Source organism: Streptomyces sp. NPDC002181, assembly GCF_042890485.1.
GTDB lineage: Bacteria > Actinomycetota > Actinomycetes > Streptomycetales > Streptomycetaceae > Streptomyces.
Genome location: NZ_JBIASC010000001.1, coordinates 170,741 through 285,183, shown reverse-complemented (window position 1 = coordinate 285,183; position 114,443 = coordinate 170,741). Strand labels below are relative to the sequence as shown.

The 114,443-nt window shown below is 72.2% G+C and carries 100 protein-coding genes and 2 riboswitches (2 of these 102 running past the window's edge); of the genes, 64 read left to right on the top strand and 36 right to left on the bottom strand.

Going from position 1 to position 114,443, the window contains the following annotated elements:
- Positions 1-432, bottom strand: partial view of a WcaF family extracellular polysaccharide biosynthesis acetyltransferase gene (locus ACFYXV_RS01280; protein ID WP_385469395.1) — the 5' portion only. 108 nt of this gene lie to the left of the window's left edge; 432 of the gene's 540 nt are visible here — the first part of the coding sequence; its start codon is at positions 430-432; its stop codon lies beyond the left edge, outside the window.
- A 115-nt stretch (positions 433-547) separates the two neighbouring features.
- Here ACFYXV_RS01280 and ACFYXV_RS01275 point away from each other — a divergent pair, with 115 nt between their 5' ends.
- A complete protein-coding gene (locus ACFYXV_RS01275) occupies positions 548-2,068 on the top strand; it encodes a hypothetical protein (RefSeq protein WP_385469397.1) in 1,521 nt (506 codons plus the stop codon).
- A gap of 23 nt (positions 2,069-2,091) precedes the next feature.
- Here the strand turns inward: ACFYXV_RS01275 and ACFYXV_RS01270 are convergent, their stop codons facing one another.
- From ACFYXV_RS01270 to ACFYXV_RS01260, 3 genes are read right to left on the bottom strand one after another with little or no spacing between them, the layout of a single operon-like run.
- Positions 2,092-3,318: a hypothetical protein gene (locus tag ACFYXV_RS01270; protein ID WP_389381740.1), complete on the bottom strand. Its 1,227-nt coding sequence runs from the start codon at positions 3,316-3,318 to the stop codon at positions 2,092-2,094.
- Positions 3,315-5,132 carry a lipopolysaccharide biosynthesis protein gene (locus ACFYXV_RS01265; RefSeq protein ID WP_389381739.1) on the bottom strand — a complete coding sequence of 606 codons (1,818 nt, stop codon included), beginning with the start codon at positions 5,130-5,132 and terminating at the stop codon, positions 3,315-3,317. Before ACFYXV_RS01265 ends, ACFYXV_RS01270 begins: the two co-directional genes overlap by 4 nt.
- On the bottom strand, positions 5,129-6,334 hold the full coding sequence (locus ACFYXV_RS01260) for a glycosyltransferase family 4 protein (protein ID WP_385469421.1): 1,206 nt from the start codon (positions 6,332-6,334) through the stop codon (positions 5,129-5,131). The genes ACFYXV_RS01265 and ACFYXV_RS01260 overlap by 4 nt, the downstream gene beginning before the upstream one ends.
- A gap of 172 nt (positions 6,335-6,506) precedes the next feature.
- Here ACFYXV_RS01260 and ACFYXV_RS01255 point away from each other — a divergent pair, with 172 nt between their 5' ends.
- On the top strand, positions 6,507-6,998 hold the full coding sequence (locus tag ACFYXV_RS01255) for an adenylyltransferase/cytidyltransferase family protein (protein WP_383346065.1): 492 nt from the start codon (positions 6,507-6,509) through the stop codon (positions 6,996-6,998).
- Here ACFYXV_RS01255 and ACFYXV_RS01250 read toward each other — a convergent pair.
- Positions 6,979-7,701: a CDP-alcohol phosphatidyltransferase family protein gene (locus tag ACFYXV_RS01250; RefSeq protein ID WP_389381738.1), complete on the bottom strand. Its 723-nt coding sequence runs from the start codon at positions 7,699-7,701 to the stop codon at positions 6,979-6,981. The two genes, ACFYXV_RS01255 and ACFYXV_RS01250, sit on opposite strands and share 20 nt — an antisense overlap.
- Before the next feature lie 63 nt (positions 7,702-7,764).
- Positions 7,765-8,964 (bottom strand): MFS transporter, encoded by a 1,200-nt coding sequence (locus ACFYXV_RS01245; protein WP_389381737.1) that lies wholly within the window; start codon positions 8,962-8,964, stop codon positions 7,765-7,767.
- A gap of 73 nt (positions 8,965-9,037) precedes the next feature.
- Between ACFYXV_RS01245 and ACFYXV_RS01240 the strand changes: the two genes are divergently transcribed.
- Positions 9,038-9,550: a MarR family winged helix-turn-helix transcriptional regulator gene (locus ACFYXV_RS01240; RefSeq protein ID WP_385469406.1), complete on the top strand. Its 513-nt coding sequence runs from the start codon at positions 9,038-9,040 to the stop codon at positions 9,548-9,550.
- Positions 9,551-9,621: 71 nt separating this feature from the next.
- Here ACFYXV_RS01240 and glgX read toward each other — a convergent pair whose 3' ends face one another.
- The gene (glgX, locus tag ACFYXV_RS01235; RefSeq protein WP_385469408.1) at positions 9,622-11,928 is read right to left on the bottom strand and encodes a glycogen debranching protein GlgX; all 2,307 of its coding nucleotides are present in this window, start codon (positions 11,926-11,928) and stop codon (positions 9,622-9,624) included.
- Positions 11,929-12,150: 222 nt separating this feature from the next.
- On the opposite strand from glgX, the gene ACFYXV_RS01230 reads away from it, so the two are divergent.
- From ACFYXV_RS01230 to ACFYXV_RS01190, 9 genes are all read left to right on the top strand, one after another.
- Complete coding sequence (locus ACFYXV_RS01230) at positions 12,151-13,329, top strand: Ig-like domain-containing protein (RefSeq protein ID WP_385469423.1); 1,179 nt, start codon at positions 12,151-12,153, stop codon at positions 13,327-13,329.
- A 145-nt stretch (positions 13,330-13,474) separates the two neighbouring features.
- Positions 13,475-15,619: a choice-of-anchor A family protein gene (locus tag ACFYXV_RS01225; RefSeq protein ID WP_389381736.1), complete on the top strand. Its 2,145-nt coding sequence runs from the start codon at positions 13,475-13,477 to the stop codon at positions 15,617-15,619.
- Between the two features lie 125 nt (positions 15,620-15,744).
- The gene (locus ACFYXV_RS01220) at positions 15,745-16,467 is read left to right on the top strand and encodes a L,D-transpeptidase family protein (RefSeq protein WP_385469412.1); all 723 of its coding nucleotides are present in this window, start codon (positions 15,745-15,747) and stop codon (positions 16,465-16,467) included.
- A gap of 145 nt (positions 16,468-16,612) precedes the next feature.
- The gene (locus ACFYXV_RS01215; RefSeq protein WP_389382103.1) at positions 16,613-17,839 is read left to right on the top strand and encodes an Ig-like domain-containing protein; all 1,227 of its coding nucleotides are present in this window, start codon (positions 16,613-16,615) and stop codon (positions 17,837-17,839) included.
- Positions 17,840-17,925: 86 nt separating this feature from the next.
- Entirely contained in the window at positions 17,926-18,693 is a 768-nt protein-coding gene (locus ACFYXV_RS01210) for an enoyl-CoA hydratase/isomerase family protein (RefSeq protein ID WP_383346005.1), read from the top strand.
- A 243-nt stretch (positions 18,694-18,936) separates the two neighbouring features.
- The gene (locus tag ACFYXV_RS01205; protein ID WP_385469416.1) at positions 18,937-19,440 is read left to right on the top strand and encodes an ATP-binding protein; all 504 of its coding nucleotides are present in this window, start codon (positions 18,937-18,939) and stop codon (positions 19,438-19,440) included.
- Between the two features lie 404 nt (positions 19,441-19,844).
- Complete coding sequence (locus ACFYXV_RS01200; protein WP_383346011.1) at positions 19,845-20,624, top strand: polysaccharide deacetylase family protein; 780 nt, start codon at positions 19,845-19,847, stop codon at positions 20,622-20,624.
- Positions 20,621-21,811 (top strand): YncE family protein, encoded by a 1,191-nt coding sequence (locus ACFYXV_RS01195; protein ID WP_385469418.1) that lies wholly within the window; start codon positions 20,621-20,623, stop codon positions 21,809-21,811. Before ACFYXV_RS01200 ends, ACFYXV_RS01195 begins: the two co-directional genes overlap by 4 nt.
- A 111-nt stretch (positions 21,812-21,922) precedes the next feature.
- Positions 21,923-22,135, top strand: a complete 213-nt coding sequence (locus tag ACFYXV_RS01190; protein WP_366101006.1) for an EF-hand domain-containing protein — start codon at positions 21,923-21,925, stop codon at positions 22,133-22,135.
- Between the two features lie 66 nt (positions 22,136-22,201).
- Here ACFYXV_RS01190 and ACFYXV_RS01185 read toward each other — a convergent pair whose 3' ends face one another.
- The 12 genes from ACFYXV_RS01185 to gcvT all read right to left on the bottom strand — a co-directional run bounded on the left by ACFYXV_RS01185 (position 22,202) and on the right by gcvT (position 32,062).
- Positions 22,202-22,738 carry a PadR family transcriptional regulator gene (locus ACFYXV_RS01185; RefSeq protein WP_385476683.1) on the bottom strand — a complete coding sequence of 179 codons (537 nt, stop codon included), beginning with the start codon at positions 22,736-22,738 and terminating at the stop codon, positions 22,202-22,204.
- Between the two features lie 87 nt (positions 22,739-22,825).
- On the bottom strand, positions 22,826-23,647 hold the full coding sequence (locus ACFYXV_RS01180; RefSeq protein ID WP_389381735.1) for an ATP-binding cassette domain-containing protein: 822 nt from the start codon (positions 23,645-23,647) through the stop codon (positions 22,826-22,828).
- Positions 23,644-24,393, bottom strand: coding sequence for a cobalt ECF transporter T component CbiQ (gene cbiQ, locus ACFYXV_RS01175; RefSeq protein WP_389381734.1), 750 nt, complete (start codon positions 24,391-24,393; stop codon positions 23,644-23,646). The genes ACFYXV_RS01180 and cbiQ overlap by 4 nt, the downstream gene beginning before the upstream one ends.
- A gap of 3 nt (positions 24,394-24,396) precedes the next feature.
- Entirely contained in the window at positions 24,397-24,750 is a 354-nt protein-coding gene (locus tag ACFYXV_RS01170) for an energy-coupling factor ABC transporter substrate-binding protein (RefSeq protein ID WP_389382102.1), read from the bottom strand.
- Between the two features lie 5 nt (positions 24,751-24,755).
- Positions 24,756-25,448: an energy-coupling factor ABC transporter permease gene (locus ACFYXV_RS01165; RefSeq protein ID WP_383346025.1), complete on the bottom strand. Its 693-nt coding sequence runs from the start codon at positions 25,446-25,448 to the stop codon at positions 24,756-24,758.
- 28 nt (positions 25,449-25,476) lie between these two features.
- Positions 25,477-25,672: riboswitch (cobalamin riboswitch) on the bottom strand.
- A gap of 119 nt (positions 25,673-25,791) precedes the next feature.
- A complete protein-coding gene (locus tag ACFYXV_RS01160) occupies positions 25,792-26,304 on the bottom strand; it encodes a hypothetical protein (protein ID WP_389381733.1) in 513 nt (170 codons plus the stop codon).
- A 118-nt stretch (positions 26,305-26,422) separates the two neighbouring features.
- Entirely contained in the window at positions 26,423-26,830 is a 408-nt protein-coding gene (locus tag ACFYXV_RS01155; RefSeq protein ID WP_389381732.1) for an SsgA family sporulation/cell division regulator, read from the bottom strand.
- Positions 26,831-27,049: 219 nt separating this feature from the next.
- The gene (locus tag ACFYXV_RS01150) at positions 27,050-27,355 is read right to left on the bottom strand and encodes a hypothetical protein (protein ID WP_383346034.1); all 306 of its coding nucleotides are present in this window, start codon (positions 27,353-27,355) and stop codon (positions 27,050-27,052) included.
- Positions 27,356-27,606: 251 nt separating this feature from the next.
- Positions 27,607-28,989: an L-serine ammonia-lyase gene (locus tag ACFYXV_RS01145; protein WP_385476701.1), complete on the bottom strand. Its 1,383-nt coding sequence runs from the start codon at positions 28,987-28,989 to the stop codon at positions 27,607-27,609.
- 220 nt (positions 28,990-29,209) lie between these two features.
- Positions 29,210-30,466, bottom strand: coding sequence for a serine hydroxymethyltransferase (gene glyA, locus ACFYXV_RS01140; RefSeq protein WP_048474733.1), 1,257 nt, complete (start codon positions 30,464-30,466; stop codon positions 29,210-29,212).
- Between the two features lie 16 nt (positions 30,467-30,482).
- Complete coding sequence (gcvH, locus tag ACFYXV_RS01135; RefSeq protein ID WP_383346040.1) at positions 30,483-30,866, bottom strand: glycine cleavage system protein GcvH; 384 nt, start codon at positions 30,864-30,866, stop codon at positions 30,483-30,485.
- 80 nt (positions 30,867-30,946) lie between these two features.
- Complete coding sequence (gcvT, locus tag ACFYXV_RS01130) at positions 30,947-32,062, bottom strand: glycine cleavage system aminomethyltransferase GcvT (RefSeq protein WP_383502315.1); 1,116 nt, start codon at positions 32,060-32,062, stop codon at positions 30,947-30,949.
- A 184-nt stretch (positions 32,063-32,246) separates the two neighbouring features.
- Positions 32,247-32,350: riboswitch (glycine riboswitch) on the bottom strand.
- Between the two features lie 228 nt (positions 32,351-32,578).
- Here gcvT and ACFYXV_RS01125 point away from each other — a divergent pair.
- The 11 genes from ACFYXV_RS01125 (at position 32,579) to ACFYXV_RS01075 (ending at position 44,436) form a co-directional block, all read left to right on the top strand.
- Positions 32,579-33,259, top strand: coding sequence for an AAA family ATPase (locus ACFYXV_RS01125; RefSeq protein WP_385476706.1), 681 nt, complete (start codon positions 32,579-32,581; stop codon positions 33,257-33,259).
- Positions 33,260-33,353: 94 nt separating this feature from the next.
- Positions 33,354-34,091 carry an enhanced serine sensitivity protein SseB gene (locus ACFYXV_RS01120; RefSeq protein WP_389381731.1) on the top strand — a complete coding sequence of 246 codons (738 nt, stop codon included), beginning with the start codon at positions 33,354-33,356 and terminating at the stop codon, positions 34,089-34,091.
- A 56-nt stretch (positions 34,092-34,147) separates the two neighbouring features.
- Positions 34,148-34,888: an enhanced serine sensitivity protein SseB C-terminal domain-containing protein gene (locus ACFYXV_RS01115; protein WP_048474737.1), complete on the top strand. Its 741-nt coding sequence runs from the start codon at positions 34,148-34,150 to the stop codon at positions 34,886-34,888.
- Between the two features lie 492 nt (positions 34,889-35,380).
- Positions 35,381-36,373 carry an ABC transporter permease gene (locus ACFYXV_RS01110; RefSeq protein WP_385476711.1) on the top strand — a complete coding sequence of 331 codons (993 nt, stop codon included), beginning with the start codon at positions 35,381-35,383 and terminating at the stop codon, positions 36,371-36,373.
- Between the two features lie 41 nt (positions 36,374-36,414).
- Positions 36,415-38,175: an ABC transporter substrate-binding protein gene (locus ACFYXV_RS01105; protein WP_385476714.1), complete on the top strand. Its 1,761-nt coding sequence runs from the start codon at positions 36,415-36,417 to the stop codon at positions 38,173-38,175.
- Between the two features lie 117 nt (positions 38,176-38,292).
- Positions 38,293-39,294, top strand: a complete 1,002-nt coding sequence (locus ACFYXV_RS01100; RefSeq protein WP_382985786.1) for an ABC transporter permease — start codon at positions 38,293-38,295, stop codon at positions 39,292-39,294.
- Positions 39,291-40,394, top strand: coding sequence for an ABC transporter ATP-binding protein (locus ACFYXV_RS01095; RefSeq protein WP_389381730.1), 1,104 nt, complete (start codon positions 39,291-39,293; stop codon positions 40,392-40,394). The genes ACFYXV_RS01100 and ACFYXV_RS01095 overlap by 4 nt, the downstream gene beginning before the upstream one ends.
- 5 nt (positions 40,395-40,399) lie before the next feature.
- The gene (locus ACFYXV_RS01090; RefSeq protein ID WP_385471549.1) at positions 40,400-41,479 is read left to right on the top strand and encodes an ABC transporter ATP-binding protein; all 1,080 of its coding nucleotides are present in this window, start codon (positions 40,400-40,402) and stop codon (positions 41,477-41,479) included.
- A 124-nt stretch (positions 41,480-41,603) separates the two neighbouring features.
- Positions 41,604-42,260, top strand: a complete 657-nt coding sequence (locus ACFYXV_RS01085) for a trimeric intracellular cation channel family protein (RefSeq protein ID WP_385471552.1) — start codon at positions 41,604-41,606, stop codon at positions 42,258-42,260.
- Positions 42,261-42,317: 57 nt separating this feature from the next.
- Positions 42,318-43,169, top strand: coding sequence for a thioesterase family protein (locus ACFYXV_RS01080; protein ID WP_383348139.1), 852 nt, complete (start codon positions 42,318-42,320; stop codon positions 43,167-43,169).
- A gap of 103 nt (positions 43,170-43,272) precedes the next feature.
- The gene (locus ACFYXV_RS01075) at positions 43,273-44,436 is read left to right on the top strand and encodes a cysteine desulfurase family protein (RefSeq protein WP_385471556.1); all 1,164 of its coding nucleotides are present in this window, start codon (positions 43,273-43,275) and stop codon (positions 44,434-44,436) included.
- 22 nt (positions 44,437-44,458) lie between these two features.
- Here the strand turns inward: ACFYXV_RS01075 and ACFYXV_RS01070 are convergent, their stop codons facing one another.
- Positions 44,459-45,130 carry an N-acetylmuramoyl-L-alanine amidase gene (locus tag ACFYXV_RS01070; protein ID WP_389381729.1) on the bottom strand — a complete coding sequence of 224 codons (672 nt, stop codon included), beginning with the start codon at positions 45,128-45,130 and terminating at the stop codon, positions 44,459-44,461.
- A gap of 69 nt (positions 45,131-45,199) precedes the next feature.
- Between ACFYXV_RS01070 and mnmA the strand changes: the two genes are divergently transcribed.
- Positions 45,200-46,360, top strand: a complete 1,161-nt coding sequence (mnmA, locus tag ACFYXV_RS01065; RefSeq protein WP_385471562.1) for a tRNA 2-thiouridine(34) synthase MnmA — start codon at positions 45,200-45,202, stop codon at positions 46,358-46,360.
- 16 nt (positions 46,361-46,376) lie between these two features.
- On the opposite strand, the gene ACFYXV_RS01060 is transcribed toward mnmA, so the two are convergent.
- Positions 46,377-47,300, bottom strand: coding sequence for an NADP-dependent oxidoreductase (locus ACFYXV_RS01060; RefSeq protein ID WP_385471565.1), 924 nt, complete (start codon positions 47,298-47,300; stop codon positions 46,377-46,379).
- A 114-nt stretch (positions 47,301-47,414) separates the two neighbouring features.
- Here ACFYXV_RS01060 and ACFYXV_RS01055 point away from each other — a divergent pair, with 114 nt between their 5' ends.
- From ACFYXV_RS01055 to gatB, 11 genes are all read left to right on the top strand, one after another.
- The gene (locus ACFYXV_RS01055) at positions 47,415-48,404 is read left to right on the top strand and encodes a GlxA family transcriptional regulator (protein WP_385471569.1); all 990 of its coding nucleotides are present in this window, start codon (positions 47,415-47,417) and stop codon (positions 48,402-48,404) included.
- A 93-nt stretch (positions 48,405-48,497) separates the two neighbouring features.
- Positions 48,498-48,842: a DUF1330 domain-containing protein gene (locus tag ACFYXV_RS01050; protein ID WP_385471572.1), complete on the top strand. Its 345-nt coding sequence runs from the start codon at positions 48,498-48,500 to the stop codon at positions 48,840-48,842.
- Positions 48,842-49,795, top strand: coding sequence for a hypothetical protein (locus ACFYXV_RS01045; protein WP_389381728.1), 954 nt, complete (start codon positions 48,842-48,844; stop codon positions 49,793-49,795). Before ACFYXV_RS01050 ends, ACFYXV_RS01045 begins: the two co-directional genes overlap by 1 nt.
- Before the next feature lie 42 nt (positions 49,796-49,837).
- A complete protein-coding gene (locus tag ACFYXV_RS01040) occupies positions 49,838-50,527 on the top strand; it encodes an SDR family oxidoreductase (RefSeq protein WP_385471579.1) in 690 nt (229 codons plus the stop codon).
- Entirely contained in the window at positions 50,524-51,507 is a 984-nt protein-coding gene (locus ACFYXV_RS01035; protein WP_385471582.1) for a methionine synthase, read from the top strand. The genes ACFYXV_RS01040 and ACFYXV_RS01035 overlap by 4 nt, the downstream gene beginning before the upstream one ends.
- A gap of 31 nt (positions 51,508-51,538) precedes the next feature.
- Positions 51,539-53,752 (top strand): NAD-dependent DNA ligase LigA, encoded by a 2,214-nt coding sequence (gene ligA / locus ACFYXV_RS01030; protein WP_385471585.1) that lies wholly within the window; start codon positions 51,539-51,541, stop codon positions 53,750-53,752.
- Between the two features lie 397 nt (positions 53,753-54,149).
- On the top strand, positions 54,150-56,357 hold the full coding sequence (locus ACFYXV_RS01025; RefSeq protein ID WP_389381727.1) for a putative bifunctional diguanylate cyclase/phosphodiesterase: 2,208 nt from the start codon (positions 54,150-54,152) through the stop codon (positions 56,355-56,357).
- Between the two features lie 134 nt (positions 56,358-56,491).
- Complete coding sequence (gatC, locus tag ACFYXV_RS01020) at positions 56,492-56,788, top strand: Asp-tRNA(Asn)/Glu-tRNA(Gln) amidotransferase subunit GatC (RefSeq protein ID WP_007266718.1); 297 nt, start codon at positions 56,492-56,494, stop codon at positions 56,786-56,788.
- 5 nt (positions 56,789-56,793) lie between these two features.
- The gene (gene gatA, locus ACFYXV_RS01015) at positions 56,794-58,290 is read left to right on the top strand and encodes an Asp-tRNA(Asn)/Glu-tRNA(Gln) amidotransferase subunit GatA (RefSeq protein ID WP_383348106.1); all 1,497 of its coding nucleotides are present in this window, start codon (positions 56,794-56,796) and stop codon (positions 58,288-58,290) included.
- Between the two features lie 62 nt (positions 58,291-58,352).
- Positions 58,353-58,532, top strand: coding sequence for a hypothetical protein (locus ACFYXV_RS01010; protein ID WP_229345000.1), 180 nt, complete (start codon positions 58,353-58,355; stop codon positions 58,530-58,532).
- 16 nt (positions 58,533-58,548) lie between these two features.
- Positions 58,549-60,063 (top strand): Asp-tRNA(Asn)/Glu-tRNA(Gln) amidotransferase subunit GatB, encoded by a 1,515-nt coding sequence (gene gatB, locus ACFYXV_RS01005; protein WP_385471592.1) that lies wholly within the window; start codon positions 58,549-58,551, stop codon positions 60,061-60,063.
- A gap of 112 nt (positions 60,064-60,175) precedes the next feature.
- On the opposite strand, the gene ACFYXV_RS01000 is transcribed toward gatB, so the two are convergent.
- From ACFYXV_RS01000 to ACFYXV_RS00990, 3 genes are all read right to left on the bottom strand, one after another.
- On the bottom strand, positions 60,176-62,044 hold the full coding sequence (locus ACFYXV_RS01000) for a protein kinase (protein ID WP_389381726.1): 1,869 nt from the start codon (positions 62,042-62,044) through the stop codon (positions 60,176-60,178).
- 160 nt (positions 62,045-62,204) lie between these two features.
- Positions 62,205-62,825, bottom strand: coding sequence for a GNAT family N-acetyltransferase (locus ACFYXV_RS00995; protein ID WP_389381725.1), 621 nt, complete (start codon positions 62,823-62,825; stop codon positions 62,205-62,207).
- A complete protein-coding gene (locus ACFYXV_RS00990; protein ID WP_385471601.1) occupies positions 62,822-64,909 on the bottom strand; it encodes a penicillin acylase family protein in 2,088 nt (695 codons plus the stop codon). The genes ACFYXV_RS00995 and ACFYXV_RS00990 overlap by 4 nt, the downstream gene beginning before the upstream one ends.
- A 63-nt stretch (positions 64,910-64,972) precedes the next feature.
- On the opposite strand from ACFYXV_RS00990, the gene ACFYXV_RS00985 reads away from it, so the two are divergent.
- The gene (locus ACFYXV_RS00985) at positions 64,973-65,707 is read left to right on the top strand and encodes a siderophore-interacting protein (protein ID WP_385471604.1); all 735 of its coding nucleotides are present in this window, start codon (positions 64,973-64,975) and stop codon (positions 65,705-65,707) included.
- 52 nt (positions 65,708-65,759) lie between these two features.
- Here the strand turns inward: ACFYXV_RS00985 and ACFYXV_RS00980 are convergent, their stop codons facing one another.
- Positions 65,760-66,260 (bottom strand): DinB family protein, encoded by a 501-nt coding sequence (locus ACFYXV_RS00980; RefSeq protein WP_385471607.1) that lies wholly within the window; start codon positions 66,258-66,260, stop codon positions 65,760-65,762.
- Between the two features lie 33 nt (positions 66,261-66,293).
- Positions 66,294-67,115 carry a GNAT family N-acetyltransferase gene (locus tag ACFYXV_RS00975; protein ID WP_389382100.1) on the bottom strand — a complete coding sequence of 274 codons (822 nt, stop codon included), beginning with the start codon at positions 67,113-67,115 and terminating at the stop codon, positions 66,294-66,296.
- Positions 67,116-67,205: 90 nt separating this feature from the next.
- Here ACFYXV_RS00975 and ACFYXV_RS00970 point away from each other — a divergent pair, with 90 nt between their 5' ends.
- The 5 genes from ACFYXV_RS00970 (at position 67,206) to ACFYXV_RS00950 (ending at position 74,425) form a co-directional block, all read left to right on the top strand.
- Positions 67,206-67,640, top strand: a complete 435-nt coding sequence (locus tag ACFYXV_RS00970; protein ID WP_389382099.1) for a signal peptidase I — start codon at positions 67,206-67,208, stop codon at positions 67,638-67,640.
- A gap of 226 nt (positions 67,641-67,866) precedes the next feature.
- Complete coding sequence (locus tag ACFYXV_RS00965; RefSeq protein WP_389381724.1) at positions 67,867-70,116, top strand: MMPL family transporter; 2,250 nt, start codon at positions 67,867-67,869, stop codon at positions 70,114-70,116.
- 214 nt (positions 70,117-70,330) lie between these two features.
- The gene (locus ACFYXV_RS00960) at positions 70,331-70,933 is read left to right on the top strand and encodes a hypothetical protein (RefSeq protein WP_389381723.1); all 603 of its coding nucleotides are present in this window, start codon (positions 70,331-70,333) and stop codon (positions 70,931-70,933) included.
- Positions 70,934-71,123: 190 nt separating this feature from the next.
- Positions 71,124-71,291 carry a hypothetical protein gene (locus tag ACFYXV_RS00955; protein WP_385471615.1) on the top strand — a complete coding sequence of 56 codons (168 nt, stop codon included), beginning with the start codon at positions 71,124-71,126 and terminating at the stop codon, positions 71,289-71,291.
- Between the two features lie 80 nt (positions 71,292-71,371).
- Positions 71,372-74,425: an AAA family ATPase gene (locus ACFYXV_RS00950; RefSeq protein ID WP_385471681.1), complete on the top strand. Its 3,054-nt coding sequence runs from the start codon at positions 71,372-71,374 to the stop codon at positions 74,423-74,425.
- On the opposite strand, the gene ACFYXV_RS00945 is transcribed toward ACFYXV_RS00950, so the two are convergent.
- From ACFYXV_RS00945 to ACFYXV_RS00935, 3 genes are all read right to left on the bottom strand, one after another.
- Entirely contained in the window at positions 74,391-74,558 is a 168-nt protein-coding gene (locus tag ACFYXV_RS00945; RefSeq protein WP_385471684.1) for a DUF6191 domain-containing protein, read from the bottom strand. The genes ACFYXV_RS00950 and ACFYXV_RS00945 overlap by 35 nt on opposite strands.
- A 52-nt stretch (positions 74,559-74,610) precedes the next feature.
- Entirely contained in the window at positions 74,611-75,864 is a 1,254-nt protein-coding gene (locus ACFYXV_RS00940) for a PQQ-dependent sugar dehydrogenase (protein ID WP_389381722.1), read from the bottom strand.
- A 131-nt stretch (positions 75,865-75,995) separates the two neighbouring features.
- Positions 75,996-77,003, bottom strand: coding sequence for an aldo/keto reductase (locus tag ACFYXV_RS00935; RefSeq protein ID WP_385471620.1), 1,008 nt, complete (start codon positions 77,001-77,003; stop codon positions 75,996-75,998).
- 79 nt (positions 77,004-77,082) lie between these two features.
- On the opposite strand from ACFYXV_RS00935, the gene ACFYXV_RS00930 reads away from it, so the two are divergent.
- From ACFYXV_RS00930 to serA, 6 genes are all read left to right on the top strand, one after another.
- On the top strand, positions 77,083-78,030 hold the full coding sequence (locus tag ACFYXV_RS00930) for a 2-hydroxyacid dehydrogenase (RefSeq protein ID WP_389381721.1): 948 nt from the start codon (positions 77,083-77,085) through the stop codon (positions 78,028-78,030).
- Between the two features lie 282 nt (positions 78,031-78,312).
- A complete protein-coding gene (locus tag ACFYXV_RS00925) occupies positions 78,313-81,243 on the top strand; it encodes a putative bifunctional diguanylate cyclase/phosphodiesterase (protein WP_389381720.1) in 2,931 nt (976 codons plus the stop codon).
- A 210-nt stretch (positions 81,244-81,453) separates the two neighbouring features.
- Positions 81,454-83,334: an acetolactate synthase large subunit gene (locus ACFYXV_RS00920; protein ID WP_385471629.1), complete on the top strand. Its 1,881-nt coding sequence runs from the start codon at positions 81,454-81,456 to the stop codon at positions 83,332-83,334.
- A 32-nt stretch (positions 83,335-83,366) separates the two neighbouring features.
- Positions 83,367-83,891 carry an acetolactate synthase small subunit gene (gene ilvN, locus ACFYXV_RS00915; RefSeq protein WP_030159104.1) on the top strand — a complete coding sequence of 175 codons (525 nt, stop codon included), beginning with the start codon at positions 83,367-83,369 and terminating at the stop codon, positions 83,889-83,891.
- Between the two features lie 108 nt (positions 83,892-83,999).
- Positions 84,000-85,001 carry a ketol-acid reductoisomerase gene (ilvC, locus tag ACFYXV_RS00910; protein WP_030857428.1) on the top strand — a complete coding sequence of 334 codons (1,002 nt, stop codon included), beginning with the start codon at positions 84,000-84,002 and terminating at the stop codon, positions 84,999-85,001.
- Between the two features lie 272 nt (positions 85,002-85,273).
- Positions 85,274-86,863, top strand: a complete 1,590-nt coding sequence (serA, locus tag ACFYXV_RS00905; protein WP_385471635.1) for a phosphoglycerate dehydrogenase — start codon at positions 85,274-85,276, stop codon at positions 86,861-86,863.
- Between the two features lie 95 nt (positions 86,864-86,958).
- On the opposite strand, the gene ACFYXV_RS00900 is transcribed toward serA, so the two are convergent.
- The gene (locus ACFYXV_RS00900) at positions 86,959-88,494 is read right to left on the bottom strand and encodes an MFS transporter (RefSeq protein ID WP_389381719.1); all 1,536 of its coding nucleotides are present in this window, start codon (positions 88,492-88,494) and stop codon (positions 86,959-86,961) included.
- Between the two features lie 89 nt (positions 88,495-88,583).
- On the opposite strand from ACFYXV_RS00900, the gene ACFYXV_RS00895 reads away from it, so the two are divergent.
- A complete protein-coding gene (locus ACFYXV_RS00895; RefSeq protein WP_389381718.1) occupies positions 88,584-89,195 on the top strand; it encodes a TetR/AcrR family transcriptional regulator in 612 nt (203 codons plus the stop codon).
- A 13-nt stretch (positions 89,196-89,208) separates the two neighbouring features.
- Here the strand turns inward: ACFYXV_RS00895 and ACFYXV_RS00890 are convergent, their stop codons facing one another.
- The gene (locus tag ACFYXV_RS00890; RefSeq protein ID WP_389381717.1) at positions 89,209-90,444 is read right to left on the bottom strand and encodes a helix-turn-helix domain-containing protein; all 1,236 of its coding nucleotides are present in this window, start codon (positions 90,442-90,444) and stop codon (positions 89,209-89,211) included.
- A 198-nt stretch (positions 90,445-90,642) separates the two neighbouring features.
- Between ACFYXV_RS00890 and ACFYXV_RS00885 the strand changes: the two genes are divergently transcribed.
- Together ACFYXV_RS00885 and pruA are read left to right on the top strand one after the other, a co-directional pair.
- Positions 90,643-91,569: a proline dehydrogenase family protein gene (locus ACFYXV_RS00885; protein ID WP_383348049.1), complete on the top strand. Its 927-nt coding sequence runs from the start codon at positions 90,643-90,645 to the stop codon at positions 91,567-91,569.
- A 31-nt stretch (positions 91,570-91,600) separates the two neighbouring features.
- Positions 91,601-93,232, top strand: a complete 1,632-nt coding sequence (pruA, locus tag ACFYXV_RS00880) for an L-glutamate gamma-semialdehyde dehydrogenase (protein WP_385471646.1) — start codon at positions 91,601-91,603, stop codon at positions 93,230-93,232.
- 82 nt (positions 93,233-93,314) lie between these two features.
- Here pruA and ACFYXV_RS00875 read toward each other — a convergent pair whose 3' ends face one another.
- Positions 93,315-94,265 (bottom strand): zinc-binding alcohol dehydrogenase family protein, encoded by a 951-nt coding sequence (locus tag ACFYXV_RS00875; protein ID WP_385471649.1) that lies wholly within the window; start codon positions 94,263-94,265, stop codon positions 93,315-93,317.
- A gap of 90 nt (positions 94,266-94,355) precedes the next feature.
- Between ACFYXV_RS00875 and ACFYXV_RS00870 the strand changes: the two genes are divergently transcribed.
- Both ACFYXV_RS00870 and ACFYXV_RS00865 read left to right on the top strand, forming a co-directional pair.
- Complete coding sequence (locus ACFYXV_RS00870) at positions 94,356-94,787, top strand: MarR family winged helix-turn-helix transcriptional regulator (protein WP_389381716.1); 432 nt, start codon at positions 94,356-94,358, stop codon at positions 94,785-94,787.
- 99 nt (positions 94,788-94,886) lie between these two features.
- Positions 94,887-95,423: a GNAT family N-acetyltransferase gene (locus tag ACFYXV_RS00865; RefSeq protein ID WP_385471654.1), complete on the top strand. Its 537-nt coding sequence runs from the start codon at positions 94,887-94,889 to the stop codon at positions 95,421-95,423.
- 4 nt (positions 95,424-95,427) lie between these two features.
- Here the strand turns inward: ACFYXV_RS00865 and ACFYXV_RS00860 are convergent, their stop codons facing one another.
- Entirely contained in the window at positions 95,428-97,455 is a 2,028-nt protein-coding gene (locus ACFYXV_RS00860; protein ID WP_385471657.1) for a phosphocholine-specific phospholipase C, read from the bottom strand.
- 119 nt (positions 97,456-97,574) lie between these two features.
- A complete protein-coding gene (locus ACFYXV_RS00855; protein WP_385471660.1) occupies positions 97,575-98,591 on the bottom strand; it encodes an NADP-dependent oxidoreductase in 1,017 nt (338 codons plus the stop codon).
- A 101-nt stretch (positions 98,592-98,692) separates the two neighbouring features.
- Here ACFYXV_RS00855 and ACFYXV_RS00850 point away from each other — a divergent pair, with 101 nt between their 5' ends.
- From ACFYXV_RS00850 to ACFYXV_RS00830, 5 genes are all read left to right on the top strand, one after another.
- Positions 98,693-99,586, top strand: a complete 894-nt coding sequence (locus ACFYXV_RS00850; protein WP_385471663.1) for a LysR family transcriptional regulator — start codon at positions 98,693-98,695, stop codon at positions 99,584-99,586.
- 261 nt (positions 99,587-99,847) lie between these two features.
- A complete protein-coding gene (locus ACFYXV_RS00845) occupies positions 99,848-99,976 on the top strand; it encodes a hypothetical protein (protein ID WP_266625109.1) in 129 nt (42 codons plus the stop codon).
- A gap of 94 nt (positions 99,977-100,070) precedes the next feature.
- On the top strand, positions 100,071-101,111 hold the full coding sequence (locus ACFYXV_RS00840; protein WP_385471667.1) for a 3-isopropylmalate dehydrogenase: 1,041 nt from the start codon (positions 100,071-100,073) through the stop codon (positions 101,109-101,111).
- A 243-nt stretch (positions 101,112-101,354) separates the two neighbouring features.
- Positions 101,355-102,440 (top strand): branched-chain amino acid aminotransferase, encoded by a 1,086-nt coding sequence (locus ACFYXV_RS00835; RefSeq protein ID WP_048475979.1) that lies wholly within the window; start codon positions 101,355-101,357, stop codon positions 102,438-102,440.
- Between the two features lie 404 nt (positions 102,441-102,844).
- On the top strand, positions 102,845-103,279 hold the full coding sequence (locus ACFYXV_RS00830; protein ID WP_385471669.1) for a hypothetical protein: 435 nt from the start codon (positions 102,845-102,847) through the stop codon (positions 103,277-103,279).
- An 81-nt stretch (positions 103,280-103,360) separates the two neighbouring features.
- Here the strand turns inward: ACFYXV_RS00830 and ACFYXV_RS00825 are convergent, their stop codons facing one another.
- Positions 103,361-104,815: a cytosine permease gene (locus ACFYXV_RS00825; RefSeq protein ID WP_385472902.1), complete on the bottom strand. Its 1,455-nt coding sequence runs from the start codon at positions 104,813-104,815 to the stop codon at positions 103,361-103,363.
- A 156-nt stretch (positions 104,816-104,971) separates the two neighbouring features.
- Here ACFYXV_RS00825 and ureA point away from each other — a divergent pair, with 156 nt between their 5' ends.
- The 6 genes from ureA to ACFYXV_RS00795 all read left to right on the top strand — a co-directional run bounded on the left by ureA (position 104,972) and on the right by ACFYXV_RS00795 (position 112,521).
- Complete coding sequence (gene ureA, locus ACFYXV_RS00820) at positions 104,972-105,694, top strand: urease subunit gamma (RefSeq protein WP_385472899.1); 723 nt, start codon at positions 104,972-104,974, stop codon at positions 105,692-105,694.
- 47 nt (positions 105,695-105,741) lie between these two features.
- Positions 105,742-107,424, top strand: a complete 1,683-nt coding sequence (locus tag ACFYXV_RS00815) for an urease subunit alpha (protein ID WP_389382098.1) — start codon at positions 105,742-105,744, stop codon at positions 107,422-107,424.
- Between the two features lie 45 nt (positions 107,425-107,469).
- On the top strand, positions 107,470-108,507 hold the full coding sequence (locus ACFYXV_RS00810; RefSeq protein WP_385472896.1) for an agmatine/peptidylarginine deiminase: 1,038 nt from the start codon (positions 107,470-107,472) through the stop codon (positions 108,505-108,507).
- Between the two features lie 29 nt (positions 108,508-108,536).
- A complete protein-coding gene (locus ACFYXV_RS00805) occupies positions 108,537-109,145 on the top strand; it encodes a TetR/AcrR family transcriptional regulator (protein WP_389381715.1) in 609 nt (202 codons plus the stop codon).
- A 296-nt stretch (positions 109,146-109,441) separates the two neighbouring features.
- A complete protein-coding gene (cimA, locus tag ACFYXV_RS00800; protein WP_389381714.1) occupies positions 109,442-111,076 on the top strand; it encodes a citramalate synthase in 1,635 nt (544 codons plus the stop codon).
- A gap of 95 nt (positions 111,077-111,171) precedes the next feature.
- Complete coding sequence (locus ACFYXV_RS00795; RefSeq protein WP_389381713.1) at positions 111,172-112,521, top strand: hypothetical protein; 1,350 nt, start codon at positions 111,172-111,174, stop codon at positions 112,519-112,521.
- 49 nt (positions 112,522-112,570) lie between these two features.
- On the opposite strand, the gene ACFYXV_RS00790 is transcribed toward ACFYXV_RS00795, so the two are convergent.
- On the bottom strand, positions 112,571-113,179 hold the full coding sequence (locus ACFYXV_RS00790; RefSeq protein ID WP_389381712.1) for a YceI family protein: 609 nt from the start codon (positions 113,177-113,179) through the stop codon (positions 112,571-112,573).
- A gap of 265 nt (positions 113,180-113,444) precedes the next feature.
- Between ACFYXV_RS00790 and ACFYXV_RS00785 the strand changes: the two genes are divergently transcribed.
- Positions 113,445-114,443 carry the 5' portion of an acyl-CoA carboxylase subunit beta gene (locus ACFYXV_RS00785; protein WP_099889307.1) on the top strand. The gene runs 585 nt beyond the window's last position, so the window shows 999 of its 1,584 coding nt (coding positions 1-999); it begins with the start codon at positions 113,445-113,447; its stop codon lies beyond the right edge, outside the window.

Here is a 114,443-nt window from a genome sequence, read left to right as displayed (position 1 = left end):
CACCGTGACCCCGGCCAGCACGGTCGCCCGTACGGCCACCCACGCACCGTCCTCGACCACGATCGGCGCGTTGCGGTAGCGGAAGTCGGCGGCCCGGTGGTCGTGCGAGCCGGTGCAGAGCATCGCCTCCTGCGAGACGCAGACGTTCGCCCCGATGGTCACCGGCTCCAGGTTCAGCAGCCAGGCGCCCTCGCCGATCCACGTGTGGTCGCCGACGGTGAGCTTCCACGGCCACAGCACCCGCACCTTGTGCCGGATCAGCACGCCCTCGCCGATCCGCGCGCCGAACGCGCGCAGCAGCGCCACCCGCAGCCGGGCCGGGCAGAACCACGCCATGAACAGCGTGTTCATCACCGCGAACCAGAGCGCCTGCGTCAGCAGTCCGCGCCCTTTGTCGTATCCGGCCAGCGTGAAAGCAGGAAGGTCACGCAACTGTCGCCCCTCATCGTGCGCCGCGGGCTCGTCGCCCTCCGCGGGAGCGCCTCCCCGGGCGCCGCCCGCTCAGATTAGACTGCGCGCGGACCAGGCACATCGGGCGGGGGCAGCAGTGGCAACGGACATACGCAAGCCCTCGGTGACCCCGCCGGTTCCGCCCGTCCCCGAACCGGACGACGCGCACAAATGGGGCCGGGTCACCACCCCGCGCACCCTGCTCTCCCGCGCCCTGTCCGTCCCGCTCATCCTCGGCTTCACCGTCTTCCTCCCGCTGATCGTCGCCGTCCAGCCCGGCGACGGGCAGCGCGACGCGGCCTTCTGGCTCCAGCTCCTGCTCACGATGTACGCGGGTGCCCGGCTCTCCGCGATGGTCCTGACCAGTCGGCGCAAGCTGCTCCAGGGCTCCTTCTGGCTCTTCGTCTACATGGCGATGGGCGTGGCCCCGCTCGCCCAGGCCGTCCTGGGCCGGGTCCCGACCCCCGTGGTCGGCCCCCGCTCCGACCTCACCGTCGCCATCGGCCTGGTCCTGCTCGGCTGCACGGCGTTCGACGTCGGCGTCCTGCTCGCCCGCCACCGGCCGGCCGGGCGGGCCGGCGGATCCCAGAAGGAGCCGCGGCCGGTCATGGCCCACCGGCGCCGCCTCCAGCTGCTGACCGGGCTCGCCTTCCTGTGCAGCGCCGCGTTCATCATGAAGCTCGGCGGCCCGGCGGTGTTCTTCTCCAGCCGCCAGGAGATCATCGCGGGCATCGAGGAGGCGGGCGTCTCCAACGGCGACGGCCAGGCCGGGCAGGCCCTGCTGCGCGGCTTCGGCACGGTCCCGGCGCTGCTCGCCCTGCTGCTCTACACGCGCTGGCTGATCACCTCCACGTACGCCCGCCGCAAGGTGTCGATCATCGTCACCTGGGGGGCGCTCGCCCTGCTCAACCTGGTGGTCAACAACCCGATCTCGAACCCGCGGTACTGGTTCCTCACGGTCATGTTCGCGCTGCTGTTCACCGTCTTCCCGGTGAGCGCCGCGATGTACCGGGTGGCCCTGTCGATGGCCGTGGTGATCGCCCTGCTCGTGTTCCCGTTCGCGGACCGCTTCCGCTACGACGAGAAGAACTACAAGCCGGTCGAGACCACGTCGTTCCTGGAGCCGATGGCGCTGAAGGACTACGACCAGATCGGCATGTTCGCCAACACCATCACGTACTCGAACTCCGGGCCCGGGCACCTGTACGGGCGCCAGCTCGCCGGATCCGTCTTCTTCGCGGTGCCGCGTTCGGTGTGGCCGGGCAAGCCGAAGGACACGGGCGTGATGGTCGGCGAGTGGATGGGGACGGTCAACACCAACCTCTCGTCCCCGATCTGGGCCGAGCTGTGGCTGGACTTCGGCCCGCTCGGCATGGGCGCGGGGCTCCTGGCCACGGGGTACGCGGCCGCCCGGGTGGACCGCCGCTACGCGAAGCGCGCCACGCGGCGCTCACCACCGGGCAGCCTGATCTCGGTGGTGGTCCCGCTGGTGGCGGGCTACTCGTTCATCCTGCTCCGCGGCCCCCTGCTCCAGGCCTCCGGCCGGGTGGCGATCGCCGCCCTGTGCCTGGCGCTGGTGGCGACGTACCGCCAGGACAAGTCCACCGTCCTGCGCTAGGGGTGTCGTCGCGGTCAGGTGGCTCAGGCCGCGGTGGTGATGCCCGCCTCGGAGGGGCGGGCGGCCGGGAGGCGGGAGACGCGCAGCCACGCCGCCGCGGCCTTCAGGGCCGAGCCGGCCGCCAGCCCCCAGGCGGCGCCGGCCACCCCGGCCAGCGCGTACCCGCCGAGCAGCAGGGCCACCGACAGCAGCGAGAAGACCACCTGGAGGGAGAGCGTCGCCTTCGGGTTGAGGACGCGCAGGGTGAGCAGGGCGCACGTGCCGAGGCCCATCACCGCGTACTGGGCTCCCGTGGCCGGGAGGAGGGCGGAGGCCGCTGCCCACGTGTCGCCCAGCAGTTCCCGGCCCAGGCGCTCGGGCAGCGCGTAGAGGACCGCGCCCCAGCCTGCGCCCAGCGCCGCCAGCACACCGCCCATGGCCACCGTCAGCCGGACCACGCCCCGTTTGCCGGACGCGCGCCCCACCACCGGCGGGCCGAACGCGTTCGCCGAGTTGAACAGGACGTTCAGCGGGCCGAACAAGGTGGTCGCACCCCGCAGCGAGCCCACCGCCAGCGGGGTCGCGAACAGGCCGAGCCCCAGCACCGCCAGCTGGCTGGAGCCGTTGCCCACCGCGAACTCGACCACGAACCGCTGACCGAGGTGCCCGCGCCGCAGGTACGGCCGCAGATCGGCCGCCGAGCCCCGGACGTACGGACGCAGCAGCACCAGGCCCAGCGCCAGCGCCGGCAGCGCCGAGACCCCCCACACCAGCACGAGCCGCCCCGCCGAAGCCCCTTCAGGCTGGAGCAGCAGCGCGGCGACGACGCACACCAGCCGCAGCGCGTCCGCGGCCAGCGCCCGCTCGGGGGTCCGCAGCGCCGAGAAGCAGTACCGCAGCCCGTCCTGGACGAGCACCAGCGGCAGCACGAGGCCCAGCGCGAGGAAGGCCCGGCCCGCGGCTCCGGGTACGGCGAGGCCGACGAGGGCCAGCAGCACTCCGGCGGCTGCCGAGGCGGCCGCCGTGAAGGCCAGGCCCGAACGGCACACCGCGCCCAGCCGCTCCTCGTCCTTCTCCAGCACCACCGTCTGGCCGACGTACGCCATGTTCAGCCCGAGGAGCACGCTGAACGTCACGTACACCATCGAGAAGTCGGCGAACCCGGACGCCGAGGACAGCCGGGCGGCCAGCACCAGCACCAGGATGTTGGTGGCGCTGGACGCGGCCTGGTCCAGGACCGAGGAGACGGCGGCGAGGCCGCGCCGGCTCATCTGCGGCCCATGCGCACCGTGCGCAGGGCCACCGTGTCCGTCCCGTCGCCCGGGATGTGCTGCTCGGGCTCGGCCTGCCGGTGCGCCTGCTGACCTTGCTGGCCCTGGCCCTGGCCCTGACCCTGGTTCGGCTGCCGCGTGAGCGGCTGGGCCTGCGGCGCGGACGGCCGCGAGGAGGCCTGCGCCGGGGCGGGGGGCGCGCCCTTCGCCTTGCCGCCGCGCCCGCCCCGGCCGCGCTTCTCGCCCGGCAGCGGTGCGTGCAGCACCGCGCCGAGCACCGTGCCGCCGGCGCCGCTGATCAGCTCGCGGATCCGGGACAGGTCGGTGCGGTGGACGGCGCGCGGGTCACAGACGACCAGGACGCCGTCGACGCGGTCGACGAGCGCGAGCGCGTCGGCGTACGAGAGCACGGGCGGCGCCAGCACGACGACCGTGGAGTTGGGGGAGTCCGCCTCGGAGATCAGCCGGGTGGCGCGCGGGGAGGTCAGCGCGCGGGCCACGTTGCGCACCGGCTCGCCCGGGATCAGGTCGAAGTCGCCCGACTCCCCGGCGTCGACGACGAGCTGGCGCCCGTCGGGCCAGTCGGTGTCCCCGTGGGCCGCGGCCGCGCCGCCGCCGGAGGCGCCGCCCGGCGCCTGGCTCCAGCGCGGCCGTCCCGCGCCGGTCGGCAGCTGGCTGGCCAGGACCGGCGTGCGCAGGTCGGCCTCGATCAGCAGGACGTCCTTGCCGGTCTCGGCGAAGGAGGCGGCCAGGTTCACGGCCGCCGCGGCGGCCGTCTCGCTGCTGCCGCGCGGGGCGACGACCAGCAGCCGGCGCCGGTCGGCGAAGCGGGAGTCGTACGCGAGGCGGAAGGCCACCGAGCGGAACTCCTCGGCGAGCCGCGGGTCCTCCTCGCCGGCCGCGAGCAGCGGCCCGCCGCCGGTCTTGGGACGCGGAAGGTAGCCGAGCACGGGGGCGCGCAGGGCCCGCGCGACATCGCCCTCGGAGCGCGGCGCGGGGTCGAACACGAGCCGGACCCACGCGGCGAGCAGGCCCAGGGCCAGGCCCACGGCCGCGCCGAGTGCCAGCGACATCACGAGGCCCGGACCGTCGGTGTCGGACGGCGGGGTCGCGGGGCTGGTGACCCGGCCCGGGCTCATGTCGAGGGCCTGGAGCTTGGCGATGTTCCCGTTGAGGGTGTTGACCTTGCTCTGCAGGTCGGTCTTCGAGGAGTACGCGGCGTCGCGGCCCGTGCCCGCCGGCATGGCGTTGATCTGCTTGACGAGCTCGTCCAGGTTCTTGGCGACCGGGTCGCGCTGGTCCTGGTAGCCCTTGACCATCTTGTCGCGCGTGACGTCGAGGGACTCCTGCCGCTTGAGCAGGTACGCCTCGGTCATCGCGTTGGCGCGGGTGGCTGCCTCCCTGGGGGAGGACGCGGTGTAGGTGAAGCGCAGCACCATCGTCTGCGGCGGGTTGGTCACCTGGAGGCCGCTGCGCAGGCCGGCGAAGTCCTTCGAGGTCACGCCGAGCTTCTTCGCGGCCTCGTTGGCTATGGAGGAGCTGAGCGCGACCTGCCGCTCCGAGCCGATGTTGATCGCCTTGTCGGGGGCCAGGCTCGGGTTGAACGGGTCGTCGGTCGGCGCGCGCAGCACGATGTCGGCGGTCGCGACGTACGTGTCGGACGTGGAGATGCCGAGGTAGACGCCGCCCAGCAGGCCGATGCCGACACCCGCCCCGAGGAGGCGGCGGTAGCGCAGGAGCTGTTTGAACTGGTCCCTGAGGAGGTCCGGTTCGTCCTCCGCCGGGACCGACGCAGGGCGGTTCGTCTCGATCACGGCTGCGGACCCCCAAGTGCTTCGTCTATCAGTGCGTCGATGCGGGCCAGGCCCGCGTCACGGCTCAGGTGGGCCGCCACGTGCCGGGGCCCGGCCGCCCCGAGCGCATCCGCGCCCTCGGGGTCCTCGGCGAGGGCCCGTACGGCCTTCAGCAGGGCGTGCGGGTCCTCCGGTGGTACGAGTACCCCCGCACCCGAGCGTTCCACTTCCTGGGCCGTGCCGCCCTCCGCCGCGACGGACGCGATGACGGGCCGGCCGGCCTGGAAGTAGGAGGTCAGTTTGGACGGCACGCTCATGTCGAGCACGGCCGCGTGCTGCGTCACGGCGAGTACGTCCGCCGCCGCGAGGATATCCGGGAACTCTCCGTCGGCGGCAGGGGGGATGATGTCCAGATTCGGCACGTCTGCCGCGAGGTCGGCGAGGGCGGCGCGCTGACTGCCGTCGCCCATGAGGACGAAACGGACGCCAGGGTCCAGGCGGGCGGCGCCCACGAGCACTTCGAGGCCCTGCTTGAGGCCCATGTTCCCGGAGTGCAGGACGACCGGTTCGCCCGGGGCCCAGCCGAGGTGGCGCCGGGTCTGGCCGCGCGGCCGGGTGGGCTGCGGCACATGGGACCAGTTGGGCACCAGGCGGATCTTCTCCGGGTCCACGCCCATGCCCACGACCCGGTCCACGAAGGTCTCGTGGATGACGCCGACCAGCGTGGCCCGCTTCAGGGCGTACGCCTCCGCGCGCCCCGCGATCGCCGCCGCCTTGTCGCCGCCGCTGATGCCGCTCTGCGCGGCGGCGGCGCCCATCAGGTCCTGGACGACCGGGACGAAGGGGACCTTCCAGCGGGCGGCGAGCCGGGCGGCGAGCACCCCGCCGGCCAGGCTGGGCATCTGGGCCATGACCGCGTCGGGGCGCGGCATCCGGGGCGGGGCCACGGCGCCGTGCAGCAGAATCGATCCTTCAAAGAGGGCCCGCTTGACGGCGGTCTGGCGGGGCGGCACGGTGTGCGCACGCCGGTGCACTGTGACCCCGGCGCGCCGTTCCGTGCGCCGGAGCGCCCCCTTGTACTCCGGCTCCAACGACCACGACGGGTAGTGCGGCATGCCGGCGAGCACGTGCGCGTCGTGGCCGAGATCCGCCCAGTGCTCCGCGATCTGGGTGGCGTACGGCCCAATCCCCGCGTGCTCGGGAGCGTAGTTGGTGGAAACCAGCAGTAGGCGCCGGTGACCGGATCTCGACACTGAACGTCCCCTTCTCCCCAGGATGATGCGCACGTCACCCTATTCGTTCACCGACAGCACGGGGAACGTGCACGCTATTGTCTGCTAATCCGCCACACCGGGGGGTGTGGTCGCTGGGGGGTAACTCATGACGGAGCGCGACATGTCCGACCTTGGCGCACCTGCGCACAGACCGTACCGAGTGGGGTATGCCCCAGGTGCGTACGATCTGTTTCATATCGGACATCTGAACATCCTTCGGCACGCCCGGAGTCAGTGCGACTACCTGGTCGCCGGGGTGGTCTCCGACGAGATGGCGGAACTGGCCAAGGGGCGCCGTCCGATGATCCCGCTCGTCGAGCGGCTGGAAATCGTCCGTAGCGTCCGGTATGTGGATGCGGCGTTCGTCGAGACGGTCCCGGACAAGGTGGAGACCTGGAAGCAGGTCCGCTTCGACGTGATCTTCAAGGGCGACGACTGGAGGGGCACCCCGAAGGGCGACAAGCTGGAGAAGGACTTCGCCGCCGTCGGCGTCGACGTCGTCTACTTCCCCTACACGGTGCACACCTCCAGCACCCAGCTGCGCCGGGCCCTGGACGCCCTGTCCGAGCCCCTGGACGCGCGGACCGAACCGCTCAGCGCGGAACGGCGCTGAGCTCCCGGAACCACTTCGCGAGGAACGCGGCCAGGAACAGCGCGGCGATCGCACCGAGCCCCGCGTACGCCCAGCGGAACAGTCCCCCGCCCCCGAGGACGAGGAACACCAGGCAGAACACGCCGTAGTCGACGGGCAGCAGCGCGACCGCGCGTACGGTCGACGGCGCGGCGGCGGGGCTGCCCGGGGCCGGCTTGGCCTTGAGCTTCTCGGTCAGCAGCCCGCCGAAGAAGGTCACGACCGACGAGAACTGGAAGCCCAGCGGCACCAGCAGCCAGCCGTGCCCGCCCGTCCCGTACGCCTCGGGGAAGCGGTAGAACGCGATCAGCACGCAGGTGTGCAGCGCGGTCAGCTTGGCGCAGTCCACCACGTGGTCCAGCCACTCGCCCGCCGCGCTGCCGCCCCCGCGCAGCCGGGCCAGCTGTCCGTCGGCCGAGTCGAAGGCGAAGCCGACGGCGAGCGCGGCCCACACCGCGACGCCCAGCCCCCACGAGGGCGCGGCCAGCGCCACGGCGGCCGCGGCGGCGAAGCTGAAGGCGGCGCTGACCAGTGTCACCTGGTTCGGGGTCAGCCCGAGCGCGTACGACACGGCGGCCAGGTAGCGCCCCGCGGGCCGGTTGACGAACCGCGAATAGAGCGACACCCCCTTCGCCGACTTCTGCGCCCCGCGCAGCTCCCGCAGCGCGGTCCCGACCTTCGCCATGCGTACCCCTGATTCCTGCTGCGGCGGCACACGTGTACGGGTGCACGTGTGTACGAAGGCACATCATCGCAGGGCGAGTGAGGCTTCCCGCTCCGCTTCCCCGCGGACGTCCGGGAGCAGCAGTACGGACAGGTTCGCGGCGGCGGTCAGGGCGGCCGCCGCCAGCAGTGGAGCCGCGGTCCCGGTGACCCCCGCCAGCGGCGCCGCCACCGCCAGCCCCAGCGGCCGGGCGGCGAAGGAGATGAGGGTGTCGAACGAGCCGACCCGGCCCAGCGTCTCCAGCGGGATCCGGCGCTGCATCTCCGTCTCCCACAGGGGGCTCAGCACGCCCACGCCGAACATCCCGGCGAAGAAGGCGCCCGCCGCCACCGCAGCGGGCAGCCGCAGCGCGAAGGCGGTGAGCGGCAGCGCCTGCGCCGAGGCCCCGACGGCCACCGCGTACAGCGGCCGCCGCACGGGCAGCCGGCCGGCGGCCCAGACCCCGACGAGCAGGCCGGCCGTGCCCACCTGGGCGATGACCACCCAGGTGGCCGCCCCGCCCAGGCTCTCCACGGCGATCAGCGGTCCCAGGGTGAGCAGCAGGCCCGCCGCGAAGTGCCAGACCCCGTGGGCGAGCACATTGGCCAGGAACCAGGGGTGGCGCCGGGTCTCGGACCAGCCGGCCCGCAGCTCGGCGGTGAACCCGGCGCGGGTGCGCGCGAGCGGCGCCGGAGCGGTCCGCAGTCCGCCGAGGGTGAGCGCGGAGGCGACGAAGAGCGCGCCGGTCAGCAGCGAGGACCAGCCGGCCCCGAGGGCCAGCATCATCGCTCCCGCGGCGGCCGGCCCCGCCATCTGCGCGATGCCGGTCGCCACCCCGAGCCGGGAGTTGACCCGCAGCCGCCCCGCGGCGGGGACGGCCGCCGCGACGAGCGTGCGGGCCGCGGGGTTCCCGAAGGCGACGCCGGCGCCGGTGAGCGCCGCCAGGGCCGCGAGCTCGGGGACGCGTACCGGACCGGACAGCAGCAGCGCCCCGGTCGCGACCTGCGCGGCGGCGCGCACCAGGTCCGCGGCCAGGACGACCCGCCGGGCGGGGAAGCGGTCGGCGGCCACGCCCGCGACGGGCATCAGCAGCAGCATCGGGAGCAGTTCGCTCGCGAGCACGATGCCGAGGTCCGCGGCCGAACCGGTGGGCACGACGGCCAGGGTGAGGGTGGTGGGGATCAGGGCGCTGGCGAATGCCGCGAAGGTGCGCCCGGCGAGGAGCCGCCAGATCGTCGGGGTCATGACGGCAGACAGTATTTCGCCAGCGAATCATTCGTCAACGAATTATTCGATCGGAGGTGCGATACTCGGGGTCATGGACACGGAGTACGCCGAGGATTCGGTCGACCGGCACATCGCCCGCTGGAGCGGCAAGGTCCCCTTCGACGTGCCCACCGAGGCGGTCATCACCCGGATCCAGCTCCTGGCCAAGCACGTGAAGTACGGCAAGGAGCGGGCTCTGGCCGAGACCGGGCTGCAGGAGTTCGAGTTCGAGACCATGCACCGGCTCGCCTCCCGCGGCACGCCCTGGCGGGCCCCCTCCGCGGAACTCGCCGCCGAACTGCTGCTCTCCCCGGCCGGGATGACCGGCCGCCTCGACACCCTGGAGAAGTCCGGGCTGGTCCGCCGGGTGCGCGCCTCCGTGGACCGGCGCCGGGTCGACGTGGAGCTGACCGACGACGGCCACCGGCGCTGGACCGAGGCCATGCGCTGGCGCGGTATCGCCGAGGCCGAGATGATCGGCCCCCTCGACGACGGGGAGCGGGCCGCGCTCTCCGCCCTCCTCAAGCGGATGCTGCGCCACGTCGAGGAGAAGCAGGAGAAGTAGCGGCCGCCCCCCCGGCCGCCCCCGCCTCCCGGCCGCCCCCGCCTCCCCCCGGCCCGCGGACCCGCGCCCCCTCAGCCGGTCACCCGCAGCAGCAGCACCGACCGGGCCGGCACCGTCAGCACCTCCCCGCCCCGGTGCCGGGTGCCGGGGGGTGCCGCCTGGTCCTCCCGGGCGGTGTCCAGCACCAGCTCGTACCCCGCCGCCCACGGCGCGCCCGGCAGCACCCACTCCACCGGCCGGTCCCCGGCGTGCAGCAGCGCGAGGAAGCTGTCGTCGTCGACCTGCCGTCCGCGCTCGTCCCGGCCCGGGATGTCCCGCCCCGACAGGTACATGCCGAGCGCGGCGGCGGGGGCGTACCAGTCCCGCTCGGTCATCTCCTTGCCCGCCGGGGTGAACCAGGCCAGGTCCCGCAGCCCGTCCGCGCCCTGCGGCCGCCCGGAGAAGAAGGCCCGCCGGCGCAGCACCGGATGCTCCTGACGCAGCGCCACCAGCCGCGCGGCCAGCGCGAACAGCTCCCGCCAGACCGGATCCTCCAGCAGCGACCAGTCCACCCAGCCCGTCTCGTTGTCCTGGCAGTACGCGTTGTTGTTGCCGCCCTGCGTCCGCCCGAACTCGTCCCCGGCCACCAGCATCGGCACCCCGGTCGACAGCAGCAGCGTGGTCAGCAGATTGCGCAGCTGCCGCCGCCTCAGCACCCCGACCCGGGCGTCCGTGCCCTCCGGCGGATCCCCCTCCACCCCGCAGTTCCACGAGCGGTTGTCGTTCGTCCCGTCGCGGCCCGCCTCCCCGTTGGCCTCGTTGTGCTTGTGCTCGTACGACACCAGGTCGCGCAGGGTGAACCCGTCGTGCGCCGTCACGAAGTTCACCGAGGCGTACGGCCGCCGCCCGCCCCACGCGTACAGGTCGCTGGAGCCCGACAGCCGGTACCCGAGGTCCCGCACGTCGGGCAGCGCGCCGCGCCAGAAGTCCCGTACGGCATCGCGGTAGCGGTCGTTCCACTCCGTCCACAGCGGCGGGAACGCCCCCACCTGGTAGCCGCCCGAGCCCACGTCCCAGGGCTCGGCGATCAGTTTGACCCGCCGCAGCACCGGGTCCTGGGCGATCACCGCGAGGAACGGCGACAGCATGTCCACGTCGTGCATCGAGCGGGCCAGCGCCGCCGCCAGGTCGAAGCGGAAGCCGTCCACCCCCATCTCGGTCACCCAGTAGCGCAGCGAGTCCGTGATCAGCCGCAGCACGTGCGGACGCCCGGCGTGCAGAGTGTTCCCGCAGCCCGTGTAGTCGGCGTACCGGCGCTGGTCGGACTGGAGCCGGTAGTAGCCCCGGTTGTCGACCCCGCGCAGCGACAGCGTCGGCCCCAGCTCGCCCGCCTCCGCGGTGTGGTTGTAGACCACGTCGAGGATGACCTCGATCCCGGCCGCGTGCAGCGCCCGCACCATCCGCTTGAACTCGCCCACCTGCTGCCCGGCCGTACCGCTCGACGAGTACCCGGCGTGCGGGGCGAAGTAGCCGATCGAGTTGTACCCCCAGTAGTTGCGCAGGCCCCGGCGCAGCAGGTGGTCCTCGTGCGCGAACTGGTGCACCGGCAGCAGTTCGACCGCCGTCACGCCCAGCTTCACCAGGTGCTCCACCGCGGCCGGATGGGCCAGACCCGCGTAGGTGCCGCGCAGCTCCTCGGGAACACCCGGATGGCGCATCGTGAACCCGCGCACGTGCAGCTCGTAGATCACCGAATCGGCCCACGGGGTCTTCGGCCGGACGTCGTCCGCCCAGTCGTCGTCATCGTGGACGACGACCCCCTTCGGCACGTGCGGCGCCGAGTCGCGGTCGTCGCGCACGGTGTCCGCGATGTACTGCTGCGGCCAGTCGCGGACGTGCCCGTACACCTCCGGCGGCAGCGTGAAGTCCCCGTCGACGGCCCGTGCGTACGGGTCCAGGAGCAGCTTGGCCGGATTGAACCGGGCCCCCGTCCAGGGGTCCCAGCGGCCGTGCACCCGGAACCCGTACCGCTGCCCGGGACGCACCCCGGGCAGGAATCCGTGCCAGATCTCGTGCGTCAGCTCGGTCAGAGCGCACCGGGTCTCGGCGCCCTCCGCGTCGAACAGGCACACCTCCACCGCCTCCGCGCCCTGTGCCCACAGCGCGAAGTTGGTACCGGCCGTCCCGTCCGGGCCGGTGCGGAACCGTGCCCCCAGGGGGTGCGAGGACCCGGGCCACACCGGGGGCCCCGGGCGCGTGACGGTCCGCAAGGCCGACTCGCGGCCCAGTATCACCGGACCGCTCCACTGCCCGTTGACGTGCGGGACGGGCGACTCCACTGAGGTCACTGACTCCATGGCGGCGGTATCCACCGCCTCTTGCTCGGCTGCGCTCGACACTGCCCGCCTCCACGGCTCCTGGGTACCGTCGGGGGAAGGCAGTGCGGCCCCGGCGTCCCGGCTGGGGCCCGCCCCCGTCTGGTCCTTCCCACTGTTCTGCCCGGAGAGATCTGCCCGGAACGTGGCCCGCGCTCACGTTTCCCCCGGAGGGGCCCGGTCGTTGGAGGGATCGTGACACTTCTGACGAGGCGGGCGGCGGCCGGCTTGGCCGCCGCAGCGGCGATGGCGGGCCTGCTGGGCGGCCTGGCCGGATGTACCGCGAGCGGCGGTTCCCCCGTCGAGATCCAGCTCCCCGGCAAGCCCCGGTCGCCCGACGAGGCCATCCGCATCACCCCCGAGGACAACGCCAAGGGGGTGCCGGCCGAGGGGCCGCTGACCGTCAGAGTGCCGGAGGGCCGGCTCGAACGGGTCGTGGTCACCAAGGTCGAGGACGCCCAGGAGGAGCGCGTGCCCGGCTCCATCGCCCCCGACGGGCTCAGCTGGAGCCCCGACACCGAGGGCGGCAAGCTCGCGCTCGCCGCCAAGTACACCGTGGACGCGGTCGCGCTCGACGGCCACAACCGGCGCCAGGCCCGGCACACCACCTTCACCACCTACGTCCCCGAGGAACGGTTCATCGGCTACTTCAAGCCCGAGAACCGCTCCACCGTGGGCACCGGCATGATCGTCTCGTTCAACTTCAACCGGTCGATCGCCAACCGCGCCGACGTCGAGCGGGCCATCACCGTCACCTCCAAGCCCCCGGTACAGGTCGTGGGCCACTGGTTCGGCAAGGAGCGCCTCGACTTCCGGCCCAAGACGTACTGGAAGCCCGGCACCGAGGTCACCGTCACCATGAACCTGCGGGACGTGCAGGGCGCGCCCGGCTCGTACGGCATCCAGGACAAGTCCGTCACCTTCACGGTCGGCCGCTCCCAGGCCTCCCTGGTGGACGCGGAGGCGCACACGATGGAGGTCCGCCGCGACGGGAAGCTGGTCCAGACCCTCCCGATCAGCGCCGGAGCCCCCAAGAACACCACCTACAACGGGAAGATGGTGGTGCTGGAGATGTTCGACGTGACCCGGATGAACGGCCAGACCGTCGGCTTCGGCGGCGAGTACGACATCCCCGACGTCCCGCACGCCATGCGGCTCACCACGTCGGGGACCTTCCTGCACGGGAACTACTGGGCCAGCCCCGACACCTTCGGCTCCTCCAACACCAGCCACGGCTGCGTGGGGCTGCGCGACGACAAGGGGGGCGGCTCGGACACCCCGGCCGGCTGGTTCTTCGACCGGACCCTGGTCGGGGACGTGGTCGAGGTCGTGAACTCGCAGGACAAGACCGTGGCCCCGAACAACGGGCTGGGCGGCTGGAACATGTCCTGGGCGGACTGGGTCGCGGGCTCGGCCATCACCTGACCCCCGGCCGTGCCCGCTGCCCCCTCCGGGTGATCCGGGGGAGCGGATGCCGTAGCCGCCGGGTGTCCTCACCGGCTGCGCGGACGCCCCCCTCCAGCCTGTCAGGGCACACCAGCCCCCGGCAGCAGGCAACGGACGGAGCGTCATGTCAGCAAGGAACTGGGCCCTCGGGCTCTCGATCGGAGCCGTCCTGGCCGCGGGCGCGGTGCCCGCGGCGCAGGCCGCGAGCGCAGGCGCCGCCGATCGGCCGGCCGCGGTCGTACGGGTGCCGCTGCCCGGCGGCCTCGGACCCTGCGTTCCCGGCAGCTGCCCCGACCCCTTCCCGCCGGTCGGCAGCGACGGCTCCGTCAAGGGCCGCGACAACGCGGTCAACATCTTCGTCGGGGAGGACTTCCGGGTCCGCGGCACCGCCTCGGAGGCCGAGGGCCGCCTCGTGGTCCTGCGCGACTTCGACCAGGACAAGCAGGCCGGCGCGGACCAGCGGTACAACGTCGGCATCGTCGGTGCCGGGTCCCTGGTGCCGCCGCCCGCCGGCGCGGACTTCCTCACCACGGGCCGCGACGTCACCGTCGCCACCGGCGAGCGCCTCATCGCCGACGGCGGCGTGGTCCGCCACGCGGGCACCCTGGGCGGCACCGTGAGCGGCACCCTGACCCATGACGCCGGGGCGGTCGCACCGTACGCCGGCCTGCGGGACCGCCTCACGGCCGCAAGCCGCTGCTATGCCGGGCAGGAGGCCACCGGCAGGGTCGTGAACAGCGGCCACGAGACCGTCCTCACCGGCGACAACACCTCGCGGCTCCAGGTCTTCAACGTCCGCGCGGACCTGGTCAACCCGAACGGCGGCGGCCAGCAGGGCATCAGGTTCGCCGGGATCCCGGCGGGCGCGACCATCCTCGTCAACCTGCTGGGCGACACCGTCCGCACGATCAACACCTACAGCGGCGGCATCCAGGACACCGACCCGCTCAACGCCTACCGCGAGCGGCTCCTGTGGAACTTCCCGGCCGCCGCGACGGTCAACCTGAACGGCACCGGCCAGTTCCAGGGCAGCGTCCTGATCGGCAACCAGGCCTCGCAGACCACCGTCTCCCTGCCCGGCGTCAACGGCCGGTTCTTCACCACGGGCTCGGTCACCCACGGCAGCTCCAGCCTCCCGGGCAGCGGGCAGGAGTTCCACGCCTACCCCTTCAACGGCGACCTGCCCGACTGCTCGGTGACCCCGCCCGTCCCCGTCACCGGATCGGTCTCCGTCCTCAAGCGGGACGAGGCCGGCCGGCCGCTCGCCGGGGCGCGCTTCGAGCTGTGGCACGAGACCAACGGCCGGACCGGCGCGCAGTTCACGGGCGAGGACGCCGACACCAAGGTCGCCGACTGCGTCACCCCCGCCGACGGCGTCTGCGCCCGGGAGTCGGAGCTCGGCACGTATTACTGGCGGGAGACGGCCGCGCCCGACGGGTACGTGCTGCCCGAGCAGCGGGTGTTCACCCTGGTGCTGACCGCCGAGAACGCCGACGCCGGGGTCCGCCACGTCGTGGACAACGTGCGGGTGCCGGTGCCGCCCACCGGCGGGGTCGCCGTCCGCAAGGTCGACGCCGCCACCGCCGCCCCGCTCGCCGGGGCCGTCTTCGAGCTGTGGCGAGAGACCAACGGCCGGCCCGGCCTCCAGACGGCCGGCGCAGACCCCGACACCCTCGACGAGAACTCCTGCGTCACCGGGACCGACGGCCGGTGCGAGCGGGTCGTCCGGCTCGGCACCTACCACTGGCGGGAGATCACCGCCCCCGCGGGCTACGAGCTGCCCGCGCAACCGGTCACCACGCTCGTCCTCGACGAGGCGGGCGCCGTCGCCGGGGTCACCGTGACGGTCTCCAACTCCAAGGAGGAAGAGGAGTACCGCGGCTCGCTGGAGGTACTGAAGAAGGACGCCAAGACCAAGCGGCCGCTGCGCGGCGCGGTGTTCGAGGTCTGGAAGGAGACCAACGGCACCGAGGGCCTGCAGACCGCGGGCATCAACGCCGACGTCAGGGTCAAGGCGGGCTGTGCCACCGACGGCGCGGGCGTCTGCACCTTCGAGTCCCTGGAGGCCGGGTCCTACTACCTGAGGGAGACCGACGTTCCCGAGGGGTACGTGCTGCCGGAGAACCGGGTGACGGGTCCGCTGCGGCTCGACGGGCAGACCCCCGGCCACAAGCTGGTCGTGACGGTGGACAACCGGCGCGACGACCACGGCAAGGGCAAGGAAGGCAAGGGCGGCAAGGAAGGCAAGGGGGGAGGCGGTCGCGGCTGATCCGCCCGCGGGTACGCCGGTGAGGTGAGCCGCTCACCCCACCGGCGCACCTGCGCAGGCCGCCCGGAGCCGGGCCGGGTTAGCTGGGCTCCGGCGGCCCGGCCGGCGGGCCCGAGGAGGCCCGTATGACCGCAGGCGACCCCGCCCCGCCGGTGCGCGCAGCCGCCGCGTACCGGGCGGCGGCCGTACTGGCCGCCGTACTCGTACTCGCCGCCCCGGCCCACGCGGCCGCGGCCCCGGCCGTCCCCGAACCCGCCTGCACCGCCGGGACCGGCCCCTACCAGCGCGAGCTGGAGGCCCACCTCGGGCGCACCGTCGACGGGACGCAGTCGGCGGCCGACTGCGCGGCCGTCCGCACGTTCCAGGAGGCCAACGGCATCACCCCCGCCGACGGTTACCCCGGCCTCGCCACCTACCGCACGATGGTGGCGGTGACCGCCCGCGCCCGCCCCAACGCCGCCGGCGGCTGCCCCGTCCGCACCGGCCGGGTGACCTGCGTGGACCTCGACCGCCAGCTCCTGTGGGTGCAGCGCGGCAGCAGCGTCGTCTTCCCGCCCGTGCCCGTCCGCACCGGCCGCGACGACCAGGAGACCCGCCCCGGCTGGCACGAGGTCTACTGGCGCAGCAAGGACCACGTGTCCACGCTGTACGACAACGCCCCCATGCCGTACGCCCAGTTCTTCGACGGGGGCCAGGCCCTGCACGGCCGCCCCGGCGACCTCTACGCGCACGGCGGCTCGGCCGGCTGCGTCAACCTCTCCGTACCGGACGCCGAACGCCTGTGGAACCTGCTGGACGAGGGCGACGCCGTCTACGTCTGGGGCACCAAACCGGGTACGGAGGACTGAGCCCGCGCCGGTCCGCCGGGAGTTCGCCCCTCTTGGGACGGAACGGTAACAAGACCGTTTCTCTTCGTGATCCCCCCGTGTGATTTCCTGTCGACATGCGCGCGACTGTCCGCGCGCGGGGGACATGGGGAGAAGAAGAGTGAACCTGCAGCCGATACGCGGCCGCGCCCGCCGCACCGGCCTGCCGGCCCTCCTGCTCGGAGCGGCGCTGCTGCTCACCAGCGCGTGCAGCGGAGGCGGCAACACGGGTGGTGGGGGAGGCGGCGACAACGGCGGCGGCGGTGGCGGAGGCAAGACCGGTACCGAAGCGTCCAAGGCCGTCGTCAGCGTCAAGCCGGACGACGGTGCCAAGGAGGTCGCCACCAGCGGCATCCTGAAGATAACCACCACGGGCGGCAAGCTCACCACGGTGACCGTCGCCGACACCAAGGGCAACGCCGTCGAGGGCAAGCTCGCCGCGGACGCCGCGAGCTGGGAGCCCGCCCGCAACCTGGCCGCCGCCACCGAGTACAAGGTGCACGCCGTCGCCAAGGACGAGGCCGGCCGGGAGTCCGCCAAGGACACCACGTTCACGACCCTGACCCCGACCAACACCTTCGTCGGCCACTACACGCCCGAGGACGGGGAGACCGTCGGCGTGGGCATGCCGGTGTCGTTCAACTTCACCCGCGGCATCACCAACACCGAGGCCGTCGAGAAGGCCATCACCGTGACGGCCGAGCCGTCCGTGCCGGTCGAGGGCCACTGGTTCGGCAACGACCGCCTCGACTTCCGCCCCGAGAAGTACTGGGCCGCGGGCACCAAGGTCACCGTGAAGATCGCCCTCGACGGGGTCGAAGGCCGCCCCGGCGTCTACGGCAAGCAGACCCGTACGGTCACCTTCACCATCGGCCGCTCGCAGGTCTCCACGGTCGACGCCAGCGAGCACACGATGCAGGTCGTCCGCGACGGCCAGGTGCTCAAGGACCTCCCGATCACCGCGGGCGCCCCGTCGACGACCACGTACAACGGACAGATGGTCATCAGCGAGAAGTACAAGGTGACCCGGATGAACGGCGCGACCGTCGGCTTCGGCGGCGAGTACGACATCTCGGACGTCCCGCACGCCATGCGCCTGTCGCAGTCGGGCACCTTCGTCCACGGCAACTACTGGGCCTCCTCCGGAACGTTCGGCTCCGAGAACGTCAGCCACGGCTGCGTGGGCCTCAAGGACGTCCGCGGCGCCGGTGACGGCAACCAGCCCGCCGCATGGTTCTTCAACGAGTCGCTGGTCGGCGACGTCGTCATCGTGAAGAACTCCAAGGACAAGCAGATCGCCCCGGACAACGGCCTCAACGGCTGGAACATGGACTGGGCGGAGTGGATCAAGTAGTCCTCCGCCGTACGTAGTCGAGTGGCCCGGTGCTGTGACCCACGGCACCGGGCCACTTCCCGTTAACCGCCGCTAACCTTTCGCGTATGACCCTCTCTCTCGAAGTCTCCGAAGGCGTCGGCACCCTCCGCCTGGACCGGCCGCCCATGAACGCCCTGGACATCGCCACCCAGGACCGGCTGCGCGAGCTCGCGGTGGAGGCCACCGACCGGTCCGACGTCCGCGCGGTGATCATCTACGGCGGCGAGAAGGTGTTCGCGGCGGGCGCGGACATCAAGGAGATGCAGACGATGGACCACGCGGCGATGGTCGCCCGGTCCCGCGCGCTCCAGGACGCGTTCACCGCCGTGGCGCGGATCCCCAAGCCGGTCGTCGCCGCCGTCACCGGCTACGCCCTCGGCGGCGGCTGCGAGCTCGCGCTGTGCGCCGACTACCGGATCGCCGCCGACAACGCGAAGCTGGGCCAGCCCGAGATCCTGCTGGGCCTGATCCCGGGGGCCGGCGGCACCCAGCGGCTGTCCCGGCTGATCGGTCCGTCCAAGGCCAAGGACCTCATCTTCACCGGCCGCATGGTCAAGGCCGACGAGGCGCTCGCCCTCGGTCTCGTGGACCGGGTCGTGCCCGCCGCCGAGGTGTACGAGCAGGCGCACGCCTGGGCCGCCAAGCTGGCCCAGGGTCCGGCGATCGCGCTGCGCGCCGCGAAGGAGTGCGTGGACGCGGGCCTGGAGGCGGACATCGACACCGGCCTGACCATCGAACGCAACTGGTTCGCGGGCCTGTTCGCCACCGAGGACCGCGAGCGCGGCATGCGCAGCTTCGTCGAGGAGGGCCCGGGCAAGGCGAAGTTCGTCTGACCGCGAAGCGGTCGGTCCTCCCTAGGGGTGGATTAGCCAGGCCTTAAGGCAGCCTTAAGAACCGGTGGAGATCCACTCCGGATGATCTTCCGCGAGCAGCGGGTCACCGCAGATCAGGGTCGTCCCACGGCGGTCCGCTTGCCCCGCGCATATGACGGAACGCCCCTTCGGAATCAATGATTCCGGGGGGCGTTTTCCCGGGGAACGGCCCGGACGGGCATACCGGCCGTCCATGATGGGTTCATGGCGGGCCTGGAGGGTGTGGAACAGCCGCGGCAGCGCAGCAGTGCTTCCGCTGTGCGGCTGACGGCGGCTCTTGAGGACGAACAGGGACTCAAGGCGCTGGAGTTGTACGGGAACCCGGCTGAGGCGGAAGTGATCCTGCCGTCCCTGCCGGAGTCGGCGAGCAGTGCGCGCCGTCTCGCCCGCTACGTGGTGATCCGCTTCTGGGGCTTTTCCCCGCAGGTGTCCGAGCACACCGTCCTGCTGGTCTCCGAGCTCGTCGGCAACGCGGTGCGCCATACCGGCGCCCGGTCGTTCGGCTTACGGATGCACCGGCGGCGCGGCTGGATCCGGGTCGAGGTGCGCGACCCCTCGCGCGGACTGCCCTGCCTGATGCCCGTCCACGAGCTGGACACCACCGGGCGGGGGCTCTTCCTCGTCGACAAGCTCTCCGACCGCTGGGGCGCCGACCTGCTGCCCCGCGGCAAGATCACCTGGTTCGAGATGAGAGTGGCCGACCGCTGACCGCACCCGCGCGGGGCCGTTCCTCCCGCACAAGCCTGAAGCCCCCGCTCGCCGTGGTGAGGCGTCGTGGGGGCTTCATGGGTGCGCCGAGGATCGAAGGGGGTGTGATCCTCGGCGTGGCGACTTCGCTCGGGTCAATGGGGAAGCCGTGATTCCGACTATGGCAGACGGGCGACCAAACGCCAAAAGTCCCAACCTGGACATAAGTGTGCAAATACTCAGAGTTTCGGGCTAAATCCTAGGTGAGGTGGGCCACTCACCTCACATTCAATGAATAACTATCCACCGCTCCGTGTGATTCGTTGATCGAATACCGGACACTCCCTCATTTGGGCTTACCCCGGCGAAGGTCCCGAAATGGGTCAATCGTTATCTTCTGCGGCTTCCGCCCCTTAAATGGGCAGGTGCTCTGCTACCCGGACCGCCGATCCGCCCTCCGCGCCGGGGCCGCGGCCGCCGTCGGCGCCCTCACCGCCGCCTGCGGCACGGGCGCCCGTACGCCCGCCGGCCCGCCCGCCGAGGCCGCCTCGGCGAAACCCGCCCCGGTCCGGGCCGCGGCCGCCCCGCGCCGGTTCCCCGGCCAGCCCGACGAGATCGCGCACGGTCCGCGCGACCGCCCCCGCGTCGCCCTCACCTTCCACGGCAACGGGGACCCCGCCATCGCCCGGGCCGTGCTGGCCGAGGCCGAAAGGGCGGGCGCGCGGGTCACCGTACTGGCGATCGGCAGCTGGCTCGACGCCCACCCGGACATGGCCCGCCGGGTCCTCGACGGCGGCCACGAACTCGGCAACCACACCCAGCGCCACCTCGCGATCAACGACATGCCCGAGGCGGAGGCCTACGCCGAGATCACCGGCTGCGCCCAGCGGCTCAAGCGGCTCACCGGCTCCATCGGCACCTGGTTCCGGCCCTCCCAGACCCAGTACGCCACCCCCCTCGTCAAGGAGCTGGCCCGGCGGGCGGGCTACCCGCACGTCCTCTCGTACGACGTGGACTCCCTCGACTTCACCTCGCCCGGCGCCGCGGCCGTCATCCGCACCGTCACCGGGACGATCCACGGCGGATCGGTGGTGAGCCTGCACTTCGGCTACGCGGACACGGTCGACGCGATGCCGCCCCTCCTCGAAGAACTCGCGCGCCGCAAGCTGCGCGCGGTGACCACCACGGAGCTGCTGACCTCATGACGACCACCCGCCTTCCCCGGAAGGCCACCGTGCTGCTGGCCGGTCTGGTCCTCGCCGCCCTGGCCGGCTGCGGAGCGGCCGACAAGAAGCCCGCCGAGGCGCTCGGCTCCGCGGCGCCCGCCCGGCAGCCGGTCAAGGCCGTCCCGGCCGTTCCGCCCGGCCTGGCCGGCATGCCGCCGCTCCTCGATCCGAACGACGTGTACGCGGCCGACCGGCCGAACAACCTCTCCCCGACGGTCAGGGACTTCCCGTCGCGCGTCTACGTGCCGAACACCACCTCCAACACGGTGTCCGTCATCGACCCGAAGACGTACAAGGTCATCGACACCATCCCGGTCGGGATCCAGCCCCAGCACGTCGTGCCGTCCTGGGACATGAAGACCCTGTGGGTCAACAACAACCGCGGCCACACGCTCACCCCGATCAACCCGGCCACGGGTGAGGCGGGCGAGCCGGTCGAGGTGCACGACCCGTACAACCTGTACTTCACGCCGAACGGCAAGTACGCGGTCGTGATGGCCTCCATGGACCGCGAACTGGTCTTCCGCGACCCGCACACGATGAACCGGGTGAAGACGGTCCCGGTCACCTGCTTCGGGGTCAACCACGCCGACTTCTCCGCGGACGGCCGCTACTTCATCGTGAGCTGCGAGTTCTCCGGCGAGCTCCTCAAGGTCGACACCGAGAGGATGGAGGTCGTCGGCCAGCAGAAGCTGCCGTTCGAGGGCGCGATGCCGCAGGACGTGAAGGTCTCCCCTGACGGCAAGACCTTCTACGTCGCCGACATGATGGCGGACGGGATGTGGGTGCTCAGCGGGGACAAGTTCGACGTCCCCAAGCTGCTGCCCACCGGGAAGGGCACCCACGGCCTCTACGTGGGCCGCGACTCCCGCGAGATGTACATCTCCAACCGGGGCGAGGGCAGCGTCTCCGTCTTCGACTTCAAGCAGAACAAGCTCACGAAGAAGTGGGAGCTGCCGGACGGCGGCAGCCCGGACATGGGCGGGGTCTCCGCGGACGGCAAGGTGCTGTGGCTGTCGGGCCGCTACAACTCTGAGGTGTACGCGATCGACACCGCGACCGGCGAGCAGCTCGCCAAGATCAAGGTGGGCGGCGGCCCGCACGGCCTGGCCGTCTACCCCCAGCCGGGCCGCTACTCGCTCGGCCACACGGGGATCTTCCGCTAGGACCCGGTCCGCGGGAGCGGCCCGGTACGGCCGGACGCCCCCCGGACGGAGCGGCCGCGGACTGCCGCTACCCTTGGCCGGTCAACAAGCACCGAGAAGGGGTGGATCCCAGTGGCTGACATCGAGAGCGCGCGGGCGACGTTCGGCAAGTTCGACGCGGACGGTGACGGCTTCGTCACGGCGGACGAGTACAGCGCGGCCATGAAGGCGATGGGCGACGCGTTCGTCACCGGCGCCGTCGCGGACGCCGTGATCGCCGCCAAGGACGCGAACGGCGACGGCCGTATGAGCTTCGACGAGTTCTGGGACGCCCTGAACAAGTAGGCAGGCTTCGCGAAGCCCCCGACCGCCCCCTGCAGGGCGGTCGGGGGCTTCGCCGCGTCTCACCGGTCAGGCCATGTCCTCGACCTCGGCCAGGGCCTCCTCCAGCCAGCGCAGCCAGAACGTCTCCAGGCCGACGCCGCCGTGCAGGACGAGCCGGCGCAGGCGGTCCTCGTCGGAGTCCCGCCCCGGCGGGAAGTCCTTCTCCTCGATCGCCTCGTAGACCGCCAGCTGCCGGCGGTGCAGATCCAGATGGCGCCGCAGCTCCGCGGCCAGCCCGTTCGGGCCCACGACGGCGGCCGCCCGGATCCGCAGCAGCAGCGGATCCCGGATGGGCTTCGGGTCCTGGCTCTCGCCGACCCACCGCGCCAGCTCCGCGCGACCGGCGTCCAGCACCTCGTACTGCTTCTTCTGCCCCCGTACGGGCACCTCGCTGGGCAGTTCCCGGATCAGCCCGGCCTCCTCCAGCCGGCCGAGCTCGCGGTAGATCTGCTGGTGCGTCGCGGACCAGAAGTACCCGATCGACTTGTCGAACCGCCGCGTCAGCTCCAGCCCCGACGAGGGCTTCTCCAGCAGGGCGGTGAGGATGGCGTGCGGCAGCGACATGCGGCCATCCTAGGGACGCGGGGAGCCGGGCACCGCGATCCGGTCCCCGGCGGCGACGGCGGGACGCGGGGCCGGACCCCACTGCCCCTACTGCCAGGCGGCCAGGGCCTCCGGGGTCTTCGGACCCGGCGCCAGCGGGTCCAGGAGGGCGTGGGCGCGCAGGAGGGACGTCACCGCCGGGGACCAGGCCTGGCGCAGACCCGCCGAGGCCAGCAGCTCCGGGTCCGACAGCAGGCCGTGCGCCGGGCCCGTGCGGATGCCCGAGGGGGTCAGGACCGCCGCGTCGTCGGCCCAGCGGACCGCCAGGTCCACATCGTGCGTGGCCATCACCACCGTGGTGCCGGCCGCGCGCAGGCCCGCGAGGACGTCCAGCAGGCGCTCCTGCCCGTCCGGGTCCAGGCCGGCCGTCGGCTCGTCGAGGATCAGCACCCGCGGAGCCATCGCCACCGCCCCCGCGATGGCGGCGCGCTTGCGCTGCCCGTACGAGAGCAGGTGCGTCGGGCGGTCCCGCAGCGCCGTGATGTCCAGCGCGGCGAGCGCCGAGTCCACCCGGGCGCGCACCTCATCGGCCGGCAGGCCCAGGTTCATCGGGCCGAACGACACGTCCTGCTCCACCGAGGCCGCGAACAGCTGGTCGTCCGGGTCCTGGACCACCAACTGCACCGCCGTGCGCAGGCGGGTCAGCCCCGCCCGGTCGTACGCGACCGCCGTCCCGTCGAGGCGCAGCGCGCCCGTGCCGGGCCGCAGGCCCCCGCTCAGCAGCCGCATCAGCGTGGTCTTGCCGCTGCCGTTGCGGCCCAGCAGGACCAGCGCCCGGCCCTCGGCGATGGCGAAGTCCACGCCGGCCAGGACCGCCGGGCCGTCCTCGTACGCGTAGCCGGCGCCGGCCAGTTCCACCAACGGGTTCACAGGCAGAGCCCCTTCAGGGTCAGAGTCAGGGTGATCAGGGCCGCCAGCAGGGCCCCCGACGCCGCCAGGAACCGCCACGACAGGGCCGCCTCGGGTACGAGGACCCGCAGCGCGCCGTCGTAGCCGCGCCCGGCCAGGCCGTCCTGGAGGCGGGCCGCGCGGTCGAAGGCCCGTACGAAGGAGGTCGCGGCGAGCCCGGCCAGCGAGCGCCACACCGCCGCCCGCCCGGACTGGCCCAGCCGGGCCGCCTGGGCGCGCCGGACCTGGGTCATCGAGTCCAGCAGCAGGAAGCCGATGCGGTACATGACGAGGGCCACGTCCACCACGGGCGCCGGGACCCCGGCCCGGACCAGCCGGGGCAGGACGTCCGACACGGGCGTGGTGAAGGCGAACAGCAGCACGCCGAGGGAGGCCGCCGAGGTACGCAGCAGCAGCTCGGCGGCGTGCCGGGGGCCGTCGGGCGCGAGCGAGACGAGCCCGGCCGGGCCGCCGACGGCGACCAGCAGCGGCAGCGCGCCGGTGAAGCAGAAGCCCAGCGGTATCCGGAAGGCCCGCCACAGCTGCCGCCCGGCCACGCCGGCCGGGCCGAGCAGCACGGCGAGCGTGGCGGCGGCGACCAGCGGCCCGCCGGGCCAGGGCGGCAGGCACACGGCGGTGACCGTCAGCCCGAGCCCGAGCAGGGCCTTCTCCAGCGGATGCCGGCGCCGCCACCGGCTGCCGTGCGCCGCCACGTCGATCGGCAGCACCGCCTACGACTCCGAGGCGGCGGTGTCCGGTGCGGCCGCGGGCGCACCGGCCGCACCGGCCGCAGCGGCCTGACGGCGGCCCTTGCGGACGCCGAAGTAGTAGGCGAGCACGCCCGCACCCAGGGCCGCCTGGAGGGCGAACAGGGCCGACTCCACCTCCCCGGAGGGGGGTTCGTACAGCGGCGAGAACCACGGCTCGTACTCCGGATCGAGCTCGGTGATCGCGGTCTCCGCCTGCGCGTCGGCGCCCGTGAAGGGCTCCTCCTTGCCCTCGCCCATCCCCAGTGCGATGGGCAGTACCGCCAGCGCCGCCACCAGGAGCAGCAGCAGTCCGTTGATCTTCGCGTTCCGGCTCAGGCTCATCACACGGCCGCCTTCTGCTCGCTGCGGCCGGTGAGCTTGGCGACGCCCAGCCGGACCAGGTCGGACTTGCTCGACTGCATCAGCAGCCGCATCACGAGCACCGTCAGCAGCCCCTCGCTCACCGCGAGCGGGATCTGGGTCACCGCGAAGATGCCCCCGAACTTCACGAGCGCGCCCGCGAACCCGGTGCCCGGGTCCGGGAAGGCCAGCGCCAGCTGCACGGAGGTCACGCAGTACGTCACCAGGTCGGCGAAGAAGGCGCCGAAGAAGACGGTCACCATCAGCGGCACGTCGAAGCGCTTCAGCAGCAGGTACACCCCGTACCCCGCCCACGGCCCGGCGATCGCCATCGAGAACACGTTCGCGCCGAGGGTGGTCAGCCCGCCGTGCGCCAGCAGCAGCGCCTGGAAGAGCAGGGTGATCGTGCCGAGCACCGCCATGATCGGCGGCCGGAACAGGATCGCCCCGAGCCCGGTCCCGGTGGGGTGCGAACAACTGCCCGTCACCGATGGGATCTTCAGGGCGGACAGGACGAAAGTGAACGCTCCGGACGCGCCGAGCAGCAGCGTGCTCTCCGGGTTCGCCTTCACCTCGCGGGTGAGGGCGCGGACACCGTGGACGACGAAGGGGGCGGACGCGGCGCCCCAGGCGACCGCGTGCAAAGGGGGCAGGAACCCCTCGGCTATATGCATGAGTGGGGAGACCTCTCCAGCACCTCGTGGATGGACAACGCGCCCCGGCCGGTCTCCTGGCTCACGGGTGCTGATGCCCTGGCCCCGCCTTCCCGGGCGGTGCGGAACCTCCCGCGCCGCCCAGTGGCTTCCCAAAGGAGTGGAGCCGGACTTCCCGTTCACAGTGGCGAGGGCCGCACCGGTTTTCCACCGGTTTCCCGTACACCAAGGCCCGCTGACCCTAGTCGCAGGGACGGACCTGCACCAACCCGGCCCGAACGCCCGCCTGTCCGGACACCCCGTGCCCGAACGGACGCGGTCCGCTGCCGGCGCCGGCGGGACCGGCGCCGGCGGCGTGCCACGGTCACCGGCAGACGTTGCGGTGCGCGACGTCCAGCACGAGGCGCTCGGGCCCGTGCAGCGTGAAGGAGCTGACGGAGGGCTTGGCGCCGAACGCGGCGCCGAAGGTCACGTACCCCTCGAAATCGCCGGTCAGGGCGAGGCCCTTCAGCTGCGGCAGGCGGATGTTGACCAGCCGCGGTCCGCGGTAGGTGCCGGCGCCCGCGCGGTCGTGCGCCGCGGCGGGATGCAGGCGGATCTGGAGGAAGTACTTCCCGGCCAGCGGGACGGGAGCGCCGGACCCGTCGTGGACCAGCCGGGGGACGCGGGTGACGGTGGCCCGCGGGGCGTGTCCCCGCAGGTCGATGACGATGCGGTCGTACGTGCAGTGCCCGCCCCAGCGGGCGTTCACGACGAGCGGCGTGGGCCGCACGGCGGCCGAGGCCGGAGCGGCGAGGGTGATCCCGGCGGTGAGCAGCGCACCTGTGGCGAGGGCCGCGAGCTGCCGGCGGCGGAGGTGGTTGCGGAGGTGGTTCATGACGTCCCCCTGATTCTTCAGAGGCGGGGACCGGTGTCACTGCTGAGGACACTCCCCGGCAGGCTCATGGTTGCACCCAAAACCACCCAGACAAAAAGAAAACATGCCAAAAGGGAACTTAGCGGGGCAGCAGGGTGCTCAGCTCGGCGTCGAGGTCGTAGTGGCGCTGCTCCTCGCCCCGGGGCACGAGCCCGACCAGCCGCCGGCACAGCGCCCGCACGTCCTTCGCCCGGGCGGACACCACGCAGCTCTGAGCGCCGTTGGTGAAGGCGAGGAAGACCCGCGGTTCCCCGCCCTGCCAGCGCGGCCACACCTGGATGTCCCCCTCGCCCGTCACGCAGCTCTCCCCGTCGATCAGCAGGTCCCGGGAGAACACCCAGCGCGCCAGGTGCGTCCCGGCGCCCCGGAAGTCGAGCGCCAGCTCGTAGGGCCGGTCGGGGCGGTAGGTGAAGGCCCCGTCCACGGACACGGGCTCGGGGGAGGCCTCCAGCCGGAGCGGGAGGACGCGGTATTCGATTCCGTCCATGCGCAGCGCCTCTCAGTCGTGTCCGGCCGGGGCCGGCGGCCCTATCGGGCAAGCTAGCCCACCTCCCGGCTACCCCCGCGGGCCGAAAGTCCTCAGCCCGGGGGCCGCTGGACCCCATTCGTCACAGGAAGGGGAACGGGTGCGGGTGCGGTGGCGGGGGAGGGAACGCGAAGGGGCCCGCCCTCCGGGGGGAGGGCGGGCCGCCGGGTCACCGGTCCGCTACGGAACGGGGTTGAACACGAACGAGTCGTTGGACTGCCCGATGGCGGTGAAACCGGCGCCGTTGGCCTGGGCGCCGTTGTTCTGGTTGGACGCCCCGGAGCCCGTGGCGAGCTGCTGGGTGGTGGAGGAGTTGCCGAGGTTGCCGCCGGCGACCCCGCTGCCGAGGATCTCGCCGGCGGCGGCGTTGGACGAGACGCCCGCACCGGCTCCGTTGTCGGCCTGGGCCGTACCCGTGAAGAGCAGGGCGGCGAAGGGGAGCGCTGCGACAGCCGCCAGGACTCGGATGCTGCGGTTGCTTGCCATGATGAAGTCCTCCAGTACGCAAAAAGGCTGCGGTCCAAGGCGGTTGGCCGACCGCCGGGGGTGTGGCCGCGACGTCACGTGATCACCATGGCGCATGTGATCATCGAGAGACCAGCCCGGGGAGGAGGGTTCGCCCTCACGCGTGATCAACTCCGGGCAAACCTCAATTGGCCTGCGAATTCACCAAGTTGTGGAACGCCGGAGGGGCCCGGCGCACCGCGCCGGGCCCCTCCTTCGTCATGCGTGCCGGATCAGCATTCGATGACGTTGACCGCCAGGCCGCCGCGGGCGGTTTCCTTGTACTTGACCTTCATGTCGGCGCCGGTCTCCTTCATGGTCTTGATGACCTTGTCGAGGGACACCTTGTGGGAGCCGTCGCCGCGCATGGCCATCTTGGCCGCGGTGACGGCCTTGACCGCCGCCATGCCGTTGCGCTCGATGCACGGGATCTGGACGAGGCCGCCGACCGGGTCGCAGGTGAGGCCCAGGTTGTGCTCCATGCCGATCTCGGCCGCGTTCTCCACCTGCTCCGGGGTGCAGCCCAGGACCTCGGCGAGGGCGCCCGCCGCCATCGAGCAGGCCGAGCCGACCTCGCCCTGGCAGCCGACCTCGGCGCCGGAGATCGAGGCGTTCTCCTTGAAGAGCAGGCCGATCGCGCCGGCCGCCAGCAGGAAGCGGACCACGCCCTCCTCGTCGGCGCCGGGCACGAAGTTCATGTAGTAGTGCAGGACCGCCGGGATGATGCCCGCGGCGCCGTTGGTCGGAGCGGTGACCACCCGGCCGCCGGCCGCGTTCTCCTCGTTCACGGCCATCGCGTAGAGGGTGATCCACTCCATCGACAGCGCCTGCGGGTCGCCCTCGGAGCGGAGCTTGCGGGCGGTGTTCGCGGCCCGGCGGCGGACCTTCAGGCCGCCCGGCAGGATGCCCTCGCGCGACATGCCGCGCGCGACGCACGCCTGCATGACCCGCCAGATCTCCAGCAGACCCTCGCGGATCTCCTCCTCCGTGCGCCAGGCCTTCTCGTTCTCCAGCATCATCGCGGAGATCGACAGGCCGCTCTCGCGGGCCATCCGCAGCATCTCGTCGCCGCTGCGGAAGGGGTACTTCAGCACCGTGTCGTCGAGCTTGATCCGGTCCTCGCCGACCGCGTCCTCGTCGACGACGAAGCCGCCGCCGACCGAGTAGTACGTCTTCTCCAGCAGCGGGGCGCCGGCGGCGTCGTACGCGAAGAGCGTCATGCCGTTCGCGTGGTACGGCAGGGACCGGCGGCGGTGCAGGATCAGCTGGCTCGGCTCGTCGAAGGCGATCTCGTGCGCCTCCCCTATCTCGGTGCCGAGCAGGCGCAGGCGGCCCGTCCTGCGGATGCGCTCCACCTCGTCGTCGGCGCTCTCCACGTTCACCGAGCGGGGGGAGTGGCCCTCCAGGCCCAGGAGCACCGCCTTGGGCGTGCCGTGGCCGTGGCCGGTCGCGCCGAGGGAGCCGTAGAGCTCCGCCCGGACCGCCGCGGTCTGGGCGAGCACGCCGTCCTTCTTCAGCCGGGTCACGAACATGCGGGCGGCCCGCATCGGGCCGACCGTGTGGGAGGAGGAGGGGCCGATGCCGATGGAGAAGAGGTCGAAGACGGAGATGGCCACGGTGGCGGACTCCCTTGTCTGCTCGTGGGTGGAGGGGCAGGCGGGGTGGATCGTATCGAGGGGGGATTGTTCGGATTTTGTCCGACAGTCGAGCTTAACGTGGCAAGGTGAACGTTTCGCCTGCCGGCGATGGTGGCCGGAAGGCGCTCGGGTATGGCTCGTGTCACACAGGAAGGGCCCGGCCCTGTGTGACACCAGGCCGGGCCCTCCCAAGCCGTCGCTAGAGCGTCGGGTACAGCGGGAACTTCGCGGCGAGCGCGGAGACGCGCGCCTTCAGGTCCTCGCTGTCGTACGCGGGCTTGAGCGCCTGCGCGATGATCTCGGCGACCTCGGTGAAGGCCTCGGCGTCGAAACCGCGGGTGGCCAGGGCCGGCGTGCCGATCCGCAGACCCGAGGTGACCATCGGCGGCCGCGGGTCGTTCGGGATCGCGTTCCGGTTGACCGTGATGCCGACCTCGTGGAGGCGGTCCTCGGCCTGCTGGCCGTCCAGCTCGGAGTTGCGCAGGTCGACCAGGACCAGGTGCACGTCGGTGCCCCCGGTGAGGACGTCCACGCCCACGGCCTTGACGTCGTCCTGGACCAGGCGGGCGGCGAGGATCTTCGCACCCTCCAGGGTGCGCTCCTGGCGCTCCTTGAACTCGGGCGAGGCCGCCACCTTGAAGGAGACCGCCTTGGCGGCGATCACGTGCTCCAGCGGACCGCCCTGCTGACCCGGGAAGACCGCGGAGTTGATCTTCTTGGCCAGCTCCTGCGTCGACAGGATGACACCGCCGCGCGGACCGCCGAGGGTCTTGTGCGTGGTGGTGGTGACGACGTGGGCGTGCGGCACCGGGTTCGGGTGCAGGCCCGCGGCCACCAGGCCGGCGAAGTGCGCCATGTCGACCATCAGGTACGCGCCGACCTCGTCCGCGATGCGGCGGAAGGCGGCGAAGTCCAGCTGGCGCGGGTAGGCGGACCAGCCGGCGACGATCAGCTGCGGCTTGGACTCCTTGGCGAGGCGCTCGACCTCGGCCATGTCGACCTGGCCGTCCTCGCCGACGTGGTACGGGACCACGTTGTAGAGCTTGCCGGAGAAGTTGATCTTCATGCCGTGGGTCAGGTGACCGCCGTGGGCCAGGTTCAGGCCCATGATCGTGTCGCCGGGCTTCAGCAGCGCGAACATCGCGGCGGCGTTCGCCTGCGCACCGGAGTGCGGCTGGACGTTCGCGGCCTCGGCGCCGAAGAGCTCCTTGATGCGGTCGATCGCGATCTGCTCGACCACGTCGACGTGCTCGCAGCCGCCGTAGTAGCGGCGGCCCGGGTAGCCCTCGGCGTACTTGTTGGTCAGGACCGAGCCCTGGGCCTCCATGACGGCGACCGGAGCGAAGTTCTCCGACGCGATCATTTCCAGGGTGGACTGCTGGCGGGCGAGCTCGGCGTCGACGGCGGCGGCGACGTCGGGGTCGAGCTCGTGGAGGGGGGTGTTCAGAACGGACATCAGGTTCCCCTGGGACTCAGTTGTCGGAGTGGGTGAGCGCGGCGTACTCGTCGGCCGTCAGCGCGTCCTTCGGCTCCTCCGAGAGGCGCACCTTGAACAGCCAGCCACCCTCGAACGGAGCGGTGTTCACCAGGGCCGGGTCGTCCACCACGTCCTGGTTGGACTCGACGATCTCACCGGAGACGGGGGAGTACAGGTCGCTGACCGACTTGGTCGACTCCAGCTCGCCGCAGGTCTCGCCCTCGGTCACGGTGTCGCCGACCGCGGGGAGCTGGGCGTAGACGACGTCACCGAGCGCGTTGGCCGCGAACTCCGTGATGCCGACCGTCGCGACGCCGTCCACGGCGTCCGACAGCCACTCGTGCTCCTTGGTGTAACGCAGCTGCTGGGGGTTGCTCATGACCTGATTCTCCTGGATGCGGGGGAGTGGATACGAACAGTGGTCTTGCGGAGTGAGACGGCCGGTACGGCGTACGGGCGCTACTTCTGCCGCTTGTAGAAGGGCAGGGCCACGACCTCGTACGGCTCATGCGTACCGCGAATGTCCACGCCGACGCCGGAGGTGCCGGGCGCGGCGTGCGCCGCGTCCACGTACGCCATCGCGATCGGCTTGCCCAGCGTCGGGGACGGGGCGCCCGAGGTGACCTCGCCGATCACCTGGCCGCCGGCCACGACCGGGAACCCGGCGCGCGGGACGCGGCGGCCCTCGGCGATCAGGCCGACCAGCTTGCGCGGCGCCTTGGAGGCGGAGCGCTCGGCGGCGGCCTCCAGCGCGGCGCGGCCGACGAAGTCGCCCTCCTTCTCGAACTTCACGACCCGGCCCAGCCCCGCGTCGAACGGGGTGAGGGAGGTGGTCAGCTCGTGCCCGTACAGCGGCATGCCCGCCTCCAGGCGCAGGGTGTCGCGGCAGGACAGGCCGGCCGGGACCAGGCCGACGCCCTCGCCGGCCTTGGTGAGGGCCTCCCACAGCTGTACGGCGTGCTCGGGGGCGACGAACAGCTCGAAGCCGTCCTCGCCGGTGTAGCCCGTACGCGCGATCAGGGCGGGCACGCCCGCGACCGTGCCCGGCAGGCCGGCGTAGTACTTCAGCCCGTCGAGGTCGGCGTCGGTGAGGGAGGCGAGGATGCCGGGGGACTCCGGGCCCTGGACGGCGATCAGCGCGTACGCGTCGCGGTCGTCGCGGACCGCGGTGTCGAAGCCGGCGGCGCGCTCGGTCAGGGCGTCCAGGACGACCTGGGCGTTGGAGGCGTTCGCGACGACCATGTACTCGGTCTCGCCGAGGCGGTAGACGATCAGGTCGTCGACGATCCCGCCGTCCTCCCGGCAGATGTGCGTGTAGCGGGCGCGGCCGACACCGACGGTGGAGATGTTGCCCACCAGCGCGTAATCCAGGGCCTTGACGGCCTCCGGGCCGGTCAGCGTGATCTCGCCCATGTGGGAGAGGTCGAAGAGGCCGGCCTTGGTGCGCACGGCGTTGTGCTCGTCGCGCTCACTGGCGTACCGCAGGGGCATGTCCCAGCCCGCGAAATCGGTCATGGTCGCACCGAGAGAACGGTGCAGCGCGTCGAGGGCGGTCAGGCGGGGGGCAGTGCTCATGGGTGTGGCTCCCGGGTCCCAGGGCATGACATGACGAGGACGATCCTCCCCATCTGTCATCGGAACCTGAGAGGTTCGCCGAGAGTTCCCGGTCGGACCCGGGGAACGTCGACTTGCACCTTGGGTGGAGCGCACGCGGATGCCGTCGCGGGGGACGGCGGCGCGGCTCGCTTTTCAGATCTGCCTCATCCACGCGGTACGGGGCCTGAGAGATTCAAGGGAGGTACTTGCTCCTTCGGCGCCCGGGCACCGCCTCGCGGCGTGCCGGGACTCTCCCGCGCGGATTCAAGCGGCCGGTATGCAGTTGGTCCAGATGGCGCACATCATTGCACGCCGTCCGGGCGATCGGGCGTTCGGGCCCGGAAGAACGTACGGAAGGGGCGCGCCGGGATGGCGGACCGGTGGTGACGGACCGGTGACGCATCCGGGACGAGACCGGGAAACACGACCGGAACCGGGGCTCCCGGATTACCGTCTCTTTACACTCAGTGGGCATGGGGCCCCTGCGGGGCCCGGATGGGGGAGGCGATCACCGTGCGGAGATTCGGAGTGCTGGCGTCGACCGGGACGGGGTCCGTGGGGGTGCCGGCGGCCCGGCGGGCGCGCGCCGAGGGGGCTCCCGTACGCGACCTGCGCGGCCGGGGCGCGCACGGACCGCGGTGGCTCGGCTTCGCGGAAGGGGACATCGTCGTCGTGTCCGGCCTGCCGGGCGGCGGCAAGAGCACGCTGATCAAGCGGGCCGCCGAGGGCGGAGGCATCGACTCCCAGGACGTGCGCGAGCGCTGGGAGCGGCGGATGCCGAAGGCGGTGCCGTACGGGGTGTACCGGCCGCTCGTCCGCCTCGCCCACTACTGGGGGCTCTGGCGGACCCTGCGCTCCGGCGCCTCGGCGGTGGTCCACGACTGCGGAACGCAGTCCTGGGTGCGCGGCCTGCTGGCGGCGGCCGCGCGGCGGCGGGGCCGGGCGCTGCACCTGCTCCTGCTGGACACCAGCCCGCAGGAGGCGCTGGCGGGGCAGGAGGCGCGCGGGCGCGGGGTGTCGGCGTACGCCTTCGCCCGCCACCGCAGCGCGGTGGCCCGGCTGCTGCGCGAGGCGGAATCGGGCCGCCTCCCGGCCGGGTGCACCTCGGCGGTCCTGCTGGACCGCGGCTCGGCCGCGTCGGTGACCCGCATAGCCTTCCGCCGGGACCCCGCCTGATCCGCGGGACACTCCCCGGCCCCCCGGTGTCCGGTGCCGCCCGAGCCGTTAACCTCGGGCGACGGCAGGGGCGACAACCACAGCGGAGGCGTAGATGCAGGGCGGCGGCTGGCCGGACAACGAGCTGGAGCAGGTGCTCGGGGCGGCGCTCGGGCAGGCGGACGCCGGGGCCCGGATCGTCGAGGTGCTCGGGCGCAGCCGGCTCTGGGTGCCGCTGCCCGGCGGCACCGCCCCTGACGCGGCCGGCGCGCTCACGCTGCCCACCATGGAGATCAACGGGGCGCCGTACGTACCCGTCTACAGCTCCGAGGCCCAGTTCCGCGCCTGCGCCGGCCCCTCCATGGACTTCGCCGTGGCCCCCGCCGTCGAGTTCGCCCGCGGCCTGCCCCCGCAGCTCGGCATCGCCGTGAACCCCGAGGGCGCCGTCGGCGTCCCGCTGCCCCCGCCCGCCGTCGCCGAGCTCTGCCGCACCGGCCGGACCCCCCTCGACGGCCCCGCCACCGGTGGCCGCGTCCGGCTCTACGAGCCCGACTGGCAGGAGGACCCGGTGGACTTCCTGACCGCCGCGGCCGAGGAGTTCCGCGCCGCCGGCGTGGTCGCCGCCGCCCACCGCTGCCTGGCCAGCGTCGAGGGCGGGGCACCGGAGCTCTACATCGGTGTCCGGCTGCTGGGATGGGAGCCCGGGATGCGGAACGCCCCGATGGACGCCCTCGGCCGGGCCCTGGCCCGCGTCGCGCCGCCCTGGCCCGTGCAGTTGATCCTCCTCGACGCCGCGCAGGACCCGGTGGTCGACTTCATCGCCGAGCGCGTACGCCCCTTCTACCTCGCGTAGCGCCGCTTAAGCTGGGTGCCGATACGGGTGGACGGGCGGACGAAGAGGGGTACCGGGTGAGTGCGTCAGGCACGGCCGCGGCCGGGCAGGTCGAGCACATGATGCGCCAGGTGACGCCCGGGCGCTTCGAGAGCTACGAGTCGCTTCTGCACGCCCTGGCCGAGGGCCGGCTGTGGATGCTGCTCTGGCAGGGCCAGCCGGGTTCCCCGGACGCCCAGTACGGCGGCATGGAGGTCGAGGGCCTCGGGTACGCGCCCTGCGTGACCTCCCCCCAGGAGCTGGCCGCCAGCGGCTGGAGCCGGGGCTACGAGGTGGTCACCGGCCGGGACATCGCCCGCGCCCTCTACCCGGACCGCTGGGGCCTGTGGCTCAACCCGCACGCCCAGGGCGGCGGCCTCGGCATCCCCTGGGCCGACCTGCGCCGCATCGCCACCGGCCTCGACCGGATGCCGGCGGGCCCGCTGCGGCTGTCCGAGCCCGCCCTGGAGCTCCCGCAGTTCTACGGTCTGCTGACCCAGCACGCGCACCGCACCCCCGCCGTGCGCTCGCTGCGCCGCGCCTGGGTGCAGCCCTCGCTGGGCTCGCCGTACCTCGCGGTCGGGCTCGACCTGTACGACGCCTCCGCGCCCGCGCTGGAATCCGTACGGGAGATGATGCGCCAGTCGGTCGGCGCGGTGCCCGAGGGCGTGCCGGTGTGCACGGTGGCGCTGGCGGACGAGCACGACCCCGTCGCGATGTGGCTGCGCGCCCAGACCCGCCCCTTCTACGACCGCGAGGGCCAGGCTCCGGCGTACTGAGCAGGCCCGGTCCACGGACCGGGACGACCGTATCGAGCCAACCGAAGGCCGCGGGGAACGAGCGTTCCCCGCGGCCTTCGGCTTGTCCGGATTTCGCCGCCCTTGTGGGTCCAAAACGCATGGTCCTACCGCGAGTTGGGCGCCATGTCCGATTGCGTACCGAACGGACGGGCTTGATCCGCTCAGGCGAGAGCGAAGTCCGGATAACGGGAACCCGGCCCTCACATCACGGTTGCGCATCCATTCATCTGCGGGTCTGGCGGCTGATCGCGGCGCCGATGAAGACTCCCCACCCAAGAGCCGGTCAAGCCTCAAAGGCCCGGTTCGGCAAATGATTTTTTGCTTGTGGCTTTGCACGGCACTTCCCGCAATTCCTGCACCTCACGCGCGTCCTGCGCAGCACCACGCACTCCGAGCGCCACTCCGCACCAACGCCGCCACAGCGGCGGGCATGGGCCGGCAACCCGTCGGCCGAGAGGGGTCCCCACCACGATGACGGCACCACTGCATGACGCGAGCGCGGAAGCACCCGCACCCGTGTCCGTAGCCGACGTCCCAGCCAAGGCCATCGAAGGCCGCTCGCCCGGCCGCATCGCCTGGATGCGGCTCAAGCGCGACAAGGTCGCGCTGACCGGCGGCGTGGTCGTGATCTTCCTGATCCTGGTGGCGGTCTTCGCGCCGCAGATCGTGAGCCTGCTGGGCCACCCGCCCAACGAGTTCCACGAGGACCTGATCGACCCGGACCTCGGCACACCGCTCGGCTCCTTCGGCGGCATGAGCTCCGACTTCCTGCTCGGCGTCGAACCCACCAACGGGCGCGACGTGTTCAGCCGGATCGTCTACGGCGCCCGCATCTCCCTGGTCGTCGCCTTCCTGTCGGCCTTCGTGTCGGTCACCATCGGCAGCCTCCTCGGCGCACTCGCCGGGTTCATAGGCGGCTGGGTCGACGGCATCATCAGCCGCATCATGGACCTGCTGCTCGCCTTCCCGCAGCTGCTGTTCACCATCGCACTGGTCTCCGTCGTCCCCAACTCCCTCTGGGGGTTCTCGGGTTCGGGCGTCCGGATGGGCGTACTGATCGTCGTGATCGGCTTCTTCGGCTGGCCGTACATCGGGCGCATCGTCCGCGGCCAGACGATCTCCCTGCGGGAGCGCGAGTACGTCGAGGCGGCGCGCAGCCTCGGCGCCGGGCGCGGCTACATCCTCATCAAAGAGCTGCTGCCCAACCTGGTCGCGCCGATCCTCGTCTACTCGACGCTGCTCATCCCGACCAACATCCTGACGGAGGCGGCCCTCAGCTTCCTCGGCGCCGGCGTCAAACCGCCCACCGCCTCCTGGGGAAAGATGCTCTCCGACGCCATCCCCATCTACCAGGACGACCCCGCGTACATGGTGGTCCCCGGTATCACGATCTTCATCACCGTCCTGGCGTTCAACCTCTTCGGGGACGGGCTGCGCGACGCACTCGACCCCAAGGGCAGCTGAACCGCTTCAACGATTCACCCACCAATGGAGGTTGGACCAACGTGATCCGCAGAAAGCAGGCATTCGCGATCACCGCCGTGATCGCCGCCCTGTCCTTGACCGCCGCGTGCGGTGGCAGTGACGGCGACACGAAGACCGAGGGCAAGGGCGGCGCCGCCTTCAACGCCGCCACCACCGGCATGGTGAACCCCTCGGACGCCAAGGGCGGGGAGCTCAAGCTCTGGTCGCCGCAGGACGTCGACTACCTCGACCCGGCGCGTGCCTACTACGGCTTCGTGTGGGACATCCAGCGCCTCTACGTGCGTCAGCTGCTCGCGTACGACAGCAAGCCGGGCAAGGACGGCAGCAAGCTCGTCCCGGACCTCGCCGAGGCCCTGCCGGTCCTGAGCAACGAGGGCAAGACGTACACCCTCAAGATCAAGGACGGCGTCAAGTTCGAGGACGGCACGCCGATCACCTCGAAGGACTTCAAGTACGGCATCGAGCGCGTCTTCGCGCAGGACGTGCTGTCCGGCGGTCCCACCTACCTGATCGACATCCTCGACCAGGGGCAGAAGTACCCCGGCCCGTACAAGGACACCGACGCCAACAAGATGGGCCTGAAGTCCGTCGAGACGCCGGACGACAAGACGATCGTCTTCAACCTGGCGAGCGCGAACTCCGACTTCAGCTACCTGCTGGCGATGCCGTCCTCCTCGCCGGTCCCGCAGGCCAAGGACACGGGCGCCACGTACACCAACAAGCCCGTCTCCACCGGCCCGTACAAGGTCGAGAGCTTCACCGCGAGCAAGGGCGCGACCTTCGTCCGCAACGAGAACTGGGACCCGAAGACCGACACGATCCGCAAGGGTCTGCCGGACAAGGTCTCCTTCACGGTGACCACCAACCCGGACGACATGGACGCGCGTCTGCTGTCGGGCGACATCGACCTCGCCATCGACGGCACGGGCATGCAGCAGGCCGGCAAGAACAAGGTCCTCAAGGACGCGAAGCTGAAGGCCAACGCGGACAACCCGTTCACGGGCTACATCCGCTACTTCGCCTTCCCGACCACGGTCGCGCCGTTCGACAACATCGAGTGCCGCAAGGCCGTCATCTACGCGGCCGACCCGAAGTCCCTGCAGACCGCCCGCGGCGGCCCGACCAGCGGTGACCTCGGCGCGAACATGCTGCCGCCCGGCATCCCCGGTGCCGACAAGGGCTACGACCCCTTCAGCCTGACCAAGGGCGAGCCGCAGGAGGCCAAGGCCAAGGAGGCCCTCAAGGCCTGTGGCAAGCCGGACGGGTTCGAGACCACCATCGCGGTGCGCAACAACCGCGCCCCCGAGGTGAAGACGGCCGAGTCGCTCCAGGCCTCGCTCGCCAAGGTCGGCATCAAGGTCACCATCGACCAGTACGACGGCAAGCTCTCCTCCTCCGTGATCGGTTCGCCCGAGAACGTGAAGAAGAAGAACTACGGCATCATCGTGATGGGCTGGGGCGCCGACTACAACTCCGGTTCGGGCTTCCTGCAGCCGCTCGTTGACGGATCGTTCATCCAGCCCAACGGCAACAACAACTACACGATGATCAACGACCCGGAGATCAACCAGCTGTTCAAGACGGCAGCCGCCGCCGCGACTCCGGAAGCCGCCGCCCCGTTCTACACGGACATCAACAAGAAGGTCATGGAGAAGGCGCTCTACCTTCCCATCAACTTCGACAAGGCCTTCGTCTACCACAACCCGCGTCTGACGAACGTCTACTTCAACGACTCCATGGGCAAGATCGACCTGGCCACGGTCGGCATCGCCGCCAAGTAACAGCAGGCAAGTGCCTTCACCGCACATGCGCTAGTCCGAAGGGCAGGTGAAGGCCGCAGGCGGCGGCTGCCGTCCCCACGAGGGACGGCAGCCGCCCGCCCCGGGCGGCCGACTGCAGTGCTCGTCTACCTCATACGGCGGCTGTTCAACGTCGTCGCCACGCTGTTGGTGGTCTCCGTGGTCACCTTCGGCATCTTCTTCGCGGTCCCCAAGATCACAGGCAGCGATCCGGCCCTGATGTACGCCGGTCGCGAGACCAACGAGACCGCCCTGGCGGGCATCCGCGTGAAGATGGGCTTCGACAAGCCCATCTCCGAGCAGTACCTGACCTTCGTCAAGGGCATCTTCGTCGGCCGTGACTACGACGGCGGCACCGATGTCACCCACTGCGCCGCTCCCTGCTTCGGATACTCCTTCAAGACCGAGGCGCCCGTCTGGGAGACCATGGTCGACCGCATGCCGGTCACCCTCTCGCTCGCCCTCGGCGCGGCGGTCATCTGGGTGATCGCCGGTGTGGCGACCGGTGTGGTCTCGGCGCTCAAACGCCGGACCGCCATCGACCGCACCGTGATGGTCGGTGCGCTCGCCGGCGTCTCCCTGCCGATCTTCTTCACCGGCATGGTGGCCCCCGCGATCTTCGTCTACGGACTCGGCTGGCTGGACGTGTCCAACTACCGACCACTCACCGAGGATCCGGTGGCCTGGCTCAACTCCATGATCCTGCCCTGGGTGACCCTGGCCTTCCTGTTCGCCGCCACCTACGCCCGCATCACCCGCGCCACGATGCTGGACGTGCTCGGCGAGGACTACATCCGCACCGCCCGCGCCAAGGGACTCAAGGAGGGCGTGGTCATCCGCAAGCACGCCCTGCGCTCCACCCTCACCCCGATCGTCACGATGTTCGGCCTCGACCTCGGCGGACTCCTCGGCGGCGCGGTGCTCACCGAGACGACCTTCAACTTCCAGGGTCTGGGGACGGCGGCCGTCGCCGCCATCGGCCAGGGCGACCTGCCCGTGATCATGGGCGTCACCCTGCTCGCCGCTCTGTTCGTGGTGATGGCCAACCTGATCGTGGACCTGCTGTACGCCGTCATCGACCCGCGCGTGAGGCTGACGTGACCGAGAACCCCACCACCGGCAGCGGGCCCGCGTTCGTGCCCGAGCAGGCCGGGCCGCCGTCCCAGGGCACGGCCTTCCTGTCCGTACGCGACCTCAAGGTGCACTTCCCGACCGACGACGGCCTGGTCAAGTCCGTCGACGGACTCTCCTTCGACCTGGAGCGCGGCAAGACGCTCGGCATCGTCGGCGAGTCCGGCTCCGGCAAGTCGGTGACCTCGCTGGCCATCATGGGCCTGCACCGCACCGGCAACGCCCGCAGCCGCCCGCACATCTCGGGCCAGGTCGTGCTCGACGGCGAGGACCTCGTACGGGCCGACGCCGACCACGTGCGGCGGCTGCGCGGCCACAAGATGGCGATGGTCTTCCAGGACCCGCTGTCCGCGATGCACCCGTACTACTCGGTCGGCAAGCAGATCATCGAGGCGTACCGGACCCACCACGACGTCGACAAGAAGACCGCCCGCACCCGGGCGGTCGAGATGCTCGACCGCGTCGGCATCCCGGAGCCGCAGCGGCGCGTGGACGCGTACCCGCACGAGTTCTCGGGCGGTATGCGCCAGCGCGCGATGATCGCGATGGCGCTCGTCAACAACCCCGAACTGCTCATCGCGGACGAGCCGACCACCGCCCTCGACGTCACCGTCCAGGCGCAGATCCTCGACCTGATCCGCGACCTCCAGAAGGAGTTCGGCTCCGCGGTCATCATGATCACGCACGACCTCGGCGTGGTCGCCGAGATGGCCGACGACATCCTCGTGATGTACGGCGGCCGGTGCATCGAGCGCGGCACCGCCGAGAAGGTCTTCTACGAACCCCGCCACCCCTACACCTGGGGCCTGCTCGGCTCCATGCCGCGCATCGACCGCGAGCAGACCGAGCGCCTGATCCCGGTCAAGGGCTCGCCGCCCAGCCTCATCAACATCCCGAGCGGCTGCGCCTTCAACCCGCGCTGCCCGTACGCCGACGTCCCCAAGGGCGGCATCACCCGCACCCAGCGGCCCGAGCTGACCGAGGACGGCAGCCGGCACTGGTCCGCGTGCCACATGTCGCACGAGGAGCGGACCCGGATCTGGACCGAAGAGATTGCGCCGAAGCTGTGAGCGACATGAAGAAGACGGACGCGCCGCAGGCCTCCGAGGCGCAGCCGCTGCTGAAGGTGACCGGCCTGGTCAAGCACTTCCCCATCAACAAGGGCCTGCTGCGCCGGCAGGTCGGGGCCGTCAAGGCCGTGGACGGCATCGACTTCGACGTCCGCCGCGGTGAGACGCTCGGCGTGGTCGGCGAGTCCGGCTGCGGCAAGTCGACGATGGGCCGGCTGATCACGCGCCTGCTGGAGCCGACGGGCGGCACGGTCGAGTTCGAGGGGCGCGACATCACGCACCTCGGGGTCTCCGCGATGCGGCCGATGCGCCGCGACGTGCAGATGATCTTCCAGGACCCGTACGGCTCGCTGAACCCGCGGCACACGGTCGGCACGATCGTCGGCGCCCCCTTCAAGCTCCAGGGCGTCCAGCCCGAGGGCGGCCTGAAGGCGGAGGTGCAGCGACTGCTGTCCCTGGTGGGCCTCAACCCGGAGCACTACAACCGGTACCCGCACGAGTTCTCGGGCGGCCAGCGCCAGCGCATCGGCATCGCCCGCGCGCTGGCCCTCAATCCGAAGCTGGTCGTCGCCGACGAGCCGGTCTCGGCGCTGGACGTGTCGATCCAGGCGCAGGTCGTGAACCTGCTGGACGACCTCCAGGAGGAGCTCGGCCTCACCTACGTGATCATCGCGCACGACCTGTCGGTCATCCGGCACGTGTCGGACCGCATCGCGGTGATGTACCTCGGCAAGATCGTGGAGCTGACCGACCGCAAGTCGCTCTACGAGACCCCGATGCACCCGTACACCAAGGCGCTGCTGTCGGCCGTGCCGGTGCCGGACCCGCGCCGGCGCGGTGCGAAGAGCGGGCGCATCCTGCTCAAGGGCGACGTCCCGTCACCGATCTCGCCGCCCTCCGGCTGCCGCTTCCACACGCGGTGCTGGAAGGCCACGCAGATCTGCACCACGCAGGAGCCGCCGATGCTGACGCCGGCCACGGGCCACCAGGTGGCCTGCCACCACCCGGAGAACGCCGCCGACCAGGCCCCCGGCGACCCGGCCCTGCCGGGCGCGGCGGAAGCCCTGGCCGTGGTCTCGGAGTAATCCGCCGCCGCGCCGCCGCCACGCCGCCGTCCCGGGCCTCCGACCGGAGCCCCGGGACGGCGGCGTTCGGGCGCCCGGGCCGGACGCGTCGAACCGCCGGCCGGGCGCGCTGCACAATGGGGCGGTGCTCCACGATCTCTTCCCGCCCGGGATCCAGCATGCCCTGGACCTCGCCGGCATCTTCGTCTTCGCCACCGCGGGCGCGCTGCTCGCCGTACGCAAGAACTTCGACGTCTTCGGCATCTGCGTGCTCGCGCTCGTCACCGCCCTCGGCGGCGGCCTCTTCCGCGACCTCGTGATCGGCGCCGTCCCGCCGGCCGCCTTCGGCGAGCTCAGCTTCTTCGTGACCCCGCTGGTCGCGGCGGTCATCGTCTATTTCCTCCACCCCGAGGTCCAGCGGATCAACCGCGCCATCAACGTGTTCGACGCGGCCGGCCTCGGCCTGTTCTGCGTCACCGGCACGACCAAGGCCTACGAGTACGGCCTCGGACTCACCGCCTCCGCCGCGCTCGGCGTGGCCACGGCCGTCGGCGGGGGCGTCCTGCGCGACGTCCTGGCCAACGACGTGCCCTCGCTGCTGCGCGACCGCGAGATGTACGCCGTGCCCGCCATCGTCGGCGCCGCGATGGTGGCCCTGTCCATCGCCTTCGACGCCCTCAACGCCGCCACGACCGCCGCGGCGATCGTCACCACGTTCGTGCTCCGGCTCCTCGCCATGCGCTACCACTGGAGGGCGCCGCTGGCCTGGAACCGCCGCTCCTCGGTGGCCGAGGAGCCGTAACCTGCATGTAGCAATGGAAAGCTACCGCTTAGTAGCTACCGGCGGTAGGCTGAATCCATGGCATACGCAGCGGCCCAGGCCTCCATCGGCGACAGTGAATTCGACCGGGACACCACCGTCACCGCACGCGCGGACGAGTCCGGCGTGTACGACGCGGAGCTCTCCGCCGGGTGGACGATCATCACCGCCGTGAACGGCGGCTATCTGCTGGCCCTGGTCGGCCGGGCCCTGTCGGCGGCCCTGCCGCACCCGGACCCCTTCACCGTCTCCGCCCACTACCTGACCTCGTCGGTGCCCGGCCCCGCCGTGATCCGCACCGAGGTCGTCCGGATCGGGCGCACCCTCTCCACCGGCCAGGCCTCCCTCTTCCAGTACGACGAGAGCGGCGCCGAGATCGAGCGGATCCGGGTCGTCGCCTCCTACGGCGACCTCGCCTCCCTCCCGGACGACGTCCGCACCACCGCCGTCCCGCCGGTGTTCCCGGCGTACGAGGACTGCCTCGGCCCGGAGGCCGGCCCGGCCCCGATCCCCGGCAGCAACGCGATCGTGGACCGCCTCCGGCTGCGGCTGGATCCGGCCACCGCGGGCTGGGCCGTCGGCGCGCCCTCCGGCAAGGGCGAGATGCGGGCCTGGTTCGAGCTGGCCGACGGCCGCGACGCCGATCCGCTGTCGATGCTCCTCGCGGTGGACGCGCTGCCGCCGACCTGCTTCGACCTGGGCCTGATGGGCTGGAGCCCCACCATCGAGCTCACCGCGCACGTCCGCCGGCGCCCGGCCCCCGGCCCGCTGCGGATCTCCATCACCACCCGGAACCTGGCCGGCGGCTTCCTGGAGGAGGACGCCGAGGTCTGGGACTCCGCCGGCCACCTGGTGGCCCAGTCCCGCCAACTGGCCCGCGCCCCGCGCTGACCGGGATCCCGGCCACTGCGGGCCCCCGTTCCCGGCCGCCCCGGGCCCCCCACCGCACCGGGGGGTCCGGGGCCCGGGAGGGGACTCGTAGAATCAGGGGATCATGGCCTACCTCGACCACGCCGCCACCACCCCGATGCTCCCGGAGGCCGCTGCGGCGATGACCGCGCAGTTCGCCGCCACGGGCAACGCGTCCTCCCTCCACGCCGCCGGCCGCCGTGCCCGCCGTACCGTCGAGGAGGCCCGCGAGGCCCTCGCCGAGGCACTCGGCGCCCGCCCGAGCGAGGTGGTCTTCACCGCGGGCGGCACGGAGGCCGACAACCTCGCCGTCAAGGGCCTCTACTGGGCCCGCCGCGACGCCGACCCCGCCCGGACCCGGGTGCTCGCCAGCCCCGTCGAGCACCACGCCGTCCTCGACGCCGTCCACTGGCTCGGTGAGCACGAGGGCGCCCGGATCGAGTACCTCCCCGTCGACCGCTACGGCCGCGTGCACCCCGACGACCTGCGCGAGGCCATCGCGCGCAACCCCGGCGACGTGGCCCTGGCCACCGTCATGTGGGCCAACAACGAGATCGGCACCGTCATGCCGGTCCGTGAACTGGCCGCCGTCGCCCGTGAGTTCGACGTCCCCTTGCACTCCGACGCGGTCCAGGCCTTCGGACAGCTCGACGTCCGCTTCGGCGACAGCGGCCTCGCCGCGATGACCGTCAGCGGCCACAAGATCGGCGGCCCGTACGGCATCGGCGCGCTGCTGCTCGGCCGCGACCAGAGCCCCGTACCCGTCCTGCACGGCGGCGGCCAGGAGCGGCACGTGCGCTCCGGGACCCTCGACGTGCCCGCCATCGCCGCCTTCGCGGTGGCCGCCGTGATCGCCGCGGAACGGCGCGAGCGGTTCGCCGCCGAGATCGGCGCCCTGCGCGACGAACTGGTCGCCGCCGTGCTGCGCCAAGTACCCGACGCCGTGCTCGGCGGGGACCCCGAGGGCCGGCTCCCGGCCAACGCGCACTTCAGCTTCCCCGGCTGCGAGGGCGACTCGCTGCTGCTCCTGCTGGACGCCCAGGGCATCGAGTGCTCCACCGGCTCCGCCTGCACCGCCGGCGTGGCCCAGCCCAGCCACGTCCTGCTGGCCACCGGCACCGATCCGCAACTGGCCCGCGGCACCCTGCGCTTCTCCCTCGGCCACACCTCCACCAAGGAGGACGTCGCCGCCGTGGCCGCGGCGATCGGCCCGGCCGTCGAACGCGCACGTACGGCGGGCCTCAGCTAGGCCGCTCGTCGGGCAGGGCCGGTCAGGCCGGGATGGCCGCGAGCTCCGAGCGGACCAGGACCAGGTAGCGGTCCCAGTCCCAGTGGGGGCCCGGGTCCGTGTGGTCGGTACCCCGGACCTCGGAGTGGGCCAGTATGTGCGAACGGTCCACGGGTATGCCGTAGCGGCGGCAGACGTCGGCGGCGAGACGGGCCGAAGCCGCGTACAGCGCCTCCGTGAAGTCCTGCGGCCGGTCCACGAAGCCCTCGTGCTCGATGCCCACGCTGCGCTCGTTCATCGAGCGGTTCCCCGAGTGGAAGGCGACGTCCATCTCGCGCACCATCTGCTCTATGCGCCCGTCCTGGCCGACGATGTAGTGCGCGGACGCCTGGTGGAACGGATTCCTGAAGGCGTCCACCGAGGACGCGAAGCTGCCCTGCGTGACATGCACCACGATCCGGTCCACCCGGTAGTCCCCGGGCCGGTCCGCCATCCGCCAGTTCGCCGGCGAGGCCGACGTCCACCCCACGCCCGCGTGGTCCACCTCGCCCTCCTTGCGCGGCTTGCCCACGCCCGGCAGCAGCCACCAGGCGCGCCGCAGCTCGTCCTGCCCCGCGATCGCCGCCACCGCGAAGACCCCCAGGCCCCCGAACAGCACCGCACGGCGCGTCCTGCGCGGTCCCGCCTCCGGCTCGGCCCCGACCCTGCTCCCCATGTGATCCACCCCCTGCACGTGCTAACGCGCTGTGACCCCGGCCGGTTCCCCCGTACTCTGGACGGTGCTATGACTGAGAACCTGCCGCGCACCTCACGCCTCCCCCTCGCTGCGCTGGGGGGACGCCCACTTCGCGTCCTGGCCGCCATGTCCGGCGGCGTGGACTCCGCCGTCGCCGCCGCCCGCGCCGTCGAAGCCGGGCACGACGTGACCGGCGTCCACCTCGCGCTCTCCGCGAACCCGCAGTCCTTCCGGACCGGCGCCCGCGGCTGCTGCACCATCGAGGACTCCCGCGACGCCCGCCGCGCGGCCGACGTCATCGGCATCCCGTTCTACGTGTGGGACCTCGCCGAGCGCTTCCGCGAGGACGTCGTGGAGGACTTCATCTCCGAGTACGAGGCCGGGCGCACCCCCAACCCCTGTCTGCGCTGCAACGAGAAGATCAAGTTCGCGGCCCTGCTCGACAAGGCCCTCGCCCTCGGCTTCGACGCCGTGTGCACCGGCCACTACGCGACCGTCGTCCTGAACGAGGACGGCTCGCGCGAGCTGCACCGCGCCTCCGACATGGCCAAGGACCAGTCCTACGTCCTCGGCGTCCTCGACGAGAAGCAGCTGGCCCACGCCCTCTTCCCGCTCGGCGACACCCTCACCACCAAGGAAGAGATCCGCGCCGAGGCCGAGGAGCGGGGCCTGGCCGTCGCGAAGAAGCCCGACAGCCACGACATCTGCTTCATCGCCGACGGAGACACCCAGGGCTTCCTCGCGAGCCGCCTCGGCAAGGCCGAGGGCGACATCGTCGACGAGGCGAGCGGCGAGAAGGTCGGCACCCACGACGGCGCCTTCGGCTTCACCATCGGCCAGCGCAAGGGCCTGCGGATCGGCCACCCGGCCCCCGACGGCAAGCCGCGCTACGTCCTCGACATCTCCCCGGTGAACAACACCGTCACCGTCGGCCCCGCCGAGGCCCTCGACGTCGCCGCCCTGACCGCGATCCGCCCCCGCTGGTGCGGCGCCGCGGCCGCCGCCCCGGGCACGTACACCGCGCAGCTGCGCGCCCACGGCGGCGAGACCGAGGTCTTCGCCGAGCTCGTGGACGGCGAGCTGCGGGTGCGTTTCACGGAGCCGGTCCGGGGCGTGGCCCCCGGCCAGGCGATCGTCCTCTACGACGGCACGCGCGTGGTCGGCTCCGCCACCATCGCGACGACCACCCGGGCCGCGGCCGCCGTCTGAGGGCCGTTCCGGCCGCCTAGGCGACGGTCAGGACGATCTTGCCGGTGGTGCGGCCCCGCTCGCCGATCTCGTGGGCCTTCGCGGCCTGCTCCAGCGGCAGGACCGTGTCGACCAGCGGCTTCAGCAGACCGCGGTCGGCGAGCGAGGCGATCTCCTGCAGCCCCTTGAGGTCCGGCTCCACCAGGACCCAGGAGGCGTGCACGCCCTGCGGGTCGGCCGGGAGGCCGTCCGGGCCCGGCAGCGTCACCAGGTGCCCGCCCGGCTTCAGCACCTTCAGCGAGCGCTGTCCGTAGTCGCCGCCGACCGCGTCGATCACGACGTCCACGCCGGAGACGGCGTCCTCGAAGTCGGTGGTGCGGTAGTCGAGCACCTCGTCGGCGCCCAGCCCGCGCAGCAGCTCGTGCTTGGCCGCGCTGGCCGTGCCGATCACGTACGCGCCGCGGGCCTTGGCGATCTGCACCGCGAGGTGGCCGACCCCGCCGGCCGCGGCGTGGACCAGCACCCGCTGTCCGGCCGTGACCCCGGCCGTGTCCACCAGGGCCTGCCAGGCGGTCAGCGCGGCCAGCGGCAGCGCGGCGGCCTGTACGTGGTCCAGGGAGGCCGGCTTGCGGGCGAAGTGCCGGGCCGGGGCGGCCACGTACTCGGCGTAGCCGCCCGCCTGGCGCGGGAAGTTCGGCATCCCGTACACCTCGTCGCCCGCGCGGTACAGCGTCACGCCCGGTCCGACCGCCTCGACGGTGCCCGAGACGTCCCAGCCGACCATCGGGACCTCGCCCCAGCCGATGAGGCCGCCGCTGGCCCGGGTCTTCCAGTCCACCGGGTTCACGCCGGCCGCGTGGACCCGTACGAGGATCTCGTTCAGGCCCGGCTCGGGGCGCTCCGCCTCGACCTCGGTGAGAACCTCCGGCCCGCCCCACTGGCTCACGACGACGGCACGCATAACTGTCTCCTTCATTGCTTTCCGTACCGGTTTTCCCGGCCGGTGCATCCAGCTTGGCCGCCGTCCCGGCCGCATGGTGTTGGCCGAACGGCCACCATGTGACAGGATCTGGCCATGACCGTTGTGCACCGAATCGCCGTACTCGCCCTGGAGGGCGTCGCCCCGTTCGAGCTCGGCATGCCCTCGCGGGTCTTCGGCAACGCCCGCGACGAGGACGGCAGCGCCCTGTACGAGGTCACCGTCTGCACCGCCGACGGCCTGCCCGTGAACAGCGACGCGGGCTTCTCCGTCGGCGTGACGGCGGGCTCCGAGGCCCTCGCCGCGGCCGACACCGTGATCGTCCCGCCCACCCACGCCATGCCGGGCCTGCTGCGCGGCGAGCCCCTGCCGCAGGCCCTCGCCGAGGCCCTCGCCGTCATCCGGCCCGGCACCCGGATCGTGTCGATCTGCACCGGCTCCGAGGTGCTCGCCGCCGCCGGGATGCTCGACGGGCGGGCGGCCACCACCCACTGGGAGCACGCGCCGGAGTTCCAGCGCGCCTTCCCGCGGGTCAAGCTCGACGAGGACGTGCTCTTCGTCGACGACGGGGACGTCCTCACCTCGGCCGGCGTGGCCGCCGGCATCGACCTGTGCCTCTACCTGATCCGCGCCGACCACGGCACCGCCGTCGCCAACCGCGCCGCGCGGCTGTGCGTCGTACCGCCCTGGCGCGACGGCGGGCAGGCGCAGTACATCGACCGGCCCGTCCCCGAGCCCACCGTCGCCACCACCACCGCCACCCGCGCCTGGGCCCTGGAGCGGCTCGCGGAGCCGGTCACCCTGGCCGAGCTGGCCGCCCACGCCCGGATGAGCCTGCGCACCTTCACCCGGCGCTTCCGTGACGAGGTGGGCATGACCCCGGTGCAGTGGCTCACCGTCCAGCGCCTCGAAGTCGCCCGCCAGCTGCTGGAGTCCAGCGACCTGCCGGTGGACCTGGTCGCGCACCGGTCGGGCTTCGGCTCCGCCAACTCGCTGCGCCAGCACATGCGGGCCGCCCTCGGCATCTCGCCGATCGCCTACCGCAGGACCTTCCGGCCGGGCAGCGCCGTTCCCGTCGGGGCATGACCCCGGAGGTCATGGCCTGCGGCTCCCCGTCTTGGCAGGATCGGACCGACAGCCCGATCCGGCACAGCACTTGAGACTGCGGAGGCCAGACCCGTGACCGCGTACGCCATCGCCCACATACGCCCCGAGACCCTGAACGAGGACGTCCTCCGCTACATCGAGGAGATCCAGTCGACGATGGACCCCTTCGAGGGCCGTTTCCTCGTCCACGGCACGGAGGTTGAGGTCCTGGAGGGCCCCTTCCCCGGCACGGTCGTCGTGATCGCCTTCCCGGACGTGGAGCGCGCCCGGGCCTGGTACGCCTCCGAGGCCTATCAGGCCATCCTCCCCCTCCGCACGGACCACATCCCGGGCGAGGTCATCCTCGTCGACGGCGTCCCGCCCGGCTACGACGCCGCGAAGACGGCGGCCCGCCTGCGCGCCGAGGCCGGGTTCTGATGGGCAACCGGGCCGTGTTCGTGCTCTGCGGCCCCGGCGGCCCCGTCCGCCACCGCTCCTCCTACGGGGCCGTGGGGCTGGACCTCGACCTCCTGGCCGGTCCGGACACCGTGTTCCCGTTCCTGGGCGGCCACGTGCGGGAGGAGAGCTGGTACCCCGATGACATGACGGAGGCGGGCGTCCTGGCCGACCGTGAGCGCCGTCTCCTGCTGGTCTTCGCATGGGAGGGCCACATCGCCTCGCTGCGCACCCGGGCCGTCACCCTGGAGCTGCTGCGCCGCGCCTGGCCCGGCTGGGAGGTGCGCTGGCTCTACGACGGCCAGAGCGGCCTGCGGGCCCACCTCGGGCACGGCGGCGTGCAGGAGGCGGAGGCCGCCGTGTTCCCCTGCCCGGTGCTGGGGCCGGACGACGAGGAACTGGCCGAACCCGACCCGCTGGTCGCCGTGGTCACCATCGGCGCCGACCGCTGTCACGTGCTCGGCGCCATCAACGACCACCCCGTCGAGGAGGGGCCCGCGCTGCTGGACCGGCTGCGGGGAGCACCGGACCACGGCAGCCACCGGCTGTACGCGGACGCCGGCATCCACGTGGACCCGCGCCGGCGCCGGGTCGGCTGGTGGCTGACCACGGCCCGGGCCCGCGGCCACGACGTCGCCGACCGCTGGCCGGGCTGGACGGTGGAGTTCTGGGAGGACCGCTGGACCGAGCACGTCCGGGCCGCCGGCGGCCGCTTCGCCCCGCCCGTGCCCGACCGCGCCGCCGCGCTGGCCGAGGTGCGCGACGAGGCCCTGGAGCGGTGGTCCGGGCCGCGGGCCGACGCCCGGGCACGGCTCGTCGCGGCGCACCCGCGCATGTTCGTCGGCCAGGGCTTCGGCCCCGCCGTCACCGCCGCACAGGCGGCCGCCGCCCGCGCCGCGGTCGAGGCCGCCCACGGGGCGGCCGTCCGTCCCTGACCCGGACCGGGGCAGCCCGCCGGGGGTGCGAGCATGGGGCGTATGGCTACTCACCTGATCACCGGTGCCGGCGCGGGCATCGGCGCCGCCGTCGCCGCGCGCCTGCACGCCCGCGGCGACGACCTCGTCCTGCTCGCCCGTGACGCCGCCCGCGGCAAGCAGCTCGTCGAGCGCTACCCCGGCTCCCGGGCGCTCGTCGGCGACCTCGCCGACCCCGACCGGCTGTCGTGGGCCTTCTCCAAGCAGCCCATGCCCGAACGGATCGACTCGCTCCTGCACATCGCCGGGATCGTCGACCTCGGCCCCGTGGGCGAGCTGCGCCCCAAGACCTGGCACCAGCAGCTCAACGTGAACCTGATCGCCCCCGCCGAGGTCACCCGCCTGCTGCTGCCCACCCTGCGCGCCTCCCGCGCCACCGTGGTCTTCGTGAACTCCGGCGCCGGCCTCAACGCCCACGCCGACTGGAGCGCGTACGCCGCCTCCAAGCACGGGCTCAAGGCCCTCGCCGACTCGCTGCGCGCCGAGGAGAAGCCGAACGGCGTCCGCGTCACCTCCGTCTACCCCGGCCGGACCGCGACCGCCATGCAGGCCAAGGTGCGCTCGCAGGAGGGCAAGGAGTACGACCCCGCCGACTGGATCGACCCCGAGTCCGTGGCCACCACGATCGTCATGGCCGTCGACCTGCCCCGCGACGCCGAGGTCAACGACCTGAGCGTCAGGCCCGGCCGATGACCGCGGGCGCCACCGGCGTCGGCTCGCTCCCCGGCGGCGACGCACGCGAGGCCGCCAAGACCGCCACCGGCTCCTTCGAGGACTTCCCGTACCTCCCCGAGCTCCCCGCCCGCGGCCCCGGCGCGGACATGATCGGCCGCTCCCTCGGGCTGCTCGTCGACATGTACGCCCACGTCGAGCCCAGCGGCTGGCGGATCAGCGACCGACCCGGCCGGGACTCGAAGCGGGCACGGTCCTGGCTGGGCGAGGACCTCGACGCCCTGGAGGAGTTCACCCAGGGGTACCAGGGGAAGCTCAAGGTCCAGGCCGTCGGCCCGTGGACGCTGGCCACCGCCCTGGAGCTGCACGGCGGCGAGGCCGTGCTCCAGGACGCCGGCGCCTGCCGCGACCTGGCCGGATCCCTCGCGGAGGGGCTGCGCGACCACCTGGCGGACGTCAGGAAGCGCATCCCCGGCGCCGAGATCGTGCTCCAGCTCGACGAGCCGTCCCTGACCGCGGTGCTGCTGGGCCGCGTACGGTCCGCGAGCAAGTACCGCACGTACCGGGCCGTGGACCGGCAGGTCGTCGAGGGCGCTCTGCGCGAGCTGTTCGCCGTCCACGACGGGGAGGTCGTCGTCCACTCGTGCGCGCCCGAGGTGCCCTTCGGCCTGCTCCGGCGAGCCGGTGTCACGGGAGTGTCGTTCGATTTCTCCCTGCTCACGGAGCGCGAGGACGACGCCATCGGCGAGGCCGTGGAAAGCGGCACGAAACTCTTCGCCGGAGTGGTGCCGGGCACCGACGCCCCGTTGTCGGACCCGGGCGGTAGCGTCATGGGTGTCAGGAAGCTCTGGCGCAGGTTGGGACTGGCCCCGGGGGCTCTGGCGGAGTCCGTCGTGGTCACCCCGGCGTGCGGTCTGGCGGGCGCTTCGCCCGCCTACGCGCGCGCCGCGCAGGCGCACTGCGCCAGGGCGGCGAGGTCGCTCGCCGACAACCCTGAGTGACGGAAACAGACGGGCCACGGGAGGACACGGCATGGCAGCCGAACAGAAGCAGGCCGGCGACGGCGCGGCCGCACCGGCGGCGGTGCGAGAGCAGCACGCGCTGCTGGCCGAGCAGGTCGAGGAGCACCGCTTCCGGTACTACGTGAACGACCAGCCGGTCGTCAGCGACGCCGAGTTCGACAAGCTGCTGCGCTCGCTGGAGGCGCTGGAGGGCCAGTACCCGGAGCTGCGCACGCCCGATTCGCCCACCCAGAAGGTGGCCGGGGCGTACGAGACGGACTTCGCGTCCGTCGAGCACCGGGAGCGCATGCTCTCCCTCGACAACGCCTTCGACGACGAGGAGTTGGCGGCCTGGGCCGAGCGGGTGGCCCGGGACGTCAACACCCCCGATTTCCACTACCTGTGCGAGCTCAAGGTGGACGGCCTCGCCGTCAACCTCACGTACGAGAAGGGCCGACTGACCCGGGCCGCCACCCGCGGCGACGGCCGCACCGGCGAGGACATCACGCCCAACGTGCGCACCATCGCGGACATCCCCGACCGCCTCAAGGGCGACCGGATCCCGGATCTGGTCGAGATCCGCGGCGAGGTCTTCTTCCCGATGGAGAAGTTCGAGGAGCTCAACGCCCGGCTCGTCGGGGCGGGCGACAAGCCCTTCGCCAACCCGCGCAACGCGGCGGCCGGTTCGCTGCGCCAGAAGGACCCGAAGGTCACCGCCACCCGCCCGCTGCACATGGTCGTGCACGGCATCGGCGCGCGCGAGGGCTTCGAGATCGACAAGCTCAGCCACGCGTACGAGCTGCTCGGCGAGTGGGGCCTGCCCACGGCCCGGCACAACAAGGCGGTGTCCTCGCTCGCCGAGGTCCGCGAGTTCATCGCCCACTTCGGCGAGAACCGGCACTCGGTCGAGCACGAGATCGACGGGGTCGTCGTCAAGCTCGACGAGATCCCGCTCCAGGGCCGCCTGGGCTCCACGGCCCGCGCCCCGCGCTGGGCGATCGCCTGGAAGTACGCCCCCGAAGAGGTCAACACCAAGCTGATCGACATCAAGGTCGGCGTCGGCCGCACCGGCCGGGTGACCCCGTACGCGCAGGTGGAGCCGGTGACGGTGGCGGGCTCGGAAGTCGAGTTCGCGACCCTGCACAACCAGGAGGTCGTCAAGGCCAAGGGCGTGCTCATCGGGGACACGGTGGTGCTGCGCAAGGCCGGCGACGTGATCCCCGAGATCCTCGGCCCCGTGGTGGACCTGCGTGACGGCACCGAGCGGGAGTTCGTCATGCCGGCCGAGTGCCCCGAGTGCGGGACGGCGCTGCGGCCGATGAAGGAGGGCGACATCGACCTCCGCTGCCCCAACGGGCAGACCTGCCCGGCCCAGTTGCGCGAGCGGCTCTTCTACCTGGCCGGCCGCGACTGCCTGGACATCGAGAACTTCGGCGCCGTGGCCGCGGCCGCGCTCACCAACCCGCTGGAGCCGGCCGAGCCGCCGATGCTCGACGAGGGCGACCTGTTCGGCCTCACCATCGAGCAGCTGCTGCCCATCAAGGCGTACGTCCTGGACGCCGACAGCGGGCTGCCCAAGCGCGATCCGAAGACCGGCGAGGAGAAGATCGTCACGGTCTTCGCCAACCAGAAGGGCGAGCCGAAGAAGAACGCCCTGTCCATGCTGGAGAACATCGCGGCCGCCAGGGAGCGGCCGCTGGCCCGCTTCATCAACGGCCTCTCCATCCGTCACGTGGGCCCCGTCGCGGCGCAGACCCTGGCCCGCGAGTTCCGCTCGATCGAGCGGATCGAGCAGGCCACCGAGGAGGAGCTCGGCGCGACCGAGGGCGTCGGGCCGATCATCGCGGCGGCGGTCAAGGAGTGGTTCGCCGTCGACTGGCACCAGGAGATTCTGCGCAAGTGGCGCGAGGCCGGGGTGCGGATGGAGGAGGAGGGTTCCGGCGAGGACCAGGGGCCGCGCCCGCTGGAGGGCCTGACCGTCGTCGTCACCGGCACTTTGCAGAGCCACACGCGCGACGGCGCGAAGGAGGCCCTGCAGAGCCGAGGCGCCAAGGTGACGGGATCCGTCTCGAAGAAGACCTCGTTCGTCGTGGTCGGCGAGAACCCGGGCTCCAAGTACGACAAGGCGGTGCAGCTGAAGCTGGCCGTCCTCGACGACGCGGGCTTCGCGGTCCTCCTCGAACAGGGCCCGGACGCGGCGCGCGAGGCGGCGCTCCCGGTGGACGGCGTCGCCGCGGCGGAGTAACAGGGCCCGGCCGACACGCGGGTCCCGCGGCGGGGGAGTGGCGAAGGCGAACGGATGCGTGGCGTGCGGCCGTACGGGCGGGCGCACGCCAGGCGCAACTCCCGGTGGTAAAAGGCCGGTACAGGGCTGTTCGCAGGGTGGTGACCTGTCGGATCATCGGATGGGTGACCCGGGAGTCCTGGTCCGAACTCACCCGTTCGGCGGATACCGTACTGATGAGGATGGCTGGGCCGCATTCGGGCAACCGCCGCCGACCGCTGCCCCTGGGGGCCTCCCGCGTCCTACTGTTGAGGGGGGCGCCTGTCGTGCACGGCTGCGTGATGCGCTTCCGGCCGTGATGGCATGACATCGGGGCCATCGCGTGGCATCGGCATTGCCGGCTGTGAGAGGGACGGGCATGAAACCCACCGAAAGCGCCGACCCGTCACCTGATGTCGGCGGGGAGATCCCGTCCATGCGGACGGGCCGGCTCGGTGTCCTGGGCGCCAGGACACCGGACACCCACCCGCTCGACTCCGGTATGGGCCCGGGCAGAGCGGCGGCGCAGCGCACCGTGCTGCCGTTCATCGTCGTGGGCCTGTCCGCCGTCGTCCTCGCGATCGGCATCGTCTCCGCGCTGAGCGAGCGTCACGCCCTGTTCCCCGGCGGCCCGGTCGGCTGGGCGCTGGCCCTGCTGACCGGCATCATCGTCGGCCACCTCGTCGCACTCGGCCGCGACCGCTGGTGGGGCGGCACCGGTTCGGGCGCGGCGCTCACCCTCGGCGTGCTCGTCCTCTACGGGTGGGTGCCCGCGGGACTGGTCTCGCTCGCGGTGGTCTCCCTGGTCGGGGCCGCACGCCGGCACCGCTGGCGGCAGGGGCTGCTGCACGGCGCCACCGACATCCTCGGCATCGGGGCCGGGGCCCTCGTACTCGCCGCGTTCGGCGAGGAGCCGACCGTCGAGTCCCCCTGGCGGCCCACCACCTGGGGGCTGGAGGCGGTCCCGGAGATCGTCCTGGTGGCCCTCGCCTACCTGCTGGTCACCAAGGTCCTGCTGTGGCTCGCGCAGACCCCGCGCGGCGGCTCCCTGCCCACCGTCGCCCGCACGGCCCTGCTCCGCCAGGTCTTAGTCGCGGTCGCCCTGCTCGGCATCGCGCCGCTGATCTGCGTGGTCGCCGTGACGCAGCCGGTGCTGCTACCGCTGTTCGCCGTACCCCTGATCGCCCTCGACTCCACCCTGTGGATCGCCCGGGCGCGCGCCGAGGAGCAGCTGCGCGATCCGCTGACCGGGCTGCCGAACCGGCAGTGGCTGCTGGAGCGGGCCTGGTCCGCCCTGGACGAGGCTGAACGTTTGGGCACCCGGTCTGCTCTTGTGCTGATCGACCTGGACCGCTTCCGCGCGGTCAACGACACGCTGGGCCACCTCGCCGGCGACCGGCTGCTGCTCCAGATCGCCGACCGGCTCCGCCAGGCCCTGCCCCAGGACGCCGAGGCCGCACGCCTCGGCGGTGACGAGTTCGCCGTACTCCTGCCCGTCGCCGACTCCACCACCAGTGCCCAGCGGGTCGCCCGCCACCTCGTCGCCGAACTCAGCTCACCCCTCGACCTGGACGGCCTGACCCTCGTCCTGGAGGCCAGCGCCGGGCTCGCCGTCTTCCCCGACCACGCGCTCGACGCGGAGGGGCTGCTGTGCCGCGCCGACGTCGCGATGTACCAGGCGAAGCGGGACCGCACCGGCGTGGAGGTGTACGAGTCCAAGCGCGACAGCAACACGCCCGACCGCCTGGGCCTCCTCGGAGACCTGCGCCGCGCCCTCGACGCCGGCGAGGTGGAACTGCACTACCAGCCCAAGGTCCGCTTCGACGGCCAGGTCGCCGGGCTCGAAGCCCTGGTGCGCTGGGTGCATCCGGAGCGCGGCCGGGTGTCGCCGGACGAGTTCATCGCGATCGCCGAAACCTCGGGGCTGATGCCCCACCTCACCGAGTACGTGCTGGAGACGGCCCTCGCCCAGGTGGCGCGCTGGCGGGCGCAGGGCCTCAAGGTCCCGGTCGCCGTCAACGTCTCGCCGCGCGACGTCCACACCCCCGGCTTCGCGGGCGCCGTCGCGGCCCGGCTGGCCCGGCACGGGGTCCCGGCCAGCGGCCTCCAGCTGGAGATAACGGAACACGTGCTGCTGGAGGACCCGCAGCGGGCCGCCGACACCATGGCGGGTCTGACCGGCCACGGCGTCAAGATGTCGCTCGACGACTTCGGCACCGGCTACTCCTCCCTCGTGCACCTGCGACGGCTGCCGGTCAGCGAGCTGAAGATCGACCGCTCGTTCGTGGCGCGGCTCGCGGTCGACGCGCAGGACGCGGAGATCGTCCGCTGCACCGTCGACCTGGCGCACTCTCTGGGGCTGCTCGTCGTCGCCGAGGGCGTCGAGGACGACGAGACCTGGGAGCGCCTGCGCGACCTGGGCTGCGACGCCGTCCAGGGCTGGCTCGTCGCGGCCGCGATGCCCCCGCAGGAGGCCACGGCCTGGCTGCTGGCCCGCGGTGAACGCGGCTGGCGCCGGCCGGCGGACATCACGGCGGAACTGTCGGCCGCCCCGGCCGCGGCACCGGCGGAAACCCCGGCCCCGTAGCCGGGAGCGGCGCGCGGCGAAGGGTCCGGGGGCCGGAGCGGCCCCCCGGCGGCAAACGGTTTCGTGGGTCCGGGGCCCCGCCCCATAGGATTGGCCACGAAACTACACACTCACCACCCCCAGAGGATCGCTGCATGCCTGGCATCACGCGCGAGGAGGTCGCCCACCTCGCTCGGCTGGCACGTCTGGAACTGAAGAGCGAAGAGCTCGACCACTTCGCCGGACAGCTCGACGACATCATCGGCGCGGTCGCCCGCGTCTCCGAGGTCGCCGACCAAGACGTCCCGCCGACCTCCCACCCGCTGCCGCTGACGAACGTCATGCGCGCGGACGAGGTCCGTCCGTCGCTCACCCCCGAGCAGGCGCTTTCCGGCGCTCCCGCCCAGGAGCAGCAGCGTTTCAAGGTGCCGCAGATCCTGGGGGAGGACTAACAACCATGACTGACCAGATCATCAAGCTCACGGCCGCCCAGACCGCCGAGAAGATCGCCTCCGGCGAGCTCACGGCCGTCGAGGTCACCGAGGCCCACCTGGCCCGCATCGACGCGACCGACGAGAAGGTCCACGCCTTCCTGCACGTCGACCGCGAGGGTGCCCTCGCCCAGGCGCGCGCCGTCGACGCCAAGCGCGAGCGCGGCGAGAAGCTGGGCCCGCTGGCCGGCGTCCCGCTCGCCCTCAAGGACATCTTCACCACCGTCGGGGTCCCGACCACCGTCGGCTCGAAGATCCTCGAAGGCTGGATCCCGCCGTACGACGCCACCCTGACGCGCAAGCTCAAGGAAGCCGACGTCGTCATCCTCGGCAAGACCAACATGGACGAGTTCGCCATGGGGTCCTCCACCGAGAACAGCGCGTACGGGCCCACCGGCAACCCCTGGGACCTCACCCGCATCCCCGGCGGCTCCGGCGGCGGCTCCGCGGCCGCGCTGGCCGCCTTCCAGGCCCCCCTCGCGATCGGCACGGACACCGGCGGCTCCATCCGCCAGCCCGCGTCCGTCACCGGCACGGTCGGCGTGAAGCCCACGTACGGCGGCGTCTCCCGCTACGGCATGGTCGCCTTCTCCTCCTCCCTCGACCAGGGCGGGCCCTGCGCCCGTACGGTCCTGGACGCGGCGCTCCTGCACGAGGTCATCGCCGGCCACGACCCGATGGACTCCACCTCCATCGACGCCCCGGTCCCGCCGGTCGTCGAGGCGGCCCGCAACGGCTCCGTCGCCGGCATGCGCGTCGGCGTCGTCAAGCAGTTCGCCGGCGAGGGCTACCAGGCCGGCGTCGTCCAGCGCTTCAACGAGTCCGTCGAGCTCCTCAAGGAGCTGGGCGCCGAGATCGTCGAGCTGGACTGCCCCTCCTTCGACCTCGCGATGGCCGCGTACTACCTGATCGCGCCGTCCGAGTGCTCCTCGAACCTGGCCCGCTTCGACGCCATGCGCTACGGCCTGCGCGTCGGCGACGACGGCACCAAGTCCGCCGAGGACGTCACCGCGCTCACCCGCGAAGCCGGCTTCGGCGACGAGGTCAAGCGCCGCATCATCCTGGGCACGTACGCGCTGAGCTCCGGCTACTACGACGCGTACTACGGCTCCGCCCAGAAGGTCCGCACGCTCATCACGCGGGACTTCGAGAAGTCCTTCGAGCAGGTCGACGTGATCGTCTCCCCGACGACCCCGACCACCGCCTTCGCGATCGGCGAGCGCACCGACGACCCCCTCGCCATGTACCTCGCGGACCTGTGCACCATCCCGACCAACCTGGCCGGCAACGCCGCCATGTCGCTCCCGTGCGGCCTGGCGCCGGAGGACGGCCTGCCGGTCGGGCTCCAGATCATCGCCCCGGCGATGAAGGACGACCGGCTGTACAAGGTCGGCGCCGCCGTGGAGGCGGCCTTCGTCGCACGCTGGGGTCACCCGCTGCTTGAGGAGGCACCGTCCCTGTGAGCACCAGTGCACTGACCAAGGCCAAGGGCTTCAAGAAGTCCAAGACCGGCACGTACCTGTCGATGGGCACCACCGCCTTCGGCGCCCTCGGCGTGATCAAGCAGGTCAAGAAGGCCCGCACCGAGCACGACACGCTGAAGCTCGTCGACGCCGTCGTGTCCGCCGCCGCCATCGTCACCGGTCTCGCGATCCTGTACCGCGAGCTGAAGCGCCTGGGCGACGACGACGTCCTGCTGGGCTGAGAGGGAAAGTTTCACCGTGACCACCTTCACCGAACTGCTGTCGTACGAGGACGCTCTCGCCTCGTTCGACCCCGTCATGGGCCTGGAGGTCCATGTCGAGCTCGGCACCAAGACCAAGATGTTCTGCGGCTGCTCGACCGAGCTGGGCGCCGAGCCCAACTCGCAGACCTGCCCGGTCTGCCTCGGCCTGCCCGGCGCGCTGCCCGTCGTCAACGCGATCGGCATCGAGTCCGCCGTCAAGATCGGCCTCGCGCTGAACTGCGAGATCGCCGAGTGGTGCCGCTTCGCCCGGAAGAACTACTTCTATCCGGACATGCCGAAGAACTTCCAGACCTCCCAGTACGACGAGCCGATCGCCTTCAACGGCTTCCTCGACGTACAGCTGGAGGACGGCGAGATCTTCCGCGTGGAGATCGAGCGCGCCCACATGGAGGAGGACACCGGCAAGTCGCTGCACGTCGGCGGCGCCACCGGCCGTATCCACGGCGCGTCCCACTCCCTGCTGGACTACAACCGCGCCGGCATCCCGCTCATCGAGATCGTCACCAAGCCGATCGAGGGCGCGGGCGAGCGGGCCCCCGAGGTCGCCAAGGCGTACGTCGCCGAGCTGCGCGAGGTCATCAAGGCGCTCGGCGTCTCCGAGGCCCGCATGGACAAGGGGCAGATGCGCTGCGACGTGAACCTGTCGCTGCGCCCCACCCCCGAGTCCGAGTTCGGCACCCGCAGCGAGACGAAGAACGTCAACTCGCTGCGCTCCGTCGAGCGCGCGGCCCGCTTCGAGATCCAGCGCCACGCGGCCGTGCTCTCGTCCGGCGGCACGATCGTGCAGGAGACCCGGCACTTCCACGAGGAGGACGGCTCCACCACCGCCGGCCGCATCAAGGACAACGCCGAGGACTACCGGTACTTCCCGGAGCCCGACCTGGTCCCCGTGGCCCCGGCCCGCGACTGGGTCGAGGAGCTGCGCGGCGGTCTGCCCGAGATGCCGCGCGTGCGCCGCAACCGCCTCCGCGAGGAGTGGGGCGTGAACGAGCACGACATGCAGTCGATCCTCAACGCGGGCGCGGTGGACTCCATCGTCGCCACGATCGAGGCGGGCGCCGACTCGACGGCCGCGCGCAAGTGGTGGATGGGCGAGCTGGCCCGCAACGCCAACGAGCAGGGCGTCGTCGTCGACGAGCTGCCCATCACCCCGGCCCAGGTCGCGCGCGTCGCGGCCCTGGTGGCGGCCGGTGAGCTCAACGACAAGCTGGCCCGCCAGGTCCTGGAGGGCGTCCTCGCCGGCGAGGGCACCCCGGACGAGGTCGTCGAGAAGCGCGGCCTGAAGGTCGTCTCGGACGAGGGCGCGCTCGGCGCGGCCGTGGACGAGGCCATCGCGGGCAACGCGGCCATCGCGGACAAGATCCGCGGCGGCAAGGTCGCGGCCGTGGGCGCGCTGGTCGGCGCGGTCATGAAGACCACGCGCGGCCAGGCCGACGCGGCCCGCGTGAAGGAGCTCATCCTGGAACGCCTGGGCGTGAGCGAGGGCTGACCCCCTCGGCCGTGAAGGCCGGGACGTCCGGAGGCCCCGCACCCGTTGGTGCGGGGCCTCCGTGCGTTCCCGTGTACGGGACGGCCGGGGCCGTTGCCGCGGCGGGGATCCGTCAGCGCTTGAGGACCGGGGCCGCGATGATGGCGCTGCCCCGGTCCCGGCAGGTCTCCTCCACCTTGATGCGAAGCCTCAGGGCCCCCTTGATGTCCAGCGACTTGGTGACCGGCTTGCCCAGGTGGACCTGCTCGGAGAAGAGAGCGGGCTTGTCGTCCACGGAGATGGTCACGCGGGCCTCCTCCACCGTCGAGCCGTCGTCGACGCCCGCGGTGAACTCCAGCGTGGACCAGGCCCGGTTCACGTCGTATTCGACGCTCGCGCCGACGTAACAGCTCCCGAGCAGGGCCGCCCCGTACTCCTTCGTGTTCAGCTTGGCGGAGCCGACCTCGAAGTTGTGGATCTCCCCGACCGAGGACAGCACCGTCAGATCCGCCACGTTGCTGTCCTTGACCGACCCCGGGTCCCGGCTGCCCGAGGCCGCCGGACTGGGGGACTCCTGGGGGGTGGGACTCTCCTCGGAGGGATCCGCCGAGGGAGTCGCCGAGTTCGAGGCCGAGGCCGGTGCCTTCGGTGTGCTGTTCCCGGCGGGCTTTCCGTTCGCCGCGGTGTTCTCCTTGTCCTTGTCGCCCAGGAGCTGTACGCCGAGCACCGCGAGCGCCGCCAGGACCACCACGGTGGCCACCGAGCCGAGGACCAGGCCGGTCCGCCGCTTCCCGGCGGGACGCGGCGGCTCGGGGGCGGGGACCGGGGCCGGACTTCGGTGGTACGCGGGCCCGTACCCGGCGGGCACCGCGTCGGGCACCGTGGCGGGCCCCGGATCGGGGGAGGGGGCCGGGGCCGGATCGGGGGCCGACGCCGGCGCGGTCGGCACGTACGCCGCGGGCGGTACCGGCGGCGCCGACAGGGGCGCTGACAGGTGCGCCGGCGCCGGCGCGGGCGCGGCCGCGGGCTGCGGCGGGACGGCCGGGGGCGGTGGAACGGCCGGCTTCGCCGGCACGGCGTCCTGGACCGCGCGCTGCGAGGTGGACGTCGTCGTGGACACCACGGCGTGGCGGATGTCCTTCATCCAGCCGGCCAGGTTCACCGGCCGCCGCCCCGGGTCCGCCGAGCAGATCGCCGTGATCCGGGCCCGCTGCTCGGCGTCGAGTACGGCGATCTGCGGGAGCCCGGCCATGGCCTGGGCCAGCTGCTCCGGAGTGGCCGGCGGGGACTCCCCGCTCAGCAGGAAGTACGCGATGGCACCGAAGGCGTACCGGTCCGTACCCGGCGTGCGCTTGCCGTCGAATACCTCGGGGGCCGCGTACCCGGGCGTGAACCACACCTCCGCCGTCTGGTGGTCGGCGGTCAGCTTGCTCAGCCCGAAGTCCACCAGCGTGGCCTGGCCGTGGGCGTCGACCATCACGTTGCCGGGCGACAGGTCGCCGTGGATCACCTGGCGTCCGGAGGGGGTGGCCTTCCCCGAGTGCAGCCAGTCGAGTACGTCGGCGAGCTGCTCCAGCGTCCGCATCACCTCGCGCCGCTCGGCGGCACCGGCCAGCGTCCGCTCGGCCCGCCAGTCCCGCAGGTCCAGCCCGTCGACATGGTTCATCACGAGGACGAGCGCCCGGCCGGTGAGCGTCGAGGAGTCCCCGGCCCGGTGGATCGGCGGCCCCTCGAAGTGCTCCCGCACCCCCACCACGCCCGGCCGGTGCACGAACCGGAGCAGCTCCGCCTGCTCGTTCCACTTCTGGCTGATCCGGTCGAAGACGTCGGGCGTGATCGTCGTCTTCGAGTCGAGCACCTTCACGACCACCGGCTCGGCCCCGCCGGCCAGCTCGATCTCCGCGAGATAGAGCACGGCCTCGCCGCCGCGGCCGATCGACCGGAGCAATCGGTACCGGTCCGCTGCCGCGTCCGGCCCGATGTGCAGATTCTGGCTGGTCAATTGTCCCCCACTGCAAGTGCTTTGAGTGGGCCTCAGCTTCCAGCCGCCGGGTGCGCCCGGTCAATGGGGAACGACACATTCCACCACCGCGGGGAGCGACGGGAGGGTCGCTGCCCGCAGCGGTGCTGCGCGGGCGCCGCGCGGTGGCAGGGGGTGCCGGTCAGCCGCCCTGCGGGCCGCTGAGGAAGGCGAGGCGGGCCCGCTTCGCCGGCAGGTACACCTCGGGCAGGTCGATCTCCGGGAGGTCGATCTCCGGGCCCAGCTCGAAGCCGGACCGCACCAGGCGGGTCATGGCCTTCTCGTTGCGGGCGTCGGGCTCCGCCACGATCCGGCGGGTGCTCCCGTCCGAGAGGACGTACGAGAGGAAGGCGCCGAACACGCCGGCGCTGAAGCCGCGTTCGGAGGCGCCGCGCGTCGGACCGATCAGCAGGTGCACGCCCGTGTCGCCGGGCAGGACCTCGTAGCACTCGCTGATCCGGTCCTCGGCGCAGTCGTACGTCTGGAACAGCCCGACGGGCTCGCCGTCGCGGCGCGCGAGGAACGCGTGGTGGGTGGTGCGGCGGTCGACGTCCTCGTAGATCTCCTGGACGAGCTCGCGGCTGGCCCCGCCCATGCCCCAGAAGCGGGCCCGCTCCTCGGTGACCCAGGAGTGGATCAGCGGGGCGTCGGCGACGGGGTCGACGGGGGTGAGGGTGACCGTTCCGACGCCCTCGACGCGCTGGGAGTACACGGGCTGCCGGGTACCGGCGGCGGAGGCGGAGGACGCGCTGCTGCTGGTCATACGGATTCCTTGGTGAGACGGGTCCAGTCGGTGACGACGGGGACGAGTTCGCACCGGGCCCAGAACGGGAGCTGGTCGCGGTGGTGGGGCGATCCGGTGACGCCGTCCGCGCCGAGCGGGACCGCCCAGAGGCTGTCCTCACGGCGGGCCAGGTCCCACACGTAGCGCGCCGCCGACGCGCGGGCGGTGAGATCGGTGAAACCGGGCACGGTCGAGGTGGCGTTCACACAGTCATGATCGCCGCCGAGTCCGGGCCACTGGGCATCGGGGTCGGGCAGCGCCGACCAGGGAGCGAGGCGGTGTACCCGTGACCACGGGGTGTCGGGGGTGTCCGCCGCGGCCGTCTCCTCCAGGGCGGCCCGTACGTGGGCCGCCCGGTCGAGGGAGGGCAGCAGGGGTGTGGTCAGCAGCCCCTCCAGGGCGTAGCCGACGCGGGGGACCAGGTACAGCCACGGGTGGAACACCTCGGGGCCGGTCGGCGCCCCGGCCAGCCCCGCGAGGGCGGGATCGGCGGCGAAGCGGCGTACGGTCGCGGTCCGCAGCGCCGAGAAGACGGTGGCGTCGGTGCTCTCGGCCGCCATGTGCCGGTCCCAGGCGAGCAGTCGGGCGCGCAGGGCCTGCGCGGCGGGGGAGAGGCCTTCGAGCCCGGGCAGCAGGGCCAGCAGCGGCGCGGCCGAGGCCAGGTGGGTGTCCGCGTGCACCTCGGCCATCGCCTTCGGGGACCAGTCAGCCGAGCCGGAGAGCAGCTCGCGGATGCGGTTGGCGCGGTGCGGGGGCGCGAACTCGACGCCGAGCGGCGAGGCGATGCCGCGCGCGTTGGCCATGACGGCGAAGCCCTGCACGGGCTCGGCGGGGGTCTCGGCCCAGCCCTGCCAGACGTACCGGGGATCCCAGGCGGGCACCGGGCGCAGCCGGTTGGCCGGGTCGCGCAGCGGGACGGCGCCCGCGACGCGGTGCAGCAGGCCGCCCTCGGTGTCGGCGGCGTGGACGACGTTGACGGGCTCGGCCCAGCCGTCGAGGGCGCGGTCGATGTCGGCGACGGTACGGGCGCGCAGCAGGGCGGGGAGGACGGCGAAGCCGAGGTCGCGGCGGACCCGGGGCGGGTAGCGGAGCGAGAGGGTCTGGTCCGCCGGGCCGTCGTGGACGATCACGGGGCCGCGGGCGGTCTCCAGGACCTCGACCTCCACCGGGTCGGCGCCGGCCACGGTGATCGTCTCGGTGTGCCGGTGGACGGGCTCCCAGGCGCCGTCGGGGCCGAGGGCCTCGATGCCCTCGCCCTGGGCGGCGGGGCGCAGCCGCTCGGCGTAGAGGTCCTGGTAGTCGGCCATGGCGTTGGTGATCGCCCAGGCGGCGCTGCCGGTGTGCCCGAAGTGGCCGAGGCCGGGGATGCCGGGGACGGCCAGGCCGATGACGTCGTACTCGGGGCAGGAGAGCCGTATCTGCTGGTAGACGCCCGGGTCCTCGATGAACCGGTGCGGGTCGCCGGCGATGAGCGCCGAGCCGGTGGCGGTCCGCTCGCCCGGGACCAGCCAGCCGTTGCTGCCGGCGGTGCCGGGGCCGTCGGTGGCGAAGAGGGTGACGGCCTCGTCGCCGAGGGCGCGGCCCACCCGCTCGCGCCACAGCTTGGTGGCGAACCCGGCGAAGAGGATGTGGGTGGCGATCCAGATGGCCAGTGGGACCCACGGCTCCCACGGGGTGGGGGCGTGGCCGGTGCGGGCGAAGCGCTCGTCGCGGGCGGCGCCCCGGGCGAGCCCGTCGTTGACGCCGTCCACGTAGGCTCCGACCCAGGCGGCGGTTTCGGGGTCGAGGGCCTCGTGGCAGCGGCGGGCGGTGTCGGCGAGCCGGGCCTGGCGCACGAACCGGTCCCAGGCGACGGAGTCCTGGCCGAGGAAGGCGGCGCTGGAGCCCTGGGCGCGGTGGCGCTCGACCTCCAGCTGCCAGGCGCGGTCGAGGGCGGTGGCGTGGCCCTGGGCGTAGGCGAGGCGGTCGGCGTCGGAGGCGCGGAGATGGGGGACGCCCCAGTCGTCCCGGTAGAGCTCGAAGGCTTCGCCGGCGCCGGCGTTGTTCAGAAGGCTCACACTCATCCCCCAGTGCATTAGGTTAGGCTGCCCTAACTATAGGGGTTCTTCAGGGAGGGGTGGTCGCACATGGCGGGCGTCGGCAAGGGATGGGAAGGCGTGGTCCTGCGGCTTCTGCGCGGCAAGGACTTCACCTTCACGGTCACGGGCGCGGAAGAGGTCACGGAGCACTACCGCCGCGTGTACGTGACGGACGGCGGGCTGCTGGCCGCGGCGGGCGAGTCGATTCACCCGACGATGTGGGTGCGGCTGTGGTTCGACAACGCCGGCAAGCCGCACACGCGGGCGTACACCCTCGTCGACCCGGATCCCGGGGCGGGAACGTTCGCCCTGGAGTTCGCCCTGCACGACGGCCCCGCGAGCGCGTGGGCGCGGGCCGCGAAGGCGGGCGACACCATCGAGGCCACCGTCCAGGGGACGGGCTTCACGGCACCTGCGCCGGCGCCGGAGCGACTGCTGGTGATCGGAGACCCGGCCTCGGTGCCGGCGATCAACTCCCTGCTGGACGCCTACCCGCAGACCCCGGCCACGATCTGGCTGGAGACCCAGCACGCCTCGGACGCCGACCTCCCGGTCCGGCTCGACCCGGCCCGGCACGAGGTCCGGCGGGTCGGGCGCGCGGGCTCGGCGCTGGTGGAACAGGTCAAGGCGGAGCTCCCGGAGCTCGTCGCGGACCCGGAGTCGGCGTACGTCTGGCTGGCCTGCGACACCGCCACGACGCGCACGCTGACGGCGTACCTCCGCAAGGACCTGGCCCTGCCGAAGCAGCGGGTGAACGGCCTGGGCTACTGGCGGGCGGCCTGACGGATCCCCGGACGGGCCGCCGGAGGGCGGGGCGTCCCGCCGGGGCCGGCCGTCAGGCTCCGGTGGCGCCGTCGATGGCCTGGCGCAGGAGGTCGGCGTGGCCGTTGTGGCGCGCGTACTCGTGGATCAGGTGGAGCATGACGAGCCTCATCGAGGCCTCCTCCTTCCAACTGGCCACGTACGCCGTCACGTCGAGGGACCCGGCAGCCGCCTCGATGCGGCGCGCGTGCGCGACCTCCGTCTCCCAGGCCGTGAACGCCTCCTCGCGCGTGGCGCCGGAGGCGTCGTAGGCGGCCTGGAAGTCGTGGGTGTCGGACCAGAGGTGGGGAAGCTCCTCCCCGTTCAGGGTGCGGCGGAACCAGTGCCGCTCGACCTCGCCCATGTGCCGGACCAGGCCCAGCAGGGAGAGCGTGGACGGCGGCATCGAAGACCGCCGCAGCTCCTCGTCGGTGAGCCCCTCGCACTTCCAGGCGAGGGTGGCCCGGTGGTAGTCGAGGAATGCGCGCAGTGTCTCCCGCTCGTCCCCGGTCAGGGGCGGCCCGATACGTTCCATCCCGCGATCTTCCCCCGGAGCCGCCCGCCCGCGCTACGGCTTTGCGGTCCAGATGTACGGGACCGTCGTGCCCAGGGTCGCGAAGCCCAGACGGTCGAGGATCGGGCGGCTGTCGGCGGAGGCGTCGACCTGGAGGTACCGGATGCCGCGGGCCGCCGCGATGCGGGCGCGGTGGGCGACCAGGAGGCGGTAGATGCCGCGGCCCCGCCACTGAGGCAGGGTGCCGCCGCCCCAGAGTCCGGCGAACGAGCAGCCCGGGCGCATCTCCATGCGGGCCGCGCTGACCGGGGTGTCCCCGGCCATCGCCACCACCGCCGCGAGGGTCTCCGGCTCGTCCCTCAGCAGGGTGAGCAGCTGGTGCCGCATCGCGGGGCGTTCGGTACCGAAGGCCTTCGCGTGGACGTCCATCATCAGGTCGACGCCGGCCTCGTCCGTCACCACCCGCAGGGTGATCCCCTCCGGCGGCTCCACCGGCAGCGCGGCGAGCTCGTCGGCGCGCCCCACCATGAGGGTCTCGGCCGGCTCCGGCACGAACCCCGCCGCGCGCAGCCGGTCCCCGAGATCGGCCGGCCGGTCGTGGCCGTACAGCTTCCACTCGACCTCGTCGGCCCCGCGAGCCGCGAAGTAGGCCACCTGCGCCGCGATCTCCGCGTCCGCCGTCTCCTCGTCGAGGTCCGACCAGAGCACCCAGTTCCACCCGGCCCCGCCACCGCCCTCGGCGCCGGCGGCGTTCGCGGTCTGCCGTACGACCGCCCCCGCCCGCTCCACCCGGACGGCCGCGGAATCCGGCAGCGCGTCGCGGCGCATCTCCCGGTCGTACGCGGCCCGTACGCTCACCAGTTCGTCAGCATTCATCGTCATCGGCCCAGCTCACCAGCCCTCCGCCCGGCCGCACAACTGCATTAGCCTCACCCCGTGAACGACGACCCCGCCTCCCCCTCCTCCATCTCCTCCGGCTCGGCCTCCTCCTCGGCCCGCACCGCCGCGGACTCCGTCTACACCGGCAAGGCCGCCCTGGACGCCGCCACCGACCGCGGCTGGCTCCTCGGCCACTTCAAGGACCCCGCCGATCCGCGCCACAGCAAGGACGTGGAGATCAAGTGGGGGGTCCACCCGAAGGGCGAAGAACGGGCCCAGTGGGTGCGGGGCGAGGAGCGCACCGCCCTCCAGGTGCTGATCAGCGGCCGCTTCCGGCTGGAGTTCCCCGGCCGGACCGTCGTCCTCGCCGAACAGGGCGACTACGTCGTCTGGGGCCGCGGCGTCGACCACTCCTGGTACGCCGAGGAGGACGCGGTGGTGCTCACCGTCAGGTGGCCCTCCGTCCCCGGCTACCGGGCCGACGGGCCGGACGGCTCGCCGAACGGCCCTTCGGACGCGTGACCTCGGTCCCGTACCGCCCCCGGCCCCTGTGACGATGCACACGAAACGGGCCAACGATCACCAAACGCTGGGATCGTGGCGGTGCAGACCATCTTGGCCGATCTCCGGCCGAAATCCGGCCGGTCCCTGGGCGATCCTCCGGGCCGTCGGCCGGGCCTTCACGAGTTCCAGCGTCTTTGCGTCGGGCAGCCCCGGTAAAGATCCGAACCACCAGGGAGCACGTCCGTTGGCAGTGATCGCGCGCTGGTGCCTGCGGCACCGCCTGCCGACCGTCCTCCTCTGGCTGCTCGCCCTCGGCGGCACGGCCGTGGCCGCGGGGACCGCCGGATCCGCCTTCTCCAACGACTACGAGGTCCCCGGCACCGAGTCCAGCCGTGCCCACGCCCTGCTGCGCGCCGGATTCCACGGCCAGGGCGGAGACACCGACACCATCGTGTGGCGGGCCCCGGAGCACCAGAGCGTCCGCACTCCCGCCGTCGAACAGCGCATGGCCGGAGCCCTCGACACCATCGCCGGGCTCCCCGGGGTCGGTTCGGTCGCCGGGCCCTACGGGCCCGGCCCCGAGAGCGCCGCGCAGATCAGCCCCGACGGCCGGACCGCCTACGCCGTGGTGACGTTCGACCGGCCGGCCGACTCCGTCCCCAAGGCGCAGGCCAAGGCCGTCGTCGCCGCCGCGAAGAACCCGGCCACCGAGGCGGACGGACTCCAGGTGGAGCTCGGCGGCCGGGCCGTCGCCCTGACCGAGGCCCCCGCCACCCACCTCGCCGAGGTCATCGGCGTGGCCGTCGCGGCCCTGGTCCTCTTCCTCGCCTTCGGCTCGCTCGCCGCGAGCCTGCTGCCCATCGCGACCGCACTCGTCAGCGTGGGCACCGCGTACTCCGGCATCACCCTGCTCGGACACGCCATGCCCGTCGCCGACTTCGCCCCGATGCTCGGCACCCTCGTCGGACTCGGCGTGGGCATCGACTACGCCCTGTTCATCGTGACCCGGCACCGCAAGGGCCTCATCAGGGGCCTGCCGGTCGAGGAGGCCGCCACACGGGCCGTCGCCACCACGGGCCGGGCCGTGGTCTTCGCCGGGGCCACCGTGTGCATCGCGCTGCTCGGCATGCTGGTGCTGCGGCTGAACTTCCTGAACGGCGTCGCGATCGCCGCCTCCCTCACGGTGGTGCTGACCGTCGCCGCCTCGGTCACCCTGCTCCCCGCACTCCTCTCCTGCATCGGCATGCGCGCCCTCTCGCGCCGCGAGCGCCGGCGGCTCGCCGCCGAGGGCCCGCGCCCCGAGACGCCCACCGGGTTCGCCGCCCGCTGGTCCGCCTTCGTGGAGCGCCGTCCCCAGCTGCTCGGCATCCTCGCCACGCTGGTCATGGCGGTCCTGGCACTGCCCACCTTCTCGCTCCACCTGGGCACCTCCGACCAGGGCAACAACCCGGCGGGCTCCACCACACGGCAGGCCTACGACCTGCTCGCCGACGGGTTCGGGCCCGGAGTGAACGGCCCGCTCACGGTCGTCTCCCGCCTCGGCGGAGCCGGGGACCGGCTCGCCGTCGAGCGGCTGGCCGAGGCGCTCCGCACGACCGACGGCGTCGCCGCCACCGGCCCGGCCGTCTTCAACCGGAGCGGGGACACCGCCGTCCTGACCGTCATCCCGGACTCCGCCCCCCAGTCCCGGGCCACGAGCGAGCTGGTCACGACGCTGCGCGAGAGCGTCATCCCGGCCGCCGGCCGGGGCAACTCCATGACTGCCCACGTCGGCGGCGTGACCGCGGGCTACGACGACTTCGCCGACGTCATCGTCGGGAAACTGCCGCTGTTCGTCGGGGTGGTCATCGCCCTCGGCTGCGTCCTGCTGCTGCTGGCCTTCCGCTCCCTCGGCATCCCGCTCAAGGCGGCCGCCATGAACGTCGCGGCCGTGGCCTCCTCCTTCGGCGTCGTCGTCGCGATCTTCCAGTGGGGCTGGGGCAGTGAGCTGCTGGGCCTGGGCAGCGCCGGCCCGATCGAGCCCTTCCTGCCGGTGATCATGGTGTCGGTGCTCTTCGGGCTGTCCATGGACTACCAGGTGTTCCTCGTCAGCCGGATGTACGAGGAGTGGCTGGAGACCGGCGACAACCGCCGGGCCGTCCGCGTCGGGCTCACCGAGACCAGCCGGGTGATCAACTCGGCGGCGGTCATCATGATCTCCGTCTTCCTGGCCTTCGTGCTCAGCGGCGACCGGATCATCGCGATGTTCGGCATCGCGCTCGCGGCGGCCGTCGCACTCGACGCCTTCGTGCTGCGCACCCTCCTCGTCCCGGCGCTGATGCACCTGCTCGGCGGCGCCAACTGGTGGCTGCCCGCCTGGCTGGACCGCCGGCTGCCCAAGATCAGCATCGAGCCCCCGGAATGCCGAGCGCGCGCGACACTGCCCGCGCAGCGGCCCGCCGCGGTCGCCGCCACGAGAGAGGACGGCGCCGAGCCCGCCCCCGCATCCCGGTGACGCGGCGACCCGCCGGCTGCCGCGCGAGAACCACCTCCACCGCGGCGTCCGACAGGACACCGAGGTCCGGGCCGTCCTCGGCCACGCGCGGCCGCCCGCCCCGACCGGCTGACGCCACCCGCCGCGGCCCCGGCCCGGGCCCGCCGCCGAGCCGGTCCGAAGGCGCCGGAGCCTTCTCAGAAACCTCTCAGACAAGCCGCCTACGGTGCCCCGCATGGACACCACGAAGACCGCCGACCCGACCGCGCCCGAGGCGGACACCGCCGAGCCCAAGGCCACCGAGGCCAAGGCCGACCTCAAGGACGCCCCCGCCGCGGGGAGCGCCGAGGCCGCAGAGGCCGCGGAGGCCCCCGAGGCCGACCTCACCGACGAGGACCTTGAGGACGAACTCCACGACGAGTTCGACGAGAGCGAGAAGAAGTCCGAGGGCGTCGGCGCCGCGGCCTCCGCCGTCGTCGCGGCCGGGCTCGGGCTCGTCGCCCTCAGCGGAAGCTGGGTCTCGCGCGTCATCGCCGAGCGCCAGACCCTCGTGGGCCAGATCGAGTCGGTCAACGCCGCCACCACCGAGGCGAAGATCGAGGCCCTGTACGGCGACGCCTGGCACATGACCGCCCTCGTCAACGGCGTCCTGTCCACCCTCGCCCTGCTGCTCGCCGTCTTCGTCCTGGCCCGCCCGGCGTTCGGCGCCCCCGGCCGCACCCTCCCCACCTGGGTCCGCGCCGTCTCCTGGGCCGCCGTCGCCCTCGGCGCGCTGGGCGTACTGCTCTTCGGCCTCATGTACTTCGACATCCTGGCTCCCCTCCCGAAGGCCGCCTAGGACCTCCACCCGCCTGCCTAGGACCCCCTCCTAGGCACTCCCGGTCAGACCCGGGGTCCTTCGGCCGCGGGCCTAAGGACCCCCGTCTCGTCCGGATGCGGCATGCGCCCGATGTGCCGGCACCCCCTGGGACGCGAATCTTGGATCACACCGAACGAGGTGCCGAGAAACACGAACCAGGGAGTACAAGATGTTCGAGTACGAGATCGCCACCGCCCGCCGCGCCGACCAGATCCGCGAGGCCGCCCGGTACCGCCTGATCCAGGAGGCCAAGAAGGCGCGCCGCGCCTCCTCGCGCAGCCAGGAGCCCGAACGGCGGGTGACAGGACAGCGGAGCCGCTTCACGCGCGCCGCGTGACCCGCGCCGCGGACCGCGTGGACTGACACGTGATGAGAAGCGCACCCCCGACCAGTGCCGCGGGCCAGGGCTCCTGTGCGATGCTCGGCGACGTGGAGACCAGATCTGTCAGCCCGGTGTTCGTCGGCCGAGCCGACGAACTGGCCGTACTCACCGACGCATTGACCCGCGCGGCGGGCGGGGAGCCGCAGGCGATGCTCGTCGGCGGCGAGGCCGGGGTCGGAAAGACCCGCCTCACCGAAGAGTTCCTCTGCGAGGCGGACCGGCGCGGCGCCGTGGTGGCCGTCGGAGGCTGTGTGGAGATCGGGGCGGAGGGCCTTCCCTTCGCCCCGTTCTCGACGGCCCTGCGCACCCTGCACCGCCTGCTCCCGGGGGAGCTGGCCGCCGCGGCCGCGGGCCAGGAGGACGAACTCGCCCGGATCCTCCCCGAACTCGGCGACACCCCCCGCGGACCGCACGACGAGGAGAGCACCGCCCGGCTCTTCGAACTGACGGCCCGGATGCTGGAGAGGCTCGCCGCCGACCGGACCGTCGTCCTCGTCCTGGAAGACCTGCACTGGGCGGACACCTCCACCCGCCACCTGCTCTCCTACCTGTTCCGCACCCTCGCGAGCGGCCGGCTCGTCGTCGTCGCCACCTACCGGGCCGACGACGTCCACCGCCGTCACCCGCTGCGCCCGCTGCTCGCCGAACTCGACCGGCTCCGCACCGTCCGGCGCGTCGAACTGCCCCGCTTCACCCGGGCCGAGGTACGCCGCCAGCTCGCCGGCATCCTCGCCTCGCAGCCCGACGAGGCGTTCGTGGACTCCGTCTTCGACCGCTCCGACGGCAACGCCTTCTTCGTCGAGGAACTCGCCGCCTGCAAGCGGAGCGGCTGCCACGCGGGACTCACCGAATCCCTGCGCGACCTGCTGCTCGTCCGCGTCGAGGTGCTGCCCGAGGCAGCCCAGCGCGTGGTGCGGATCGTCGCCGAGGGCGGCTCCACCGTGGAGTACCCGCTCCTGCGCGCCGTCGCCGGGCTCGGCGAGGACGAGCTGATCGAGGCCCTGCGGGCCGCCGTCGGCGCCAACATCCTCCTCGCCACCCCCGACGGGGACGGCTACCGCTTCCGCCACTCGCTGGTCCGCGAGGCCGTCAGCGACGACCTGCTGCCCGGCGAGCGCGCCCGCGTCAACCGCCGCTACGCCGAGGCGATGGAAGCCGACGACTGGCTGATCCGCGCCGAGGAGCGGGTCATCCGGCTGGCCAGCTACTGGTACTGCGCCAACGACGCGGCCAAGGCGCTGCCCGCCGTGCTCGCCGCCTCGGTCGCCGCCCGCCGCCGGCACGCCTACTCCGAGCAGCTCAACCTCCTGGAGAGGGCGCTGGACCTGTGGGAGAGCGCGCCGCAGGAGATCCGCGAGTCGCTGCGCCCGGTCGACTACACCGACGTGTACCCCCCGTGCGGCTGCGACCCGGCCACCACCCCGTTGAAGCGGCTCGACCTGCTGGCCGAGGCGACCGTCGCCGCCCGCTTCGGCGGCGAACGCGAACGGGCCCTCAAACTCACCAAGACGGCGCTGCGGCTGCTGGAGGAGGACCAGGACCCGCTGCGCGCCGCCTGGTTCTGGACCGAACGCTCCCGGCTCGTCTCCAGCCTCGCCCGCGGCGACGGCTGGGAGGAACTCGCCAAGGCCCAGGAGCTCGTCAAGGGGCTGCCCCCGTCCCAGGTGCACGCCGAGGTCCTGGTCCGGGCCGCGGGCTGGGGCATGCTCCACAGCCCGGGCCCCGGCAACCTCGAAGCCGCGGAACGCGCAGCGGCCTACGCACGCATGCTGGGGGCCGAGGAGATCGAGCTCAACGCCCGGATCACGGTCGGCTGCCTGCTCACCGACGCCGGCGACCCCGAACGCGGACTCGCCGAGATGCTCGTGGTCCGGGAGCGGGCCGCCGAACTCGGGCTCGTCATGTTGGCGGGACGTGCACATATCAACCTCACCTCTCAGCTGGAAAGCATGGGCCGGTCCCGCGAAGCCGTGGAACTGGCCGAACAAGGGGTCGAACTCGTCAAGAAGTCACGACTGCTGGACACCGAGGCCTGGCTCAGCGGGAACATGGCGGAGAGCCTGTACAGCCTCGGCCGCTGGGACGAGGCGGCCGAGGCCGCCCAGCGCGGTCTGCGCGTCGGCCAGAGCGCGGCCCCGCGCGGCTCCGCCTCCGCACGTCTGTCCTACCTGGCCCTGGCGCGCGGCGAACTGACCGAGGCGAGCAGCCGGCTCACCGCCGCCCACGCCCACTTCGGCACCCACGACAGCCAGCCCCAGCACCGCATACCGCTCTACCGCCTCGCCGTCGGCATAGCCGCAGGGGAAGGCCGGATCGCCGACGTCCGCTCGGAGATCACCGACGCGGTCGCCTACGGCTTCCCGCTCGGCCACCACCGCTACGCCTGGCCGCTGCTGCTCGCCGCAGCCTCCGCCGAGGCCGACGCCCGGGGACTCCCGGTCGCCGACGCCGGCCGCGAAGCCGCCCTCGACGTGCTCCGCGCCGCCGCCCGCGCCCTGGCCACCCCCGTGCCCGTGTGGGCCGTGCACGCCGACTTCCTCCGCGCCGAGCTGCTGCGGGCCGAGGACCGGGACACCGTCGCCGACTGGTCCGCCGTCGAGCGGGCCATCCGCCCGCTGGAGCGCCCGTACCTGCTGGCCCGCGCCCGCCACCGGCTCGCCGAAGCCCTGCTGACCTCCGGCGGCGACCGCGAGGCCGCCGCGGCCCTGCTCCGCGAGGCGTACGCCACCGCCGGCCGGCTCGGCTCCCGCAGGCTCCGCGAGGACCTGGCCCTGCTGGCCCAGCGCGCCCGGCTCCCGCTCACCGCGGCCGACGAGCCCGCCGCCCTGCCCGCACCGGCTGCGGACCCCGTCGAGGCCCTGGGCCTGACCAGCCGCGAACGGGACGTCCTGGGTCTGGTCGCGGCGGGCAAGAGCAACCGTCAGATCGCCGAGGAGCTGTTCATCTCCCCGAAGACGGCCAGCGTCCACGTCTCGAACATCCTGGCCAAGCTGGGCGTCGCCGGCCGAGGCGAGGCGGCCGCCCTGGCCCACCGGCTCCGGCTGTTCGAGCCGCTCACCCCCGCGGGGACGGCTCCGCCAGGCGTATGAGCACCGTGCCGGAGTCCAGGTCTATGGGACCGCGTCCCGGATCGCCGTCGTTCACATCGGTCCGGGACAGCTCCAGCCGCTTCTTCTCCTCGTCCGTGTGCTTGCGCCCCGGGTTGAAGAGCTCCTCGATCATGTTGAACACCGCGTCCACCGTGCCTTTCGCCCCCCACCCGGGGCCCCGTCGGTCACCGCACTGTCAGTGTCAGGATCCTGTCGTCGCCCGCCTCCGGCGACCCGCGCCCGTCCGTCTCGCTCGTGACCAGCAGCAATCTGTCCCCGCCGAGGGCGATCACCGTGCGCAGCCGGCCGTACTTCCCCGTCAGGAAGGCCTCCGGCTCGGCCACCGGAACCGCCCCGGCCAGCGGGATCCGCCACAGCCGCTCGCCCTTCAGCCCGGCCATCCACACCGAACCCTGCGCCCACGCGATCCCGCTCGGCGAGGCCTCGTCCGTCTTCCACACGGCCACCGGATCCCGCAGACCCGGCTTTCCGGCCTTCCCCTCGGCCTCGGGCCAGCCGTAGTTCACGCCGGGCTCGATCAGGTTCAGCTCGTCCCAGGTGTTCTGGCCGAACTCGGCCGCCCACAACCGTTTGTCCTTGTCCCATGCCAGGCCCTGCACATTGCGGTGCCCGTAGGAGTAGACGACCGAGTCGGCCTCGGGATTCCCGTGCACCGGCTGCCCGTCCGGGGTCATCCGCAGGATCTTGCCGCCCAGCGACTTCTTGTCCTGCGCGAGCCCGGTGTCACCGGTCTCACCCGTCCCCGCGTAGAGCATCTTGTCGGGGCCGAAGGCGATCCGGCCCCCGTTGTGGATCAGACCCTTGGGGATTCCCCGGAACACCGTGTCCGGCGCGCCCAGTTGCTGGCCCGCGTCCCGCTGCTCGTCGTACCGCATCCGGGCGATGCGGTTGTCGGACTCCGTCGTGAAGTACGCGTACACCATCCGGTCCGAGGCGTACGAGGGCGACAGTGCGAGCCCCAGCAGCCCGCCCTCGCCGCCCGGGGCCACCCCCGGCACCTTGCCGATCTGCGTCACCGTGCCGGTCGCCGCGGCGACCCTGCTGATCGTCCCCTTGTCCCGCGAGGCGACCAGCAGGTCCCCGCCGGGCAGCGGGGCCACGCCCCAGGGGGACTCCAGGTCCTTGGCGACCTCGCCCGCCACCGTCACGGAGCCCTTGGCCGGGGGCGCCGCCTCCGAGGAGCCGGACGGAGCGCCGGACGGGGAGCCCGCGGCGCCGGACCCCGATGAGGCGGGTGCCGGGCCCGGTGGTGACGTGCCCGGCTTGGCGGCCGGTGCGCCCACCGGTGCGCAGCCCGCTGCGAGCAGAGCCCCGCAGCCCGCCAGGGCGAACGCCGCCAGCACTCCGCGGGTCCGGGCGCGCGGGCCCTCGTACCTCTCGGATGCCTGTGCCTGTGCCTGTGCCTGTCCGTATCGCATCGTCCTGCTCCCCTCCGGTCGGCGATCGCGCCTTTCACCTGTCTCAACAGCTGCGGCACTTCCCGAAGTTCCGGCGCTCGTACACCCGATCGAGTGGTTGTCCCGGGCCCGGAACCGGCTCGCGCCAGGGCTCAGTCCCAGGCTCCCACCGCCGCCGGCAGGGACGCGATCTCGGCCAGGTCCCCGGCCGTCAGCCGCAGCCGCGCCGCCCCCGCGTTCTCCGCCGCCCAGTGCGCCCGGTCGGCTCCCGGCACCGGCACCACCTGCGGACCCTGCGCCAGCACCCACGCCAGCGCCACCTGCGCGGCCGTCACCTGCGGCCCGTGCCGCCGCGCCACCCGCCGCAGCCCCGCCACCAGCACCTGGTTCGCCGCCATCGACTCCGCAGTGAACCGCGGGTGCCGGGCCCGCACGTCCTCCCACTCGAAGCCCTCGCCCGGCCGCAGCGTCCCGGTAAGGAACCCGCTGCCGAGCGGCATCGCCGCCAGGAACCCCACCCCGCGCGCCGCGCACCAGGGCAGCAGCCGCCGCAGCGCCTCCCGGGACCACACCGACAGCTCGGCCTGCACCGCACTCACCGGGAACACCTGCTGGACCCGCTCCAGGTGCCCCAGGGTCACCTCGTACGCCCGGTCCCCGCGCCGGCCCGCCCCCGGCCCGGCGCCCGCCCCGAGCGCGCAGAGCCCCAGTGCCCGCACCTTCCCGGCACCCACCAGCTCCGCCATCGCCCCCCAGGTCTCCTCCACCGGGACGTCCGGATCCACCCGGTGCAGCTGGTAGAGGTCTATGACGTCCGTCCGGAGCCGGCGCAGAGAGGCGTCGCACGCCCGCCGCACGTATCCGGGCCGCCCGTCCGCCACCACGTGCTGCTCGCCCGCCCGCAGCCCCACCTTGGCGGACACGAACGCCTCGGCCCGCCGCTCCCGCAGCACGCGCCCCAGCAGCAGCTCGTTGGTGAAGGGCCCGTACAGGTCGGCGGTGTCCAGCAGGTTCGCCCCGAGGTCCAGCGCCGCGTGCACCGTGGCCAAAGACTCGTCGCGGTGGCGCCGCGAGGGCGCGTACGCCCAGCTCATCGGCATGCACCCGAGCCCGACGGCACCCACCGCCAGCGCACCCGCCCCGATCGACCTGCGCTCCACCCGTGCGTCCCCCTCCCGGTCCGGCAAACAAACTAACGGCTTGATCAGGATCCTTTGCCCTTGGCATAGCCTCCTGGCCATGGATGCAAAGACCGCGGATGTCTGGCTGCCGTTCCCCGCCGAGGAGATCGAGGAGCTCCCCGACGCCTTCACCTACCGGCAGTGGGACGGGGAGGACGCCTTCCCGGCCGACCCGGCCGCCTGCGTCTTCTACGTCACCCCGTACATGAAGTCCCCCGAGGTGACCCTGCGGCCGCTGCCCGGCATGCCGCACCTGGAGGTCGTGCAGACGCTGACCGCGGGCATCGACCACGTCCTGGGCGGCCTCGGCCTGCTCCGACCCGGCGTACGGCTGTGCAACGCGCGCGGGGTCCACGAGGCGAGCACCGCCGAGCTGGCGCTCACCCTCACCCTCGCCTCGCTGCGCGGGATCCCGGGGATGGTGCGCGGACAGGACCGCGAGGACTGGCGCTCCGGCTTCTACGACGCCCTCGCCGACAAGTCCGTGCTGATCGTCGGGTACGGGTCGATCGGCGCGGCCATCGAGGACCGGCTCGCACCCTTCGAGTGCGCGCGGGTCGTACGGGTCGCACGCTCGGCGCGCACCACCACGCGCGGGCCCGTGCACGCTCACGCCGAACTGCCCCGGCTGCTCCCCGGGGCCGACGTGGTGATCCTCTCCACTCCGCTGACGGACGCGACGCGGGGCCTGGCCGACGCCGCGTTCCTGGCCCGGATGAAGGACGGAGCCCTGCTGGTGAACGTGGCGCGCGGCCCCGTCGCCGACACCGGAGCCCTGGTGGCGGAGCTGGAGTCGGGCCGGCTGCGCGCGGCACTCGACGTCACGGACCCGGAACCGCTGCCCGCCGGCCATCCCCTCTGGCATGCTCCCAATGTCCTGATCACGCCTCACGTGGGCGGCAGCAGCACGGCGTTCGCGCCGCGGGCGCGGCGCCTGGTGGCCCGCCAGCTCCACCGGTTCGCCGCCGGTGAGCCCGTGGAGAACACGGTCCTGGTCACCGACTGACGCGCGGTGCGCACGCTCCGCATCCGTCCGGACGCGCACAGTGGCAACAACTCCCCGCTTGGTAACGGAGAGTAGACCGTCTATGTCCCTGAGTGACGAAAGTGGTGTATCGTCCGGAACAAGGGGCTGCAGCGCGTTCGTCTGGCGCTGGGGAGTGATCGGACACTTTGGGGGGCGACGGGCGATGTACGGCCAATGGACGAAGGATCCGATGCGGCACGGCCGCCGGAGGCGACGCTGCCGGGACTGGGCCGCGCCGGAACCAGCCGGCGAGGGGGACCGGTGAGTGCCCCGGGGGCGGCGCTGCTGACCAGGCCGCCCGTCTCGGGCGGCGGCGCCAGGAGCCTGGCGATGCAGCTGCTCCTGGCCGTGATCAGCGGCGGATACGCCGTCGGCGCCGCCCTCGGCTGGGGCTCCGGGGAACTCGCCGAGGTCATGGGCGACTTCGGGCTCAGCGCCGCCGCGTTACTCGCCGCCGTCTCCTGCTACGCGTACGCGAGGACGATCGACAGCCGGGAGCGCCCGGCCTGGCTGCTCTTCGCGTTCTCCTCCCTCATGGGCGCCTGCGGCAACGGCGTCTGGGGCTGGTACGAGGTGGTCCTCGGCGAGCCCGTGCCGAAGCCCTCGCTCGCCGACTTCGCCTTCCTCTGCTTCGCGCCGCCCGCCATCGTGGGCCTGCTCGTCCTCGCCAAACGCCCGGTCACCCGCGCCGGATGGGTCTGCCTCGGGCTCGACTCCTGGCTCATCGGCGGCTCCCTGCTCACCCTGTCCTGGAGCCTGGCCCTCGCGCACGCGGCGCGTACCGCCCAGTCGGGAGCTCCCGGCAGCGTCCCGCGCGCCGCGCTCTCGCTCGCCTACCCGCTGCTGGACATCGCGCTCGTCTCCATGGTGCTCGTCCTGCACTTCCGGCGTTCCGAGGCCAACCGCTCGGCGGTCAACACCGCCATCGCCGCCCTGGCCCTGACCGTGCTCAGCGACGCCCTCTTCACCTCGCCGCTGCTGAGCGCCGAATACCAGTCCGGCCAGCTGCTCGACGCCGGCTGGTTCGCCGGCTCGCTGCTGCTCGCGTACGCGCCCTGGGGAGCCCGGCGGGCCCATCCGGAGCCGGGGCCGCCGGGGCCCGCCCGCGGCGACCGGCCGGTCAGCCGCCCCATCACCGGCTCGCTGCCCGCCCTCACGCCGTACCTCGCGGCCGCCGTCTGCACCCTGGGCATCCTGTACAACGTGGTGGACGGCCGGAAGGTCGACCGCGTGGTCGTCTTCACCGGCTGCACGGTGGTCCTCGCCCTCGTCATCCGGCAGGGCATCATGCTCATCGACAACATCGCGCTGACGCAGGAACTCGCCCAGAAGGAGAACCACTTCCGCTCCCTGGTCCAGGGATCCAGCGACGTCATCATGATCGCCGCGCCCACCGGGACCCTGCGGTACGTCAGCCCCGCGGCCGCCGGGGTCTACGGGCGCGAGGCCGAGGAGCTCGTCGGCACGGAGCTGGCCACCCTGATCCACCCGCACGACCTGGGCCGCGTGGTCCACGAGGTGCGCCGCTTCCTGGCCGCGCCGCCCGCCGAGGAACCGACCACCCGCATCGAGTGCCGGTTCAAGTCCGGCGGCGGCGAATGGCTCAACGTGGAATCGACGGTCAACCGCCACCAGGGCGGCCTCATCCTCAACAGCCGCGACGTCACCGAGCGGGTCCGCCTCCAGGCGCAGCTCCAGCACAGCGCCGAGCACGATCCGCTGACCGATCTGCCCAACCGGGCGCTGTTCACCCGCCGGGTCCGCCAGGCCCTGACCGGGCGGCGCGCCGGGGACCACAGCACGGCCGTGCTCTTCATCGACCTCGACGGGTTCAAGGCGGTCAACGACACCATCGGCCACCAGGCCGGCGACGAGCTGCTGACCGAGGCCGCGCGCCGGCTCCAGGACTCGGTGCGCGCCGGGGACACCGCGGCCCGGCTCGGCGGGGACGAGTTCGCGGCCCTGATCCTGGGCGACGGCGGCCGCGACCGCAGCGCCCGCGAGTACCAGGTGCGCGAGATCGCGGACCGGCTGCGCACCACCCTCTCCCAGCCGTACCGGATCGCCGGGAGCGACGTACGGGTCGCCGCCAGCATCGGCGTGGCCTTCGCGGACCCGGGCATCACCCCTTCGGACCTCATGCGCAACGCGGACCTGGCGATGTACCGCGCCAAGGCGGGCGGCAAGGACCGGGTCGAGCTGTACGCGCCCCAGATGCAGGCCGAGGTCGTGCGGAAGGCCGAGCTCGCCGGGAGGCTGCGCACCGCGCTCCACGACGGGGAGTTCGCGCTGCTGCACCAGCCCGTGGTCTCGCTGGCGACCGGCGAGGTCACGGCCGTGGCGGCGCAGGCCCGCTGGCGCTCGGCCCAGGGGATCCTGTTCACCCCGGCGGAATTCCTCCGGGTGGCCGAGTACAGCGAGGGCGCGGCGAGGGGGTCCGACGGCCGCTCACGCCTCCCTGCGGGCACGCCCACCCGGGCCGCCGAGCTGGGGCACTGGCTGCTGGAAGAGGCCGTGGCGCAGGCCGCCGAGCGGCACCGGATCGGGCACGACGTCCCGGTGGCCGTACGGATGAGCGCCCAGCGGCTGCTGGACCCGGGGATGTCCCCGGTGGCAGCCGGGGGAGCCGCGCCGCCCGGCTCCGTGGAGGCCCTGCTGACCCGGCACGGGCTGCCGTCGGGGGCCCTGGTGATCGAGATGACCGTGTCGGACCCCAGAGTCCCCTTCGACGAGCTGGAGCGCCGTCTGGCGGCCCTGCGCCGGCTCGGGGTCCTGATCTCCCTCGACGGCTTCGGCAGCGGCTACGCGGCCATCAGCGCCCTGCGCAGACTTCCCGTGGACATCCTCAAGGTGGACCGGGGCCTGGTCGAGGGCGTGGTCGAATCCGCCCGCCTCCACAAGATCACCGCTGGTTTGTTGCGCATTGCAAATGATTTGGGCATGCAGTCCGTGGCCGACGGCGTGGACCTTCCCGAGCAGGTCATGGCCTTGCGCGCGATGGGGTGCACGCACGGCCAGGGAGTGGCATTTTCCGGCCCACTCGACGAGTACAGGCTGCGCCGCGCGCTCGTGCGCGGTACGTTCCCAGTACCGGGCGGAACGGCCCAGCCTGCCTTGGCCGGTGGTTCGCCCGGGGGCTCGATGGCCATCCGCAGAGGCTCACATAATGAGACGCCCGTCCCACCCGCTTGACATCCCCCTCCCGCCGGAGGGAGGGTCAGTGCCATGCGCACCCGAATTCTCGTACTTGGAAAGCGCGTCGGCTGAAGCTGGGACCAGCATGTCCCTGCTCCACACGCCCGACGCGCTCCCCTCGCTTGCCTCCCGGCACGAGGGGTTTTTTGTTGCACTGGCACACCTTCGAATCCTCGTAAAACCCTCAGCTTCGAGAAGAGAATGCCGATGACCGAGCAGGCCACCGGGGCCCACCATCCGCAGCCGCGGCCCCGTTCCGGCGGACACCAGCCCGCCGCAGTTGAGCACGTCACGGGTGCGCAGTCCCTCATCCGCTCTCTCGAAGAGGTGGGGTGCGACACCGTCTTCGGTATCCCGGGCGGGGCCATCCTCCCGGCGTACGACCCGATGATGGACAGCACCAAGGTCCGCCACATCCTGGTCCGCCACGAGCAGGGCGCCGGCCACGCCGCGACCGGCTACGCGCAGGCCACCGGCAAGGTGGGCGTCTGCATGGCCACCTCCGGCCCGGGCGCCACCAACCTGGTCACCCCCATCGCCGACGCGCACATGGACTCCGTGCCGCTCGTCGCGATCACCGGCCAGGTCTCCTCCAAGGCGATCGGCACCGACGCCTTCCAGGAGGCGGACATCGTCGGCATCACGATGCCGATCACCAAGCACAACTTCCTGGTCACCAAGGCCGAGGACATCCCGAAGACGATCGCCGAGGCCTTCCACATCGCCTCCACCGGCCGCCCCGGCCCGGTCCTGGTCGACATCGCCAAGGACGCCCTGCAGTCGAAGACCACCTTCTCGTGGCCGCCGTCGCAGGACCTCCCGGGCTACCGGCCGGTCACCAAGCCGCACGCCAAGCAGATCCGCGAGGCCGCCAAGCTCATCTGCCAGGCCAAGCGCCCGGTCCTGTACGTCGGCGGCGGCGTCATGAAGTCCGGCGCGACCGCCGAGCTGAAGGTCCTGGCCGAGCTGACCGGAGTCCCGGTCACCACCACGCTGATGGCGCTGGGCTCGTTCCCCGACAGCCACCCGCTGCACGTCGGCATGCCGGGCATGCACGGCGCGGTCACCGCCGTCACCGCCCTGCAGAAGTCGGACCTGCTGATCGCGCTCGGCACCCGTTTCGACGACCGCGTCACCGGCAAGCTGGACAGCTTCGCCCCGTTCGCCAAGGTCATCCACGCGGACATCGACCCGGCGGAGATCGGCAAGAACCGCGAGGTCGACGTCCCGATCGTCGGCGACGCCCGCGAGGTCATCGCCGACCTGATCCAGGCCGTCCAGGCCGAGCACACCGAGGGCAACGCCGGGGACTACACCGCCTGGTGGAAGGACCTCAGCCGCTGGCGCGAGACGTACCCGCTGGGCTACGACCTGCCCGAGGACGGGATGCTCTCGCCCCAGCAGGTCATCCAGCGCATCGGCCAGCTCGCCCCCGAGCACACCATCTACGCGGCCGGCGTCGGCCAGCACCAGATGTGGGCCTCGCACTTCGTCGACTACGAGGAGCCCCGCACCTGGCTGAACTCCGGCGGCGCCGGAACCATGGGCTACGCGGTCCCCGCCGCCATGGGTGCCAAGGTCGGCATGCCGGACCGCACCGTCTGGGCGATCGACGGCGACGGCTGCTTCCAGATGACCAATCAGGAACTGGTCACCTGCGCGCTGAACAACATCCCGATCAAGGTCGCGATCATCAACAACGGTGCGCTGGGCATGGTCCGCCAGTGGCAGACCCTGTTCTACAACCAGCGGTACTCCAACACCGTCCTGCACGCGGACGAGACGGGCCACGACACCGTCGGCTCCCAGCTCGGCGAGTCCACCGCCCCCCGCAAGGGCACCCGCGTCCCGGACTTCGTCAAGCTGTCCGAGGCCATGGGCTGCGTGGCGCTGCGCTGCGAGGACCCGGCCGACCTGGACAAGGTCATCGCCGAGGCCAACGCGATCAACGACCGCACCGTCGTGATCGACTTCATCGTCCACGAGGACGCCATGGTGTGGCCGATGGTCGCCGCCGGCACCTCCAACGACGAGGTCATGGCCGCCCGGGGCGTCCGTCCCGACTTCGGCGACAACGAAGACGACTGAGCCGAGAGAGCCTGAGAGAGAGAACGACTCACATGTCCAAGCACACGCTCTCCGTCCTGGTCCAGAACACGCCCGGCATCCTCGCCCGGATCGCCGCGCTGTTCTCCCGCCGCGGGTTCAACATCGACTCCCTCGCGGTCGGCGTCACCGAGCACCCCGACATCTCGCGCATCACGATCGTCGTGAACGTCGAGGACCTCCCGCTGGAGCAGGTCACCAAGCAGCTGAACAAGCTCGTCAACGTGCTCAAGATCGTCGAGCTGGAGCCGCACAACGCCATCGAGCGCGAACTCGTTCTGGTGAAGGTCCGCGCCGACAACGAGACCCGCTCCCAGATCGTCGAGATCGTCCAGCTGTTCCGGGCCAAGACGGTCGACGTCTCCCCGGAGGCCGTCACCATCGAGGCCACCGGCGGCGCCGACAAGCTCGGCGCGATGCTCAAGATGCTGGAACCGTTCGGCATCAAGGAGCTCGTGCAGTCCGGCACGATCGCCATAGGGCGAGGCGGCCGGTCCATCACGGACCGCAGCCTGCGCGCGCTCGACCGCAGCGCCTGAAACACACCCTGACGTCGCGTTGCCTCTCGCATCGCGAGACCAGGAAACTTCCTTCACGTTCCCCGCCGTACGGTGGGAGCAACACCAGCGCACCAAGGAGATATCCCAGTGGCCGAGCTGTTCTACGAGAACGACGCCGACCTGTCCATCATCCAGGGCCGCAAGGTCGCTGTCATCGGCTACGGCAGCCAGGGCCACGCCCACGCGCTGTCGCTGCGTGACTCCGGCGTCGACGTCGTCGTCGGCCTCAAGGAGGGCTCGAAGTCCAAGGCCAAGGCCGAGGAGCAGGGCCTGAAGGTCGTCCCCGTGGCCGAGGCCGCCGCATGGGCCAACGTCATCATGATCCTGACGCCGGACCCGCTGCAGGCCGAGATCTACGAAGAGTCGATCAAGCAGCACCTGGAAGAGGGCGACGCGCTCTTCTTCGGCCACGGCTTCAACGTCCGCTACGGCTTCATCAAGCCCCCGGCCAACGTGGACGTCGCCCTGGTCGCCCCGAAGGGCCCTGGCCACCTGGTGCGCCGCCAGTACGAGGAAGGCCGCGGCGTGCCCTGCATCGCCGCCGTCGAGCAGGACTTCTCCGGCAGCGCCTTCGCCCTCGCGCTCTCGTACGCGGCCGGCATCGGCGGCACCCGCGCCGGCGTCATCAAGACCACCTTCACCGAGGAGACCGAGACCGACCTGTTCGGTGAGCAGGCCGTCCTCTGCGGTGGCGCCTCCGCGCTGGTCAAGGCCGGTTTCGAGACCCTGACCGAGGCCGGCTACCAGCCGGAGATCGCGTACTTCGAGTGCCTGCACGAGCTGAAGCTCATCGTCGACCTCATGTACGAGGGCGGCCTGGAGAAGATGCGCTGGTCGGTCTCCGAGACCGCCGAGTGGGGCGACTACATCACCGGTCCCCGCATCATCACCGACGCCACCAAGGCCGAGATGAAGCAGGTCCTCGCGGAGATCCAGAGCGGCGAGTTCGCCAACACCTGGATGGCCGAGTACAAGGCCGGTCTGCCGAAGTACAACGAGTACAAGAAGGCCGACGAGGCGCACCTGCTGGAGACCACCGGCAAGAAGCTGCGCAAGCTCATGAGCTGGGTCGACAGCGACGAGAGCTGATCCGTACGCGGCGGGGCCGGGACGAGGAGTCCCGGCCCCGCCGCGCAGGACGGGCCGGATCGGACAGCTCCGTACGCGGTGCTTGTCCACCCTGGCCAACCCCGGACGGGTGATCCTTCCGGACAGGCGGAATTCCCTGCGGAATCCGCCACTACACTGCTCAACACAACGCGTCAGGCCCACAGTGTCGTGCGTCTTCCACGCGGCTACCCCCTCCACCGCCTGCGGCCGTCGGGACGGCCGTCCGCACTGGACTTGTGAGGATGACCCACGTGAGCTCGAAACCTGTCGTACTCATCGCCGAAGAGCTGTCGCCCGCCACCGTCGACGCGCTCGGTCCGGACTTCGAGATCCGGCACGTCAACGGAGCCGACCGCGCGGAGCTGCTCCCCGCGATCGTGGACGTCGACGCCATCCTGGTGCGCTCCGCGACCAAGGTCGACGCGGAGGCCATCGCCGCCGCGAAGAAGCTGAGGGTCGTCGCGCGCGCCGGTGTCGGCCTGGACAACGTCGACGTCTCCGCCGCCACCAAGGCGGGCGTGATGGTCGTGAACGCCCCGACCTCCAACATCGTCACCGCCGCCGAGCTCGCCTGTGGCCTGCTCGTCGCCTCGGCCCGCAACATCCCGCAGGCCAACACCGCCCTGAAGAACGGCGAGTGGAAGCGGAACAAGTACACGGGCGTCGAGCTCAGCGAGAAGACCCTCGGTGTCGTCGGCCTCGGCCGCATCGGCGTCCTGGTCGCCCAGCGCATGTCGGCCTTCGGCATGAAGATCGTCGCGTACGACCCCTACGTACAGCCCGCGCGCGCCGCCCAGATGGGCGTCAAGATGCTGACGCTGGACGAGCTCCTCGAGGTCGCCGACTTCATCACCGTGCACCTGCCCAAGACCCCCGAGACCCTCGGTCTCATCGGTGACGAGGCCCTGCACAAGGTCAAGCCGTCCGTCCGCATCGTCAACGCCGCGCGCGGCGGGATCGTGGACGAGGCCGCGCTGTACTCGGCCATCAAGGAGGGCCGCGTCGCCGGCGCCGGCCTCGACGTGTACGCGAAGGAGCCCTGCACGGACTCCCCGCTCTTCGAGCTCGACCAGGTCGTCTGCACCCCGCACCTCGGCGCGTCCACGGACGAGGCCCAGGAGAAGGCCGGCATCGCGGTCGCCAAGTCGGTGCGCCTCGCGCTCGCGGGCGAGCTCGTACCGGACGCGGTCAACGTCCAGGGCGGTGTCATCGCCGAGGACGTCCGTCCGGGCCTGCCGCTCGCCGAGAAGCTCGGCCGCATCTTCACCGCCCTCGCGGGCGAGGTCGCGGTCCGCCTCGACGTCGAGGTCTGCGGCGAGATCACCCAGCACGACGTCAAGGTGCTGGAGCTCTCCGCCCTCAAGGGCGTCTTCGAGGACGTCGTCGACGAGACGGTCTCCTACGTCAACGCCCCGCTGTTCGCGCAGGAGCGCGGCGTCGAGGTGCGTCTGACCACCAGCTCGGAGTCCCCGGACCACCGCAACGTGGTGACCGTGCGCGGCACCCTGTCGGACGGTCAGGAGGTGTCGGTCTCCGGCACGCTCGCCGGCCCGAAGCACCTCCAGAAGATCGTCGGCATCGGCGAGTACGACGTGGACCTGGCGCTCGCCGACCAGATGCTCGTACTGCGTTACACCGACCGTCCGGGCGTGGTCGGCACCGTCGGCCGCATCCTCGGCGAAGCCGGCCTCAACATCGCGGGCATGCAGGTCGCCCGCGCCGAGGAGGGCGGCGAGGCGCTCGGCGTCCTCACCGTCGACGCGGAGGTCCCGGTGAACGTCCTCGCGGAGATCTCCGCCGAGATCGGCGCCGTCTCGGCGCGTACGGTCAGCCTCGGCTGACCCGCACGGCACAGGGAGGGGCCCGGGGAACTCCCCGGGCCCTTCTTCGTGTCCCGCCGCTCGCCCCTGCCGTACGGGGATCAGGTGTACGGGGTTCAGGCCGCGAGGGCCGGATCCTGCCCGGCGGGCTCCTCGGCGGGCGGCGCCGCGGTGGCGCCGAGCCCCCGCAGCAGGGCCGCGGCGAGCAGGGCCGCCGCCAGCAGCAGAGCCGTACCGCCCCAGGCGGCGTACTGCATGCCGTGGACGAAGGCTTCGCGGGCCAGGGCCAGCAGCTGCTCCCCGGCGGGCCCGCCGAGTTGCCCGGCGGTGGCCACGGCCCCGCCCAGGGTCTCCCGGACGGCGGGCTCGGCGCCCGACAGGTCGGAGCGGTAGACGGCGGTGCCGAGGCTGCCCAGGACCGCCATTCCGAGGGCGCCGCCGAACTCCTGCCCCGTCTCGAGCAGGGACGCGGCCGCGCCGGCCTTCTCCGCGGGGGCCGCGCCCAGCGCCATGTCGGAGACCAGGGACATCACGGTGACGATGCCGCAGGCCAGTACCCCGGCGCCGGTCAGCAGTAGCCACAGGGAATCGCTGCCGACCTGTCCGATCAGGGCGAATCCGGCGGCTGCGAGGGTGAAGCCGCCGGCGATGACGTAGGCCCGGTCGGTCTTCCGGGCCAGGGCCGCGCCGACGGGGGCGGCGGCGCCGATGAGGAGCGAGGGCGCGAGGCTCCACAGGGCGGCCTCCAGGGTGCCCATCCCGAGCACCGACTGCAGGTACTGGGTGGTGAAGTAGGCCGAGCCCATCATCGCGAAGGCGGCGAGGGTGCCCAGGGCGATCCCGGCGCCGAATCCGCGGCCCCGGAAGAGGGACCGTCCGACCATGGCGTCGTCGCGGGTGCGCTGGCGGCGGACGAAGGCGTACCCGAAGGCCAGGCCCGCGGCGACGCAGGCGAGGTACAGCGGCTCCGGGCCCTCGGCGGCGATCTCCTTGAGGCCGTACACGACCGGGAGGACGGCGGCCGTCGACAGCGGGACGCTCAGCAGGTCGAAGCGGCCGGGGGCCGGGTCCTTGAACTCCGGGACCAGCACCGGGACGAGGGCCAGCAGGAGCAGCATCGCGGGCACGTTGACCAGGAAGACCGAGCCCCACCAGAAGTGGTTCAGCATCACGCCGCTCATCACCGAGCCGAGGGCGATGCCGCCGGCCATGGCCCCGGACCAGATGGCGATGGCCCGGCCGCGCTGGCGGTCGTCCTGGAAGAGGTTGCGCACGAGGGCCAGGGTGGAGGGCATCAGGGTCGCGCCGCCGATCCCGAGCAGCACGCGGGCTGCGATCAGCATCTCGGCGCTGGTGGCGTAGGCGGCGCAGACGGAGGCGACCCCGAAGGCGGCGGCGCCGGCCAGCAGCAGCTTGCGGCGGCCGATCCGGTCTCCGAGCGAACCCATGGTGATGAGCAGGCCGGCCAGGGCGAAGGCGTAGCTGTCGAAGATCCAGAGCTGCTGGGTGGCGCTCGGGTCGAGCTCGCGGGTGATCGCCGGGATGGCGAAGTAGAGGACGGAGACGTCCATCGAGACCAGGAGCAGCGGCAGCAGGAGGACGGTGAAGGCGATCCATTCCCGGCGGCCGGCGAGACGTGCGGAGTTCGTCATGAGCAGCAATGTACAAGTGTCATAAACGCTTGTCTAGTACGGCTGTATGGAACTGCCGTATAGGACGCTTGTCTTGATACGGTGAGGGCATGGGACACCGTGAAGATCTGCTCGAAGGCGCCAAGAAGTGCCTGGCCGAGAAGGGTTTCGCGCGGACGACCGCGCGCGACATCGTCAACGCCTCCGGCGCGAACCTGGCGTCGATCGGCTACCACTACGGCTCGAAGGACGCCCTGCTCTCACAGGCGTTCATCTCGATGGCCGAGGAGTGGGGCGACTCCTTCAAGCCGGACGTCACGGGTGAGGGAGGCTCGCTGGACCGCTTCCGCTCGGTTTGGGACGGCATGATCGGACAGCGCGATCAGGCGGCCCCGATGTGGGCGGCCAGCATGGAGATCGCGATGAACCGCGACCGGCTGCCGGAGCTGCGGGAGATGGTCGTGGCCTCGGAGGGCGAGGGGCGCAAGGGGCTGACCGAGATGTTCACGGGCATCCCCGAGGAGCAGCTCGCAGAGCGGGACGTCCGGACCCTGGGCGGGCTGTACCAGGTGCTGGTCGCCGGGATGATGGTGCAGTGGCTGTACAACCCCGAGAACGCGGTCACGGCCGAGGAGTTGACGGAGGGGATGCGCCGCGCCGCGCAGATGATGGTGAACGGCAAGGACGCAGACGCCGATGCCGGCGCCGGCGCCCCCGCCTGAGCCGTCACCCCGTTCAGCCGTACAGGCGGGCCGCCTTGAGGGCCATGTGGAGCAACAGCCGGTCCTCGCCCTCGTCCAGGTCCAGACCGGTCAGCTGCTCCACCCGGGCGAGCCGGTAGTACAGGGTCTGGCGGTGGATGCCCAGGGCGGCCGCCGCGCGGCCCGCCTGGCCCGCGCAGTCCAGGAACAGCTCGGCGGTACGGGCGAGTTCCCGGTGGGCGGGCTCCAGCAGGACCCGCGTCGCCGGGTCGCCCGCCGGGCCCGCGGCCGCCAGGGCCGCCAGCATCCGGTACGGGCCGATCGCCGACCACCGGGCCACCGGCCCGAACCGGGGCTGGGCCGCGGCCGCCTGCGCCGCCGCCGAGGCCTGCGACCAGGCGTCGGCCAGCGCCGCCAGCCCCCGGCGGGGCTCCGCGATCCCGGCGCTCGCGCCGCCGCCCGCCAGCAGCCGGGTCGCGACGCCCTCGGCGGGAACGAGCACCTCGGCCGAGCGGAGCCTGACCAGCACGGCGAGAGCCTGCCCGGCCCGCGGGCCCGGCCGGTCCCCGGAAGCGGCGCCGGAGCCCGGCCCGGCCGCGGAGCCCCCCTCGGCGCCGGCCCCGCCGGCCCGGCCGTCCTCCTCGCCGGCCCCCGGCCAGGGAACCGTGCACACCGCCGCCGTGCCCGGTACCGACGCGGGCGCCTCGCCGGGCCACGGCCTCACGCACACCACCGCGTGCAGCCCGTCGGCGCCCGGGCCGAGCGCCGACCGCAGCGCGGCCACCGCCATGTCCTGCTGCCAGCCCCGCCCGGCCACGAGCACCGCCCGGAACTCCCGCGACAGGTCGGCCCCGGCCTTCGCCTCCTCGGCGAGCAGGACCCCGATCCGCTCGGCCACCTCCATGGCCGCGGCCAGGGCGTCCGGACCGGGGCCGGGATCCTGGTCGAGGAGCCACACGTACCCCTGCACGATCCCGCGGTACCGCACCGGCAGGCAGATCCGCCCCCGGAAGACCCCCGCGTCGGGCGCCGCCGGGATGCGCACCGGCCCGGTCGCCCGCGCGATGCCGAAGCCCTCGAACCAGGCCCGCACGGCCGCCGTCGACTGCCGGGTCAGGATCGAACGGGTGCGGACGGGGTCCATCGCGAGGTCGTCCTCGCTGTCGTGCGCGCCGAAGGCGATGAGGCGGAAATCCCGGTTCTCCAGCGTCGCCGGGGCGCCGAGGAGCGCCGAGATCTCATCCACCAGGTCCTGGTAATCGCCCTTCACCCGGACATTCTCCCACCCGAGAACCCGGTCTTCAGACAGATGTATGAGATCGGGGACACGGATGCGTGACAGCTGTCGATGGCAGAGGATCAAAGCGATCCTTAGGTTTCACGGTGGTTTTACTTGCGTTTTCTTTACGGCACCGCCCACCCCTTCGCGGACCGTACGACTGCTTCTGCCACCTGTTGGAGGTGCCCCGTGCTGGGTCCCGCGATCCTCGCCGCTTCGCGCAGCGACAAAATGCGCCGAATCGTCTCCGCCGCCCCGGTGACCAAGCCCGTGGTGAACCGGTTCATCCCCGGTGAGACGGTCGACCAGGTCATCCCGATCGTCGTGGACCTCACGGAGAAGGGCCTGGAGCTCACGCTCGACGTGGTGGGCGAGGACATCACCACGGTGGAGCAGTCCCACGCCGCACGTGACGCCTACCTCGACCTCATCGAGCACCTGGCGGGCCTGGGCCTCGGCGAGAAGGCCGAGATGTCGGTCAAGCTGTCGATGTTCGGCCAGGCGCTGGAGGGCGGCCACGAGCTCGCGCTCGCCAACGTCCGCCCGGTCGTCGAGGCCGCCGCGGCCATCGGCACCACCGTCACGCTGGACGCCGAGGACCACACCACCCTCGACTCGATGTTCGCCATCCACGAGGAGCTGCGCCGGGACTTCCCGCAGACCGGCTGCGTGATCCAGGCGTACCTCTTCCGCACCGAGGGCGATGCCCGCCGCCTGGCCGCCGCCGGCAGCCGCGTCCGGATCGTGAAGGGCGCGTACAAGGAGCCCGCCGAGGTCGCGTACCAGGACAAGGCCGAGATCGACAAGGCGTACGTCCGCATCCTCAAGACGCTGATGGACGGCGAGGGCTACCCGATGATCGGGTCGCACGACCCGCGCCTGATCGCCATCGCGCAGGAACTCGCCCGCAAGGCCGGGCGCAAGCTGGACGAGTACGAGTTCCAGATGCTGTACGGCATCCGCAGCGAGGAGCACCTGCGGCTCGCCGCCGAGGGCCACCGCATGCGCGTCTACACCGCGTACGGGACGGACTGGTACGGCTACTTCATGCGGCGCCTCGCCGAGAAGCCGGCCAACCTCCTGTTCTTCCTCCGCTCGATGATCACCAAGAACTAGCCCAGAACCAGGTCAAGGAGTTACCAGCCCCATGGATGCTGTGACCCAGGTCCCCGTGCCGGTCAACGAGCCGGTCCACTCGTACGCCCCCGGCACCCCGGAGCGCGCGCGTCTCGAAACGCAGCTGAAGCAGCTGTCCGAGAACCCGATCGACCTGCCGATGACGATCAACGGCGTCAAGCGGATGGGCGGCGGCGAGCGCTTCGACGTCGTGCAGCCGCACGACCACAAGTCGGTCATCGGCACGTACGCGAACGCCACCGGGGCCGACGCCCAGGAGGCCGTCGACGCCGCCCTGGCCGCCGCCCCGGCCTGGCGCTCGATGTCCTTCGACGACCGCGCCGCGATCATCCTGCGCGCCGCCGAGCTGCTGTCCGGCCCGTGGCGCGAGAAGCTGGCCGCCTCCACCATGCTGGGCCAGTCGAAGACCGCGCAGCAGGCCGAGATCGACACCCCCTGCGAGCTCGTCGACTTCTGGCGCTTCAACGTCCACTTCGCCCGCCAGATCCTGGCCGAGCAGCCGGTCGCGAACTCCGCCGGCGTGTGGAACCGCAGCGACCACCGCCCGCTCGAAGGCTTCGTCTACGCGATCACGCCGTTCAACTTCACGGCCATCGCCGGCAACCTGCCGACCGCCCCCGCCCTGATGGGCAACGTGGTCGTGTGGAAGCCGTCCCCGACGCAGACCCACTCCGCGGTCCTCCTGATGGAGCTCCTGGAGGAGGCCGGCCTGCCCAAGGGCGTCATCAACCTGGTGACGGGCGACGGCATCGCCGTCTCCGAGGTGGCCCTGAACCACCCCGAGCTGGCCGGCATCCACTTCACCGGCTCGACCAAGACCTTCCAGTACCTGTGGAAGACGGTCGGCAACAACATCGAGAAGTACAAGTCCTACCCGCGCCTGGTCGGCGAGACCGGCGGCAAGGACTTCGTCGTCGCGCACCCGTCCGCGGACCGCGCCGTCCTGAAGACCGCCCTGACCCGCGGCTCCTTCGAGTTCCAGGGCCAGAAGTGCTCGGCGTCCTCGCGCGCCTACGTCCCGGCCTCGATCTGGAACGACGGCTTCAAGGAGGCCTTCGCGGCCGAGGTCGACGGCATCACCATGGGTGACGTCCGCGACCTGACCAACTTCATCGGCGCCGTCATCGACGAGCGTTCGTTCGCCAAGAACAAGGCCGCGATCGACCGTGCGATCGCCGACCCGACCTGCGAGATCATCGCCGGTGGCACGTACGACGACTCGGAGGGCTACTTCGTCCGCCCGACCGTCATCGCGTGCACCGACCCGGAGAACGAGGTCTTCACGACCGAGTACTTCGGCCCGATCCTGGCGATCCACGTGTACGAGGACGCCGAGTTCGACGCGATGCTGGCCCAGATGGAGTCGGTGTCGGCGTACGCGCTGACCGGCTCGATCATCGCGGGTGACCGCTACGCGGCCGCGGACGCGATGGAGAAGCTCCGCTTCGCGGCGGGCAACTTCTACATCAACGACAAGTCGACCGGCGCCGTGGTCGGCCAGCAGCCCTTCGGCGGCGGCCGCGCCTCGGGTACGAACGACAAGGCGGGCGCCGCGTCGAACCTGATGCGCTGGACCTCGACGCGCTCCATCAAGGAGACGCTGGTCGCGCCGACGGACTACGCGTACCCGCACATGGGCTGATCCAGGCCCCCTGCTGAACCCCGCCCCCGTTCCGGTACCCCCAAGCCCGGATCGGGGGCGGTCCCAGTTCCACCCCCGCCGGTCAGGGGATCATGACCACCTTGCCGAGGTTGCGCCGCTCCTCGATCAGGGCGTGCGCCCGGGCCGCCTCGGCCAGCGGGATCATCCCGTGCACGGCGGGGCGCAGGGAGCCGTCCCCGTACGCCTGCCACAGCTCGCGCCGCCAGCCCTCGAACTCCTCGGGCCGGCCCTGGGCGACGGCCCGGATCTGGAAGCCGGTCACCGAGGCGCCGCGCACCAGCAGTTCGTACGCTTCCACCGAGCCGCCGCCGGAGCCGTAGGCGACCAGCCGGCCGCCGGTGGCCAGGGCCCGCACGGCGGGGCCGAGCAGTTCGCCGCCGACCCCGTCGAGGACCACGTCGTACGGGTCGCCCCAGGCGGCCGGGTCCCCGTGGGCGTCCCCGTGGATGTCCCCGTACAGCACCACCTCGTCGGCGCCGAGGCTCCGGACGAACCCGGCCTTCTCCGGGCCTGAGACGGCGGCGACCACCCGGCCCGCCCCGGCCGCCCGGGCCACTTGGAGCGCGAGGCTGCCGACCCCGCTCGCTGCGGCCGTCACCAGCACGGAATCCCCGGGGCGGATCCGCCCGGCCTCGCAGGCGCCCCGGGCGACGAGCCCGCTGCGCACGAGCGCGACGGCGTCCACGGAGCCCGCCCCGTCGGGGACGGGGGAGGCGAAGGGGGCCGCGAGCAGTGCGTACTCGGCGTACCCGTGGCCGAAGCACAGCCCGGTGACCCGGTCACCGGGGGCGAAGCCGCGCACCCCCTCGCCGAGCGCGGCCACGGTCCCGGCGACCTCGCCGCCCAGCGGCACCGGCCCGGCGCCCTCCCGGACCTTGCGCACGACGGGCAGCGTGACCCCGACGGCCTCGACCGCGACGAGCAGCTCCCCGGGGCCGGGGACGGGCACGGCCACGTCCTCGGCGAACAACACCTCGGGGCCGCCGTTGACCTCGTGGCGGATGCGCAGCACAGGACCTCCCGGAAGGATCGACTTATTCGTTGGGAGACCCAACGATATAGGAGATCGTGGGGAATCCCAATGAATTGTTAGGCTGGGTCCATGACCTCGGCCCTCGCACACATCCAGTCCCTCCCGAGCTGGCTCGTCGGACGGGTCGCGGCGCGCGGCCGCGGCCTGGTCGCCGAGGCGCTCGCCGCCGAAGGGCTGAAGCTCGCGCACCACGCGGTGCTGGCGGCGACCGAGGAGTACGGCCCGGTGGCCCAGGCCGACCTCGGCCGCCTGCTCGGGATCGACCCCAAGGACCTGGTCGGGCTCCTGAACCACCTGGAAGGCGCGGGCCTCCTCCTGCGGGCCCCGGACCCGGCGGACCGCCGCAAGAACGCGGTCACCCCCACCCCGGCGGGCCGGGCCGCCCTCACCCGCTGCGCCGCCCTGGCCGAAACGGCGAACGCGGCGTTCCTGTCACCCCTGACCCCGGCGGAACGCGCGCAGCTGACGACCCTCCTGACCCGCCTGCACGAAGCCCCGTAACGAGGATGAACCCCTGCCGGCGTGGAGGGGGCCGTAGGCACGGAGAGGCGCTCCGCACGACGTGCGGACGGACCGCGGGGCCGTTGGTAGCTTCGCCGTATGGACGTACTGCTGAAGCACACCTCCCAGCTCACGCACGGCGAGCTCCGCGCGCTGCGGGAGCTGCTCGACGGGGCCTTCGGCGGGGACTTCGCCGACGAGGACTTCGAGCACGCGCTCGGAGGCATGCACGTCCTCGTCCGCGAGGGCGGGGAGCTGATCGCGCACGGGAGCGTGGTGCAGCGGCGGGTCCTGTACCGGGGCAGGGCCCTGCGGGCCGGATACGTCGAGGCGGTGGCCGTACGCGCCGACCGGCGCCGCCGCGGCCTCGGCGGGCGGGTGGTGGCCGCGCTGGAGGGTGTCATCGAGCGGGCGTACGTACTCGGCGCCCTGTCGGCCTCCGCCGACGGGGCCCGGCTGTACGAGGGGCGCGGATGGACCGTGTGGGGCGGGCGGATCGGAGCCCTGTCGCCCTCCGGACCGGTGCGGCTCGCCGAAGAGGAGGGGTCGACGTACGTGTGGCTGCCGCCCGGCGGGGCCCTGGAGGACCCCGCCGGGCGGCTCGACTTCGACTGGCGCGACGGCGACGTGCTGTAGCGCGTCAGCCCGAGATGCTGGGCGCGCCCGTCTCGATGTGGCCCGTGTAGCGGCGCGACCAGGTGCCGTCGTTGTCCGCGAGGATCGTGAAGTCGTACCAGCCGTTGTTATAGGCGACCGCGTTGAAGTAGTCCTCGCGCGAGGAGTTCGCCGGGACGGTGTACGTCCACGGGCCGTCCGAGCGGTACGCGTTCGAGCGGATCGTGAAGGTGACCGGCGCGGCCGAGCTGTTCGTCATCTTGAACCAGATCGCCGTCTTGCCCGTGCCCGGCTCCACCGCGAAGCGGGCCGCCACCTCGACCGCCTTGCCCGCCTTCGAAGCGTCGCCGATGAACCGGCGCAGGAAGCGGTTCGGCCCGTACATGGAGATGTCGTACTTGCCGGAACCGCTGCCGAGCCCGATGTTGAAGTAGTCCGTCGCCGTGCCGGCCGGATCCACCGTGTACTGCCAGGCCGCCGTGTCCCGGTACTGGTGCGGGTGGATCGAGAAGTGCGCCGCCTGCTTCGCCTGCGCGCCCTGGTTGGTCATCGAGAACCAGGCCAGGATCTTGCCGGCCGCGCCGAACTCGAAGCGGTCCAGGTTGCCGTTCACCTGGTACGGAACCGCGCGCGCCGGGCGGGTACCGGCCTCCTGCACCGGGAGCGCGTTGTCCTGCGGCGCCGGGTTGGGCAGCGGGCCGCAGGTCGCCTGGCCGATGACCTTCGCGGTCGGGGGAAGCCCGGCCGGCACCCCGTACACCGGGCGCGCGAAGTCGAAGACGCCGGTCAGGTCGCCGGTCACCTTGCGGCGCCAGGCGCTGATGTTGGGGCAGGCCGCCGGGGTGCCGAGGGCCGCCGTCCACGTCTCCATGAACCGGAGCACCGAGGTGTGGTCGAAGACCTCCGAGCTCACCCAGCCGCCGCGCGTCCACGGGGACATGACGATCATCGGGACGCGGAAGCCGAGCCCGATCGGCGTGCCGTCGATGTACTCGCCGGGGGTGCCGGGCGGGGCGATCGGCGGCGGGACGTGGTCGAAGAAGCCGTCGTTCTCGTCGTAGTTGAGGAAGAGGACGGTGGAGTCGAAGACCTCCGGGTTCGCCGACAGCGCCCGGTAGACGAGGTCCACGAAGTGCGCGCCGTCGCCGGGCGGGGCGTACGGGTGCTCCGAGAAGGCCTCGTTCGCGACGACCCAGGAGACCTGCGGCAGGGTGCCGGCGACGACGTCCGCGCGGATGGCGGCCGCGATGTCGTCGGGGGTGGAGCCGGTGACCTTCGGGACGGAGCCCATGCCGCGGTCCCACAGCGGGTTGCCGGGCGCCGCGTCCGTGAACTTCTTGAAGTAGGCCAGCCCGTTGTCCCCGTAGTTGTCCTGGGCGTTCTGGTAGACCTTCCAGCTCATCCCGGCCCGCTGGAGGGCCTCCGCGTACGTCTCCCAGGTCAGCCCGGACTCGTCGCCGCCGTCCTTGCTGCCCGCGTCGACCTTGCCGCTCCACAGGAAGGTGCGGTTCGGGCCGGTCGCGCTCAGGGTGGAGCAGAAGTAGGCGTCGCAGATCGTGTAGTTGTCGGCGAGACCGTAGTGGAACGGTATGTCGCCGCGGTCGAGGTAGCCGAGGGTGCGGGTGTTGCCGACGCCGAGGACCCAATTGTCCATCCGGCCCTTGTTCCATGCCGCGTGCTGCGAGGACCAGCTGTGCGGAAGGTCGCCGTTGCACTGGGCGAGGGTCTCGCCGTCGACACCGCCCGCCGCGGGGGTGGAGCTGAGCTTCCACGGGTACTGGCGGCCGCCCCAGTTGGACTGGTTGAACGTGCCCCAGCCGCCCGGGATGTTGCCGGCGGCGCGGTCGCCGAAGCCGCGGACACCCTTCAGCCTGCCGAAGTAGTGGTCGAAGCTGCGGTTCTCCTGCATCAGGATCACCACGTGCTTCACGTCGGTGATCGTGCCGGTCGCGGCGGCGGCGGCCGCCGACGTCGGCGCGATCGCCGGCAGGGCGGCCCCGGCCATCAGCCCGGCGCCGATTCCCACGAAACCTCTGCGGCTGATCGGTGTCACTGGCTACTCGCCTCCAACTCAAGTGCCCCGCTGGCACATTGACGGAAAGAGTGGCGGGCGCCGCGCCAAAGGTCTACATCCGTGCGGTAAGAAGTCGGTGAACATCCGGTTGGCTGGATTCAGCCCGTGAGACGGACCAGCATTTTGCCCAGATTGTCGCCTCGCAGCATGCCCAGAAAGGCCTCCACCGTGTGATCAATTCCCTGGAAAACGGTGGTGTCCATACCGATCCGGCCACTCTGCAGGTGGGGGACCAGGAAGTCCTCCATCTCGTCCTGCAAATTGGTGTGATTGCGAACCAATACCCCTTCCAGGCGGAGCGACTTGTGGACGACCTCGAAGAGGTTGCGCGGCGCGGCGGGCGAGCGGTCCCCGTTGTACGTCGAGATCGCGCCGACCCAGGCGATCCGCCCGTACTCGCGCAGCACGTCGATCGCGCCCGCCAGATGGTCCCCGCCCACGTTGTCCACGTACACGTCGATGCCGTCGGGCGCGGCCTCGGCGAGCTGCTCGCCGACCGGCCCGTCGTGGTAGTCGAAGGCCGCGTCGAAGCCGAGCGTGCCGGTGAGGTGGCGGACCTTCGCCGCCGAGCCCGCGCTGCCGATGATCCGTCCGGCGCCCAGCAGCCGCGCGATGTGCCCGGTGGCGGTGCCCACCCCGCCCGCTGCGGCCGAGACGAAGAGGTCCTCGCCCTCGCGCAGCGCCGCGGTCCGGGTGAGGGCGGCGTACGCGGTCAGGCCGGTGCCGCCGAGGATGCCCAGGTACGCCTCCAGCGGGACGCCCGCGTGGCCGCGCAGCTTGCGGGTGCCGTCCGCGCCGAGCGTGACGAGGGCGTGGGTGCGCCAGCCCGCGCGGTGGAAGACCAGGTCGCCCTCGCGCAGTTCCGGGTCGCGGGAGGCCAGTACCCGGCCCACCGCCCGGCCCTCCAGCGGGGTGTTCAGCTCGAAGCCGCCCTCGCCGCCGTCCATCATCCCGCGGTGGTACGGATCCACCGAGAGCAGCAGGTTCTGCACCAGGGCGGTGCCCGGAGCGGGGGAGGGGACGGGGGTCTCGACGTACGCGAAGTCGGCCGCGACGGGGAAGCCGGCGGGGCGGGCGATCAGGTGGACGGCGTGGGCGGTGCGGTTCGTGGTCATGGCGAGGACGCTAGGAAGGAATCACCGGCCCGGGCAGGGGGTTGCGCTCATGGAAGCCGCACATCCATGAACACCGCTCATAGAACGAGGTGAGAGCCGCCGTGGCCGAGCTCGCCCCGCACGAACTCCGCGTCCTGGTCGCCGTCGCCGAGACCGGCGGCTTCTCCGCCGCGGCCGTCCGGCTGGGCCTCACGCAGTCGGCCGTCTCGCATTCGGTGCGCGGCAGCGAGGCCAAGGTCGGCGCGGTCCTCTTCGAGCGCGGGCGCGCCGGAGCCTCGCCCACCCCGGCGGGGGAGCGCGCGGTCGCCCTCGCCCGCAGGATCCTGCGGCTGTACGAGGTGCTCGGCGCGGAGGTGCGCGGCGCCGGCCGGGACCCCGGGGACGCAGTCGGGGGCGTCCTGCGCATCGCGGCGTTCCGCAGCGCCGCCCTGCACCTGCTGCCCCCGGCCCTGGAGCGGCTCACGGCCCGCCACCCCGGCATCCGCCCCGAGGTGCGGGTGGTGCGCGAGCTCGGCGCCGGCACGGCCGGGGAGGTGGCGGCGGGCCGCGCCGACCTCGGCATCGCGACGCTGAACGGGACCGGGCCCGCACCCGCGGAGGCCCGCGCGGGGGCACTGCTGACCGGGGTGCTCCGGGAGGAGGCGTACGCACTGGTCCACCCCGCCGGACACCCGGACCCGAAGGCGCTGCCCCTGCTGGACTGGGACGAGAACTGCGGCTCGTACACCCGCGACTGGTGGCGGGCCCAGGACTGGATCCCGCGCGCCACCGTCAAGGCGGAGGACGACGCGATGGTGCTGACCATGGTCGGGCGCGGGCTCGGCATGGCGATCCTGCCCGAGTTGTCGCTGCGCGAGGCCACGGACGCCGTCGACGTCACCGGACTGGGCCCTTCGGGGCCCGTGAGACGCGTGGGATACGTCACCACCCCGGAATCCGCCTCGACTCTCGCCGTACGGGCTCTGATCAGGGAACTTCGCTCCGAGAAGGCCTGAATCGGAGCTTCGTTGAGGGCCCTTTCGAGGGGGTGGCCGTCTCAGATAGTAGGAAGCCCGACTAATTGCGGAGACATACAACGGGAGCTGCCCTAGCTTTGTAGAAGCCGAACGTCTCGCCGATCCGGCGAATGGCGGTCGAGAGCGCGCGCCCCTGGGCAGGCAACCCCTGCCGCGCACTGCTCCCCGCCTCTTCCGGCGCCTTGAAGGAACCCCTCATCCGTGGCCCCGCCACGCCGTGATCTCAAGGAGTCGATCACCATGACCGCATCCACCGCAGCCCGCCGCGTCCGCCACTCCTCCACCGCCGACGCCGACCGCAAGAACGCCGCGGCCGCTCTCCAGCGCGCCCTCGACCGCCGGGACAACGGCGGCTCGACCGGCCACTGAGCACCCCCCGACGAGCACGCCGGCCCTCGGTCGGATTGGTCCACATGGTGGACGCAATATGACCGAGGGCTGGGACCGGGAGTACGGTTCCGACATGTCGACCAGCATCAATCTCGCAGTGATCCCCGGTGATGGCATCGGCCAGGAAGTCGTGGCTCAGGGCCTCAAGGTCCTTACCGCGGTCCTGCCCCAGGATGTGAAGCTGGAGACCAAGGAGTACGACCTCGGCGCGCAGCGCTGGCACCGCACCGGTGAGACCCTCCCGGACGCGGAGCTCGAAGCCCTCAAGCACCACGACGCGATCCTGCTGGGCGCCATCGGCGACCCGTCGGTCCCGTCGGGCGTGCTGGAACGCGGCCTGCTGCTCAAGCTCCGCTTCGCCTTCGACCACTTCATCAACCTGCGCCCGTCGAAGCTCTTCCCGAACACGGCCACCCCGCTGGCCGGCCGTCCGGAGATCGACTTCGTCGTGGTCCGCGAGGGCACCGAGGGCCCGTACACCGGCAACGGCGGCAGCCTGCGCACCGGTACGCCCGCCGAGGTGGCCACCGAGGTCAGCATCAACACGGCGTACGGGGTGGAGCGCGTCGTCCGCGACGCCTACGAGCGGGCCGACTCCCGCCCCCGCAAGAAGCTGACGCTGGTCCACAAGAACAACGTCCTCGTGTACGCGGGCCACATGTGGAAGAACATCTTCGACAAGGTCGGCCAGGAGTACCCCGAGGTCACCACCGACTACCTGCACGTCGACGCCGCGACGATCTTCTTCGTCACGCAGCCCGAGCGCTTCGACGTCATCGTCACGGACAACCTCTTCGGTGACATCCTCACCGACCTGGCCGCGGCCGTGACCGGCGGAATCGGCCTCGCCGCCTCCGGGAACATCAACCCGACCGGCGCGTTCCCGTCCATGTTCGAGCCCGTCCACGGCTCGGCCCCGGACATCGCCGGCACCGGCAAGGCCGACCCGACCGCCACGATCCTCTCCGTCGCCCTCCTGCTGCGCCACCTCGGCTTCGAGGACCGGGCCGTCCGCATCGAGGACGCGGTCAGCGCCGACCTCGCGGAGCGCGACGGCACCTTCCGCAGCACCGAGCAGATCGGCGACGCGCTCGCCGCCCGAGTAGCCGGCTGACCCGGCAGCTCCACCTCCAGGAAGCCGCCGGGTCGCGCGCACGACGCACCCGGCGGCTTTTCCTGTGCGGCCCCGGGTGCCACCATCTCCCCTGGGCCGCATTCACTCCGCTTCACCCCGCTTCTCCGCAGGCACCTCGCGAGCGATAATCGAACGCGAGACCGCGAAATGCGGGGAAGCTCGGACGTCCTGGTACGCCGTGAGCGCGGTCCGCCCTACGAAACCGGTGAAGGACAAGCACTCATGACGACGCCCACGATCGAGCTCAAGCCCTCCTCGAACCCGCTGTCCGATGCGGAGCGCGAGGCGATCCTGGCCAGCCCCGGCTTCGGCCGCCACTTCACCGACCACATGGTGACGATCAAGTGGACCGAGGGCCGCGGCTGGCACGACGCAGAGCTGGTCCCGTACGCGCCGCTGTCGATCGACCCGGCGAACATGACCCTGCACTACGCGCAGACGATCTTCGAGGGCCTCAAGGCCTACAAGCAGCCCGACGGCACCGTCGCCACGTTCCGCCCGCGGGCCAACGCCGAGCGCTTCCAGGCGTCCGCCCGCCGCATGGCGATGCCCGAGCTGCCCGCCGACCTCTTCATCGAGGCCTGCGACGCGCTCATCAAGCAGGACCGGGCCTGGGTGCCGGAGTCCGGCGAGGCCTCCCTGTACCTGCGGCCGTTCATGTTCGCGTCCGAGGTCGGCCTCGGCGTCCGCCCGGCCAACGAGTTCCTCTTCATGGTCATCGCCTCGCCCGCCGGCGCGTACTTCCCCGGCGGCGTCAAGCCGGTCTCCGTCTGGCTCTCCGAGGAGTACGTCCGCGCCGTCAAGGGCGGTACGGGTGCGGCCAAGACCGGCGGCAACTACGCGGCCTCGCTCGTGGCCCAGGCCCAGGCGGCCGAGCACGGCTGCGACCAGGTGGTCTGGCTCGACGCCGTCGAGCACCGCTGGATCGAGGAGATGGGGGGCATGAACCTCTACTTCGTGTACGGCGACCGCATCGTCACCCCGGAGCTGACCGGCTCGCTCCTTCCGGGCATCACCCGCGACTCCCTCCTCACCATCGCCCGCGACCTCGGCTACACCGCCGAGGAGGGACGTATCTCCACCGAGGACTGGAAGCGCGACAACGAGAACGGCACCCTGACCGAGGTGTTCGCCTGCGGCACCGCCGCCGTCATCACCCCGGTCGGCTCGGTCAAGTCCGAGCGCGCCAACTGGACCCAGGGCACGGGCGAGCCCGGCGAGGTCACGATGAAGCTCCGCAAGGCGCTGCTGGAGCTCCAGACCGGCCGCACCGCCGACACCCACGGCTGGATGCACCCGCTCGGCTAGTCGGCTCCGCGCCCGCCGCGAAGAACGCCACGACGAAGAGGTCCCGGCCGGGAGGCCGGGGCCTCTTCGTGCGTCCGGGGCGAGCGGCGCCCGGCGGTGCGGCGGGCCGCCGCACCCGTCCGCGCCACCCGTACGGGGGTACGGGTGGCGCTGTGGCGCACCGTCGCCCGCGACGGCCGCGGGAGCCGCCCCTGCCAGTGCCCACGGGCGTTGCGGCCCCGCCGGCCGCTGCGCGCAGAGCGTGCGTCCGGCCGCTTCGGACGTGCGGTGGGCGGACCGCCGTGCGACGTTGATCGCGCCTGCCCATGCGGCGCCGGACACCGGCTCCGGGCGGCACGGTACGCCCCCAGGGGCGTGAATCTCTCGTGCGTCGGCCGTCCGGGCCGGCGGGAAGGCGGATCCCCATGAAGCGGTTCGTTGCCTCCGGCCTGCTGTGCGCGGCCGTGGTACTCGGCGCCTCGGCATGTTCCAGCGACGACGACACGACGCCGGCGGAGGCAGCCTCGTCGGCCAGTGCCGCGCTGTGCACCAGCCTCGTCCAGTTGAAGTCGGACAACGCCGCGCTCAAGGCGTTGAGTCCGGCCACGGCCACCAAGGACCAGCTGAAGTCGGCGTACGACGCCGTCCAGAACGACTGGAAGAACGTCAAGGAGCACACCTCGGCCCTGAAGTCCGCCGAGAAGGACGCGGTGACTTCGGCCGCGGAGAACCTCAAGAAGGCCTACGAGGACCTGCCGGGCGACACCACGGGCAAGGACGCGATCACCCAGCTCCAGCCGCAGATCCAGGCGCTGGACACCGCGGCCACCCAGGCGACGACCGCGAACAACTGCCGCTAGCGCGCGACGGCGACGGCCGCGGGCCCCCGGGAGGACGTCCTCCCGGGGGCCCGCGCCGCGTACCGGTCCCGCTGTCCGCCCTCAGTCGGCGGCGACGGCGACCCTGTCGGCCGGCGCGGCCGGCGCGGCCGATTCCGCGGTCCCGGCCGCCGCCGCGGGGGAGCGCCGTGCGGTCAGGGCCGTGTAGACGAGGCCGCCGGCCAGGCCGGACAGGACGAAGGAGCAGTCCACGCCGCCGGTCAGGGCGAGCAGCGGGCCCTCGTAGAAGGGGGTGGTCACCGCGAGCAGGCCGACTGCGGCGCCGACGGCCCAGGAGACGGTGGCCGCCACGTTCCAGCCGGCGCGGTACCAGTAGATCCCGCCCACCGAGCGGCGGTTGAAGACCTGGAGGGCGTCGGCGTCGTACCGCCCGCGGCAGCGGACGTGGCCGATCAGAGTGATCACGGCCCAGGGGGTGCCGATCGCGGTCAGCAGCAGGACGAACGAGGTCATCGCGGACTGGACGTCCCACTCGAAGGAGCCGATGAAGACGAACGCGGTGGCCACGGCGGCCGCGACCAGCGTGGCCTTGGCGCGGGTGGCCTTGGGCACGATGGCGTCGAGGTCGAGGCCCATGGAGTAGAGCATCAGCCCGGCGTTGCCCACCGAGCCGGCCGCGGCGACGGCGAGCAGCGGGAGCAGGTACCAGAACGGAGCCGCTTCGACGAGGGGCCCGGCGTAGTCGGCGCCGGCCTTGGCGGCGAGCGCGGTGTAGGTGCCGAACAGCTGCGGGATCAGCAGGCCGATCAGGAGACCGAGGGCCGTGGACCAGAACACCTTGCGGGAGCCGTGCTCGCGGGGGGAGATGTAGCGGGTGTAGTCGCCGAGCAGGGTGATGAAGGCGACGGGTCCGCTGAGCCCGGCGGCGACGGCGGCGAGCAGCCAGGTCGGCCAGAAGGAGCCGAGCAGGTACGAGGTCTCCGGCGGGGCGGCCGTGGTGAAGTCGGGGGCGTAGGCGAACAGGCCGACGGCGAGCAGGACCACCATGCCGATGGAGAGCACCTTGCTCATGCGCAGCAGCAGCCGGTAGCCGAAGACGGCCCCGACGACGGTACAGGCGGCCAGCACCCCGTACATCGCGGCCCGCGTCACGCCGGTGTCGGCGAGCCCGGTGAGCCGGGACAGGACGCCGGCCATGACGTCGCCGCCGATCCACAGGGTGAGCGCGGTGTAGCCGAGTGCCAGCAGCAGGCCGACCACCGAGCCGACGAGCCGGCCGCGGACACCGAACTGGGCGCCGCTGGAGGTGGAGAGATTGGTCGCCGTGCGCAGGGACACCAGCGCCAGCGGCGCGGTGAAGGCGATGCCGACGAGCGTGCCGGTCACGATGGCGGTGACCGAGGGCCACAGACCCAGTCCGAAGGACGGGGGCAGCCAGCCGAACACGATCACGCCGAGGCAGAGGTTGGAGCCGAGCAGGATCGAGATCAGGTCACGGGGACCGCTCGTCCGCTCCTCCTCGGGGATGGTGTCGACTCCGCGCTGTTCGATGGGCATGGGGGGACTCCCTTGGCAGGGCGGGGGGTGGTTCGCAAGTGTTTGAGCGACACTCAATGTGACCTAACCCCTGGTCCCAGGTCAATGCTTCATTGCCGAGAAATGAAGAGTTAGAGTGATGCTCTAACCCATCGACTCAAAAGGTGGTGGATCGGCGTGCGGCTGACCCCTACGGAGCGCGACCGGCTGCTGCTGCGCAGCGCGGCGGAACTGGCCAGGGCCCGCAGGGCCCGCGGGCTCAGGCTCAACGTGCCGGAGGCTACCGCGCTCATCGCGGACACGGTCTGCGAGGCCGCGCGCGACGGCAAGCGGCTCGCGGAGGCCATCGAGGAGGCCCGCGGCGTGCTCGGCCCGGCCGATGTGCTGCCGGGCGTCTGCGACGTGGTCACCGAGGTGCACGTGGAGGCCGTCTTCGACGACGGCTCCCGCCTCGCGGTGGTCTCGGCCCCGATCCGGGGCGCGGTGCCGCTCGGCGAGAACGCCCCGGGCGCCGTCGTGCCGGGCCCCGGCGCACCCCAGCCGGAGCCGGCGCTGCACCTGCGCGTGCGCAACACGGCCTCCGTGCCGGTGAGCGTCACCTCCCACTTCCACTTCTTCGAGGCGAACCCCCGCCTCGACTTCGACCGCGCCGCGGCATACGGCATGCGGCTGTGCGTGCCCGCGGGTTCGTCCGTACGGTTCGATCCGCACGGCGAGGCCGAGGTCGGCCTCGTCCCCATCGGCGGCGACCGCATCGCCATCGGCTTCGCCGGACTGGTCGACGGACCCCTGGACGCCCCCGGGGCCAAGGAGGAGGCCCTGCGCCGCGCCGCCGCCTGCGGCTACCTGGGCAGCGGAACCGGCGATGCCGGCGACGCGGCAGAGGGAGGGCGGGCGTGAGCAAGCAGACCAGGCACGGCGACCACTGCGCGCCGGGCAGCCGGCACATCGACCCCCACGAGTACGCCTCCGTCTTCGGCCCCCGTGCCGGCGACCGGGTCCGGCTCGGCGACTCCGGACTCACCGTCCGCGTCGAGTCCGACTCCCAGAAGCCGGGCGACGAGTTCCTGGCCGGCTTCGGCAAGACCGCCCGCGACGGACTGCACCTGAAGGCCGCCGCCGTCCGGGAGACCTGCGACGTGGTGATCAGCAACGTGCTGGTCATCGACGCCGTCCTCGGCATCCGCAAGGTCTCGATCGGCATCCGCGAGGGCCGCATCCACGCCATCGGCCGGGCCGGAAACCCGGACACCCTCGACGGGGTGGACGTCGTGGTCGGCACCGGCACGAGCATCGTGTCCGGCGAGGGCCTGATCGCCACCGCCGGCGCCGTCGACACCCACGTCCACCTGCTCTCCCCGCGGGTCATGGAGGCCTCGCTCGCCGCGGGCGTCACCACGATCATCGGCCAGGAGTTCGGCCCCGTCTGGGGCGTCGGCGTCAACTCCCCGTGGGCGCTGAAGCACGCCTTCAACGCCTTCGACGCCTGGCCCGTCAACATCGGCTTCCTCGCCCGCGGCTCCTCCTCGGACGCCGCGCCGCTGGTCGAGGCCCTGGCCGAGGGCGGCGCCTCCGGCTTCAAGGTCCACGAGGACATGGGCGCGCACACCCGCGCCCTGGACACCGCGCTGCGGGTGGCCGAGGAGTACGACGTACAGGTCGCCCTGCACAGCGACGGCCTCAACGAGTGCCTCTCCGTCGAGGACACCCTGCGCGTCCTGGACGGCCGCACCATCCACGCCTTCCACATCGAGGGCTGCGGCGGCGGACACGTCCCGAACGTGCTCAAGATGGCGGGCGTGCCGAACGTCATCGGCTCCTCCACCAACCCCACCCTGCCCTTCGGCCGGGACGCGGTCGCCGAGCACTACGGCATGATCGTCTCCGTCCACGACCTCAAGCCGGACCTCCCCGGCGACGCCGCCATGGCCCGCGACCGGATCCGGGCGGGCACCATGGGCGCCGAGGACGTCCTGCACGACCTGGGCGCGATCGGCATCACCTCCTCCGACGCCCAGGGCATGGGCCGCGCCGGCGAGACCATCCGCCGCACCTTCGCCATGGCCGCCAAGATGAAGGGCGAGCTCGGCCCCCTCGAAGGCGACGGCGAGGGCGACGACAACGCCCGCGTCCTGCGCTACATGGCCAAGCTGACCGTCAACCCGGCCATCGCCCACGGCCTGGCCCACGAGATCGGCTCCATCGAGGTCGGCAAGCTGGCCGACATCGTCCTGTGGCGCCCACAGTTCTTCGGTGCCAAACCGCAGCTGGTCCTCAAGTCCGGCTTCCCCGCGTACGGGGTCACCGGCGACCCCAACGCGGCCACCGACACCTGCGAACCGCTGGTCCTCGGCCCGCAGTTCGGCTCCTACGGGGCCACCGCAGCCGACATCTCCGTCGCCTTCGTATCGGCCGCCGCGGCGGCGCTGGGCAGCGACGAGATGCCCACCCGGCGCCGCCGCGTCGCCGTCCGCGGCACCCGCGGCATCGGCCCCGGGAACCTCCTCCTCAACTCCCGGGTGGGCGCGGTCGACGTGGACGCGCGCAGCGGTCTCGTCACCCTCGACGGCGACCCGCTGCGCTCCGAAGCGGCCGACTCGGTCTCCCTCAACCGCCTGTACTTCCTGTAACGCCCGTACTCCGCGCACGGCGCACAGCCCTTAAGGACCCCTGCCATGACTGCAAAGCCCACGGACCACGGCTTCCGGATGCCCGCCGAGTGGACGCCCCACGAGCGCACCTGGATGGCCTGGCCCAGCCCCAACCCGACCTTCACCAACGCGCAGGAGCTCGCCGAGGCCCGCGAGGCCTGGGGCGCCGTCGCCCGCGCGGTCCGCGCGTACGAGCCGGTGACCCTCGTCGTCTCGCCGGGTGACGCCGAGAGCGCCCGCGCGGTCGTCGGCGAGGACGTACAGCTGGTGGAGCGCGAGCTCGACGACGCCTGGATGCGCGACATCGGCCCGACCTTCGTGACCAACGAAGCCGGCGAGCTGGCCGCCGTGGACTGGACCTTCAACGGCTGGGGCGCCCAGGAGTGGGCCCGCTGGGAGCACGACTCCAAGGTCGCCCGGCACGTCTCGGACCTCGCCGGCACCCGTACGTACAGCACCCCGCTCGTCAACGAGGGAGGCGCGATCCACGTGGACGGCGAGGGCACCGTCCTGCTGACCGACACCGTGCAGCTGGGCGCCGGGCGCAACCCCGGCTGGACCCGCCAGCAGGTCGAGGAGGAGATCCACGCCCACCTCGGCACCACCAAGGCGATCTGGCTGCCCTACGGCCTGGCCGGCGACTACGGCACCTACGGCACCCAGGGCCACGTGGACATCGTGGCCGCCTTCGCCCGCCCCGGCGTGGTCATGGTCCACACCCAGCCCGACCCGGCCCACCCCGACCACGAACGCTGCAAGACCATCGCCGCCATCCTGCGCGCCTCCACCGACGCGCGGGGCCGCCGGCTCGAGGTCGTGGAGGTCCCGGCGCCGACCGTGCTGGAGGAGGACGGGGAGTGGGTGGACTACTCCTACATCAACCACTACCTGTGCAACGGCGGGGTGGTGCTGTGCTCCTTCGACGACCCGCGTGACGAGGAGGCCGCCGAGATCTTCCGCGGCCTGTTCCCCGAGCGGACCGTGACACTGGTTGACGCACGTACGATTTTCGCCGGGGGTGGCGGTATCCACTGCATCACCCAGCAGCAGCCGAAGGTCTGACCTGCGGCGGATCGACGAAGGAGTGGCCCATGGCGGCGGGTGGAGTACGTGCGGTGCGGAAGAACGCGCCGCCGCGCGAGGACGTACTCGTCGCCGCCATGGCCACGATCGCCGAGCGCGGCCTGGAGGGCCTGACCATGGCCGGGCTGGGCCGCCAGGTCGGCATGAGCAGCGGCCACCTCCTCTACTACTTCGGCAGCAAGGACGAGCTCCTGCTGCAGACGCTGGAGTGGAGCGAGGCGGCCCTGGGCGCCCGTCGCCGGGCCCTGCTGGCCCGCAGCAGCTCGGCCCGCGAGCGGCTCCAGGCGTACGTGGACCTCTACGTGCCCGAGGAGGCCCGGGATCCGCACTGGACCCTGTGGCTGGAGGTCTGGAACCGCTCGCAGAACGCCGGTCCGCAGGAACGCGAGCGCCAGGCGGCCATCGAGGGCGCGTGGCACCGCGACCTGGTCGCCCTGCTGGCCGAGGGCATCTCGCGCGGGGAGTTCCGGCCCGTGGACCCGGACCGCTTCGGCGCCCGGCTGCGGGCCCTGCTCGACGGGTTCAGCATCCAGGTCGCCGTCGGCCTGCCCGGGATAGGGCGGGGGGACATCCTGGCCCACGTCTCGGAATTCCTTGACGAGGCTCTCGTATCGTGAGACGCGGTGCTCTCGCGGTGAGACGGTGTGACACACTGCGGGCGTGCCTGCTCAGCTCATGATTATGGACAGCAGCGCGCCGGTCCGCAGTGGCCGCTGAACCGCGGAAGAACTTCGCGGAAGCGGCCACAGTGCCCCAGACCCGCGCGCAGACCTCTCGCACCCGCGAGGGGTCTTTTCGTTTCCCGGCTCCACTCCTGCCGGAAGCGGGCCGCGCGCGATGATTGGGGGCAGTGGCGGCAGCCCGCTCTCGGGCGGGCAGTCCGGAACCACTCATCCGACAGGAGTCACTCAGCATGACGACGACAGAGGCGACAGGGCCGGCGGCTCAGCACCCCGCCGACGACGCAGACAGCTTCCACGTCTTCGACACCACCCTGCGCGACGGCGCCCAGCGTGAGGGCATCAACCTCACCGTCGCCGACAAGCTGGCGATCGCACGGCACCTGGACGACTTCGGGGTGGGCTTCATCGAGGGCGGCTGGCCCGGCGCCAACCCCCGGGACACCGAGTTCTTCGCCCGGGCCCGCGCCGAGATCGACTTCAAGCACGCCAAGCTGGTCGCCTTCGGCGCCACCCGGCGGGCGGGCGGCTCGGCCGCCGAGGACCCCCAGGTACGGGCCCTGCTGGAATCGGGCGCCCCGGTGATCGCCCTCGTCGCCAAGTCCCACGACCGGCACGTCGAGCTCGCCCTGCGCACCACGCTCGACGAGAACCTGGAGATGGTCCGCGACACCGTCTCCCACCTCGTCGCCCAGGGCCGCCGCGTCTTCGTCGACTGCGAGCACTTCTTCGACGGGTACCGGGCCAACGCCGAGTACGCGAAGTCGGTCGTGCGCACCGCCCACGAGGCCGGCGCCGACGTGGTCATCCTCTGCGACACCAACGGCGGCATGCTCCCCGCCCAGGTGACCGCGGTCGTGGCGACCGTCCTCGCCGACACCGGAGCCCGGCTGGGCATCCACGCCCAGGACGACACCGGCTGCGCCGTCGCCAACACCCTGGCCGCCGTCGACGCGGGCGCCACGCACGTCCAGTGCACGGCGAACGGCTACGGCGAGCGCGTCGGCAACGCCAACCTCTTCCCGGTCGTCGCCGCGCTGGAGATCAAGTACGGCCGCCGGGTCCTCCCCGAGGGCGCGCTCGCCGAGATGACCCGCATCTCGCACGCCATCGCCGAGGTCGTCAACCTGACGCCCTCCACGCACCAGCCGTACGTCGGCGTCTCGGCCTTCGCGCACAAGGCGGGCCTGCACGCCTCGGCCATCAAGGTCGACCCGGACCTCTACCAGCACATCGACCCCGAGCGCGTCGGCAACACCATGCGGATGCTGGTCTCCGACATGGCCGGCCGCGCCTCGATCGAGCTCAAGGGCAAGGAACTCGGCGTCGACCTCGGCGGGGACCGCGCGCTGGTCTCCCGGGTCGTCGAGCGGGTCAAGGAGCGGGAGCTGTCGGGCTACACGTACGAGGCCGCCGACGCCTCCTTCGAGCTGCTGCTGCGGGCCGAGGTCGAGGGCCGTGCCCGCAAGTACTTCCGCACGGAGTCCTGGCGGGCCATCGTCGAGGACCGCCCCGACGGCACCCACGCCAACGAGGCCACGGTCAAGCTGTGGGCCAAGGGCGAGCGGATCGTCGCCACGGCGGAGGGCAACGGCCCCGTCAACGCGCTGGACCGGGCGCTGCGGGTGGCCCTGGAGCGCTTCTACCCCCAGCTGGCCAAGTTCGAGCTGGTGGACTACAAGGTCCGCATCCTTGAGGGCAAGCACGGCACGGAGTCCACGACGCGCGTCCTGATCGCCACGACGGACGGCACGCGCGAGTGGTCCACGGTGGGCGTGGCCCCCAACGTGATCGCCGCGTCCTGGCAGGCCCTGGAGGACGCCTTCACGTACGGCCTGCTCCACGCGGGCGTCGAGCCGGCCGAATAGCGGGCGAGTCCCGCCGCCCGCGCCCTCGTGGCCGAAGCGGTGGGGTTTATGTCCAGCTCACACAGAAAAGGGGCGGTTCCGGTAGCGTCTGGAGCATGAGGACCAGGCTGATATCCGTACGTCCCGGTCGGCTGCTGGCCGCTCTGCTGCTGGCCCTGTCCGCGACCGCGCTGGTGGCCGCCCCGCAGGCGGCGGCGGCCACCGGACCCGCCGCCGTGGCCGAGGCCCTCAAGGAGGGCCCGGTGTACGTGGACCCCCGGGCCGAGGCGCAGCTGCCGAAGGCCCAGGCGGACGCGCTCGCGAAGAAGATCAAGGATGCCGGCAAGCCGGTGTTCGTCGCCGTGCTGCCCGCCGGCTCCGAGTTCCCCGCCGACAGCGTGCTGCGAACGGTCCGGGCCGAGACCGGCATCACCGGGCTGTACGCGATCCGGCTCGGCGACGGCTTCAACGCGGGCGCCGACCGGGCGGTCATGCCCCCGAACGCCGTCCGCAACCTGACGGACGCGGTGAAGGCCGGCGGTCCCGTGGACGCGGCCACGGAGATCAACAACTTCGTCGACCAGGCGCTGACGCAGGTCAAGGGCCGGGCACCGGCCTCCTGGGGCGACACGGGCGCCGGCTCCGAAACTCCGGTCGGCGGTCTGGTCGCGCTCGGCGCGGTGGCCGTGATCGGCGGCGGCGGTGCGTACGCGCTGGTGCGCCGGAACCGCAAGAAGAAGGAAGAGGCGCGGCGCGAGGCGATCGAGAAGCTGCGCGTGGTCGTCGACGAGGACATCACGGCCTTCGGCGAGGAGCTCGACCGGCTGGACTTCCACCCCGGGGAGCCCGGCGCGGACGACGCCATGCGCGGGGACTACGAAAAGGGCCTCGATTCGTACGAGAAGGCCAAGGACATCATGGCCTCGGTCCAGCACCCCGAAGAGGTCAAGGGGGTCACCCAGGCCCTGGAGGACGGCCGGTTCGCGCTGGCCAGCCTGGACGCGCGCCGTCGGGGGGAGCCCCTGCCCGAGCGCCGCTCGCCCTGCTTCTTCGACCCGCGGCACGGGCCGAGCACGGAGGATGCCGCGTGGTCTCCGGCCGGCGGGGCGGCGCGTACGGTCCCCGTGTGCGCGGCGGACGCCGTCCGGCTGCGTGACGGCAAGGACCCGATGGTCCGTACGGTCGACACGGAGTACGGCCCGCGTCCGTACTACGACGCGGGCCCGGCGTACGGCCCGTGGGCCGGTGGGTACTTCGGCGGCGGCATCCTGCCCGGTCTGCTCGTGGGCACGATGCTCGGCTCGATGATGTCGAGTCCCGCCTACGCCTCCGACATGGGTGGCGGTTTCGACGGCGGGGACTTCTCCGGCGCCGACTTCAACTCCTCCGACTTCGGGGGAGGGGACTTCGGCGGCGGCGGTGGGTTCGACGGCGGCGGCGGGTTCGACGGTGGGGGCGGCTTCTAGGGGCTGTGCCCCTCGGTGCCGCCCCCGGGACCCGGCGGCGTCAGGCGGTTCAGGCCTGCTTGATGGCCGAGATGTCGAAGGTCAGCTTGACCTTGTCGCTGACCATGACACCGCCGGCCTCCAGGGCGGCGTTCCAGGTCAGGCCCCAGTCGGAGCGCAGGATCTCGGCGGTGCCCTCGAAGCCGACGCGCTCGTTGCCGTAGACGTCGGTGGCCGAGCCGTTGAACTCCAGGTCGATGGAGAGCGGGCGGGTGACGTCCTTGATGGTCAGCGCGCCGGTGATGCGGTACGCGTCGCCGCCGAGCTGGGCCGCCTCGGTGGAGCGGAACGTCATCAGCGGGAAGGCCTCGGCGTCGAAGAAGTCGCCGCTGCGCAGGTGGCCGTCGCGGTCGGCGATGCCGGTGTCCACGGAGGCGATCTTCACCTCGATGGAGGCGGCGGAGCGGGCCGGGTCGCTGCCGTCGAGCTGCAGGGCGCCCGAGTAGTCGGTGAAGGCACCGCGGACGTTGGTCACCATGGCGTGGCGGACGGTGAAGCCGATGCTGCTGTGGGCGGCGTCGATGACGTACTCACCGGTGAGGGCCGCGAGGGCCGGGTCCACGTCGAGGGTGGCGACGGTGGCGGTGGCGTCCTGGCTGCGGCGGTTGAAGAGACCCATGATGTGCTCCCTGGTGCTGGAGGGGCAGGTGCGCCCCGTGTTGGTTGAACTTTCAACGAGAACGACGCTAGACCTATTCCGTTCAAATTTCAACATCCTGGGGCGGTGTGTCGCCGTTTTGTCGAACCTCCACAAAGGAGAGGGGTCCCGCCTGGTGGTGTCCGCTCATCACATGGCGGTTCTGTCCGGGCCGGACAGCGGAACACTTCCGAGACTGTGTGAAATCAACGGAGGTTTTTCTTCGACCGCTTCGTAAGGTCGATACATGACCGTTGTGGACCAGACTCCGAGCGAGCCGACGGACGCCCGCGGGCGCGTGGCCGAGCTGCACTCCCTGCGCGAGCAGGCGCGGCGTGGACCCAGTGACCGGGCGACCGAGGCGCAGCACGCCAAGGGCAAGCTGACCGCGCGAGAGCGCATCGCGCTGCTGCTCGACGAGGGTTCCTTCAAGGAGGTCGAACAGCTGCGCCGCCACCGTGCGAGCGGCTTCGGCCTCGAAAGCAAGAAGCCCTACACCGACGGTGTCATCACCGGCTGGGGCACGGTCGAGGGCCGCACGGTCTTCGTCTACGCACACGACTTCCGCATCTTCGGCGGCGCCCTGGGCGAGGCCCACGCCACGAAGATCCACAAGATCATGGACATGGCCATCGCGGCCGGCGCCCCGCTGGTCTCGCTGAACGACGGTGCCGGCGCCCGTATCCAGGAGGGCGTCTCCGCGCTCGCCGGCTACGGCGGCATCTTCCAGCGCAACACCAGGGCCTCGGGCGTCATCCCGCAGATCTCGGTCATGCTGGGTCCGTGCGCCGGCGGCGCCGCGTACTCCCCGGCGCTGACGGACTTCGTGTTCATGGTCCGCGAGACCTCGCAGATGTTCATCACCGGCCCCGACGTCGTCCGCGCCGTCACCGGTGAGGAGATCTCCCAGAACGGCCTCGGCGGCGCCGACGTGCACGCCGAGACCTCCGGCGTCGCGCACTTCGCGTACGACGACGAGGAGACCTGCATCTCCGAGGTGCGCTACCTCATCTCGATGCTGCCCTCCAACAACCGCGAGAACCCGCCGGTCCACGAGACCTCCGACGCCGCCGACCGGCGCTCGGACGTCCTGCTCGACCTGGTCCCCGCGGACGGCAACCGCCCGTACGACATGCACAAGGTGATCGAGGAGCTCGTCGACGAAGGCGACTTCCTGGAGATCCACGAGCGCTGGGCCCGCAACATCATCTGCGCCCTGGCCCGGCTCGACGGCCAGGTCGTCGGC

What these genes read in the sequence shown, in the direction of transcription:
- ACFYXV_RS00895 (WP_389381718.1), top strand. Translation starts at nt 88,584, where the DNA reads ATGGGACACCGTGAAGATCTGCTCGAAGGCGCCAAGAAGTGCCTGGCC.
- ACFYXV_RS01230 (WP_385469423.1), top strand. Translation starts at nt 12,151, where the DNA reads ATGGCGGGCCTGCTGGGCGGCCTGGCCGGATGTACCGCGAGCGGCGGT.
- ACFYXV_RS00960 (WP_389381723.1), top strand. Translation starts at nt 70,331, where the DNA reads ATGGACACCACGAAGACCGCCGACCCGACCGCGCCCGAGGCGGACACC.
- ACFYXV_RS01255 (WP_383346065.1), top strand. Translation starts at nt 6,507, where the DNA reads ATGTCCGACCTTGGCGCACCTGCGCACAGACCGTACCGAGTGGGGTAT.
- ACFYXV_RS00840 (WP_385471667.1), top strand. Translation starts at nt 100,071, where the DNA reads ATGTCGACCAGCATCAATCTCGCAGTGATCCCCGGTGATGGCATCGGC.
- ACFYXV_RS00980 (WP_385471607.1), bottom strand. Translation starts at nt 66,260, where the DNA reads ATGGAACGTATCGGGCCGCCCCTGACCGGGGACGAGCGGGAGACACTG.
- ACFYXV_RS01010 (WP_229345000.1), top strand. Translation starts at nt 58,353, where the DNA reads ATGGGCACCACCGCCTTCGGCGCCCTCGGCGTGATCAAGCAGGTCAAG.
- ACFYXV_RS01055 (WP_385471569.1), top strand. Translation starts at nt 47,415, where the DNA reads ATGACCGTTGTGCACCGAATCGCCGTACTCGCCCTGGAGGGCGTCGCC.
- ilvN (WP_030159104.1), top strand. Translation starts at nt 83,367, where the DNA reads ATGTCCAAGCACACGCTCTCCGTCCTGGTCCAGAACACGCCCGGCATC.
- ACFYXV_RS00790 (WP_389381712.1), bottom strand. Translation starts at nt 113,179, where the DNA reads ATGGGTCTCTTCAACCGCCGCAGCCAGGACGCCACCGCCACCGTCGCC.
- ACFYXV_RS00930 (WP_389381721.1), top strand. Translation starts at nt 77,083, where the DNA reads ATGGATGCAAAGACCGCGGATGTCTGGCTGCCGTTCCCCGCCGAGGAG.
- ACFYXV_RS01025 (WP_389381727.1), top strand. Translation starts at nt 54,150, where the DNA reads ATGAAACCCACCGAAAGCGCCGACCCGTCACCTGATGTCGGCGGGGAG.
- ACFYXV_RS00855 (WP_385471660.1), bottom strand. Translation starts at nt 98,591, where the DNA reads ATGACCACGAACCGCACCGCCCACGCCGTCCACCTGATCGCCCGCCCC.
- glyA (WP_048474733.1), bottom strand. Translation starts at nt 30,466, where the DNA reads ATGTCCGTTCTGAACACCCCCCTCCACGAGCTCGACCCCGACGTCGCC.
- ACFYXV_RS01155 (WP_389381732.1), bottom strand. Translation starts at nt 26,830, where the DNA reads ATGGACGGAATCGAATACCGCGTCCTCCCGCTCCGGCTGGAGGCCTCC.
- ACFYXV_RS01160 (WP_389381733.1), bottom strand. Translation starts at nt 26,304, where the DNA reads ATGAACCACCTCCGCAACCACCTCCGCCGCCGGCAGCTCGCGGCCCTC.
- ACFYXV_RS00870 (WP_389381716.1), top strand. Translation starts at nt 94,356, where the DNA reads ATGACCTCGGCCCTCGCACACATCCAGTCCCTCCCGAGCTGGCTCGTC.
- gatC (WP_007266718.1), top strand. Translation starts at nt 56,492, where the DNA reads ATGCCTGGCATCACGCGCGAGGAGGTCGCCCACCTCGCTCGGCTGGCA.
- ACFYXV_RS01045 (WP_389381728.1), top strand. Translation starts at nt 48,842, where the DNA reads ATGGGCAACCGGGCCGTGTTCGTGCTCTGCGGCCCCGGCGGCCCCGTC.
- ACFYXV_RS00985 (WP_385471604.1), top strand. Translation starts at nt 64,973, where the DNA reads ATGGCGGGCGTCGGCAAGGGATGGGAAGGCGTGGTCCTGCGGCTTCTG.
- ACFYXV_RS00845 (WP_266625109.1), top strand. Translation starts at nt 99,848, where the DNA reads ATGACCGCATCCACCGCAGCCCGCCGCGTCCGCCACTCCTCCACCGCC.
- ACFYXV_RS01090 (WP_385471549.1), top strand. Translation starts at nt 40,400, where the DNA reads ATGAAGAAGACGGACGCGCCGCAGGCCTCCGAGGCGCAGCCGCTGCTG.
- ACFYXV_RS01185 (WP_385476683.1), bottom strand. Translation starts at nt 22,738, where the DNA reads ATGTCGCTGCCGCACGCCATCCTCACCGCCCTGCTGGAGAAGCCCTCG.
- ACFYXV_RS01245 (WP_389381737.1), bottom strand. Translation starts at nt 8,964, where the DNA reads ATGACCCCGACGATCTGGCGGCTCCTCGCCGGGCGCACCTTCGCGGCA.
- ACFYXV_RS00955 (WP_385471615.1), top strand. Translation starts at nt 71,124, where the DNA reads ATGTTCGAGTACGAGATCGCCACCGCCCGCCGCGCCGACCAGATCCGC.
- ACFYXV_RS00805 (WP_389381715.1), top strand. Translation starts at nt 108,537, where the DNA reads ATGGCGGCGGGTGGAGTACGTGCGGTGCGGAAGAACGCGCCGCCGCGC.
- ACFYXV_RS01110 (WP_385476711.1), top strand. Translation starts at nt 35,381, where the DNA reads ATGACGGCACCACTGCATGACGCGAGCGCGGAAGCACCCGCACCCGTG.
- ACFYXV_RS01035 (WP_385471582.1), top strand. Translation starts at nt 50,524, where the DNA reads ATGACCGCGGGCGCCACCGGCGTCGGCTCGCTCCCCGGCGGCGACGCA.
- ACFYXV_RS00995 (WP_389381725.1), bottom strand. Translation starts at nt 62,825, where the DNA reads ATGACCAGCAGCAGCGCGTCCTCCGCCTCCGCCGCCGGTACCCGGCAG.
- ACFYXV_RS01075 (WP_385471556.1), top strand. Translation starts at nt 43,273, where the DNA reads ATGGCCTACCTCGACCACGCCGCCACCACCCCGATGCTCCCGGAGGCC.
- ACFYXV_RS01165 (WP_383346025.1), bottom strand. Translation starts at nt 25,448, where the DNA reads ATGCATATAGCCGAGGGGTTCCTGCCCCCTTTGCACGCGGTCGCCTGG.
- ACFYXV_RS00835 (WP_048475979.1), top strand. Translation starts at nt 101,355, where the DNA reads ATGACGACGCCCACGATCGAGCTCAAGCCCTCCTCGAACCCGCTGTCC.
- ligA (WP_385471585.1), top strand. Translation starts at nt 51,539, where the DNA reads ATGGCAGCCGAACAGAAGCAGGCCGGCGACGGCGCGGCCGCACCGGCG.
- ACFYXV_RS01080 (WP_383348139.1), top strand. Translation starts at nt 42,318, where the DNA reads ATGGCATACGCAGCGGCCCAGGCCTCCATCGGCGACAGTGAATTCGAC.
- ACFYXV_RS01250 (WP_389381738.1), bottom strand. Translation starts at nt 7,701, where the DNA reads ATGGCGAAGGTCGGGACCGCGCTGCGGGAGCTGCGCGGGGCGCAGAAG.
- ACFYXV_RS01225 (WP_389381736.1), top strand. Translation starts at nt 13,475, where the DNA reads ATGTCAGCAAGGAACTGGGCCCTCGGGCTCTCGATCGGAGCCGTCCTG.
- ACFYXV_RS00900 (WP_389381719.1), bottom strand. Translation starts at nt 88,494, where the DNA reads ATGACGAACTCCGCACGTCTCGCCGGCCGCCGGGAATGGATCGCCTTC.
- ACFYXV_RS01220 (WP_385469412.1), top strand. Translation starts at nt 15,745, where the DNA reads ATGACCGCAGGCGACCCCGCCCCGCCGGTGCGCGCAGCCGCCGCGTAC.
- ACFYXV_RS01210 (WP_383346005.1), top strand. Translation starts at nt 17,926, where the DNA reads ATGACCCTCTCTCTCGAAGTCTCCGAAGGCGTCGGCACCCTCCGCCTG.
- ACFYXV_RS01150 (WP_383346034.1), bottom strand. Translation starts at nt 27,355, where the DNA reads ATGGCAAGCAACCGCAGCATCCGAGTCCTGGCGGCTGTCGCAGCGCTC.
- ACFYXV_RS01205 (WP_385469416.1), top strand. Translation starts at nt 18,937, where the DNA reads ATGGCGGGCCTGGAGGGTGTGGAACAGCCGCGGCAGCGCAGCAGTGCT.
- ACFYXV_RS00865 (WP_385471654.1), top strand. Translation starts at nt 94,887, where the DNA reads ATGGACGTACTGCTGAAGCACACCTCCCAGCTCACGCACGGCGAGCTC.
- gcvH (WP_383346040.1), bottom strand. Translation starts at nt 30,866, where the DNA reads ATGAGCAACCCCCAGCAGCTGCGTTACACCAAGGAGCACGAGTGGCTG.
- ACFYXV_RS00975 (WP_389382100.1), bottom strand. Translation starts at nt 67,115, where the DNA reads ATGAATGCTGACGAACTGGTGAGCGTACGGGCCGCGTACGACCGGGAG.
- ACFYXV_RS01120 (WP_389381731.1), top strand. Translation starts at nt 33,354, where the DNA reads ATGCAGGGCGGCGGCTGGCCGGACAACGAGCTGGAGCAGGTGCTCGGG.
- ACFYXV_RS00810 (WP_385472896.1), top strand. Translation starts at nt 107,470, where the DNA reads ATGACTGCAAAGCCCACGGACCACGGCTTCCGGATGCCCGCCGAGTGG.
- cimA (WP_389381714.1), top strand. Translation starts at nt 109,442, where the DNA reads ATGACGACGACAGAGGCGACAGGGCCGGCGGCTCAGCACCCCGCCGAC.
- ACFYXV_RS00825 (WP_385472902.1), bottom strand. Translation starts at nt 104,815, where the DNA reads ATGCCCATCGAACAGCGCGGAGTCGACACCATCCCCGAGGAGGAGCGG.
- ACFYXV_RS01040 (WP_385471579.1), top strand. Translation starts at nt 49,838, where the DNA reads ATGGCTACTCACCTGATCACCGGTGCCGGCGCGGGCATCGGCGCCGCC.
- ACFYXV_RS00950 (WP_385471681.1), top strand. Translation starts at nt 71,372, where the DNA reads ATGCTCGGCGACGTGGAGACCAGATCTGTCAGCCCGGTGTTCGTCGGC.
- gcvT (WP_383502315.1), bottom strand. Translation starts at nt 32,062, where the DNA reads ATGAGCACTGCCCCCCGCCTGACCGCCCTCGACGCGCTGCACCGTTCT.
- ACFYXV_RS01070 (WP_389381729.1), bottom strand. Translation starts at nt 45,130, where the DNA reads ATGGGGAGCAGGGTCGGGGCCGAGCCGGAGGCGGGACCGCGCAGGACG.
- ACFYXV_RS00830 (WP_385471669.1), top strand. Translation starts at nt 102,845, where the DNA reads ATGAAGCGGTTCGTTGCCTCCGGCCTGCTGTGCGCGGCCGTGGTACTC.
- pruA (WP_385471646.1), top strand. Translation starts at nt 91,601, where the DNA reads ATGGATGCTGTGACCCAGGTCCCCGTGCCGGTCAACGAGCCGGTCCAC.
- ACFYXV_RS00795 (WP_389381713.1), top strand. Translation starts at nt 111,172, where the DNA reads ATGAGGACCAGGCTGATATCCGTACGTCCCGGTCGGCTGCTGGCCGCT.
- ACFYXV_RS00920 (WP_385471629.1), top strand. Translation starts at nt 81,454, where the DNA reads ATGACCGAGCAGGCCACCGGGGCCCACCATCCGCAGCCGCGGCCCCGT.
- ACFYXV_RS01270 (WP_389381740.1), bottom strand. Translation starts at nt 3,318, where the DNA reads ATGAGCCGGCGCGGCCTCGCCGCCGTCTCCTCGGTCCTGGACCAGGCC.
- ACFYXV_RS00990 (WP_385471601.1), bottom strand. Translation starts at nt 64,909, where the DNA reads ATGAGTGTGAGCCTTCTGAACAACGCCGGCGCCGGCGAAGCCTTCGAG.
- gatA (WP_383348106.1), top strand. Translation starts at nt 56,794, where the DNA reads ATGACTGACCAGATCATCAAGCTCACGGCCGCCCAGACCGCCGAGAAG.
- ACFYXV_RS00945 (WP_385471684.1), bottom strand. Translation starts at nt 74,558, where the DNA reads ATGATCGAGGAGCTCTTCAACCCGGGGCGCAAGCACACGGACGAGGAG.
- ACFYXV_RS01125 (WP_385476706.1), top strand. Translation starts at nt 32,579, where the DNA reads ATGGGGGAGGCGATCACCGTGCGGAGATTCGGAGTGCTGGCGTCGACC.
- mnmA (WP_385471562.1), top strand. Translation starts at nt 45,200, where the DNA reads ATGACTGAGAACCTGCCGCGCACCTCACGCCTCCCCCTCGCTGCGCTG.
- ACFYXV_RS01195 (WP_385469418.1), top strand. Translation starts at nt 20,621, where the DNA reads ATGACGACCACCCGCCTTCCCCGGAAGGCCACCGTGCTGCTGGCCGGT.
- ACFYXV_RS00940 (WP_389381722.1), bottom strand. Translation starts at nt 75,864, where the DNA reads ATGCGATACGGACAGGCACAGGCACAGGCACAGGCATCCGAGAGGTAC.
- ACFYXV_RS01060 (WP_385471565.1), bottom strand. Translation starts at nt 47,300, where the DNA reads ATGCGTGCCGTCGTCGTGAGCCAGTGGGGCGGGCCGGAGGTTCTCACC.
- ACFYXV_RS01240 (WP_385469406.1), top strand. Translation starts at nt 9,038, where the DNA reads ATGGACACGGAGTACGCCGAGGATTCGGTCGACCGGCACATCGCCCGC.